General features: G+C 39.7%; 126 protein-coding genes and 1 riboswitch (2 of these 127 cut by a window edge). Of the genes, 104 read left to right on the top strand and 22 right to left on the bottom strand.

Annotated elements, in window-relative coordinates:
* From OC530_RS04695 to OC530_RS04670, 6 genes are all read left to right on the top strand, one after another.
* Positions 1-281: the 3' portion of an immunity protein gene (locus OC530_RS04695; protein ID WP_112444782.1), read on the top strand. It extends 94 nt beyond the left edge of the window; 281 of the gene's 375 nt are visible here — the last part of the coding sequence; the start codon falls outside the window, past its left edge; the stop codon is at positions 279-281.
* A 5-nt stretch (positions 282-286) separates the two neighbouring features.
* Positions 287-505 carry a hypothetical protein gene (locus OC530_RS04690; RefSeq protein WP_173213201.1) on the top strand — a complete coding sequence of 73 codons (219 nt, stop codon included), beginning with the start codon at positions 287-289 and terminating at the stop codon, positions 503-505.
* Between the two features lie 79 nt (positions 506-584).
* Positions 585-833, top strand: coding sequence for an immunity protein BlpZ (gene blpZ, locus OC530_RS04685; RefSeq protein ID WP_173220071.1), 249 nt, complete (start codon positions 585-587; stop codon positions 831-833).
* Positions 834-1,371: 538 nt separating this feature from the next.
* The gene (locus tag OC530_RS04680) at positions 1,372-2,565 is read left to right on the top strand and encodes an OFA family MFS transporter (RefSeq protein WP_173220068.1); all 1,194 of its coding nucleotides are present in this window, start codon (positions 1,372-1,374) and stop codon (positions 2,563-2,565) included.
* A 195-nt stretch (positions 2,566-2,760) separates the two neighbouring features.
* Positions 2,761-3,747, top strand: coding sequence for a rhodanese-related sulfurtransferase (locus OC530_RS04675; RefSeq protein ID WP_001030028.1), 987 nt, complete (start codon positions 2,761-2,763; stop codon positions 3,745-3,747).
* A 121-nt stretch (positions 3,748-3,868) separates the two neighbouring features.
* A complete protein-coding gene (locus OC530_RS04670) occupies positions 3,869-4,729 on the top strand; it encodes a DUF4299 domain-containing protein (RefSeq protein WP_262080002.1) in 861 nt (286 codons plus the stop codon).
* Positions 4,730-4,953: 224 nt separating this feature from the next.
* Here OC530_RS04670 and OC530_RS04665 read toward each other — a convergent pair whose 3' ends face one another.
* The 5 genes from OC530_RS04665 to OC530_RS04645 all read right to left on the bottom strand — a co-directional run bounded on the left by OC530_RS04665 (position 4,954) and on the right by OC530_RS04645 (position 9,197).
* A complete protein-coding gene (locus tag OC530_RS04665; protein WP_173262862.1) occupies positions 4,954-6,018 on the bottom strand; it encodes a DUF6574 domain-containing protein in 1,065 nt (354 codons plus the stop codon).
* Between the two features lie 62 nt (positions 6,019-6,080).
* Positions 6,081-6,992: a DUF4097 domain-containing protein gene (locus OC530_RS04660; protein WP_262079995.1), complete on the bottom strand. Its 912-nt coding sequence runs from the start codon at positions 6,990-6,992 to the stop codon at positions 6,081-6,083.
* Positions 6,985-7,578 (bottom strand): DUF1700 domain-containing protein, encoded by a 594-nt coding sequence (locus OC530_RS04655; protein WP_023941404.1) that lies wholly within the window; start codon positions 7,576-7,578, stop codon positions 6,985-6,987. The genes OC530_RS04660 and OC530_RS04655 overlap by 8 nt, the downstream gene beginning before the upstream one ends.
* Complete coding sequence (locus tag OC530_RS04650; protein ID WP_000273854.1) at positions 7,565-7,891, bottom strand: PadR family transcriptional regulator; 327 nt, start codon at positions 7,889-7,891, stop codon at positions 7,565-7,567. The genes OC530_RS04655 and OC530_RS04650 overlap by 14 nt, the downstream gene beginning before the upstream one ends.
* Before the next feature lie 139 nt (positions 7,892-8,030).
* Positions 8,031-9,197 (bottom strand): MFS transporter, encoded by a 1,167-nt coding sequence (locus OC530_RS04645; RefSeq protein ID WP_173253852.1) that lies wholly within the window; start codon positions 9,195-9,197, stop codon positions 8,031-8,033.
* 154 nt (positions 9,198-9,351) lie between these two features.
* Here OC530_RS04645 and OC530_RS04640 point away from each other — a divergent pair, with 154 nt between their 5' ends.
* Entirely contained in the window at positions 9,352-10,182 is an 831-nt protein-coding gene (locus OC530_RS04640) for a glycosyltransferase (RefSeq protein WP_262079987.1), read from the top strand.
* Positions 10,183-10,267: 85 nt separating this feature from the next.
* Positions 10,268-12,118, top strand: coding sequence for a nucleoside-diphosphate sugar epimerase/dehydratase (locus tag OC530_RS04635; protein ID WP_262079985.1), 1,851 nt, complete (start codon positions 10,268-10,270; stop codon positions 12,116-12,118).
* A gap of 125 nt (positions 12,119-12,243) precedes the next feature.
* Here OC530_RS04635 and OC530_RS04630 read toward each other — a convergent pair whose 3' ends face one another.
* The 3 genes from OC530_RS04630 to sdaAB are packed head-to-tail and all read right to left on the bottom strand — an operon-like array spanning position 12,244 to position 14,450.
* Complete coding sequence (locus OC530_RS04630) at positions 12,244-12,876, bottom strand: HAD family hydrolase (protein ID WP_262079983.1); 633 nt, start codon at positions 12,874-12,876, stop codon at positions 12,244-12,246.
* A gap of 21 nt (positions 12,877-12,897) precedes the next feature.
* Complete coding sequence (sdaAA, locus tag OC530_RS04625) at positions 12,898-13,770, bottom strand: L-serine ammonia-lyase, iron-sulfur-dependent, subunit alpha (protein WP_000500050.1); 873 nt, start codon at positions 13,768-13,770, stop codon at positions 12,898-12,900.
* Between the two features lie 8 nt (positions 13,771-13,778).
* Positions 13,779-14,450: an L-serine ammonia-lyase, iron-sulfur-dependent subunit beta gene (gene sdaAB / locus OC530_RS04620; protein ID WP_000838912.1), complete on the bottom strand. Its 672-nt coding sequence runs from the start codon at positions 14,448-14,450 to the stop codon at positions 13,779-13,781.
* A gap of 241 nt (positions 14,451-14,691) precedes the next feature.
* On the opposite strand from sdaAB, the gene OC530_RS04615 reads away from it, so the two are divergent.
* Positions 14,692-15,312 (top strand): LysM domain-containing protein, encoded by a 621-nt coding sequence (locus OC530_RS04615; RefSeq protein WP_000843460.1) that lies wholly within the window; start codon positions 14,692-14,694, stop codon positions 15,310-15,312.
* A gap of 272 nt (positions 15,313-15,584) precedes the next feature.
* Positions 15,585-16,172, top strand: a complete 588-nt coding sequence (locus tag OC530_RS04610) for a hypothetical protein (RefSeq protein ID WP_001108794.1) — start codon at positions 15,585-15,587, stop codon at positions 16,170-16,172.
* 442 nt (positions 16,173-16,614) lie between these two features.
* Here OC530_RS04610 and OC530_RS04605 read toward each other — a convergent pair whose 3' ends face one another.
* Complete coding sequence (locus OC530_RS04605; RefSeq protein WP_262079973.1) at positions 16,615-17,505, bottom strand: helix-turn-helix transcriptional regulator; 891 nt, start codon at positions 17,503-17,505, stop codon at positions 16,615-16,617.
* Between the two features lie 382 nt (positions 17,506-17,887).
* On the opposite strand from OC530_RS04605, the gene OC530_RS04600 reads away from it, so the two are divergent.
* From OC530_RS04600 to mnmG, 21 genes are all read left to right on the top strand, one after another.
* Entirely contained in the window at positions 17,888-18,172 is a 285-nt protein-coding gene (locus OC530_RS04600; protein WP_050242664.1) for a lactococcin 972 family bacteriocin, read from the top strand.
* Between the two features lie 54 nt (positions 18,173-18,226).
* Entirely contained in the window at positions 18,227-20,335 is a 2,109-nt protein-coding gene (locus OC530_RS04595; RefSeq protein WP_050242663.1) for an amino acid ABC transporter permease, read from the top strand.
* Positions 20,332-20,973, top strand: a complete 642-nt coding sequence (locus tag OC530_RS04590; RefSeq protein WP_173249815.1) for an ABC transporter ATP-binding protein — start codon at positions 20,332-20,334, stop codon at positions 20,971-20,973. The genes OC530_RS04595 and OC530_RS04590 overlap by 4 nt, the downstream gene beginning before the upstream one ends.
* Before the next feature lie 313 nt (positions 20,974-21,286).
* Positions 21,287-24,232 carry a type 2 lanthipeptide synthetase LanM gene (gene lanM, locus OC530_RS04585; RefSeq protein ID WP_262079965.1) on the top strand — a complete coding sequence of 982 codons (2,946 nt, stop codon included), beginning with the start codon at positions 21,287-21,289 and terminating at the stop codon, positions 24,230-24,232.
* Positions 24,233-24,243: 11 nt separating this feature from the next.
* Complete coding sequence (locus OC530_RS04580; RefSeq protein ID WP_078156163.1) at positions 24,244-26,361, top strand: peptidase domain-containing ABC transporter; 2,118 nt, start codon at positions 24,244-24,246, stop codon at positions 26,359-26,361.
* Positions 26,362-27,275: 914 nt separating this feature from the next.
* Positions 27,276-27,464, top strand: coding sequence for a salivaricin M family lantibiotic (gene slmA, locus OC530_RS04575; RefSeq protein WP_057487957.1), 189 nt, complete (start codon positions 27,276-27,278; stop codon positions 27,462-27,464).
* Positions 27,465-27,495: 31 nt separating this feature from the next.
* On the top strand, positions 27,496-27,666 hold the full coding sequence (slmA, locus tag OC530_RS04570) for a salivaricin M family lantibiotic (protein WP_240148715.1): 171 nt from the start codon (positions 27,496-27,498) through the stop codon (positions 27,664-27,666).
* Positions 27,667-27,681: 15 nt separating this feature from the next.
* The gene (gene slmA / locus OC530_RS04565) at positions 27,682-27,864 is read left to right on the top strand and encodes a salivaricin M family lantibiotic (protein ID WP_057487959.1); all 183 of its coding nucleotides are present in this window, start codon (positions 27,682-27,684) and stop codon (positions 27,862-27,864) included.
* 80 nt (positions 27,865-27,944) lie between these two features.
* Entirely contained in the window at positions 27,945-28,127 is a 183-nt protein-coding gene (slmA, locus tag OC530_RS04560) for a salivaricin M family lantibiotic (protein WP_078156164.1), read from the top strand.
* 93 nt (positions 28,128-28,220) lie between these two features.
* Complete coding sequence (gene slmA, locus OC530_RS04555; protein ID WP_057487960.1) at positions 28,221-28,397, top strand: salivaricin M family lantibiotic; 177 nt, start codon at positions 28,221-28,223, stop codon at positions 28,395-28,397.
* 263 nt (positions 28,398-28,660) lie between these two features.
* On the top strand, positions 28,661-29,395 hold the full coding sequence (locus OC530_RS04550) for an ABC transporter ATP-binding protein (protein WP_023945195.1): 735 nt from the start codon (positions 28,661-28,663) through the stop codon (positions 29,393-29,395).
* Between the two features lie 11 nt (positions 29,396-29,406).
* Complete coding sequence (locus tag OC530_RS04545) at positions 29,407-31,425, top strand: FtsX-like permease family protein (RefSeq protein ID WP_023945194.1); 2,019 nt, start codon at positions 29,407-29,409, stop codon at positions 31,423-31,425.
* An 89-nt stretch (positions 31,426-31,514) separates the two neighbouring features.
* Positions 31,515-33,089: an ATP-binding protein gene (locus OC530_RS04540; protein ID WP_023945192.1), complete on the top strand. Its 1,575-nt coding sequence runs from the start codon at positions 31,515-31,517 to the stop codon at positions 33,087-33,089.
* Positions 33,070-33,666 carry a response regulator transcription factor gene (locus OC530_RS04535; protein ID WP_023945190.1) on the top strand — a complete coding sequence of 199 codons (597 nt, stop codon included), beginning with the start codon at positions 33,070-33,072 and terminating at the stop codon, positions 33,664-33,666. The genes OC530_RS04540 and OC530_RS04535 overlap by 20 nt, the downstream gene beginning before the upstream one ends.
* Before the next feature lie 32 nt (positions 33,667-33,698).
* A protein-coding gene (locus OC530_RS04530) for an IS5 family transposase (RefSeq protein ID WP_100104433.1) occupies positions 33,699-34,504 on the top strand; the annotation gives its coding sequence in 2 pieces (ribosomal slippage) (positions 33,699-34,073 and positions 34,076-34,504; 804 coding nt in all).
* Between the two features lie 170 nt (positions 34,505-34,674).
* Positions 34,675-35,481 (top strand): ABC transporter substrate-binding protein, encoded by an 807-nt coding sequence (locus OC530_RS04525; RefSeq protein WP_262079949.1) that lies wholly within the window; start codon positions 34,675-34,677, stop codon positions 35,479-35,481.
* 16 nt (positions 35,482-35,497) lie between these two features.
* Positions 35,498-36,694 carry an argininosuccinate synthase gene (locus OC530_RS04520; RefSeq protein WP_262079947.1) on the top strand — a complete coding sequence of 399 codons (1,197 nt, stop codon included), beginning with the start codon at positions 35,498-35,500 and terminating at the stop codon, positions 36,692-36,694.
* A 28-nt stretch (positions 36,695-36,722) separates the two neighbouring features.
* Entirely contained in the window at positions 36,723-38,114 is a 1,392-nt protein-coding gene (argH, locus tag OC530_RS04515) for an argininosuccinate lyase (protein WP_262079945.1), read from the top strand.
* 374 nt (positions 38,115-38,488) lie between these two features.
* Positions 38,489-39,610 carry a tRNA 2-thiouridine(34) synthase MnmA gene (mnmA, locus tag OC530_RS04510; RefSeq protein ID WP_262079943.1) on the top strand — a complete coding sequence of 374 codons (1,122 nt, stop codon included), beginning with the start codon at positions 38,489-38,491 and terminating at the stop codon, positions 39,608-39,610.
* A 140-nt stretch (positions 39,611-39,750) separates the two neighbouring features.
* Entirely contained in the window at positions 39,751-40,206 is a 456-nt protein-coding gene (locus tag OC530_RS04505) for an NUDIX hydrolase (RefSeq protein ID WP_262079942.1), read from the top strand.
* Between the two features lie 9 nt (positions 40,207-40,215).
* A complete protein-coding gene (gene mnmG / locus OC530_RS04500) occupies positions 40,216-42,129 on the top strand; it encodes a tRNA uridine-5-carboxymethylaminomethyl(34) synthesis enzyme MnmG (protein WP_262079940.1) in 1,914 nt (637 codons plus the stop codon).
* Between the two features lie 36 nt (positions 42,130-42,165).
* On the opposite strand, the gene rnjA is transcribed toward mnmG, so the two are convergent.
* Together rnjA and OC530_RS04490 are read right to left on the bottom strand one after the other, a co-directional pair.
* Positions 42,166-43,845 carry a ribonuclease J1 gene (rnjA, locus tag OC530_RS04495; RefSeq protein WP_261012088.1) on the bottom strand — a complete coding sequence of 560 codons (1,680 nt, stop codon included), beginning with the start codon at positions 43,843-43,845 and terminating at the stop codon, positions 42,166-42,168.
* A 1-nt stretch (position 43,846) separates the two neighbouring features.
* Positions 43,847-44,080: a DNA-dependent RNA polymerase subunit epsilon gene (locus OC530_RS04490; protein WP_000639572.1), complete on the bottom strand. Its 234-nt coding sequence runs from the start codon at positions 44,078-44,080 to the stop codon at positions 43,847-43,849.
* A 280-nt stretch (positions 44,081-44,360) separates the two neighbouring features.
* Here OC530_RS04490 and OC530_RS04485 point away from each other — a divergent pair, with 280 nt between their 5' ends.
* The 15 genes from OC530_RS04485 (at position 44,361) to OC530_RS04415 (ending at position 57,539) form a co-directional block, all read left to right on the top strand.
* Positions 44,361-44,576 carry a hypothetical protein gene (locus OC530_RS04485; RefSeq protein ID WP_000282475.1) on the top strand — a complete coding sequence of 72 codons (216 nt, stop codon included), beginning with the start codon at positions 44,361-44,363 and terminating at the stop codon, positions 44,574-44,576.
* A gap of 105 nt (positions 44,577-44,681) precedes the next feature.
* Positions 44,682-45,365 carry a tRNA (adenosine(37)-N6)-threonylcarbamoyltransferase complex dimerization subunit type 1 TsaB gene (tsaB, locus tag OC530_RS04480; RefSeq protein WP_262079936.1) on the top strand — a complete coding sequence of 228 codons (684 nt, stop codon included), beginning with the start codon at positions 44,682-44,684 and terminating at the stop codon, positions 45,363-45,365.
* Positions 45,362-45,799, top strand: coding sequence for a ribosomal protein S18-alanine N-acetyltransferase (rimI, locus tag OC530_RS04475; RefSeq protein ID WP_262079934.1), 438 nt, complete (start codon positions 45,362-45,364; stop codon positions 45,797-45,799). The genes tsaB and rimI overlap by 4 nt, the downstream gene beginning before the upstream one ends.
* Entirely contained in the window at positions 45,789-46,799 is a 1,011-nt protein-coding gene (tsaD, locus tag OC530_RS04470) for a tRNA (adenosine(37)-N6)-threonylcarbamoyltransferase complex transferase subunit TsaD (RefSeq protein ID WP_262079933.1), read from the top strand. Before rimI ends, tsaD begins: the two co-directional genes overlap by 11 nt.
* A gap of 106 nt (positions 46,800-46,905) precedes the next feature.
* Positions 46,906-47,769: an XRE/MutR family transcriptional regulator gene (locus OC530_RS04465; protein WP_050271615.1), complete on the top strand. Its 864-nt coding sequence runs from the start codon at positions 46,906-46,908 to the stop codon at positions 47,767-47,769.
* 719 nt (positions 47,770-48,488) lie between these two features.
* Entirely contained in the window at positions 48,489-49,451 is a 963-nt protein-coding gene (locus OC530_RS04460; protein WP_050271616.1) for a ThiF family adenylyltransferase, read from the top strand.
* Positions 49,432-50,655, top strand: a complete 1,224-nt coding sequence (locus tag OC530_RS04455) for a hypothetical protein (RefSeq protein ID WP_000603362.1) — start codon at positions 49,432-49,434, stop codon at positions 50,653-50,655. Before OC530_RS04460 ends, OC530_RS04455 begins: the two co-directional genes overlap by 20 nt.
* A gap of 201 nt (positions 50,656-50,856) precedes the next feature.
* Positions 50,857-51,141: a hypothetical protein gene (locus OC530_RS04450; protein WP_000415011.1), complete on the top strand. Its 285-nt coding sequence runs from the start codon at positions 50,857-50,859 to the stop codon at positions 51,139-51,141.
* A gap of 226 nt (positions 51,142-51,367) precedes the next feature.
* Positions 51,368-52,063: an AzlC family ABC transporter permease gene (locus OC530_RS04445; protein ID WP_000659737.1), complete on the top strand. Its 696-nt coding sequence runs from the start codon at positions 51,368-51,370 to the stop codon at positions 52,061-52,063.
* Complete coding sequence (locus tag OC530_RS04440) at positions 52,053-52,376, top strand: AzlD domain-containing protein (protein WP_000253947.1); 324 nt, start codon at positions 52,053-52,055, stop codon at positions 52,374-52,376. The genes OC530_RS04445 and OC530_RS04440 overlap by 11 nt, the downstream gene beginning before the upstream one ends.
* A 103-nt stretch (positions 52,377-52,479) precedes the next feature.
* On the top strand, positions 52,480-53,310 hold the full coding sequence (locus OC530_RS04435) for an amino acid ABC transporter substrate-binding protein (protein WP_262079922.1): 831 nt from the start codon (positions 52,480-52,482) through the stop codon (positions 53,308-53,310).
* A gap of 153 nt (positions 53,311-53,463) precedes the next feature.
* On the top strand, positions 53,464-54,318 hold the full coding sequence (locus OC530_RS04430; RefSeq protein ID WP_042751775.1) for a MetQ/NlpA family ABC transporter substrate-binding protein: 855 nt from the start codon (positions 53,464-53,466) through the stop codon (positions 54,316-54,318).
* 99 nt (positions 54,319-54,417) lie between these two features.
* Complete coding sequence (locus tag OC530_RS04425; protein ID WP_262079920.1) at positions 54,418-55,791, top strand: M20/M25/M40 family metallo-hydrolase; 1,374 nt, start codon at positions 54,418-54,420, stop codon at positions 55,789-55,791.
* Positions 55,784-56,845, top strand: coding sequence for a methionine ABC transporter ATP-binding protein (locus tag OC530_RS04420; RefSeq protein ID WP_000085667.1), 1,062 nt, complete (start codon positions 55,784-55,786; stop codon positions 56,843-56,845). Before OC530_RS04425 ends, OC530_RS04420 begins: the two co-directional genes overlap by 8 nt.
* A gap of 1 nt (position 56,846) precedes the next feature.
* Positions 56,847-57,539 (top strand): methionine ABC transporter permease, encoded by a 693-nt coding sequence (locus OC530_RS04415; RefSeq protein ID WP_136936669.1) that lies wholly within the window; start codon positions 56,847-56,849, stop codon positions 57,537-57,539.
* Between the two features lie 91 nt (positions 57,540-57,630).
* Here the strand turns inward: OC530_RS04415 and OC530_RS04410 are convergent, their stop codons facing one another.
* Complete coding sequence (locus tag OC530_RS04410; RefSeq protein ID WP_262079916.1) at positions 57,631-58,200, bottom strand: MptD family putative ECF transporter S component; 570 nt, start codon at positions 58,198-58,200, stop codon at positions 57,631-57,633.
* A gap of 135 nt (positions 58,201-58,335) precedes the next feature.
* Between OC530_RS04410 and OC530_RS04405 the strand changes: the two genes are divergently transcribed.
* From OC530_RS04405 to nrdI, 5 genes are all read left to right on the top strand, one after another.
* Positions 58,336-58,950 (top strand): YesL family protein, encoded by a 615-nt coding sequence (locus OC530_RS04405; protein ID WP_000532348.1) that lies wholly within the window; start codon positions 58,336-58,338, stop codon positions 58,948-58,950.
* Positions 58,928-60,598 carry a sensor histidine kinase gene (locus OC530_RS04400; RefSeq protein ID WP_316043867.1) on the top strand — a complete coding sequence of 557 codons (1,671 nt, stop codon included), beginning with the start codon at positions 58,928-58,930 and terminating at the stop codon, positions 60,596-60,598. Before OC530_RS04405 ends, OC530_RS04400 begins: the two co-directional genes overlap by 23 nt.
* 11 nt (positions 60,599-60,609) lie before the next feature.
* Positions 60,610-61,896 (top strand): response regulator transcription factor, encoded by a 1,287-nt coding sequence (locus OC530_RS04395; RefSeq protein WP_173219471.1) that lies wholly within the window; start codon positions 60,610-60,612, stop codon positions 61,894-61,896.
* Between the two features lie 60 nt (positions 61,897-61,956).
* The gene (locus tag OC530_RS04390) at positions 61,957-62,490 is read left to right on the top strand and encodes a hypothetical protein (RefSeq protein WP_000729015.1); all 534 of its coding nucleotides are present in this window, start codon (positions 61,957-61,959) and stop codon (positions 62,488-62,490) included.
* Positions 62,491-62,567: 77 nt separating this feature from the next.
* On the top strand, positions 62,568-63,038 hold the full coding sequence (nrdI, locus tag OC530_RS04385; protein WP_000849623.1) for a class Ib ribonucleoside-diphosphate reductase assembly flavoprotein NrdI: 471 nt from the start codon (positions 62,568-62,570) through the stop codon (positions 63,036-63,038).
* A 285-nt stretch (positions 63,039-63,323) separates the two neighbouring features.
* Here nrdI and OC530_RS04380 read toward each other — a convergent pair whose 3' ends face one another.
* The 3 genes from OC530_RS04380 to OC530_RS04370 all read right to left on the bottom strand — a co-directional run bounded on the left by OC530_RS04380 (position 63,324) and on the right by OC530_RS04370 (position 65,697).
* Complete coding sequence (locus OC530_RS04380; protein ID WP_262079910.1) at positions 63,324-64,586, bottom strand: NRAMP family divalent metal transporter; 1,263 nt, start codon at positions 64,584-64,586, stop codon at positions 63,324-63,326.
* A 215-nt stretch (positions 64,587-64,801) separates the two neighbouring features.
* The gene (locus tag OC530_RS04375) at positions 64,802-65,260 is read right to left on the bottom strand and encodes a DUF3021 domain-containing protein (protein ID WP_262079908.1); all 459 of its coding nucleotides are present in this window, start codon (positions 65,258-65,260) and stop codon (positions 64,802-64,804) included.
* Complete coding sequence (locus OC530_RS04370; protein ID WP_262079907.1) at positions 65,257-65,697, bottom strand: LytTR family DNA-binding domain-containing protein; 441 nt, start codon at positions 65,695-65,697, stop codon at positions 65,257-65,259. Before OC530_RS04370 ends, OC530_RS04375 begins: the two co-directional genes overlap by 4 nt.
* Positions 65,698-65,903: 206 nt before the next feature.
* Between OC530_RS04370 and mutL the strand changes: the two genes are divergently transcribed.
* The 3 genes from mutL to OC530_RS04355 are packed head-to-tail and all read left to right on the top strand — an operon-like array spanning position 65,904 to position 69,035.
* Positions 65,904-67,853 carry a DNA mismatch repair endonuclease MutL gene (mutL, locus tag OC530_RS04365; protein WP_262079905.1) on the top strand — a complete coding sequence of 650 codons (1,950 nt, stop codon included), beginning with the start codon at positions 65,904-65,906 and terminating at the stop codon, positions 67,851-67,853.
* Between the two features lie 15 nt (positions 67,854-67,868).
* Positions 67,869-68,462, top strand: a complete 594-nt coding sequence (gene ruvA / locus OC530_RS04360) for a Holliday junction branch migration protein RuvA (RefSeq protein WP_000273423.1) — start codon at positions 67,869-67,871, stop codon at positions 68,460-68,462.
* A 9-nt stretch (positions 68,463-68,471) separates the two neighbouring features.
* Positions 68,472-69,035, top strand: coding sequence for a DNA-3-methyladenine glycosylase I (locus OC530_RS04355; protein ID WP_262079902.1), 564 nt, complete (start codon positions 68,472-68,474; stop codon positions 69,033-69,035).
* Between the two features lie 89 nt (positions 69,036-69,124).
* Here the strand turns inward: OC530_RS04355 and OC530_RS04350 are convergent, their stop codons facing one another.
* From OC530_RS04350 to OC530_RS04335, 4 genes are all read right to left on the bottom strand, one after another.
* A complete protein-coding gene (locus OC530_RS04350) occupies positions 69,125-69,388 on the bottom strand; it encodes a SemiSWEET family transporter (protein WP_000166114.1) in 264 nt (87 codons plus the stop codon).
* Between the two features lie 105 nt (positions 69,389-69,493).
* Positions 69,494-70,528, bottom strand: coding sequence for a S66 peptidase family protein (locus tag OC530_RS04345; RefSeq protein ID WP_262079899.1), 1,035 nt, complete (start codon positions 70,526-70,528; stop codon positions 69,494-69,496).
* Positions 70,529-70,665: 137 nt separating this feature from the next.
* Complete coding sequence (locus OC530_RS04340) at positions 70,666-71,343, bottom strand: DUF1129 domain-containing protein (protein WP_262079897.1); 678 nt, start codon at positions 71,341-71,343, stop codon at positions 70,666-70,668.
* Between the two features lie 11 nt (positions 71,344-71,354).
* Complete coding sequence (locus tag OC530_RS04335; protein WP_000815623.1) at positions 71,355-72,299, bottom strand: magnesium transporter CorA family protein; 945 nt, start codon at positions 72,297-72,299, stop codon at positions 71,355-71,357.
* Positions 72,300-72,430: 131 nt separating this feature from the next.
* Between OC530_RS04335 and uvrA the strand changes: the two genes are divergently transcribed.
* From uvrA to OC530_RS04085, 50 genes are all read left to right on the top strand, one after another.
* Positions 72,431-75,262, top strand: coding sequence for an excinuclease ABC subunit UvrA (gene uvrA, locus OC530_RS04330; RefSeq protein WP_262079894.1), 2,832 nt, complete (start codon positions 72,431-72,433; stop codon positions 75,260-75,262).
* Positions 75,255-76,316 (top strand): Xaa-Pro peptidase family protein, encoded by a 1,062-nt coding sequence (locus tag OC530_RS04325; RefSeq protein WP_061758925.1) that lies wholly within the window; start codon positions 75,255-75,257, stop codon positions 76,314-76,316. The genes uvrA and OC530_RS04325 overlap by 8 nt, the downstream gene beginning before the upstream one ends.
* Positions 76,317-76,373: 57 nt before the next feature.
* Positions 76,374-76,524: riboswitch (M-box (ykoK) riboswitch) on the top strand.
* Between the two features lie 194 nt (positions 76,525-76,718).
* On the top strand, positions 76,719-79,379 hold the full coding sequence (mgtA, locus tag OC530_RS04320; protein ID WP_262079890.1) for a magnesium-translocating P-type ATPase: 2,661 nt from the start codon (positions 76,719-76,721) through the stop codon (positions 79,377-79,379).
* 135 nt (positions 79,380-79,514) lie between these two features.
* Complete coding sequence (gene spx / locus OC530_RS04315) at positions 79,515-79,913, top strand: transcriptional regulator Spx (protein WP_000591165.1); 399 nt, start codon at positions 79,515-79,517, stop codon at positions 79,911-79,913.
* Positions 79,914-79,978: 65 nt separating this feature from the next.
* Positions 79,979-80,548, top strand: a complete 570-nt coding sequence (locus OC530_RS04310) for an SP0191 family lipoprotein (protein WP_004269739.1) — start codon at positions 79,979-79,981, stop codon at positions 80,546-80,548.
* A gap of 86 nt (positions 80,549-80,634) precedes the next feature.
* Entirely contained in the window at positions 80,635-80,901 is a 267-nt protein-coding gene (locus OC530_RS04305; RefSeq protein WP_000507059.1) for an IreB family regulatory phosphoprotein, read from the top strand.
* Positions 80,902-80,904: 3 nt separating this feature from the next.
* Positions 80,905-81,324 (top strand): Holliday junction resolvase RuvX, encoded by a 420-nt coding sequence (gene ruvX, locus OC530_RS04300; protein ID WP_004239076.1) that lies wholly within the window; start codon positions 80,905-80,907, stop codon positions 81,322-81,324.
* A gap of 15 nt (positions 81,325-81,339) precedes the next feature.
* Positions 81,340-81,645 (top strand): DUF1292 domain-containing protein, encoded by a 306-nt coding sequence (locus OC530_RS04295; protein ID WP_000017620.1) that lies wholly within the window; start codon positions 81,340-81,342, stop codon positions 81,643-81,645.
* A 458-nt stretch (positions 81,646-82,103) separates the two neighbouring features.
* Positions 82,104-83,354 (top strand): folylpolyglutamate synthase/dihydrofolate synthase family protein, encoded by a 1,251-nt coding sequence (locus OC530_RS04290; RefSeq protein WP_262079868.1) that lies wholly within the window; start codon positions 82,104-82,106, stop codon positions 83,352-83,354.
* An 88-nt stretch (positions 83,355-83,442) separates the two neighbouring features.
* The gene (locus OC530_RS04285; RefSeq protein WP_262079866.1) at positions 83,443-83,874 is read left to right on the top strand and encodes an SP_0198 family lipoprotein; all 432 of its coding nucleotides are present in this window, start codon (positions 83,443-83,445) and stop codon (positions 83,872-83,874) included.
* A gap of 261 nt (positions 83,875-84,135) precedes the next feature.
* On the top strand, positions 84,136-85,668 hold the full coding sequence (gene cls, locus OC530_RS04280; protein WP_164226538.1) for a cardiolipin synthase: 1,533 nt from the start codon (positions 84,136-84,138) through the stop codon (positions 85,666-85,668).
* Positions 85,669-85,922: 254 nt separating this feature from the next.
* A complete protein-coding gene (locus OC530_RS04275) occupies positions 85,923-87,461 on the top strand; it encodes a damage-inducible protein CinA (RefSeq protein ID WP_262079863.1) in 1,539 nt (512 codons plus the stop codon).
* Between the two features lie 114 nt (positions 87,462-87,575).
* Complete coding sequence (nrdD, locus tag OC530_RS04270; protein WP_262079861.1) at positions 87,576-89,783, top strand: anaerobic ribonucleoside-triphosphate reductase; 2,208 nt, start codon at positions 87,576-87,578, stop codon at positions 89,781-89,783.
* A gap of 11 nt (positions 89,784-89,794) precedes the next feature.
* Positions 89,795-89,935, top strand: a complete 141-nt coding sequence (locus tag OC530_RS04265) for a hypothetical protein (protein WP_000521618.1) — start codon at positions 89,795-89,797, stop codon at positions 89,933-89,935.
* Between the two features lie 43 nt (positions 89,936-89,978).
* Positions 89,979-90,485 (top strand): GNAT family N-acetyltransferase, encoded by a 507-nt coding sequence (locus OC530_RS04260; RefSeq protein WP_262079858.1) that lies wholly within the window; start codon positions 89,979-89,981, stop codon positions 90,483-90,485.
* Positions 90,478-91,065 carry an anaerobic ribonucleoside-triphosphate reductase activating protein gene (gene nrdG, locus OC530_RS04255; protein ID WP_262079855.1) on the top strand — a complete coding sequence of 196 codons (588 nt, stop codon included), beginning with the start codon at positions 90,478-90,480 and terminating at the stop codon, positions 91,063-91,065. The genes OC530_RS04260 and nrdG overlap by 8 nt, the downstream gene beginning before the upstream one ends.
* Positions 91,065-91,691 (top strand): phosphoribulokinase, encoded by a 627-nt coding sequence (locus tag OC530_RS04250; protein WP_262079854.1) that lies wholly within the window; start codon positions 91,065-91,067, stop codon positions 91,689-91,691. The genes nrdG and OC530_RS04250 overlap by 1 nt, the downstream gene beginning before the upstream one ends.
* 243 nt (positions 91,692-91,934) lie before the next feature.
* A complete protein-coding gene (gene rpsJ / locus OC530_RS04245; RefSeq protein ID WP_001284513.1) occupies positions 91,935-92,243 on the top strand; it encodes a 30S ribosomal protein S10 in 309 nt (102 codons plus the stop codon).
* 216 nt (positions 92,244-92,459) lie between these two features.
* Positions 92,460-93,086, top strand: a complete 627-nt coding sequence (gene rplC, locus OC530_RS04240; RefSeq protein ID WP_000160197.1) for a 50S ribosomal protein L3 — start codon at positions 92,460-92,462, stop codon at positions 93,084-93,086.
* 24 nt (positions 93,087-93,110) lie between these two features.
* Positions 93,111-93,734 carry a 50S ribosomal protein L4 gene (gene rplD / locus OC530_RS04235; RefSeq protein ID WP_112444572.1) on the top strand — a complete coding sequence of 208 codons (624 nt, stop codon included), beginning with the start codon at positions 93,111-93,113 and terminating at the stop codon, positions 93,732-93,734.
* Complete coding sequence (locus OC530_RS04230) at positions 93,734-94,030, top strand: 50S ribosomal protein L23 (RefSeq protein WP_001055347.1); 297 nt, start codon at positions 93,734-93,736, stop codon at positions 94,028-94,030. Before rplD ends, OC530_RS04230 begins: the two co-directional genes overlap by 1 nt.
* A 17-nt stretch (positions 94,031-94,047) precedes the next feature.
* On the top strand, positions 94,048-94,881 hold the full coding sequence (gene rplB, locus OC530_RS04225; RefSeq protein WP_000512911.1) for a 50S ribosomal protein L2: 834 nt from the start codon (positions 94,048-94,050) through the stop codon (positions 94,879-94,881).
* Positions 94,882-94,983: 102 nt separating this feature from the next.
* Positions 94,984-95,265 (top strand): 30S ribosomal protein S19, encoded by a 282-nt coding sequence (gene rpsS, locus OC530_RS04220; protein WP_000533766.1) that lies wholly within the window; start codon positions 94,984-94,986, stop codon positions 95,263-95,265.
* 11 nt (positions 95,266-95,276) lie between these two features.
* Positions 95,277-95,621, top strand: coding sequence for a 50S ribosomal protein L22 (gene rplV / locus OC530_RS04215; RefSeq protein ID WP_000818137.1), 345 nt, complete (start codon positions 95,277-95,279; stop codon positions 95,619-95,621).
* A 12-nt stretch (positions 95,622-95,633) separates the two neighbouring features.
* Entirely contained in the window at positions 95,634-96,287 is a 654-nt protein-coding gene (rpsC, locus tag OC530_RS04210) for a 30S ribosomal protein S3 (RefSeq protein ID WP_000529936.1), read from the top strand.
* 3 nt (positions 96,288-96,290) lie between these two features.
* Positions 96,291-96,704, top strand: coding sequence for a 50S ribosomal protein L16 (gene rplP, locus OC530_RS04205; RefSeq protein ID WP_000960946.1), 414 nt, complete (start codon positions 96,291-96,293; stop codon positions 96,702-96,704).
* Positions 96,705-96,713: 9 nt separating this feature from the next.
* Positions 96,714-96,920 carry a 50S ribosomal protein L29 gene (rpmC, locus tag OC530_RS04200; protein ID WP_000772918.1) on the top strand — a complete coding sequence of 69 codons (207 nt, stop codon included), beginning with the start codon at positions 96,714-96,716 and terminating at the stop codon, positions 96,918-96,920.
* A 24-nt stretch (positions 96,921-96,944) separates the two neighbouring features.
* On the top strand, positions 96,945-97,205 hold the full coding sequence (gene rpsQ / locus OC530_RS04195; protein ID WP_000440801.1) for a 30S ribosomal protein S17: 261 nt from the start codon (positions 96,945-96,947) through the stop codon (positions 97,203-97,205).
* Positions 97,206-97,230: 25 nt separating this feature from the next.
* Positions 97,231-97,599 carry a 50S ribosomal protein L14 gene (gene rplN, locus OC530_RS04190; RefSeq protein ID WP_000616545.1) on the top strand — a complete coding sequence of 123 codons (369 nt, stop codon included), beginning with the start codon at positions 97,231-97,233 and terminating at the stop codon, positions 97,597-97,599.
* 78 nt (positions 97,600-97,677) lie between these two features.
* Positions 97,678-97,983 carry a 50S ribosomal protein L24 gene (gene rplX / locus OC530_RS04185; RefSeq protein WP_000497690.1) on the top strand — a complete coding sequence of 102 codons (306 nt, stop codon included), beginning with the start codon at positions 97,678-97,680 and terminating at the stop codon, positions 97,981-97,983.
* A 23-nt stretch (positions 97,984-98,006) separates the two neighbouring features.
* Positions 98,007-98,549: a 50S ribosomal protein L5 gene (gene rplE / locus OC530_RS04180; RefSeq protein WP_000013542.1), complete on the top strand. Its 543-nt coding sequence runs from the start codon at positions 98,007-98,009 to the stop codon at positions 98,547-98,549.
* A gap of 17 nt (positions 98,550-98,566) precedes the next feature.
* Entirely contained in the window at positions 98,567-98,752 is a 186-nt protein-coding gene (locus OC530_RS04175; RefSeq protein WP_001085697.1) for a type Z 30S ribosomal protein S14, read from the top strand.
* 180 nt (positions 98,753-98,932) lie between these two features.
* Positions 98,933-99,331 (top strand): 30S ribosomal protein S8, encoded by a 399-nt coding sequence (gene rpsH / locus OC530_RS04170; protein ID WP_000245504.1) that lies wholly within the window; start codon positions 98,933-98,935, stop codon positions 99,329-99,331.
* Positions 99,332-99,556: 225 nt separating this feature from the next.
* Positions 99,557-100,093 carry a 50S ribosomal protein L6 gene (gene rplF / locus OC530_RS04165; protein WP_000086622.1) on the top strand — a complete coding sequence of 179 codons (537 nt, stop codon included), beginning with the start codon at positions 99,557-99,559 and terminating at the stop codon, positions 100,091-100,093.
* 83 nt (positions 100,094-100,176) lie between these two features.
* Entirely contained in the window at positions 100,177-100,533 is a 357-nt protein-coding gene (gene rplR, locus OC530_RS04160) for a 50S ribosomal protein L18 (RefSeq protein ID WP_000624044.1), read from the top strand.
* Between the two features lie 17 nt (positions 100,534-100,550).
* Positions 100,551-101,045, top strand: a complete 495-nt coding sequence (gene rpsE / locus OC530_RS04155) for a 30S ribosomal protein S5 (protein ID WP_000874202.1) — start codon at positions 100,551-100,553, stop codon at positions 101,043-101,045.
* Positions 101,046-101,058: 13 nt separating this feature from the next.
* Positions 101,059-101,241: a 50S ribosomal protein L30 gene (rpmD, locus tag OC530_RS04150; protein WP_000057241.1), complete on the top strand. Its 183-nt coding sequence runs from the start codon at positions 101,059-101,061 to the stop codon at positions 101,239-101,241.
* A gap of 144 nt (positions 101,242-101,385) precedes the next feature.
* Entirely contained in the window at positions 101,386-101,826 is a 441-nt protein-coding gene (gene rplO / locus OC530_RS04145; RefSeq protein WP_000766087.1) for a 50S ribosomal protein L15, read from the top strand.
* A gap of 12 nt (positions 101,827-101,838) precedes the next feature.
* The gene (gene secY / locus OC530_RS04140; RefSeq protein WP_049511466.1) at positions 101,839-103,149 is read left to right on the top strand and encodes a preprotein translocase subunit SecY; all 1,311 of its coding nucleotides are present in this window, start codon (positions 101,839-101,841) and stop codon (positions 103,147-103,149) included.
* Between the two features lie 263 nt (positions 103,150-103,412).
* Positions 103,413-104,051 carry an adenylate kinase gene (locus OC530_RS04135; RefSeq protein WP_001050436.1) on the top strand — a complete coding sequence of 213 codons (639 nt, stop codon included), beginning with the start codon at positions 103,413-103,415 and terminating at the stop codon, positions 104,049-104,051.
* A gap of 116 nt (positions 104,052-104,167) precedes the next feature.
* Positions 104,168-104,386: a translation initiation factor IF-1 gene (gene infA, locus OC530_RS04130; protein WP_001029883.1), complete on the top strand. Its 219-nt coding sequence runs from the start codon at positions 104,168-104,170 to the stop codon at positions 104,384-104,386.
* Between the two features lie 24 nt (positions 104,387-104,410).
* The gene (gene rpmJ, locus OC530_RS04125) at positions 104,411-104,527 is read left to right on the top strand and encodes a 50S ribosomal protein L36 (RefSeq protein WP_001808836.1); all 117 of its coding nucleotides are present in this window, start codon (positions 104,411-104,413) and stop codon (positions 104,525-104,527) included.
* 17 nt (positions 104,528-104,544) lie between these two features.
* On the top strand, positions 104,545-104,910 hold the full coding sequence (gene rpsM, locus OC530_RS04120) for a 30S ribosomal protein S13 (protein WP_000090781.1): 366 nt from the start codon (positions 104,545-104,547) through the stop codon (positions 104,908-104,910).
* A gap of 17 nt (positions 104,911-104,927) precedes the next feature.
* Positions 104,928-105,311 carry a 30S ribosomal protein S11 gene (gene rpsK / locus OC530_RS04115; RefSeq protein WP_001118385.1) on the top strand — a complete coding sequence of 128 codons (384 nt, stop codon included), beginning with the start codon at positions 104,928-104,930 and terminating at the stop codon, positions 105,309-105,311.
* Positions 105,312-105,353: 42 nt separating this feature from the next.
* Entirely contained in the window at positions 105,354-106,289 is a 936-nt protein-coding gene (locus OC530_RS04110) for a DNA-directed RNA polymerase subunit alpha (RefSeq protein ID WP_000568988.1), read from the top strand.
* Positions 106,290-106,300: 11 nt separating this feature from the next.
* A complete protein-coding gene (gene rplQ, locus OC530_RS04105; protein ID WP_105157222.1) occupies positions 106,301-106,687 on the top strand; it encodes a 50S ribosomal protein L17 in 387 nt (128 codons plus the stop codon).
* Between the two features lie 264 nt (positions 106,688-106,951).
* A complete protein-coding gene (locus OC530_RS04100; protein ID WP_050203663.1) occupies positions 106,952-107,218 on the top strand; it encodes an ACT domain-containing protein in 267 nt (88 codons plus the stop codon).
* Positions 107,219-107,227: 9 nt separating this feature from the next.
* Complete coding sequence (locus tag OC530_RS04095) at positions 107,228-108,565, top strand: PFL family protein (protein WP_262079731.1); 1,338 nt, start codon at positions 107,228-107,230, stop codon at positions 108,563-108,565.
* Positions 108,566-108,582: 17 nt separating this feature from the next.
* On the top strand, positions 108,583-110,061 hold the full coding sequence (locus OC530_RS04090; RefSeq protein WP_262079728.1) for an N-acetylmuramoyl-L-alanine amidase family protein: 1,479 nt from the start codon (positions 108,583-108,585) through the stop codon (positions 110,059-110,061).
* A gap of 232 nt (positions 110,062-110,293) precedes the next feature.
* Positions 110,294-110,986 carry a histidine phosphatase family protein gene (locus OC530_RS04085; RefSeq protein ID WP_000241548.1) on the top strand — a complete coding sequence of 231 codons (693 nt, stop codon included), beginning with the start codon at positions 110,294-110,296 and terminating at the stop codon, positions 110,984-110,986.
* A gap of 289 nt (positions 110,987-111,275) precedes the next feature.
* On the opposite strand, the gene OC530_RS04080 is transcribed toward OC530_RS04085, so the two are convergent.
* The 3 genes in view from OC530_RS04080 to OC530_RS04070 are tightly spaced (at most 12 nt apart) and all read right to left on the bottom strand, a layout consistent with a single transcriptional unit that may run on beyond the window.
* A complete protein-coding gene (locus tag OC530_RS04080) occupies positions 111,276-112,934 on the bottom strand; it encodes an iron ABC transporter permease (RefSeq protein WP_262079725.1) in 1,659 nt (552 codons plus the stop codon).
* Complete coding sequence (locus OC530_RS04075) at positions 112,924-114,015, bottom strand: ABC transporter ATP-binding protein (RefSeq protein WP_050975828.1); 1,092 nt, start codon at positions 114,013-114,015, stop codon at positions 112,924-112,926. The genes OC530_RS04080 and OC530_RS04075 overlap by 11 nt, the downstream gene beginning before the upstream one ends.
* 12 nt (positions 114,016-114,027) lie before the next feature.
* A protein-coding gene (locus tag OC530_RS04070; protein WP_000731166.1) for an ABC transporter substrate-binding protein crosses the window boundary here: on the bottom strand, positions 114,028-114,462 show its 3' end. The gene runs 612 nt beyond the window's last position; 435 of the gene's 1,047 nt are visible here — the last part of the coding sequence; the start codon falls outside the window, past its right edge; its stop codon occupies positions 114,028-114,030.

The following is a 114,462-nucleotide window of genomic DNA, read 5'->3' as shown; positions in this document are numbered from 1 at the left end:
GGATTGTTCTCTACAGTGGCTTATTTGAAGCAGGAGTTTTCCTTCTTGCTAATAAAGGTTTGGCGGTAAAAATCAAGGAAGCAGACATTCAAAAACGCTTTAAATTTATTTTTGGAAAAACGTTATGGTTTCAAATTCTTTTGCTCATCTTTTTGGCGGTAAAACTTTATCTTGGTTTGGATGAGAGACTGATTTTACTTTATGGAAATATTTTCATTGTCTTTAATGCCTTAGTTTATCTTTTGTCTACTAGCCAAATTAATTTAACAAAGAAAGCGTGAAAAGAATGGAACAATCAGTAAATAATTTTATCATTTTATCCGATGAAAAATTAACAATGATAACAGCTGGTGATAAACAACTTGCAGACAGATTTTTAAGTGGAGTAGGTGGTGCAGTTGAGGGGCTTTCGCTTTGTGCACAGACAATCCCTTTCCCAACTCCGCAGATTTATTTAATTTGTGCAGCTGGTGGGGCGGCAGCTTCAGTTTTATGGCCACATTAGAGGATTTAGTTAGGATATAGAATTATTAATCTGGGTATCTCTTTGCGCTTATACTCTCTATACTGTATAGGAACGTATCATGTATAAACACTTATTTTTTCCATATTCAAAAATCTTAGACTGGTTGACACCCTATATTCTAGTCTTGGTTTCTGACACCATTGCATTTAATGTTTTTGTGCTAACCTTTGTATCTGTAGTGGTTTTTTCTTTCCTGAATCCCATGCTAGCTTTTATAGCTATATTCTTAGGGGCTGGCTATGTTGTCGGATTTTGGTTATTAAAATGGTTTGTTTTAGAGAGATTGGAGGTAAAGGATGACTTGTAGGAAGGTGTACTTAGTGTTTAAGTGGTTATCTTTATGGTCGTTTTCAATAAAGATTATACCTTGTTTTTGATTTTTAGTATAGTAACGTCAAATGTAGCTCCTTACATTCATTCCTAACTCCTAAAATAAGAATCACTGTTTTCCTCAGGTTGGTCTGGGGAGGGCAGTGGTTTTTTACCTTATTTAGATAATTATCCGAATTAGATGATATAAACAATATTAAAATGATAACAGATGATTAAAATATTAAAATTTCTTATATCTTTATTAATTTTTCTTAAGTAGATTTTTAGAATAAAGTAGCTTATAATAAGAGTACAATGAAAACGCTTAACATTGTGAAAATTCATCTTGTTCTGATTTAAGAGATCTATAGATACAAATTTTTAAGCAGTCGTATATAGATGTATATCATTTACATAGTTCTATATACTTAAAAATTTATACAATGATCAATTTAAACGAGATAGGTGAAAAAATGATAAAAGTTATTCTCTATTCTTTTTAGGAACAAGAAATTTTACATGAGGTTATTCAAATGAAAAAAACACCCAATCGATGGTTAATTTTGGCAGCAGCCATTTTAACGAATCTATCTCTAGGTGCTGGTTACGCCTGGTCAGTTTTTCAAAAGGCGCTGCTAGAAACCAATTCTAGTCAAGGATGGGTTCAATCCCAAACTTCTTTGGCCTTTAGTATTTCTTTTGCAATGGTACCTGTTGGTATGATTATTTTCGGTCCTAAGGTTGATTCAGCAGGACCTAAGAAATTTGTATTCCTAGGTGGTATTCTCTTCGGTGCTGGTATGTTTGCTACTGGATTTGCTACTTCTCTTCCAGTCCTTTACCTCACTTACGGGGTTGTCCTAGGACTTGGTATTGGTTCAGCTTATGGAGCATCTACTTCAGTTGCCACTAAGTGGTTCCCAGATAAAAAAGGTTTAGCTGGTGGTTTGACAGCAGCAGGTTTCGGGTTAGGCCCGCTCATTATCGGTCCAGTTGCCAAAGCTTTGATTGCTTCTATGGGTGTTTACTCAACATTCAAAGTATTGGGTATCATTCTTCTAATTGTTATTTGCACTTCTTCATTGGTAATGGAGAAAGCTCCTGCAGCAGCGCCGGCATCTGGAACAGCTCAACCAGAAGGTAAAACTTACAAAGAAATGCTTCGTGATGGAAATTACTGGCTTCTATGGTTGATTTACGTTCTTGGTGCTACTGGTGGAATGATGATTATCGGTACTGCAGCATCAATTTCTGACCAGTATAAACTTGTAGGAGAAGCTACACTCTTTGTTATGCTGGTATCTATCGCTAATACATTTGGTCGTATCTTCTGGGGTACGGTATCTGATAAGATTGGTCGCTATCCTACTGTTATTGCCATGTTTGGAGCGGTTGCTACTGGTTTGTTGCTCACAGCCTTATTCAAAGGTCCTGGAAGCATCTTGGCCATCCTTGGAATTATGATGGTTGCCTTGTCATTTGGAGGCTTCCTAGGTTCATTCCCAGGAATTACTGCTGAAAACTGGGGAGTTACATACGTAGGGACAAACTATGGATGGATGTTTACTGCTTATGGCGTAGCTGCTATTGCTGGTCCTCAGTTAGGAGCACGTCTTGCACAGGCAAACCAAGGAGATTATACAATGGCCTTCTTTATCGTTATCGGCATGGCTATCCTTGGTATTTTACTCCAACTGTTCTATATGGCTAAAGCTAAAAAAGTTTAAAAATGAATCCTTGGAAAATCCAAGGATTTTTTAAAATATGATTGATACTAAGTGTAGTGTACAAGAAATTTTTTTCTAAATTGAAATATAGCAATTTCCAGTCAAATAAATTGCATTCGTTTTCTCAAGCAGGTATACTAGTATGGATAAATAAAAAATTTAGAAAATTTAAGAATAGAAAAGAGAACAAATCTTATGGCAAAAGATATTCGTGTCTTACTTTACTACCTTTATACTCCAATTGAAAATGCAGAGCAATTTGCTGCAGACCACTTGGCTTTCTGTAAATCAATCGGTCTTAAAGGCCGTATCCTAGTCGCTGACGAGGGAATTAACGGAACAGTTTCAGGGGATTACGAAACAACTCAAAAATACATGGACTACGTTCACAGCCTCCCAGGCATGGAAGACCTCTGGTTCAAGATTGACGAAGAAAGTGAACAAGCCTTCAAGAAGATGTTTGTTCGCTACAAGAAAGAGATTGTCCACCTTGGTTTGGAAGACAACGACTTTGACAATGACATTAACCCACTTGAAACAACAGGTGCTTACTTGTCTCCAAAAGAGTTCAAAGAAGCGCTTCTTGATAAAGATACCGTTGTCCTTGACACACGTAACGATTATGAGTACGACCTAGGACATTTCCGTGGGGCTATCCGCCCAGACATCCGCAACTTCCGTGAGTTACCACAATGGGTTCGTGATAACAAGGAAAAATTCATGGACAAGCGTGTCGTGGTTTACTGTACAGGTGGGGTTCGCTGTGAGAAATTCTCAGGCTGGATGGTTCGTGAAGGTTACAAAGATGTTGGCCAATTGCACGGAGGAATCGCAACTTACGGTAAAGACCCAGAAGTTCAAGGTGAGCTTTGGGATGGAAAAATGTACGTCTTTGACGAGCGTATCGCCGTTGATGTCAACCATGTCAACCCAACTATCGTAGGGAAAGACTGGTTTGATGGAACACCATGTGAACGTTATGTCAACTGTGGAAATCCATTCTGTAACCGTCGTATCTTGACATCAGAAGAAAATGAAGACAAGTACCTTCGTGGATGTTCACACGAGTGCCGTGTTCACCCACGTAACCGCTATGTTTCAGAACATGAATTGACACAAGCAGAAGTGATCGAACGCCTAGCCGCTATCGGTGAAAGCTTGGATCAAGCAGCTACTGTATAAGATTAAACAGTCCTTAGGGGCTGTTTTTCTATGCTTTTTACTCAAAAATCTAAAGTTTGTTTCTGTATCTTTCAGAAAAATAAGGTATACTATATGTAAACGATTTCAAAGGAGTCCAGTTATGACGAAAACATTTTTTATTCCAAATAAACAGAGCATTTTAGGAGAACAGGAAATTTTGACTGCCAAGTCCATCTTGGCCTTGGTAGATGGTTTGGAGTCACATAGCTATGATGCTGTCTATCTCCGTCAGCCTCTTAACCGTCTCGAGTATATCGAGTGTGCGATAGTGGGGCAATCACAATTTCTCTTTAAGGTCAGCTATGCTGATGGTCAAAAGGCTTACCGTATCGATCTTCCTGACCTATTAACGAAGACAGACTGGCGGATTATCAAGTCGTTTTTAGATGCCCTGCTTGCTTATACAGGAACTGAGATTGAAGGACTAGATGGTTTTGATTTTGAAGCGTATTTCCAGGCAAGTATTCAAGCCTATCTAGCAGACACTGTAGCCCATTTTACGATTTGCCAAGGAATTTTTAATCCTATTTTCTTTAGTAATGAGGATTTGAAAAGCTTTTTAGAGGCAGATGGCTTGGCTCAGTTTGAAGTACGTGTACATGCGGTTCAAGAGACCGATGCCTACTTTGCAAGAGTTTCCTTTTATCAGGATGGAGAAGGCCAAGTGCACGGTGTTTACCATCTGGCTCAAGGAGTCAAGACAGTTTTACCGAGAGAACCATTTGTTCCTGCAGCCTATATTGAGCAATTGGTGGATAAGGAAGTCCAGTGGGAGATTGACTTGGTTCAAATCACAGGAGACGGCTCTAAACCAGAAGACTATGAAGCCATTGCCCGCTTGGACTATGCAAAATTCCTAGAGTCATTACCATCAGCATCTTACCACCAACTAGATGCCAATCAATTAGAAATACAACCCATCTTAGACAAAGATTTTAAAACATTAGCACAAGAAAAGTAAAGCAGAAGCAGGTCAATCGACTTGCTTTTTTGACATAGAAAAAATCCTGCCAAGGATGACAGGATTGCTACTCAATGAAAATCAAAGAGCAAACTAGGAAGCTAGCCGCAGGCTGCTCAAAACACTGTTTTGAGGTTGTAGATAAGACTGACAAAGTCAGGAACATATATCTACGGTAAGGCGAAGCTGACGTGGTTTGAAGAGATTTTCGAAGAGTATGGAGTTTAAAGAAAGGCCAAGATACGAAGATAATCTCCAATCAGTGCGACTTCAGCTACAAAGAAGAGGAGGATGATCACTCCGTTCACAAGGACAGACAAGAATAACTGATAAAAGGAGTCGGTTTCACTTGCTTGACTTGGTCTTGTAATAATATGGAGACTAGCAAGCAGAATGATCCCAATGCTAATCACACACAAAAGGGCTGTAAATCGTAGGCTGTCAAAGAAGGCAAAGAAACTAGCAATGGCAGTGAGGAAGATTGGAATTGCCAAGAGTTGACTATATTGTTGGAGAACCTTTTCTAGCGTCCAGTCCTTTTCTTGGTAGATAAATCGTCTCACGACGAAACTACCCAAGAGGAATGAAAAGAAGAAGAGTGTTGTCGCTACTAGGATAGAGATGATCGAAAAGAGATTTAATGAAGCAAATTGTTCAGGGAAGTGATTATGCATAGTTGCTATATGTCCATAGTAAGCATGTTTGATATGGTAGATACTAAAGAAAAAGGAAGATGCAGAAAACAGAATGAGCAAGAGAAAGGCTGTGTAGCTGTGTGTGCTACTTGTTTCAAGCTTGCTTGTAGGAGATTTGAGAGCCTCCACTAGCCAAGACCAAAAATCAAGTACTTGCTCTTTCCATCTATCCGTAGATTTTGGAGCTTGGTCGGGGATATAGGGACTTTCTAAGGATTTACTGAGAAGAAGAGGCTCTTTCAAGATTGTTTTTTGCTGAGGAAGTGCTTCTTGGCTTTCTTCAGCTTTAGTGACTTTTTCTGTTTCCTCAGAAAGATCTTGCTCTTCTTCAGTAGAATTAGATGCCTTCTTTTCTTCTATTTCTGTTCTCGCTTCACCGCCTTCAGGAGTTTCAATTTTCTCTTCTTGCTGGCTTTCCAGTTCGACTTCAGCTTGAGAGACTTCCTCCTCTACTTGAGTATTTTTTTCAATTGGTGTATCGAGATCGGCTATCGTTTCTTCAGCCTTGTCTGCAACCTCTTGAGCTTGCTCTTCAGGCTTGTTCTTGCTTGTTGTTTTTACAAAATCATTACTTTCAAACCATTCTTGTTTCATGGTAGAACCTCCTTTTTAGTTAGATAAATATGCTTCTATAGTAGCAGATGTAAGCGTTTTTGTCAACGTCTGCTTGGTGTGGATATTAGTTCAATATCATCATCAGATCTCGCAATGAGTTGATCCTTGACATCGGTTTTTTCAGTTTTGTAAGGGTTGCTTAATTCCGTACCTCTTGATTCAGGCTCTTCTCTTGTGAATTGGAAGATAGAACCATAGTTGCTTGAGATGTCCCAGTTAATTCGTTGGCTTTCTTTCTGGTCTAGGATGATTCGGAGATAATCTTTGGCAGTCAGTTCAACCTTACCATGGACTTGGATATTTTCAGCGTGGAAGTGATGTTCTGTTGACTCTAGCTGACTATCTGTCAGATTTGTATCAAAGATATTAACGATATTGGGCGTTGTGAGTTTACTGTTTTTGATACGACTTCCTTCAATTCGGAGGATATAGCCGTTTGTATTGAGGGTCGTATTTTCAAGGCTAGCATTTATGATGGTGGTTTGTCCGCGATTGGCTGAGATGTTGATCCCTTTTAGAGTTCTCCCTTTCGGTAGTCCGATGATGACATCATTAAAACGATTAGATGAACTACTTACAATATGGAGAATCTCATCAATTCCAGAAGAGATAAATGGACTTTCAGATAGTTTCTTATCAGTGAGACTCAGAGTTCTATCGTTCTGATTTGTGATAAGATCATGGTGAGCAGAAAGTGATGGATGATAAGAAATGTGGATTTGATCATCGAAAGAGTCTGTGATGGTCAGCGCGTGTTGGTGGAGAGTAATTTCTAGGTTTTCGACTTCCTTGCCAAAGGTTAGCTCTTCCGTACGGCTATCATAGACAGGTTCTTTGGACATGGAAAGTAGGCTCTTGATTCCGTCAGATTGGATGCCTACAAAGAGCAGGATAAAGCCGATAACGGTAGTCACCACACCAAAAATGAGAAATCCTTTTGTCAATTTACGCATGCTGGTCACCTCTCTTTCCTTTTTTAAGAACAAATTGCACCAAGCGAACAATGAGTAGACCGAAGAAACGAGCTACATAGGAAATGCCTAGTAAAACTAGTGAAGAAGCACCGATAGCCAGTAAACCAGAACCGAAAATCAAGATAAAGGCTGGTTTGGCTTGGGCTAAGACAGTGAAACTTTCAACTAAAAATAGGAATCCGCCAATGATACCAAGTATGGAAATCGCAAAGAAAGCCAGAATGACAGTCAAAGCGGCCACAAGGATTGCGAACAGGGTCACGAGGATGGCGATTCCCAGAGGAATGCCGATAGGTGCTGCAAGGAGAGCTAACAAGGCGATATGTAAAATTTGTCGGTTATTTTTTTGAGCGGGTGCCTCATTGATTTTTTTATCGAGAAGATTGGATAGAACTTCGTGGGCTGCTTCTTTGGGAGTTCCCAAACTGGCAATGAGTTCTTCTTCTCCTTCGACTCCAGCATCGTCAAAGAGTTCCCTGAAATAGTCCATGGCTTCAATTTGGTCAGCCTGAGGCAGTTTTTTGAGATAGAGTTCTAGCTGAGTCAGGTATTCAGTTCTTGTCATGGCGGATACTCCCTTCTATGATGCCATTAATGGTGTCTGTATAGAGTGCCCATTCATCTTTTAGGGTCAAGAGCTGTTCTATACCACCATTTGTCAAGGAGTAGTATTTGCGCATGCGACCTTGGAACTCTCTAGAATAGGTTGTCAGAAAGCTATTGCCTTCCAATTTTTTGAGAATGGGATAGAGTGTGGATTCTTTGATATTAGCGATCAGCTTAATGGTTTGGCTAATCTCATAACCATAAGAATCCCCTTTTTCCAGTACGGCCAAGATGAGAAATTCAATCAAGGCAGAGGATGTTGGAAAGTACATGGGAAACCTCCTTTTCTAATGTGTAGGATTTTTATATATAATTTTTCTACACATACATTGTACATCTAAAAGAAAGCCCTGTCAAGAGAAATGTGTAAAATTTTTATATATAAAAAAACTTCTAGGCAAAACTAGAAGGTTAGAGAATTTTATCGGCTCTGTCCACTGTAAAGAGGGCCACAGTCATCAGGATATCGACGAGTAAGAGGGCAGCTACAGCTGGCACCCAAGAGTGGAAGAGGTCAAAACTGTAACCAAAGAGAGTCGGCCCAAAGGCTGCTAGGATATAGCCTCCTGTTTGAGATAAACCAGACAATTGGGCAGTCTTTTCAGGGGCGCTTGTCTTGAGTGAAAAGTTGACCATGAGATAAGGGAAGAGGGCGCTTGTTGCGGTTCCGATGAGGAGATGGATGGCAAGCCAGTAAAAGAAATTACCGACTGGGAAAAAGAGCATGGAAATGCCGACCACACCAGCTAGTGAGACCAGAGTGAGCATGAGCTGACGGTTACGAGTTGACAAGCTGGTTGTCAGGCTTGGGATGGTCATTGAAAAAGGAATGCTAATCAGAGAGAAGATAGAAGTCAGCAAGCCAGCTTCGTGACTGGATAGGCCTGCGTGGATAGCCATGGTAGGTAGCCAGGTCATAGCGGTGTAAAAGAGCAAGGATTGAAAACCTGCAAAGATAATAACTGCCCAGACCTGTTTATTATGCATGACCTTTGTCTGGCTTTTTTGTTTGGTTTGTGGAGCCAGTCTGTGATTATAGCGGTGATTAGGCAGCCAGACCAAAAAAGTTGCTAGGCAGAGCAGGGTGAGGAGGATGATAAGCCCTTTCCAAGAACTGGCTTGTGTAATGGGCACAGCTAGATAGGAAGCCAGAGCCGTCGCAACCCCCATAGACGTTACATATAAGGTGGTCAGAAAACCAATCTTCTTTGGTTGATTGGCTTGGATAAGACTAGGAAGCAGCACATTGATGACTGCGATGCTTGCCCCAACCATCAAGGTTCCTAGATAGAGCAGGGGCAGATTGATTAGTCGAATAAGTGAGCCAATGGTCAAGAAGAAGAGGCTGTAGGTAAAGAGATGCTCCAAGCCAATTTTCTGAGCTAGTCGGGTAGAAAATAGCGAGAAGAGGGTGAACATGAGGAGAGGCAGGCTGGTCAAGACACCAAGTGAACTAACTTCTACCCCCAGACCTTGCGAAATATCTCCCAAAATAATGGGTAAAACAGTAAAAGGAGTCCGCAAGGAAACACCAATCAGGATAATACCTGGAACAAAAAAAAGTGATTGCTTTTTCATATAATACCTCTTCTAGCTGATTTTAATAACAGCTTATTTTAAGGCTTTTTCACTATAATGTCAAGTAAGGTTTCTGGCTTTCAAGATAAAAATGGGAAAGTCTTGAAAATTATGATAAAATAGTGGAAGGAAATCTATACATTGGAGAAAAACTGTGTCTGAAAAGCAAAAAATCAGCGTATTGATGTCGGTCTATATCAAGGAAAATCCGACATTTTTAAAGGATGCTATTGAGAGTGTTCAAAATCAGACCCTGAAACCGAGCGAGTTGGTTCTGGTTGAGGATGGGCCTTTGACACCTGAGCTCTATCAGGTATTAGACCAGGTGGAAGCTGAATCTGATATTCCAGTGAAACGCTGTCCTCTTGAGAAGAATCAAGGTTTGGGTCTAGCTCTTCGATACGGTGTTTTGCAGTGTCAGTATGATATTATTGCCCGTATGGATACAGATGATATAGCTGTTCCAGACCGTTTTGAGAAACAGGTTCAGCTAATGGAGAAGGACAACCTCGACCTATTAGGTGGCCATATTGCAGAGTTTATTGACAATCCTGATGAGATTGTTTCTTACCGTCGTGTTCCGACTCAACATACAGATATTGTGGTTTATCAAAGGATGAGAAGTGCCTTTAACCACATGACTGTCATGTTCAAGAAGGACATGGTTCTCAAGGCAGGCAACTATGAGGATGGGCTTTATATGGAAGATGACCTCCTCTGGCTCAATATGATTGCTGCAGGAGCTAAGACTGGAAATCTGGATCAAATCTTGTGTCAGGTTCGTGTCGGAGCAGGGATGTTTGAGCGTCGTGGGGGACTACGTTATCTCAAACTCTATCGTCAGGCTCGTCAGCGCATGCTGAAGAGAGGGCAAATTTCTTACCTGGAGTATGCCAAGAGTGTTGCCATTCAGATGGTTGTTGCCCTTTGTCCAGGATTTGTCAGACAGTTTATTTTTATGAAACTGTTACGAAAAAGCAAGTAAAAGATTGTAGCAAATCGTAAACTGGAGAAAAAGTGTTATAATAACAATGTAACTATTCGGCTCTTTTAAGGAGGAGTAAATTTCTATGAATAAAAAACTCACAGATTATGTGATTGATCTGGTGGAAATTTTAAATAAACAACAAAAGCAGGTTTTCTGGGGAATATTTGATATTTTCAGTATGGTGGTTTCCATCATTGTATCTTATATTTTATTTTATGGGCTGATTAATCCAGCACCTGTTGACTACATTATCTATACGAGTTTGGCCTTCCTGTTCTATCAATTGATGATTGGATTTTGGGGGTTGAACGCTAGTATTAGTCGTTACAGCAAGATTACGGACTTTATGAAAATCTTTTTTGGTGTGACTGCCAGCAGCGTCTTGTCATATAGTATCTGCTATGCCTTCTTGCCACTCTTCTCCATCCGTTTCATCATTCTCTTTATCTTGTTGAGTACCTTCTTGATTTTATTGCCACGGATTACTTGGCAGTTAATCTACTCCAGACGCAAAAAAGGCAGTGGTGATGGGGAACACCGTCGGACCTTCTTGATTGGTGCCGGTGATGGTGGGGCTCTCTTTATGGATAGTTACCAACATCCAACTAGTGAATTAGAACTGGTCGGTATCTTGGATAAGGATTCTAAGAAAAAGGGTCAAAAACTTGGTGGTATTCCTGTTTTGGGCTCTTATGAAAATCTGCCTGAATTAGCTAAACGCCATCAAATCGAGCGTGTTATCGTTGCGATTCCGTCGCTGGATCCGTCAGAATATGAACGTATCTTGCAGATGTGTAATAAGCTGGGTGTCAAATGTTACAAGATGCCTAAGGTTGAAACTGTTGTTCAAGGTCTTCACCAAGCAGCTACTGGCTTCCAAAAAATTGATATTACGGACCTTTTAGGCCGTCAGGAAATTCGTCTTGACGAATCGCGTCTGGGCGCAGAACTGACAGGTAAGACCATCTTAGTCACAGGGGCTGGTGGTTCAATCGGTTCTGAGATCTGTCGCCAAGTTAGCCGTTTCAATCCTGAACGTATCGTCTTGCTCGGTCATGGGGAAAATTCCATCTACCTTGTTTATCATGAATTGATTCGCAAATTCCAAGGGATTGATTATGTACCAGTGATTGCCGATATTCAAGACTATGACCGTCTCTTGCAAGTCTTTGAGCAGTACAAGCCAGCTATTGTTTATCATGCGGCTGCCCACAAGCACGTTCCTATGATGGAGCGCAATCCAAAAGAAGCCTTCAAGAACAATATTCGTGGAACCTACAATGTTGCTAGAGCCGTTGATGAAGCTAAGGTGCCTAAGATGGTTATGATTTCGACGGATAAGGCCGTCAATCCACCCAATGTTATGGGAGCGACCAAGCGCGTAGCTGAGTTGATTGTCACTGGCTTTAACCAACGTAGCCAATCGACCTACTGTGCAGTCCGTTTTGGGAATGTTCTCGGTAGCCGTGGTAGTGTAATTCCAGTCTTTGAACGCCAGATTGCTGAAGGTGGGCCTGTAACGGTGACAGACTTCCGCATGACTCGTTACTTTATGACCATTCCAGAAGCTAGCCGTCTGGTTATCCATGCTGGTGCTTATGCCAAGGATGGGGAAGTCTTTATCCTTGATATGGGCAAACCAGTCAAGATTTATGACTTAGCCAAGAAAATGGTCCTTCTAAGTGGCCACACCGAAAGTGAAATTCCAATCGTTGAAGTTGGAATCCGTCCAGGTGAAAAACTCTACGAAGAACTCTTGGTTTCGACCGAATTGGTTGATAATCAGGTTATGGATAAGATTTTCGTTGGTAAGGTTAATGTCATGCCTCTAGAAGCCATTGATCAAAAAATTGAAGAGTTCCGCACTCTCAGTGGAGATGAGTTGAAGCAAGCCATTATCGCCTTTGCTAATCAAACAACCCACGTTGAATAAAAAATCTTTAAAATCAGAAAACGCATATTATCAGGACTTTAAAAGTCTTGGTAATATGCGTTTTGTTATGTAGAGATTTGCTTCGTTTTCATTGAGTATGAAATGGAGTTTTTGCCCAGTCTATGTTATTGAAAATACGCCAAAACCTCTAAGGGTTTATGGGCTATATAATCAGGTTGATAGTTGAGCAAGTCTGCCTGCTCTCCAAATCCCCAAGTGACGGCCAATTTCTGAATGCCTGTTTCTTGAGCTCCCAGCATATCAAACTTGGTATCACCGATGATGATGGCTTGTTGAGGGGCTAGTTGATGTGTCTGCAAGGCTTGGCGAATGACATCTGCCTTATGGGGTGCTTCAGGGCTGGAACCATAAATGCCATCAAAGAAATGATAGATTCCCAAGTTTTTAGTCATGTCTTGAGCGGTTGGAGTATTCTTTGTAGTGGTGATATAAAGAGGGTAATTGCTCGATAACTTCTCAAGCAAGTCTATAATCTGAGGAAAGAGTTGAGCTTCATGGATGCCCTTTGCCTTGTAGTAAGAACGGTATATCTGCACAGCCTCAGAAATTTGTTCTTTAGGCATGCAGGCCGCAAAACTACTTTCAAGAGGCGGCCCCATAAAACCACGAATAGTTTTGGCATCAGGGCTAGGCACCCCCAGCTCCTTAAAGGTATGGGTAAAGGCATTGTGAATCCCGATAGAACTGTCAACGAGGGTTCCATCCAGATCGAAAAAGATCGCTGTGATAGAGGTCATGGTTTCTCCTATTTGATAAGCTTATTCTCCGAAAATTTCTTTTTGGAGGCGACGACCAGTTGGGGTAGCAGCTAGTCCACCTTCAGCTGTTTCACGGAAGGCAGTTGGCATGCTTGCTCCTACTTGGTACATGGCATCGATCACTTCATCCACAGGAATTTTAGATTCGATACCTGCCAAGGCCATGTCTGCTGCGATAAATGCAAAGCTAGCTCCCATGGCATTACGTTTGACACAGGGAACTTCGACCAAACCTGCAACAGGGTCACAGATGAGGCCCAGCATATTTTTAATGACAAAGGCAATGGCCTGACTGGCCTGATAAGGTGTTCCACCGGCAGCCAGAGTCAAGGCGGCAGCGCTCATAGCAGAGGCCGAACCAACCTCGGCCTGACAGCCACCTTCAGCACCTGAGATAGAGGCATTGTTTGCGATGACTAGTCCAAAGGCACCGGCAGCAAAGAGGAAATCCAGCTGTTGCTCGTGGCTGAGGTCTAATTTTTCAATAGCAGCAGTGAGAACGGAAGGCAGACAGCCAGCACTTCCAGCGGTCGGAGTGGCACAGACCAATCCCATTTTTGCATTGTGTTCATTGACTGCGATAGCATTTCGGGCAGCAGAGAGAATCGTGTAATCTGACAGAGTTTTTCCGTTTTTAATGTAGTGATCCAATTTGGCAGCATCTCCACCTGTCAGGCCACTACGAGATTTATTTTCATTGAGGCCAAGTTGGACAGAGGCTTTCATGACTTCCAGATTGCGTTCCATGAGAAGGAAGACTTCTTCACGTTCGCGACCGGTCAATTCAAACTCTGTTGTAATCATGAGTTCTGCGACATTTCCTTGAAAGTCCAGTTCTGCCTGCTCGACCAATTCTTTGATAGAATAAAACATGCTTCCTCCTATTTAAAGAAATTGACATTGTGGAGATGAGGGATTTTTCGAATTTCTTCGATAGCCTCATCACAGTTGCGACTATCAACTTCGATAATCATAATGGCTTTTTCACCAGCTTTTTCACGAGTAACATTCATCTGGGCGATATTGATACCATAGCGGGAAAGGGCCTCTGTTACGAGGGCAATCATACCTGGAATATCTTGATGAACAATGATGATAGTCGGTGTATTCATATTGAGAGAGACGGCAAAGCCATTGAGTTCGGTTACCTGAATATTCCCGCCACCGATTGAAATACCAGTTACGCTGATGGTCTTGTGAGCATTTTTGACGGTAATTTTAGTGGTGTTTGGATGAGGAGCATTACTGTCTTTCTGAATAGTCCAGACAATCTTAATACCGCGCTTGTGGGCAATCTCCAGACTATTTGGGATTTCAGGATCATCTGTATCCATGCCCAAAATACCTGCAACAAGGGCTAGGTCTGTCCCGTGGCCACGATAGGTCTTGGCAAATGAGTTAAATAGTTGGAATTCGACTTCTGTCGGAGTATCATCAAAAATGGAAGAGACAATCTTCCCAATACGAACAGCGCCAGCGGTATGGCTACTAGATGGGCCAATCATAACTGGTCCGATGATATCAAAGACAGATTGAAAACGAAGTGATTTCATCAGTTTCCCCTTATAAAAATTCTTATCTCTATTATATCAAAGAATGAGGGTCTTGACTTTAATTGCGGATGAAAACCTTTCTAATACCTCAAATAGCATAAAAATAGTATCTTTTATGACAAAAAACACATTATTTAGGGAAATAAAAAATAATTTTGTAATATTTCTACATAAAAGTGTCAAGAAACGGTAATATTTAAAGGGTATGATAGAACTATAGAAAGAAGGAGAATTTTCAAATATGAAATCAACAACTAAAAAGATTAAAACAACTCTTGCAGGAGTAGCTGCCTTGTTTGCAGTATTTGCTCCATCATTTGTATCTGCTCAAGAATCATCAACTTACACAGTTAAAGAAGGTGATACACTTTCAGAAATCGCTGAAACTCACAACACAACAGTTGAAAAATTGGCAGAAAACAACCACATCGACAACATTCATTTGATTTATGTTGGTCAAGAGTTGGTTATCGACGGTCCAGCAGCTCCAGTAGCACCAGCTTCAACGACTTATGCAGCACCAGCTGCTCAAGATGAAACTGTTTCAGCTCCAGTAGCAGAAACTACAGAAGTAGTGGAAGAAACTCCAGTAGCAAGCGAAGCAGTAGCAGAAGAAACAGTTGCTTCAACTGTAAGCGGATCTGAAGCAGAAGCCAAAGAATGGATCGCTCAAAAAGAATCAGGCGGTAGCTACACAGCTACAAACGGACGTTATATCGGACGTTACCAATTGACAGATTCATACTTGAACGGTGACTACTCAGCTGAAAACCAAGAACGTGTAGCAGATGCCTACGTTGCAGGACGTTACGGTTCATGGACAGCCGCTAAAAACTTCTGGCTTAACAATGGCTGGTATTAAGAAATAGGGAAGGAGCTTTGAATGGCTCTTTTTTTTATTACTTGACAGGTTATATATGTTGATTTATAATATAGGTAAAGCAGGAGTTGTGTAAGCGTTAACAAATGCAGTGCCCTTAACTTTGTATTCAGCAAAGAATTATGATGTAGCTAGAAAAGAAAGAATTCTAGTTTGATACAATACTACCAGTCTTATTTAAAGTTGTTATGGAACTATTTTCAAAATAGATAGGCCTCTGTTTTAGGCGGAAAAGTTAATCAGGAGGTTAAGTGATGAACTACAATTTAAAATATCTTTTATCAGGAATATTTGTCCTAGTCTTTATAGGTTTCCTAGTCTGGATGCGTTATTTTAATCAGAGGAAGGAAGAAGAGCATTCGGATGTGTCTTTTGAAGCGAGGTTAGATAGTGAGGTCAAGGACTTATATAAACAACTAGGATTGGGTGAGGAGCCTCATTATTTCTTAGCCTATCGCTACCTACATCCTTGGTTTGATTTGGCGATTTTACCACCAACAGTTGAAATTTTCTTAACTAAAATAGCGTTGGTGATGGTAACTCCAGATGAACTACTGATAAGAAATATTGGGAATGGGATGACTTTCACAAGTGAGCATCATCGTGATTTGCGACAAGGCCTTATCCGCATTCCAAAATCAGAGATGAAAGAATTTGAGATTCGTAACTGGAAAAAATTTTTTGTATTTGGCGATTTTTTGACAATTAAAACAAGCCAACATAGCTATTATTTGCAGGTTAGAGATGATGGACTTCAAAAAGGAAGTCTTTCTACCAAACATTTCTCAGACTTGAAACGACAAGATTTTCTAGGATTATTGACAGATAAAAGGACATTCTGATAGACAATTGCCCTAGCGGCTTATTGTAAACTTTACAGATAAGCTGTAAATACTAGAATCCATTCAGAAAGGCAATTCCTATGAAAAATAAAATTTTAATCATTATTTATATTTTAGCCTCGCTAATCATCAATTTTCTAATCTTTTCACTTTTGCATATTGATTTTAAGTGGTGGACAACTCTGGCTATCAGTGCAGGATTTATTTACACCTACTTAAAATTTAGTAAAAAATAAAAAGAGGTTGCACTGATTAAAGAAAATTAGAATATATTAGAGGTAAACAGATAGTAGTAGGGGGATTAAGATTTCTATTGATGAGCCTGAATTTTCTTATAACGTTATCCAACAAACTGACCTATGAAACTTCAAAAATTTAAAAACCACAGGGTATTCCTTTCAACTTGATTGTATTCAAGATTGGAATTACAGTGTGGTTTTATTTAGAAGTTAGTTTTTTCTAAGCCCTTTTCTCTTTCCTTCCGTTGATAATAGGTCTCTACTTCTTTTTTGAGATGAGACAGCATAGAAGTTTCCTCGGTCAGCTCCAGAAGTGAGAAACCTTTTTGGATAAGTCTAGCGTCATCCCTACAAATCCCGATACGGGCATAGCAGATAGCAAGCCTATCGTAGTGCTTCTTTTTCTTGGCATCCTCTAGTAAAGTATAGCAGATTTGTTGACACATGTTTTTGTCTTGATGGTATAAGTAAATGGTGGACAGATTGAGTAGGATTGCCATTCGTAAGTCATATAAATGTTGGTAGTTTTTATAGACTTCTAGGCGTTGCAATATTTTTCCAGTGATGAGATGGAGGTGTTCGATGGGAAAGCTGAAAAGGATGGTATTGAGGATTTTTAGGTCGCTTTCATACCATGTATCTTGTTTTTCAATTTTTTCCCAAAGATTTTTGATAGTCTGTTTCACTTGATCTGACAGTTCCCCAGTCCCATGTTGACGGAGATAAATAACAACTTCCAGCATATCCCTGATTTCTTCTATAGGTAGGTCGTGGAGGGTCTTGAGATAGTTTTGGCATTTTTGAAATAGTTTTTCGAGTTCACTAGTCCCTAGAATTGAGCTCATATTGAGATAGGTTTGCATGATTTCTGTTCGTTGGCTTGGTTGATAGAGATGGCAGATATAGTCAAACTCTTCAAAACTCATATTGATTTGCCGGAGAAGAAACTCCATATTTTCATATTTGGGAGTTACCTTGCCGCTTTCAATCTTTGATAGGCTGGTTCTTGAGATGACATTTCCACAGACCTCTTCTTGGGTCAATCCTTTTGACTCGCGTATTTCTTTATAGACCTTTCCGAAATCATAACGCATAATTTTCTCCTTTTCGTGAAAAAAGTTAACAAATAATAAAATCCTATTAAAAATATTGTATCATAATAACAGGAATAGTAAAAAAGAAAACTAAAATAATGTGTGAAAAAAGTTAACTAATTTTAAAATAGAATAAAGAAGAGGTATACTATAGATACAAAATACAGATAGGAGGGAAAAAGTATGAATAAAAAAGTTTTTCGCTTTTTAGTTCTTCTTGCTTTCTTATTCAGCATTGCTACGGTTTTCCCATGGAACTGGCCGATATAATGCGCTAGTTGTAAAAATGAAAGGAAGGTGAGTCCAATGGACTACGATACTTGTTGATAAATTACTATAGCTGTTTTTACGGAACAGCTCTCAATAATAGGAGAAATAAATCATGAGAAAATTAGTTAAAATTGGTGTTGCATCTTTAATGGTATGTGGTATACTTGCTACTACAAATGCTTTAGCAGTATGGGTTGATGGTGGTCAATGGAACTATGGAGTAGGTTGGACAGGAACTTTTGGATATTCTGATTATTTACATTCTACTCGATCTCATACAGCAACTGTTAAGCATGGAGGTAGAATCTCTAAGGATCGTGAAGATCCCGAGGTTTGGGCTAAAGCTGCCCTTAATCAAATTCCACCAACAGGAATGGAATATTTCTATGGATTTTAAGTGAAATTCTCCCTCTTCTATTAGGAGAGGGAGAACTTTAGTGGAGGTACTTTTATGAAAAAAATCAGTCATCTTTGTATGTTTCTGCTGTTGCTGTGTACCACTTTTTTTGTTTTTAATGTAAACTACACACGTGAAGCGGTTCGGATTCGGGAAATGGGAAAGACTGTAGATTCTTTGGATTTGTATTTGAAAGATATTAACGAACCTGCAGCGTCTGTTCTTCGATTTTTTGAGGATGTATCAAAGGAGTACAAAGTCTCCATCATCAAAACAGACAGTGGTGATGAGGTAATCAAGTCTGGTGTTTTTGATAAAGATACCTTCCCCTACCAAGAGTTTGGGATTTCTTCTCTTGATTTTACCACAGATGGTGAAGGAGTCTACAGTAATAAAGAAATTTCTAATAAACTTGATACGATACCGACCTTTCTAAAAGCCAAGCCTATTCAGCTTATAACTTTTCAAACCTATATCAAGGATACATCTCGTAGTTTAAATGGTCGCTATACGATAACTTCTACACAAGAGATGGATAAGGATAGGATTGTACAGAAATGGAGCGATTTTTTCAAGATAGACCAGGCTACCTTGCTAGAGCCTACCTATAAAAGTGCAGTGGAAGTCATAAATCGAGATTTGCTTTTATCTGCCATTGTTTTTGTCTTGGCTATTTTACTTCTTGTGTTAGTAACAGTTTATCAGCCGATGATGGAGATGAAACGAGTGGGGGTTCAAAAGTTACTTGGTTTTCAAAGCGGGGCGATTTTAGCTGGTTTTGTAAAGACTAATTTTTATCTTCTCTTGGGTGGAAGTCTTGTCATTGACTTGGGACTATTTTTAGTGCTGGACTACAGGCCAAAACTTCTGTTCCCAAGTTTACTCTTATCCCAATTTCTGCTTTTACAGTTATATTTGTTCATCAGTTGGCTGACCTACCTGATGATTCAGAAAATGACAGTCAGTTCCATGTTGAAAGGTTTTTCATCTGTCAAACTTGGTCTCATCTTCAATTATGTGATGAAAATAGGGACAACTATTTTACTGACGGCCTTACTGATTGGGGTGGGCAGAAGTCTAGAACAAGAAAACAAAGAACTTGCTTATCAGCAACAGTGGGTAAGCCAAGGAAATTACCTGACCTTGGAAACCTTCAAACTCAATGATAATCTGTGGCAAGAAGAGCTAGCAGGGTCAGGGAAATCTACAGATTATTTCTACCAATTTTATCAAGACTTGCTAGCAAAAATACAAGTAAACTATGTGCGAAGTGCGAGTCTTTCTATCAAACCAGTCATCAAAGCTGAACAAGTGCAGAACTACCAACTGCCTGATAAGGTAGATGTTTACTATGCTAATAGCAATTTTCTAAAGAGCAAGGGATTCAAGTTACCAGATACCGGCACTAAAAAAGTTATTTTGATGCCAGCCAGTGACAAAGGACAAGAAGGCAAGAATCAATTCTTGGGAAAATCCATCGCCTATCTTTCTCTGAGGTATGAAGATCAGCAAAAGCAAACAATAGAAGATATGGATGTAGAAATTGCCTACTATGAAGGAGATTGGTCTTTCTTCCCTTATAATAATGAGCGAAAGGAAAATCTCCACAATCCAATCATTAGTCTAGTAAATGATCAAGACATGATGTGGGAAGAAAAGACTCGCTTGTCAACGACAGGTTTAAACAACCCGATGAAAGTTGAAAATACAGAACAAAATCAAAAAGTGATTACGGAGTTAGTTGAGAAATTATCAGATGGGAATTATTTAAAATTTTCATCGATTCAAGCCATTCAACAAGAGAAAGTGGATTCTTATCGAGATGCAGTTCGAAATCTTAATATACTCTTTGCTTTGTTTGGTCTCCTTAGCATGATGATTTCCTACTTTTTACTCGTTACTACTTTCTTGTTGAAGCGCAGGGATATCATTACCAAGAAGTTTATGGGGTGGAAACTGGTCGATCGCTATCGTCCTCTCCTCGTTCTGCTCTTGCTGGGCTATAGTCTGCCTCTTCTAGTCTTGATTTTCTTTGCCCATGCGCTCTTGCCACTCCTGCTGTTTGCAGGCTTTACATGTTTGGATATACTATTTGTGCTAGGCTTGGCTTCTAGGATGGAGAAAAGAAGTCTAGTAGAGTTATTGAAAGGGGGCATCTTATGATTGAGTTGAAAAATATTACCAAAACCATTGGGGGAAAAGTGATTTTGGATAACTTATCTCTCAGGATTGATCAGGGGGATTTGGTAGCCATTGTTGGCAAGAGTGGTAGTGGTAAGTCGACCTTGTTAAATTTATTAGGTTTGATAGATGGTGATTATAGCGGACGGTATGAGATTTTTGACCAGACAAATCTAGCGGTTAATTCTGCCAAGTCACAAACAATAATCCGTGAACATATCTCTTATCTATTTCAAAATTTTGCCCTGATTGATGATGAAACGGTCGAGTACAATCTTATGCTGGCACTGAAATATGTGAAATTGTCTAAGAAAGACAAGCTCAAAAAGGTGGAAGAAATTTTAGAGAGAGTAGGTTTGTCAGCTACGTTGTATCAAAAGGTTTCCGAGTTGTCTGGTGGGGAACAACAACGAATTGCAGTTGCTAGAGCCATCTTAAAACCCAGCCAGCTGATTTTAGCCGATGAACCAACAGGTTCTCTGGATCCTGAAAATAGAGATTTGGTCTTGAAGTTTCTCTTAGAGATGAATCGCGAGGGGAAAACAGTCATTATTGTGACCCACGATGCTTATGTAGCCCAACAATGTCATCGTATCATTGAATTGGGCGAGGGGAAATGAGTTAGTTCTGCTTATTTTGACTGAGTGAATACTAAATTGTCAAATTAAGTTAGATTTTTCATGTAACTCAGAAAAACTTGGTAGGGTGATTGATAATTCGATGATTTCCTAGGAATTCTATTTATTGAGTATAGGTCATTTATGTTAGTTTCTTTCAGACAAATGTGGTGTTTATCTGAGCCTAACATAGATGGCTTTTTCTGTCTAGTTTAATTTTACAAATTGGGTCTCTCAATCTCAAAAGTGCATAGAATACTCATTACCATTACTTGAAAATTTGATAATCTTAAAGTAATTATAAGGAGGAATTACTATGTCAGCAATTACAGATAAATGGATAAAACTATTTAATAATGTCAATAATTCTCAGGAGTTAGATACATTTTTAAAGAATGTTTCAGGGAAAGGGCTCAATGAATGGGAACAACTATATAATGACTATGATGAAAGTAAAGATTTATTTATTGAAGAAGCGCTAGAACAAGGTGAATGGATGTTATATACTCCACAGCAAAGGCTTAAGACTAGAATCAATTGGTTAGATTTATATAAACCATTGTGTTATAAATATGTCCAAAAAATTTATAGTATTGTTGAAACTAAGAATTATATTTCTGATAAACAGACTTTTATAGAAGGTATTGAAACATATTTTTTTGAGATTTGTATGAATATTAGTTATCGTACAGTTGTTTTAGAAATTAATGATTTACGCAGAAATTCAAAACTTCTGGGGGAGAGTAGTGAGGATAGATATAAATACTATATAGACACTTTATTACGAGATAAAGAATATATTGTTGATTTTTATAAAAGATATCCAATGTTATATGAGGTATTAGATCAAAAATTAAAAAATATAAGTTTTTATATTCAAGAAATTTTAAATAATTTAGAAGACGACATTCAAGATATTCAGAATTATTTTAAAGTATCGAATTTACAATTATCCAAAATTAATTTTAATGCAGGTGATACTCATTCTAAAGGCAAGACAGTTTGTATATTAAATTTCAAAGATAAGGATATTGTGTATAAACCTCGTAATATGATATTGGATGTTAATTTAAAATTATTTGCAGAAGAATTTGAAAAGACATTTGGAATCTCGAATACATTATTTATCCCTAAGACTTTAACTAAGAAAGGATATAGCTATGTAGAAATGATTGAAATTCAAGAATGTTCTACTTTAGAAGATGTAAAAATATATTTCGAAAATATGGGGAAAATTCTAGCATTTTTACATTTGTTTGGTGCCAAAGATTATCATGGAGAAAATGTATTAGCATCTGGGAGATTTCCTTATTTGATTGATAATGAAACAATTCTTCATTTTAGTGAAAATGAGACAATTAATACATCTATACATAAAATGTATGACTTTGTAGCTAACTCAGTATATAGTACAGGTATTTTGCCAATGACGCTATATTCAATTAATAATAACAAAGGAATGGAAATAGGTGCATTAAATTCTGGTGCAAGAAGAGAATCTCCCTATTTAACACATCAGCTGTCTAATGTTGGCACTGATGAAATCAGAATTGAAAAAGTTTTTAAAGAGGTTGGAAGCTTTCCCAGTACTGTTAGATACGAGGGTGAGAATGTCTCTTGTTCTAATTATTTACCTCAAGTTCAACAGGGATTTGAAGAGATTTATAGAATTTTTGTTGATAATAAGTCAGTTATCTCAAAAATGATTAAGAAATATTTTAATAATTGTGAAACGAGATACATTTATAGAAATACCAATATATATGTACAGTTACTAGAGACTAGTCATCACCCAGAACTCTTAAAAAATCGTTATGATTTTGAAATGTATTTTCTTAGATTATGTGAATATGGTGATATTTCCAATGAATTTGATAGTAAAATGATTCATGATGAGATTAATCAATTGAAAAATGATGATGTCCCAATTTTTTATTCCGATTCATCTAATAATAATATTTCAAATGGAGTTAAGGAATATATTTTATCACTTGAGAGCGAAAGTATTGTAGAGAAAATTTTAAATAGAATAAAAATAGCATCTACTTCAAACTTAGTTCGTCAGAAGAGAATTATTAATATGTCTTTTATGGGGACCGAATTATTTGTAAAAAATATTGAACCTTCTAAAAGAAAAGATCTTGGAAGAGAATTATTTGTAAAAAGACTATTATCTAGTAGGTTTGAACATAATGGCGAAATTAGCTGGTTAGCAATGCTAGCTATGGATAAAAATTATGATATATCACCTATGAAGTATGATTTATATTCAGGTACAGCAGGCATTTTACTTGGAATCAATAGTTTAAAAATCAAGGAGTTAGAAGAACTTTTTCCTGGAGTAATGAAATACACTGTTAACTACATAAAGGATTTTAGTTCTGATATTACATATCAAAATGTTGGAGCTTTTACCGGAATTTATGGCTATCTATATGCATTGTGTGTATTAAAGGAGAGTAATAAAGATATTCCTTTGGAGATTGAAACATGTATCTTTGAAACCATTTTTAGAACTAAAGATATAGTTTCAAATTTAGATAATTTAGATATTATCGGTGGGATTTCTGGTATTTTAGGTGTTTTATTGAAAGTCAATAGTACATTTAAAGGAAATTTAGATATATTAAATTTGACAGATAAGTTGATGAAACTAATTGTTCAACGTCTGCTTAAAATATATGCCGAAGAAGGGGTATGGATTTCAGAAGATCCAGGGTATGCTCACGGGAATTATGGTGTAATTGTTCAGCTATATAAATATAGTTTAAGTTTAAGTACAGATTCAAATATTAGAAAAATGATTATTCAGTGTGTACAAGACTATTTAAGGAAAGAGAGAGAGGAACTAAATCCCAATAAAGTTCTAAAAGTAAGAAAAAATGCTAAATACTACTCCTGGTGTAATGGTATTGTTGGTATTGTAAAAGCTAAGCATTATTTGTTAATTAATGGGTTATCAGATAAGTTGTTATCGGAAGAAGTGGAGTATTACAGCAGAGATATACTAATTAATGGATTAAATTTGGATAATTCAATTTGTCATGGGAATGTGGGTAATTTGGTGATTTTGGATTCAATTTTACCTGTTCAAACTAATCAATTTGAAAATGAGATACATCAGGAAAGCAATCAATATTTATTAGAAAAAATGACCTATGAAACTGATGATTGGGGTGTTTTGACAGGTGAAATGGGAATATTGATGGCTAATTATAAGGCGGGTAGAAAATGTCTTAATGAATTGCTATTATTAAATTAAGGAGGAATGTAATGAAGAGAAGAGTACCATTTATAGAACAGCATCAAAAAACAGAGTGCGGTTTATGTTGTGTAGCAATGGTATCAAGTTATTTTGATCATGAGATTTCTGTCAAAGATTTACGTAATATTCAGGAAACAGGAAGGGATGGAACAAATTTTGGAAACTTAATTGATATATTAGAAAATATTGGATTTTCTATTAAGTCGTTTCGTTATCCCAAAGAACAAATTGAAAATTTCTCTAAAATTTTGACTCCAGCAATTGCCTTATGGCAAAGTAAACATTTTGTAGTAATTGAGAAGGTAAACGAAAAATTTGTATGGGTTGTCGATCCAGAACTTGGTAGAATTAGATATAGTTTGGAAGAATTTTCAGAAGGTTTTTCAGAGTATCTAATCAGTATAGTAGATAGTTCACAAGTATCTAGGAGAAAGAGTAAAGAAAACTTTCAAGTAGTTTATAAACAGTTGTTAAAAACTTGGCCATATTTTATTCCATTGCTTTTTTTAACACTAGGTAGTTATGGAGTAAATTTTATTTTTCCTCTATGGATGCAACAAATTTTAAACGAAGTCTCAAAGGGAGTTTTTATTAAACAATTCGATTTATTACTTAGATTCTTAGTTTTTGTCTCCATATATTTTATTATCATGTTGTGCCAGAGATATTTTGCAATTATATTGACAAGTGCTATTGATGAGCGACTAAACAATAATGTGATAAGTAATCTCTTTAAGTTACCTTATAAATTTTTTTCTACTAGAAGTAGCGGAGATTTAATCTACTCAATAAATGGTTTGTCTAGAATCAGACAGTTATTTACAAATCAGTTTATACTTGGGATTTTAGATATAGGGTTTGCTATTTGCATTTTAATCTATTTTGCTAGATTTAATTATATTATATCCTTATTAGCTGTTCTATTGTTTTTTTTGAATCTTTTTATATTATTCTTGACCAGACAGAGTTTAGAACAAAGAAATAAGTCATTTATAATTTCTCAAAATGACTTACAGAATAAACAGATTGAAATGGTTTATTCTATGATGGGAATTAAAATGGAAGGTTTTGAAGACCAGACATATAAGCAGTGGAAGAGTTTATTTGATAAAAATATATATAGATATAAATGTAGTGAAATTTTTTCAGGATTTGTGAATTCGTTATTTACTATTATCACATTTATTTCACCTTTTATATTGCTGTTTGTTGCTTTACAATCAAATAGTAGTGTTGGTATAGGAAGTGTATTTGCACTTTATTCTTTAAGTACTCTTTTATTCAGTAAAACTAATAATATTTTTGAAACAGTAGTATCATTTTACAATAGTAAAACGTTTTTAGCTAGGATAGTTGAAATTTTAGAAGAAGACATGGAGGAAAATGGAGAATTAAAATTTGATTTAAAAGGCGATATTGAATTAAGAAATGTATCATTTTCATATACAAAAGATAGTAAAAAGGTTTTAGAAAATATTTCTTTAGAAATAAAACAAGGAGAGCAGGTTGCAATTGTCGGATCATCTGGTTCTGGGAAAAGCACTCTATCTAAGTTATTAATTGGTCTATATCCAGCAAGTTCAGGAGAAATATTGTTTGATAATATAGATTATGATAAATTTGAGAAAAAATACTTACGTCAACAAATTGGAATTGTACCTCAAGATATGACACTCTTTAATAAAACTATTCTTGAAAATATTATAGGTGATAATATTATTTCACAAGAAGAAGTAGAGGAAATTTGTAAATTAGTAAATATTCACGATGAAATCCAAAATATGCCTATGGGATATCATACGCTAGTTTCGGAGATGGGATTGAATTTGTCTGGTGGGCAACGTCAAAGAATTATTTTGGCTAGAGCATTAGTCAAGAAACCTCGAATTATGCTCTTAGATGAAGCGACAAGCTATTTAGATAATGTAAACGAAAAACAAATAATGAGAAAATTTAAAGAGCAGAATATTACTATAATCTTGATTGCACATCGTTTATCTACAATTATTGACTCTGATCAGATTTTTGTTATGGACAATGGAAAAATTTCTGAGAGAGGGACGCATAGAGAGCTATTAAATAATAGAGATGGTTTATACAGTCAACTTTATCAAATGAATTATTAATTTTAATAAAAAATTTCAAGTTTAAGTTATTTTGCATTAAATGAGTTGATTATGCTTATCATTTGTATCACACTTCCAAGAAAAGTAAGAATAAACTTATGTCTCAGAAGTATGGGGTTTAGTTTTATAGTATCACTCACTAAAAATATTGGAAAATGTAAAAATTGAAAAGAATTCTACTTCGTCAAGGTGTAATGACCTCAAAAGTTGAACTATTAATTTATGCTAAGGATTGAATCCTGTATTGCACAGGACTCAGTCCTTTTAATTGTGGTTTCAAGCCAGTTTTTCTCTGTGAGAAAAATTAGTCAAATAATATAGCATGACCTGAACGAAGTTCAGCGAGCGTTTTTAGACGCCGCTGGAGAGAAACGGCTTATAGCCAGTGTACAAGCCACCCGTTTTCACGGGTGGTTATGACTAGTCGAATTGCCACCGATCAACACTTTACTCAAAATGGTTTCTATTGTTTCTTGATTGAGAGCTTGAAACAAGGTAAGTTTTAATTTTCTAATACGAACTTTAAGAACAGATTATTTCTATTTTTCTGAAAAAAACGACAAGATTATGGAATTTCCAAAGAAATACTCCGTTGTGACATCAATATAGCCTCCAACTTTATTTTCTACTAGCAGTATGCTGAAGGTGTGAGAATTATGATAGATACATTGTCATAGAGCTAAATTGATTGTTCCAATTTAATTGTTCAAGCTAGCTTGACATAGATAGAAAAAGATATTTCACACGGAGTCTATTGCTATATTAGAATATCTAGCTAATCAATCTGTATTACCATTTTTAATTTTTAAATCGTTCAATATTATTGCACGATTTACTCATTACTAAAGCTATTTAGCGATGTATACTTAGTAGTGTAAAGATGATTATCTTAAAAAAAGAAAGGAGAGTTGTTTATGACTAAACATATTCATAAATGTGAAGAAATTGATAGTCTTGATTTTGAAGTAAACGAGCAAGAGCTTTCAGGCAAATCAGGTTCAGGTTGGTTTACGGCAGTTCAATTAAGTCTAGCAGGTCGTTGCGGTCGATGGTTTACAGGATCATTTGAATGCACTAGTAACAACGTAAGTTGTGGTAAATAAAAATGGGGGAAAAATGATGGAAGAAAAGAAAATGTCATCAGAGATTGATAATTTGGATTTTGAAGTAAACGAGCAAGAGCTTTCAGGTAAATCAGGTTCAGGTTGGTTTACGGCAGTTCAATTAAGTCTAGCAGGTCGTTGTGGTCGATGGTTTACTGGTTCATTTGAATGTACTAGTAACAACGTAAGTTGTGGTAAATAAAAATAGGAGAAAATGATGGAAGAAAAGAAAATGTCATCAGAGATTGATAATTTGGATTTTGAGGTAAACGAGCAGGAGCTTTCAGGCAAATCAGGTTCAGGCTGGTTCACGGCAGTTCAATTAAGTCTAGCAGGTCGTTGTGGTCGATGGTTTACTGGTTCATTTGAATGTACTAGTAATCATGTAAAATGCGGTTAACTAAGGATTAGAAAATTTTATTCTGATAAATAGTATTTGTTAAATTTATTATAAACAAGGAAAGTTTTGCGAGGGACAATATGGAAAACAAGCAATATAATTCAGAAATTGACACTTTAGACTTTGAAATTAGCGCTCAAGAATTGGAAGGAACTTCTGGTGCAGGAGGCTGGTATTCAGCATTTAAAATGACTCTAGCTGGTCGCTGCGGTCGATGTTTCACATGTTCTTATGAATGTACAAGTAATAATGTTAATTGTTAATTTAGGAAGTATATATGTTTCTTGAGATGTGAAAATTTTCCTTGTTATAGTTGACAGATATAGAGTTAAATGATAAATTATAGGAGAAACAAAATGGAAGAAAATTATGTAGAAGTTGATAGCTTGCGTCATGAAATTGACAATCAAGAATTAGCAGGTAATTCTGCAGCTGGACTCAGAACAGCAATTCGAATGACTAGTCAAGGTCGCTGTGGGTGGGCTTTCACGCTTTCTTATGAATGTACGTCACCAAATGTCCGCTGTAGATAGAATGAACAAGATTGGAGAGTAAGATGGAAGGAATTATTGGAACACTTGAGTTTTATGCTCCCGTATTGATTCTAGGAGCATCTATTATTGGTATCGTCTACGTTATGAAAAAACGAAAAGAACGAAAATGATGTATATTTAAAAAGCCATACTAGTTTATGGCTTTTTTACTTGTCTTTAGAGAGATTATGCACGAATTACTCATGATATTAAAGCTCAGATTGATTATAATAGTCTTGTAAAATAGAAATGGAGGAATATTTATGTCACAATTAGTTGTAAAAAATTTAAATAAAGAGTTTGGGGAGGGAGATAGCCTAGTTCATGCTTTATCGGATGTTAATCTCTCTGTAAAGACAGGAGAATTTCTTGCTATTATGGGAGCAAGCGGCAGTGGAAAAACAACTTTGTTAAACTGTATTTCAACAATCGATAAGCCGACGTCAGGTGATATTTCCTTTGAGGGATTTGATATCATCAATGCAACAGATAATCAATTGGCAAACTATCGCTCACAAAATATTTCCTATATCTTTCAATCTTATAATTTAGTTGAAACTTTAACAGTTTATGAGAATATTGTCTTACCATTACAAATTCAAGGGAAAAAAGTTGCTGATTGTCATTTAAAAATAGAAAATATCCTAGAAAAATTATCAATTGGTCAATTACGAAATAAATTTCCCAATCAATTATCAGGAGGACAAAGACAGCGTGTTGCCACCGCACGTGCTCTAATTGATGAATCTAAACTGCTTATTGCAGATGAACCAACAGGTGCTTTAGATTCGGCTAACTCAGAAAATTTAATGGCTCTTCTGCAAGAGATTAATCAAGTTTTTGGCATTACCATTTTAATGGTGACACATGATCCGGCAGCAGCTAAGTATTCATCACGAATTATTCTATTAAAGGATGGACAAGTTACAGCAGATATGTACCGCCATTCTTTATCAAATGAAGAATACTTACAAAAAATTTATAAACATACACGATAAGGAGAAGTAGGATGTATCCAAAATTAATTCTCAGAAATGTTCAAAGAAATTTACAGACCTACACAGTTTATTTTCTTAGTTTAACGTTAATTTATAGTCTACTCTATGCATTTAATGCTTTGCCAAGTCATCCTGTTATGCAAAGTTTATCAGGTGCTAAGGAGATGATGACAACCATTATGACACAATATATGGGACTATTATCTTATGTTGTATTGAGTACAATTGCTTTTTTAGTTGTTTACTCCACTGGTTTCGTATTAGGTCGAAGAAAACAAGAGCTAGGTCTATACGCAACATTGGGGATGAAAAAACGTCATATTGTAGGAACGCTTTTCTGTGAGACAATGGTTGTTAATCTGTTTGCTTTGCTTGCAGGATTTATCTTAGGGTTAGGAGTATTGATTGTTCTAGCACATATTGCATCTAATTTTTTTATGGGGAATTATTTTGGTAATATGTTTTTTCTAGACATGAAATCAGTTAATTTATTAGGAATATCATATTTAGCAACAAGTGTAATCATTGGTGTGATGGACATAGTTACCTTTAGAAAGCAAGCTATTATTTCTCTTATTCAAGAAAATGGTGTTAAAAGTTCTATTTTTTCGAAAGGAGAAACAAAATGGCAATTGCTACTATTTATCTTGTCGGCACTAGTTATTTGCTTTGGATGTGTCTATTTATCAGACTATACACATATTTCAATTCTTAGAAATTGGGGAATGTTACTTATAACACTGTTTGTACTAGTTATATTTATTTTTTACAGTACATTAAGTCATTCTTTGATCCGCTTAACTTATTCATTGCCAAATTGGTATTTCAAGAAATATAATTCATTTAAACTCAGACAACTATCTAAGCAAGCAGATCGTAATTCGGTGACCATATCGGTATTATCGCTTTCCTTGGCATTAGCAACTAGCTTATTGATTTTTAGTGGTAGTGCCTACAGTTCATTGAGTAATGATTTAAATAAATTTATTCCTTATGATATTGATGTGCAGATGTTTAAGGGAGAAAAATACCATCATAACAATATAGATGTAAAGAATAAGTTAAAAGAAGATGGTTTTGACTTTTCGATTATTGATAAAGAGTTTGAGTATCCAACTTATATAAGTGAATTGACTTATAAAGATATTATTGATACAAGCAATTTATGGGATTTAGATAAAGAATTAGGAGGCTCGTTCGTTAATATTGTTTCGCTTACTGATTATAATTCTTTATTAAGACTTCAAGGGAAAAAAGAAGTCAGTTTGTCAGACAATGAATTTTTAATAAATGCAAACTATAAAGGCACTAGGAAGCAGATTAGGGAATTTCTCTCTAAAACTAACGAATTGACTGTTTCCGATGTAAAGTTAAGGTCAAGTTCTAAAAGTCCTTTGGAAAATGTTTATTTTGTTACTACAGTAGAAAATAATGATCGAGGGACATTGATAGTCCCTGATAAAGTAGCGAAAAAATTGACTATTAACAGTTTACATTATGTAGCCTTATATAAAAAAGGGATTGATAAACGAAATGTTGAATCATTTTTAGAGAACTGGATTGAAAATTATTATTTTACGGATCAAGAAGGAAATCAAGCTGATTTTGTATATCAAACAAAAGTTCGATCAGCAGAACTATATCTAGGAGTTATGGGAGTCATTGTATTAGTTCTAATTTTTGTTGGAGTTATTTTTACAGTTATCACATTGAGTATTCTGTCGTTGCAGGCTTCCACAAATGCATTAGAAAGTGTTAATGATTACAATATACTTTATTTATTAGGAAATCAAAGAATGCAAAATAAAAAAATTATTTTTCAACAGATTCTCGCCTATTTTCTAATACCGTTGCTAATAGCTATTCCATTGAGTTGTTCACTTAGTAATAGCTTATTAGGCTACTTTGAAAATTTTGCAAATACAACAGTTGTAATTGATGTAAAATATTTATTGTTTATGATTGGTTTATTTACAATTTATATCTATTTTACCTATAAAATTTGTGTGAGGGCCAGTAATCAGATCTAATGAGTGAAAACCAGAATGGGATATTAGCTATCCTTATTCTGGTTTTGTGATATAATGATAACAAAAAATCATAGTAGGAAATTTTAAATATGAAGACGTGGTTAAAGAATATTTCTGATAACTCATTATTGTTATGGTGGAGCACTTTAATAAATCATTTTATATTAATGGTTTATATATACCTTAAAATTCCATTTGACTTTTCATCAACTTTTACTCAAAAATTTGCAGTTGTTTTTATTATTTTGTTGATTATTTCTACTTATATTTGTAATTTCTTAAAGTTTAAATATAGTGAATTAAAGTTGTGGCTATTACTATCTCTATTTTTAATTAGTTGGCAATTGGCTCTGAGTTTGAATGTTGAACACACATTATTCCATTTTTTAGATCTGCTTCATCCCATTAATTCTTTTCTATTAGTTTATAGTTCAGTATCTATTATTCTGTTAGGTAAAAAAATAGGTGAGGAACTATTTTTTGTAACTTTTATTGTTACGATTATTACAGAGATATCTTATTTTTTTAGTGAGCCTCTCTTTTTATTCTTATCTATATTTACATCATTTTTCATTTCTTGCTTACCTATTGTTCTGTTAATGATGTATAAAAAAGAGTTGAAATCTTTTTTAAATTACCAGAGGAAAAATTTAACCTTCCTTTCATTTTTTCTACCCGTTACTTATGTCATTTTATATATTAACACGGCTGATATTGGTATTTTAAATTTTTTATGGTATGTAGAAATTTTTTTGGTACTTGTTTCGTTCCACTTGAAAACAATTTATATGAGTTTTCAAAAAAAGATAGATGAGTTGAAACTATTATATATTGAGGCAAGTTTAAAAGTACTACTGGGGGTAAGTATCCTTTTAATTGCTACATTTATTATTGCAAGACTAGATTTAAAACAAAGTTTTATTTGTTTTAATTTACTTGTGCTGATTGTTGGATTTCTAACGGAAGAATTTATTAGATTATTTAGAGGTAAGCGGCTAACGGGTGCAAAAGATTATTTAGAAGTTTTATTTTTGAAAAGAAATAAGATGGTGAAGAATTTGTTAGCTAATGAAGATATAGAGCAACAATTCGCAGAATTTCTTCATAACGAAGTATTACAAAGTGTGATGGCTATTAAAAATTTTAATAAATATGGAGAAGATGAGAAGTTTAGAACTCAGATTGGATATGTCTCAGATGAACTAGTTCAACGTATCCGAGAGAGAATGGATTATTATCAACCAATGAGTAGTGGCAATGAGGAGTTAACTAAAAAATATACATCATTAATTGATAGAATATTGAGGAGATATGAGACTATGAAAGAAGTTGAAACAGATTTTCAGTCTGATTTTTTTCTAATGGAACCGTATGATAAGATTCTTTATCGCTTTATTGAAGAATTAGTGACTAATGCTGTTAAATATTCATCAGGACATACTATTTGGTTATCTCTCTCTGTATCTGACGATATTATTTATTTATCTTGTAAAAATAATTATGATATTTCTAGTAACCATCTTGGTTATGGGTTAAAGAATTTAGAAAATCGTGTTAGTGTTTTAGGTGGAACAATAGAAATTCAGACAATGGATGCTATGTTTCAAGTAGAAATTCAATTACCAATAGATAAGGAGCTATGCTATGAAAATTTTATTAATTGATGATCACAAGTTGTTTAGTCAGAGCATAAAAATGATTTTAGAGTTATCAGAAACAATTGAATATGTTGATTTAGTTGAAAATTTTCAATCAGTAGATGATATTGATTATAGTCCATACGATATCATTTTGATAGATATTAATTTGACTAGTATTTATGAAACAGATGGATTAGCCTTGGCAGAAGAAATGATAAAAAAAGAACGAGGTATTAAAATCGTTATTTTAACAGGGTATAGCAAAAAAATTTATGAGTATCGAGCTCAGAAGATGGGAGCCTATGCTTTTATTGATAAAAGTATCGATCCAGATAAGCTTCTTACTCAATTAAAAGGTATATATAGTGGAAAAAAGTATTTTTCGGTAGAAGAAATCGTGGATATCTTGTCTGAACGAGAGATAGAAGTGTTAGAATCGATTAGAAATGGTTTAACAATTGATGAGGTTTGTGAAACCTTATTTTTAAGTAAGCGGACTGTTTCGAATCATTTGGCAAATGTATTTTCAAAGCTAGGTGTTAATAATAGGCAGGAGGCAATCCATAAAGCAGAACTTTTAGGATATTTCTCTCCAGAGTAAGATTATCTTTTATGCCAAATTGGCATAAAACTATGAATTATGAATCAAGTAAACCATTAAGTTATGCACGATTTAAGCGCCTTGTTGGTGTTCAACGCACTACTTTTGAAGAGATGTTAGCTGTGTTAAAAACAGCTTATCAACTTAAACACGCAAAAGGTGGACGAACCCCTAAGTTAAGCCTAGAAGACCTCCTCATGGCTACTCTTCAATACATGCGAGAATACCGAACTTATGAACAAATTGCGGCTGATTTTGGCATTCACGAAAGCAACTTAATCCGTCGGAGTCAATGGGTTGAAGTGACTCTTCTTCAAAGTGGTTTTACGATTTTAAAAACTCATCTTAGTGCTGAGGATACGGTGATTGTGGATGCAACAGAGGTAAAAATCAATCGTCCTAAAAAAATCAACTAACCAATTATTCTGGTAAAAAGAAATGTCATGCTATGAAGGCTCAGGCGATTGTCACAAGCCAAGGGAGAATTGTTTCTTTGGATATTGCAGTGGACTATTGCCACGATATGAAGTTGTTCAAAATGAGCCGCAGAAATATCGGACAAGCTGGTAAAATCTTGGCTGACAGTGGTTGTCAAGAGCTCATGAAGATGTATTCACAAGCGCAAACTCCGAGGAAATCAAGCAAACTTAAGCCACTAACTCTTGAAGATAAATCCTATAATCATGTGCTATCTAAAGAGAGAATCAAGGTTGAGAATGTTTTTGCCAAAGTAGAAACGTTTAAAATGTTTTCAACAACCTATCGAAATCGACGTAAACGCTTTGGATTACGAATAAATTTAATTGCTGAAATTATCAACCGTGAACTAGGATTCTAGTTTCGCAGGAAGTCTAATAGCATAAATACGCCTAGAAATGACATTTTTATGTAGTATTTCTAGGTTTTTTGTTTCAAATTGAAAATTTTTCCAATTTAGGCTTGACAAAGGATGAAGATAAGTGTATTATTTATACAAATAAAAGGAATAAACATAAAGGAGGCTTTGTTATGAATAAGATGAAGAAGGTGTTGATGACGATGTTTGGTTTAGTGATGCTCCCCCTACTATTTGCTTGTAGTAACAATCAATCGGCTGGAATTGAAGCTATCAAGTCCAAAGGAAAATTGGTTGTAGCTCTCAATCCCGATTTTGCTCCATTTGAATACCAAAAAGTGGTTGATGGGAAAAATCAGATTGTGGGTTCAGATATCGAATTAGCCAAGGCTATCGCAACAGAACTAGGTGTCGAATTGGAACTATCTCCCATGAGTTTTGACAATGTACTGGCTAGTGTTCAATCAGGAAAAGCCGATCTTGCCATATCTGGTGTTTCTAAGACAGATGAACGGAGTAAGGTATTCGATTTTTCAACTCCCTACTATACTTCAAAAAATAAGCTCATTGTCAAAAAATATGACTTGGCCACTTATCAGTCTGTCAACGACTTAGCGCAGAAAAAGGTCGGAGCGCAGAAAGGTTCGATTCAAGAGACGATGGCGAAAGATTTGCTACAAAATTCATCCCTCGTATCTCTGCCTAAAAATGGGAATTTAATCACAGATTTAAAATCAGGGCAAGTGGATGCCGTCATCTTTGAAGAACCAGTTGCCAAGGGATTTGTGGAAAATAATCCTGATTTAGCAATCGCAGACCTCAATTTTGAAAAAGAGCAAGATGATTCCTATGCGGTCGCCATGAAAAAAGATAGCAAGGAATTGAAAGAAGCAGTCGATAAAACCATTCAAAAGTTGAAGGAGTCTGGAGAATTAGACAAACTCATTGAGGATGCCTTTAAAGCGTCCATTGAAAAATAGAAAGAAGGAAAAGAACATGAGTAAAGAAAAAGTAATTTTGGCCTATTCTGGCGGTTTAGACACATCAGTTGCTATTACCTGGTTAAAGAAAGACTATGATGTTGTTGCAGTTTGTATGGATGTGGGTGAAGGGAAAGACTTAGATTTTATCCATGATAAGGCTCTCAAGGTTGGGGCAGTCGAATCTTATGTCATTGATGTTAAGGATGAATTTGCTACAGATTATGTGCTAGTGGCTCTTCAGTCACATGCCTATTATGAACAAAAGTACCCCTTGGTATCTGCCTTGAGCCGCCCTCTTATTTCTAAAAAATTGGTTGAAATCGCGCATCAGACAGGAGCGACTACAATTGCCCATGGTTGTACAGGTAAGGGGAATGACCAAGTACGTTTTGAAGTATCGATTGCAGCCTTGGATCCCAATTTAAAAGTGATTGCGCCAGTTCGTGAATGGAAATGGTCTCGGGAGGAAGAAATTCATTATGCCAAGGAAAATGGAGTACCTGTTCCTGCTGACCTTGACAATCCTTACTCTGTTGACCAAAATCTTTGGGGACGTGCCAATGAGTGTGGTATTTTGGAAAATCCATGGAATCAGGCTCCAGAAGAAGCCTTTGGCATCACAACTTCTCCAGAGCAAGCTCCAGATATGCCAGAATACATTGATATTGAGTTTAGTGAAGGTGTTCCAGTTTCCCTCAATGGAGAAGTGTTAAAATTGGCAGATTTGATTCAAAAACTCAATGAAATAGCTGGAAAACATGGGGTTGGACGGATTGACCACGTGGAAAATCGTTTGGTTGGGATTAAATCAAGAGAAATCTATGAATGCCCAGGGGCAGTGACTCTGCTGACAGCTCATAAGGAAATTGAGGACTTGACGCTTGTGAGAGAAGTGGCTCATTTTAAACCAATCATAGAAAATGAATTATCAAATCTCATTTATAATGCTTTGTGGTTTAGTCCAGCTACACAATCCTTGATTGCTTATATTAAAGAGACTCAAAAAGTTGTCAATGGGACTGCAAAAGTCAAACTCTATAAGGGAAGTGCTCAGGTCGTAGCTCGGAAATCACCAAATTCTCTTTACGATGAAAATTTGGCGACTTATACCAGTGCGGATACCTTTGACCAAGATGCGGCTGTTGGATTTATTAAGTTGTGGGGACTTCCAACCAAGGTTCATTCTGAGGTTCAAAAAAGCGCCAAATAGGACGATTGGATAGAGAGGTGGATGTGATATGGCTAAGAATACAAAATTATGGGGTGGTCGCTTTGAAGGTACTGTCGAAGACTGGGTAGAGCGCTTTGGTGCGAGTATATCTTTTGACCAGAAATTAGCTAAATTTGACTTGATTGGTTCTTTAGCCCACGTTCAGATGTTGGGTCAGACGGGAATTTTGAGTTTGAAGGAGTCAGAAAAGATTCAAGAAGGTTTGAAAGAGCTTTTAGAAGAGCTAGAGGCAGGCCAACTTGTCTTTGATATTGCAAACGAAGATATTCATATGAATATGGAAGTGTTGCTGACAGAAAAAATTGGTCCCCTTGCAGGGAAGTTACATACAGCTCGTTCTCGAAATGACCAAGTTGCGACAGATATGCACTTGTATCTCAAGGAGCAACTAGGCCATGTCCTAGATAAACTGGCTCATCTCAAGGGTGTTTTATTAGATTTAGCGGAAAATCATGTGGAGACGATCATGCCGGGCTATACCCATCTGCAACATGCCCAGCCTATTAGTTTTGCCCACTATCTGATGGCTTACTACAATATGTTTCAAAGAGATAGTGAACGTTTTGAATTTAACCAGAAGCATACAGACCTATGCCCTCTAGGTGCGGCAGCTTTGGCAGGAACGACTTTCCCCATTGATCGCCAATTGTCTAGCGATTTGCTGGAGTTTAAGCAACCTTATACAAATTCTTTGGATGCTGTTAGTGACCGCGATTTTATCTTAGAATTTCTATCCAATGCCAGTATACTCATGATGCATATGAGCCGTTTTTGTGAAGAAATGATCAATTGGTGTAGTTTTGAGTACCAATTCATTACCTTGTCAGATACGTTTACAACAGGTTCCTCTATTATGCCCCAAAAGAAAAATCCAGATATGGCTGAGTTGATTCGAGGAAAGACTGGTCGAGTTTATGGGAATCTGTTTGGACTATTGACAGTCATGAAGTCCTTGCCCTTAGCTTATAATAAGGATTTGCAAGAGGATAAGGAAGGGATGTTTGACACGGTCGAAACGATTTTAAATTCTTTGGATGTATTGACAGGTATGTTATCCAGCTTGCAGGTAAACAAGGAAAAAATGCAAGAATCTACAGAGAAGGATTTTTCAAATGCAACTGAGTTGGCAGATTATTTGGCAGGGAAAGGCTTGCCATTTAGAGAAGCTCATGAGGTTGTGGGAAGATTAGTGTTAGACTCTATCAAGTCTGCTAAAAATATTCAAGATTGGACTTTGGAGGAATTGCAAACCTATCATTCCCTCATTGCTGAGGATATTTATGTCTACTTGCAACCTAAAACTGCTGTTCAAAGACGAAATTCCTTGGGGGGTACAGGATTTGACCAAGTGAAATACCAGATTGCAGTTGCTAAGAAAGCGAATAAAGCTAGAAAGTGATAGATTGATAGGTTCAGAACAAGAGGTTGGTCGATTGACAGCCTCTTTCTTGTCTTCTCCAACCAAGCGTGTTATAATGAATACTGCTCAAGCGACCTTCAATCGTTAAAGCACACACGACCTTCAATCGTGAACTAGTCATTTCGTTTATCTTTTATTACGTCGTTAACTCGAAATGAGATGCAAGCTGAGCTTGTCTGATTTATAACCTCAATCAGTCTCCCAGACTGATTGAGCGAACTCAAGTTATGCCTGCGACTCGTTGCCTAGTCCTAAAAGCAAACGAAAAGACTATACTCGAAGAAATTCTATTGAAAGTCATAGTAAATAGAATTTTGAGGGGTATAAATAAACGAATAGATGGGAGACTTCTCATGAGTGATAACTCTAAAATACGTGTTGTTGTGGGGATGAGTGGTGGTGTTGATTCGTCGGTGACGGCTCTTCTTCTCAAGGAGCAGGGCTACGATGTGATCGGTATCTTCATGAAGAACTGGGATGACACAGATGAAAACGGCGTCTGTACGGCGACCGAAGATTACAAGGATGTGGCTGCGGTGGCAGACCAACTTGGCATTCCTTACTACTCTGTCAATTTTGAAAAAGAGTACTGGGACCGCGTTTTCGAGTATTTCCTAGCGGAATACCGTGCAGGGCGCACGCCCAATCCAGATGTTATGTGTAATAAGGAAATCAAGTTTAAGGCCTTTTTGGACTATGCTATGACCTTGGGGGCAGACTATGTGGCGACTGGCCATTATGCCCGAGTGGCGCGTGATGAGGACGGGACAGTTCACATGCTTCGTGGCGTGGACAATGGCAAGGATCAGACTTATTTCCTCAGCCAACTTTCGCAAGAACAACTCCAAAAAACCATGTTCCCTTTGGGACATTTGGAAAAGCCTGAAGTTCGCAGACTAGCAGAAGAAGCAGGCCTTGCGACTGCTAAGAAGAAAGACTCGACAGGGATTTGCTTTATCGGAGAAAAGAACTTTAAAAACTTTCTCAGCAACTACCTGCCAGCTCAGCCTGGTCGCATGATGACTGTGGATGGTCGCGATATGGGCGAGCATGCAGGACTTATGTACTATACAATCGGTCAGCGTGGCGGTCTCGGTATTGGTGGCCAACACGGCGGTGACAATGCTCCTTGGTTCGTTGTCGGAAAAGACCTAAGCAAGAATATCCTCTATGTCGGCCAAGGTTTCTACCATGATTCGCTCATGTCAACCAGCCTAGAGGCTAGTCAAGTCCACTTTACTCGTGAGATGCCAGAGGAGTTTACGCTCGAATGTACGGCTAAATTCCGCTACCGTCAGCCTGATTCTAAGGTGACCGTCCATGTCAAAGGAGATAAGGCAGAGGTTATTTTTGCAGAACCGCAACGCGCGATTACACCAGGACAGGCAGTTGTCTTTTACGATGGCGAAGAGTGTCTAGGTGGTGGCCTGATTGACAATGCTTACCGCGATGGACAAGTTTGTCAGTACATTTAGATTGACAAATTTTCTCAATTTGCTACAATAATAAAAGCAATAGAAATGATGGTCAAAGCTCATGGATGTTGCAGGCTTTTTTGTCCTGCACTTCTTTGGAGTTTTGACTGTTTTTGTGTCGTTTAGAGGAAAGGACAAGAATGATTCAACAAGACTTTCGGACAAAAGTAGACAATACGGTTTTTGGTGTTCGGGCGACAGCCTTGATTGTCCAAAATCGCAAGCTTCTAGTCACCAAAGATAAGGGTAAGTATTACACTATCGGCGGTGCGATTCAAGTCAATGAAAGCACGGAAGACGCGGTAGTCCGTGAAGTGAGGGAAGAACTGGGTGTAAAAGCTCAAGCTGGACAGCTAGCTTTCGTAGTTGAAAATCGTTTTGAACAGGACGGTGTTTCCTATCACAATATCGAGTTTCATTATCTGGTGGATTTGCTTGAAGATGCTCCATTGACCATGCAGGAAGATGAGAAGACGCAACCTTGCGAATGGATTGATTTGGATAAGCTCCAGAATATCCAGCTAGTTCCAGCCTTTCTAAAAACAGCCCTACCAGATTGGGACGGCCAACTAAGACACATTCATCTTGAGGAATAGGAGAGAAATATGACTTATCATTTTACTGAAGAATACGATATTATTGTAATTGGTGCGGGACACGCTGGGGTCGAGGCTTCCTTGGCCGCTAGCCGTATGGGCTGTAAGGTCTTGCTTGCGACTATCAACATTGAAATGCTGGCTTTCATGCCTTGTAACCCCTCTATCGGTGGGTCTGCCAAGGGAATTGTCGTGCGTGAAGTTGATGCCCTCGGTGGCGAGATGGCCAAGACCATTGACAAGACTTACATCCAGATGAAGATGCTCAACACTGGGAAAGGTCCAGCTGTCCGTGCCCTTCGTGCGCAGGCTGACAAGGAGCTTTACTCTAAGGAGATGCGCAAGACGGTTGAAAATCAAGAAAATCTGACCCTTCGTCAGACCATGATTGATGAGATTTTGGTTGAAGATGGCAAAGTTGTCGGTGTTCGTACAGCGACCCATCAAGAGTATGCTGCTAAGGCTGTTATCGTGACGACAGGGACAGCCCTCCGTGGGGAAATTATCATTGGAGACCTTAAGTATTCATCAGGTCCTAACCACAGCCTAGCTTCTATTAACCTAGCTGACAATCTCAAGGAACTTGGTCTCGAAATTGGTCGTTTCAAGACAGGAACCCCTCCACGTGTCAAGGCTTCTTCAATCAACTACGATGTGACCGAGATTCAGCCAGGAGACGAAGCGCCTAATCACTTCTCATACACTTCACGTGATGAGGATTATGTTAAGGATCAGGTGCCATGTTGGTTGACCTATACCAATGGTACCAGTCATGAGATTATTCAAAACAACCTCCACCGTGCGCCTATGTTTACAGGTGTGGTCAAGGGAGTGGGGCCTCGTTACTGTCCATCGATTGAGGACAAGATTGTGCGCTTTGCAGACAAGGAACGTCACCAACTCTTCCTTGAGCCAGAAGGGCGCAATACTGAGGAAGTCTATGTTCAAGGACTTTCAACCAGTCTGCCTGAGGATGTCCAGCGTGACTTGGTTCATTCCATCAAAGGTTTGGAAAATGCAGAGATGATGCGAACAGGTTATGCCATCGAGTATGATATGGTCTTGCCTCATCAGTTGCGTGCGACTCTGGAAACCAAGAAAATCTCAGGTCTTTTCACTGCTGGTCAGACAAATGGAACGTCAGGTTACGAAGAGGCAGCAGGCCAAGGGATTATCGCTGGGATCAATGCGGCTCTGAAAATCCAAGATAAGCCTGAATTGATTTTGAAGCGCAGTGATGGCTATATCGGGGTGATGATTGATGACTTGGTGACCAAGGGAACGATTGAGCCTTATCGCCTTTTGACCAGTCGTGCTGAATACCGCCTCATCCTCCGTCATGACAATGCCGATATGCGTTTGACAGAGATGGGCCGTGAGATTGGTCTTGTGGATGATGAACGCTGGGCTCGCTTTGAAATCAAGAAAAATCAATTTGAAAATGAGATGAAACGCCTAGACAGCATCAAACTCAAGCCAGTCAAGGAAACCAATGCTAAGGTTGAGGAGATGGGCTTCAAGCCGTTGACAGATGCAGTGACAGCTAAGGAATTCCTTCGCCGTCCAGAAGTTTCTTACCAAGATGTGGTGGCCTTCATCGGACCAGCTGCAGAGGACTTGGATGACAAGATTATCGAATTGATTGAAACAGAAATCAAGTATGAAGGCTATATTTCCAAAGCCATGGACCAGGTTGCTAAGATGAAACGCATGGAAGAAAAACGCATTCCATCCAATATAGACTGGGATGACATTGATTCTATCGCAACGGAAGCCCGTCAGAAGTTCAAACTCATCAATCCAGAAACCATCGGCCAAGCCAGCCGTATTTCGGGAGTAAACCCAGCAGATATTTCTATTTTGATGGTGTATCTGGAAGGTAAAAATCGTAGTATTTCTAAAAATCAAGAAAAGAAAGCATAGAGAAAAACAGCTCCGAAGACGGGGCTGTTTTATAATTTATTCTTCATCTGGTGTGAGGATCATCGGGATAATGATTGGTTCACGTTCTGTATTTTCATAAAGGAAGGGGCGAATAGCGTTGACAATGGCACCGTTGACAGATTGCACGCTGGCGTCCTTGTTTTTCAGTGCGATACGAATTGCATTGAAGAGGATACGCTGGCTTTGGCGAATCAGGTCGCCAGACTCTCTCATGTAGACAAAGCCTCGGCTGAGGATGTCTGGACCAGATAGAATCATCTGCGATTTGAAGTCAACAGTTGCGACTGCTAGAACGACACCGTCTTCAGATAGATCGCGACGATCTTTGAGGACAGCAGCACCGATTTCACCGATACGATTTCCATCGACATAGATATCTTGGGCGTTGAAATGACCTGCTATACGAGCTGAGTCAGCAGTGAGGGCAAGCACATCACCATTGCTCATGATAAAGATATTGTCCTTTTCAACACCAGTATCCACCGCTAGTCCAGCGTGGACTTTTTGCATGCGGTATTCACCGTGAACAGGCATGAAGTATTTTGGCTTAATCAAGCGGAGCATAAGTTTTTGCTCTTGCTGGCCACCATGTCCAGAGGTATGGATATTGTTAACCTTACCGTGGATAACTTCGACACCAGCTTCAGAAATGATGTTGATCAGCTTGTTGACGCTAGTAGTGTTTCCAGGGATTGGGCTAGAAGAGAAGATAACGGTATCACCGGGCTGGAGTTGTACCTGACGGTGGGTTCCGTTGGCGATACGAGAGAGGGCAGCCATTGGCTCACCCTGACTACCTGTACAGAGGATAAGAATCTCGCCTGCAGGGTAATCTTTGATTTCATTTGGCTCGATAAAGGTTCCCTTAGGAGCTTTGATGTAGCCAAGATCGATTCCGTTGACAATGGCCTTTTCCATCGAACGACCAAAGACTGCAATCTTACGTCCAGTCTTAACAGCAGCTTCTGTTGCTTGCTGGAGACGGAAGATATTTGAGGCAAAGGATGCAAAGATGATACGTCCCTCTATGCCTTGGATAATCTTCATGATGGACTGGCCAACGACTTTTTCAGAGTTGGTAAAGGTTGGAATTTCTGCATTTGTTGAGTCAGACAGGAGACAGAGCACGCCTTCTTCACCAAGAGCTGCCATACGGTGCAAATCTGCTGGTTCACCAACTGGTGTTAAGTCAAACTTGAAGTCACCCGTACAGACAATTTTCCCTTGAGGAGTATGAATGACAATCCCCAAAGGTTCTGGAATAGAGTGAGTCGTTCTAAAGAAAGTTGCCTTGAGATTTTTAAAGGTCAACTCAGTGTTGTGGTTGATTTCGTAAAGTTTGGCGTTGCGCAAGAGGCCGTGTTCTTCGAGTTTCCCACGGATCAAAGCCAAGGCAAGCGGCCCAGCGTAGATAGGGACATTTGCTTGCTTGAGTAGGAATGGAATCCCACCGATGTGGTCCTCGTGTCCGTGTGTGATTAAGACAGCCTTGACGCGGTCGATATTGTCTACGATGTAAGAGTAGTCAGGAATGACGTAGTCGATACCCAGCAAGTCATCTTCTGGGAATTTAATCCCAGCATCGACGATGATAATCTCATCTTGGTATTCAATTCCGTAAGTGTTTTTCCCGATTTCTCCCAGACCACCTATGGCAAAAACGCCGACTTCTTCAGGTTTAAGAGTATAGGCCATATTAGAACTCCGTAATTTCGAAGGCGCCAGTTTCTTTTTCGTAATCTAGCAATTTGTCAGACAAGAGTTCGATATATTCGATATTGTACTCTGGGCGATTTTCTTCGACAAGTTGGCGAGCAGCGATACGGCCCTCAAGTTCTGAGCTGGCATCGATGTCTAGGTAAAGTGCGCGTGTTGTTTCACGACGTGGGCTACGTTCTTTTGTTTCTTGATAAAAAACTTTGTAAATCATATAGTTCCTTTCTATTTTACAGGTCAGCTTATTCCAAACTTTTAGCATAGATTTGCTTGATTTCATTCCATTTTGTGTCTAGATTGACCTTGATTCGTTACAATTATTTCAATTATACCACAAAATGAAAAATTAGTAAAAGACGGAAACGAGAAAGTCATGGGATAATTCCTTTAGTAAGCGCTTGCAAAAACGAAGAAAATGTGTTATATTGATAACGGAAGTGAAATTTATTGCTTGTCATAATTCCATATAGTTTTTAAGTCAAGGAGGTTGCCCTATGTATAACTTATTTGCTTTTGCTATCGGAGCTCGCTTGGTAGCTTTTATTGTTTTTGTTGCTTGCGTTTATGCGGGGAATCTTCTATTTGCCAAACTGGAACAACGACAAACCAAGTTCTTGTGGAAAATTACTTTTGTGACTCTCTACTCGCTTTTTCTCCTCCTCGTAACCTATGTCGTTTGGTTTGTGTTTTACTTTGGATTAAATGCCTAGATGCCCTGCTTATGCTGGGGCATTTTTGTTTTGGGGATAAAGAAAATTCCCATGTGCCAGCTTTTGTAGTATAATAGTAAGCAGACAAAAAGATAGGAATGTGTTATGAAAGTATTAGCTTTTGATACGTCTAGCAAGGCTCTTTCTCTCGCTATTTTAGAGGACAAGCAGGTTCTTGCCGAGACGACGATTAATATCAAGAAAAATTACAGTATTACCCTTATGCCTGCCATCGATTTTTTGATGGCAAGTTTGGATTGGACGCCCAAGGATTTGGGCCGAATTGTGGTGGCAGAGGGGCCAGGTAGCTACACAGGTTTGCGAATTGCGGTAGCAACTGCCAAGACTTTGGCTCATACTCTGAACATTGAGTTAGTTGGTATGTCTAGCCTCTTGGCTCTGGTGCCCTACCAACAAGAAGGCTTGTTCGTTCCTTTGATGGATGCGCGTCGCAACAATGTTTATGCAGGATTTTATGAAAATGCTAAACCTGTCATGCCAGAAGCACACCTGCCCTTTGAGAGAGTGATTGAGTTAATCAAGGGGGCTAGTCAGGTAACCTTTGTCGGAGAAGTTGGCCCCTTTGTGGAGCAGATTCAAGAACACTTGCCAAGGACTGATTATAAAGAAACATTGCCTAATGCAGCTAATCTAGCTCTTTTGGCTTGGGACAAGGAAGCAGACTCCTTGCATGATTTTGTGCCGAACTACCTCAAGCGTGTCGAGGCTGAGGAAAACTGGCTCAAGAATCACACCGAATCTGGCGAGTCTTACATTAAACGCCTATGATAGAAATCAAACGAATTCAACAGCAACCTGACTTGGCTCAAGCCATCTACGCTGTCATGGCAGCTGTTTACCCAGTCAGTCCTTGGACGCTGGAACAAATTCAAGCAGACCTGTCCCAAGATCAGACTTGGTATGCTCTGACTTATGATGGGGCAGAAGTGATTGGATTTCTAGCTGTGCAGGAAAATATCTTTGAGGCAGAAGTCCTGCAAATCGCTGTTAAAGGAGACTATCAGGGTCAGGGAATTGCGTCAGCCTTGTTTTCTCAATTGCCGACAGACAAGGAGATTTTTCTCGAAGTCAGAAAGTCAAATCAACGAGCGCAAGCATTTTACAAGAAAGAAAAGATGGCAGTCATCGCTGAGCGAAAGGCCTACTACCATGACCCGGTCGAGGACGCCATCATCATGAAGAGAGAAATAGATGAAGGATAGATATATTTTAGCATTTGAGACATCCTGTGATGAGACCAGTGTTGCCGTCTTGAAAAACGACGATGAACTCTTGTCCAATGTCATTGCCAGTCAAATTGAGAGCCACAAACGTTTTGGGGGCGTAGTGCCTGAAGTAGCCAGTCGTCACCATGTCGAGGTCATTACAGCCTGTATCGAGGAGGCTCTGGTAGAAGCAGGAATTACGGAAGAGGACGTGACAGCTGTGGCTGTTACCTATGGACCAGGCTTGGTCGGAGCCTTGCTAGTTGGCTTGTCAGCTGCTAAGGCCTTTGCTTGGGCACATGGACTTCCACTTATCCCTGTTAACCACATGGCTGGTCACCTCATGGCAGCTCAGAGCGTGGAGCCTTTGGAGTTTCCCTTGTTAGCACTTTTAGTAAGCGGTGGACACACAGAGTTGGTTTATGTTTCTGAGGCTGGTGACTACAAGATTGTTGGGGAAACGCGAGATGACGCGGTTGGTGAGGCCTATGATAAGGTTGGCCGTGTCATGGGATTGACCTATCCTGCCGGTCGTGAGATTGATGAGTTGGCTCATCAGGGGCAGGATATTTATGATTTTCCTCGTGCCATGATTAAGGAAGATAATCTGGAGTTTTCATTCTCTGGTTTGAAGTCTGCCTTTATCAATCTTCACCACAATGCCGATCAAAAGGGAGAAAGCTTGTCCACAGAGGATTTGTGTGCTTCCTTCCAAGCAGCTGTCTTGGATATTCTTATGGTAAAAACCAAGAAGGCTTTGGAGAAATACCCTGTTAAAACCCTTGTCGTGGCAGGTGGTGTGGCAGCCAATAAAGGTCTCAGAGAACGCCTAGCGGCCGAAATCACTGACGTCAATGTCATCATCCCACCTCTGCGCCTCTGCGGAGACAATGCAGGAATGATTGCCTATGCCAGCGTCAGTGAGTGGAACAAAGAAAACTTCTCAGGCTTGGACCTCAATGCCAAACCAAGTCTCGCTTTTGATACCATGGAATAAAATGGAGTCAGCTTAAGGCTGGCTTTTTCAATCACCAAAGTGTCAGAATATTTTGACAAAACTATAAAAATAATGATATAATATGCAAAAGCTAGGAGGTGGCAAGATGATCGAGAGAATGGAATTGGGAGAATTTTACAAGGAGTTGCGCTTGGCTAGAAAGCTCAAGCAGTCAGATGTGGCTTGTGCTGGACTAACAGCTTCTCAGCTGTCCAAGTTTGAACTAGGGCAGTCTATGCTATCTGCGGATAAGTTGATTCTAGCCATCCAAGGGATCAATATGAATTTTGATGAGTTTGGGCACAAACTCAACAACTATCAAGAATCTCCACATATGCAGATTGGTAGGAGGGTTGTGGATCGCTTTGCCCACCAAGATATAGCTGGCTTAGAGCAACTGTTGGAGGAAGTCGAGCAAGGACAGATGGCAGAGACCTATCGTTGTTTGAATGCCATTGTGATTAAAAATGCTATTCATTCCTTAAATAAGAGCTATCTGCTAACAGAGGAGGATAGGGAGTTTTTGACTACTTATCTCTATGCTATTGAGTCTTGGACCTGGTTTGAACTCTATCTTTTTTGCAATACCATGCCCTTCCTAAGCAATCAAGATCTGATTTTTTTATCAACCTCTTTGCTTGAAAAATCCAAAGAATTTAAAGAGTTAGTACACAATCGATTGTATATGAAGCAAGGACTATTAAATATCTTATCAGAGCTCATGGAGCGCAAGCTTTTCTCCTATATCCCAATCTTTGAAGCAGAGCTGGAGAGTATGCTCCGTCCATACGATGTTTTTGAGAAATTATCGTGGCAATTTTTAAAGAAAATGAGTATATTTCTTCAAACCAAAGGAAGTAATCAAAAAGAGATTGAACACTTTATCCAATCTCTGCAAGTATTAGAAAATTCACAATTAACAGCCCTCTTCGAATTGCGTTTTCAGCAATACAAAGAACTTATCGATTGATTAGAAACGGGAAGACGATAACCCACTCCGAAATAAGCAGGAGTATCAGTTGGATTTTTCTTTTCTTCATCATTATATCCCTCCTTGTTAGTAATAACTTTATTATACCAGTGAAATAATCAAATCCACTAAAATCGCAAATCAGAAATTTCTATAAGAAAAAATATCAAATATGCGATTTTCTCAAATACGCCAATTTTCGTGTTATAGTGTTCTTGTAAAGTACTTGAAGCAAATCCTAGGTCGCATAAGTGGTTTACAAAGAAAAATAATTGGAGGAGAAACAATGTCTGCTGTACCATATTCATTTCAAGGGCATCGTTTAGGTGGCCGTTAGTTAAATAATAGCAATCTATAGGATAGAAAAGATAAACTTTGGATTAGATATAGTGGATTGAAATCAAGATAAACATATACGACAAAAATTCTAATTAATATATATTTTGCTGCAAATGCAACGGATATTATACAAAAAATCTTAAATCTTAATAATTGTGAAGAATGATGATATTCATAATGTTTAAAAGTTAATATCTGCATGCTATTAAGATTTTAACTGAATTTTAGAAGTCGATAAGTTTTTTGTATTTTAATTTATTATATGGATAGAAATTATAAATGAGTTGTATTCGTATTTATAATTTTGGAGTTTAGGAAAATATTTTCCAAACTCCTATTTGTTGTTTATCTTTTAATAGTTTTTGATTAGGAGGATCTAAATGAGAATAAAGAGAACTCTTCAACCGTATATATTTAAAGATAAAATAAAATTTGGTTTTGGTAATGCTTCTCTTGTAAGGGAGATTGATTTTAATGAAGAGAACATCAATTTAATAAAAAAATTAGATAATGACATTGATATAAAATTGTTGTCTAATGGAGAAAAACAAGTTGTTGAGTCGATGATATCTATGGGATTAGTGACTAGTAATCAATATGATAATTCCAAATATTCCCGAAATATTAATTTCTTTGAGTGGGTTGATTTGTCAGAAAATTTAGACCCTAGTAAGTATCAGGATAGATTATTAAATTCAACAGTTTTAATTGTTGGTGTAGGGGGTATTGGATCAACAACAGTCGAAATTTTAGCTCGTCTAGGTATAGGTAATTTCATATTAGTAGATTTTGACATTGTGGAAGAGTCAAATCTTACTAGACAAACATCCTTTAAGAAATCTGATATTGGTAAGCTAAAAATAGACATAATAAAACAGCATATTCAAGAGATTTCTGATTCAAATGTGACAACTATTTATAGGAAGTTAGAGTGTCAGAATGACTTAGAAACTATTTTTAAAGATTATAATTTTGACATTGCTTTATGCTGTGCAGATACTCCTAGAATAGAGATAGACTACTGGTTTGATGATTTAGCTCATAAATATACGAGACCTATTATTGTTGGCTCATATGCATCTACGGTAATAAACTACCTACATATTATTCCGGGCAAAACTATTTCATTGAGGGAGTTTTATAGGGACTTTATGATAACAGATGATCATGTTTTGGATAGTAGAATACCGTATAGTGTTATTTCTCCAATATCATATATGGCTGCATCAATCATATCTTATAAAGTATTAGATACTTTAACAGGATTATTGAATTTAACGGATTATATTCAAATCGATTGCATGAATTTTGAGGTTTATAAGCATGATATTAAGAAAATTTAGCCAAAATTTTATAAATTTAATATTAGGTAGATCGTCTAGGAATATTGCAGATAGTTTTTACTTTATTGCTTTATCGATAGGGTTAGTAAGTGTATATCATATTGAGGCAGGACAGTTATCTCTATTTACTCTAATTGGTTTTATCCCAAATTTGCTTGCTGTTTTTTATGGAAGTTTTATAAATAAAATTCAGAGAGATAAAATTTGGCTAGTGATTTTCCAGATTCTCCAGTTTATTATAATTGTGATTACAATTCTGTGTTTAAGGTATCATTTTCGTGTTGTGTATATCTATGTATTGAATTTTTTGTTCGCATTATCAACTAATTTATTAAATACACTGCAGATGAAAATTGTTCCAGAAACTTTAAATAATGATGACATGCTAATAAAGAAATCGATAGATGTTCAATACTTGGCATCAAATGTGTTAGATATTATTAGTAATTTAACTGCATCTCTACTATTAGGGCTTCTATCTTATTTTGTTGTTTTTAATTTAAGTATTCCGTTTTTTGTGGCTGCTATTTATTTTATGATTAAAATCAGATTGCCCGGTTCCAAAAACAATACTAAAAGTGTTCGACCTGAAAAGGTAGATTTGGAAAGTAATTCTTCTTTCCAATTTTTGGAAACTGTTTCTGCTTTTCGAGAATCAAAATTTGCCTCTTTTATAGTAGTTACAGAGTCAATTTTAAGTGGGGGTACAGATCTACTTTTAACTTTAATGCCACTGTATCTTTTATCAGAAGGCATACCTATTCAATATTTGGGATTGGTACTAGGAGCTCAAAGATTTGCCGATTTGATAGGAGCAATTTTGGCTCCTAGAGTGGGAATTCCGTATAAAATGTTTTTCTTTATTGATTATACTGTATCTGGATTAGCACTCATGCTAGTATTTATTACTCCATTTCCGTTAATAAAGTTGTTGTTATTTTTTTTAGCATTTATTTTAATAGGTATATCAGGAAATATGTTTGAAAAAATGATTTACTCAGAGTATAGATACGACACTATGGGATTGATATATTCGACTAATTCAAGTTTATATGCTTTATTTGCCATTCTATTTTTGATTATTCCTCAATTTTATACAGATATAAAAATTTTGGGTATTTTAATAAATGGATTTACACTATCTATAGGAATTTATTTATTAGTTATTTGTAATTTTTTCAAAAAGAATGATACTAATTGTTAAAATTTATTTTATATGAATGTTGCATGATTATTTGAAAAGAACTTCTAAAAATTTTTAGAGGTGTCCATGAAAGAAACGAAATTTCACCTAGCAACTGGAAGTCTGTACAATATATTTCTAATTTGGAACACACTGTAAATGTTATGGTGGATGGTTGGGCTAAATATGGTCCTTGGCGTCCTAGATAAAATGAGGTAAACGATGGAAAAACAGAGTCAGTTACAAATTTTAATTCATTCCCTGTACAATAATAAAGAAATTAGCTTGACGGAAGAATTTAGGAAGCAATTGCTGGAAACAGCAAAACAGTTCTCTAGTACTAGTGAAGATTTGCTAGCTGTACGTCTCTCATTTGCCGTCTCTAAAGAATTATTGGGCTTTAAAGGTGAACCACCGACAGAGTTATTGGATTTGGCAAAATTTGTCCAAAAGAAAGAAGCTAAATATAAGCAGGGAGTAGTGTGGTCTGGTATTTTTAAAATATGATTCATTATAAAATACGGCATGAGCATCGCATAATGGATGAATCTGAATATGAGCAAGACTTGGATTTCAATGCCAAACCAAGTCTTGTTTTTGATACTATAGAATAAAATGGAGTCTGTCTGATTACAATCAGCAGACTTTTTTCTCTTTCCTGAATATGTTATAATAGTCCATGCTGTGGCTGGAGCCTTTTCAGCCCATTTATTAAGACAATATGAGGAGAAAGATGAAAGAAAAAGGATTTTGGGAGGGGGCGCAGGCAGCTATGCCAACGGCACTTGGTTATGTCAGTATCGGCCTGGCCTGTGGGATTATTGGTGCGCCCTATGTGACACCTGTGGAGATGGGCTTGATGAGCCTCTTTGTTTATGCTGGGAGTGCCCAGTTTGCCATGCTGGCACTGATTGCGGTTCAAGCACCTGTAGCAGCTATTGCGATGACGGTCTTTTTGATCAATTTGCGTCTCTTTTTGTTGAGTTTGCATGCGTCGACCTATTTTCGTCATACTAGTCTCTGGCACAATATCGGTATGTCTAGCATCTTGACAGATGAGACTTATGGCGTTTTGATGGGCGAGTTAGCCCATACAGACAAGGTCAATCCTATGTGGATGCACGGAAACAACCTCAATAGCTATGTGGCTTGGTTTGTGGGAACAGTGGTTGGAACGGCTCTGGGTGGTCTGCTGCCAAATCCAGAAATCTTTGGCTTGGATTTTGCCCTGGTTGGGATGTTCATTGGGATTTTTGCTTCGCAATTCCAGATTATGCAAAGACGGATTCCTGTCCGCAATCTGCTTATTATTCTAGCAGTTGTTGCGGTGTCCTTCTTTTTGCTCTTGACAGTGGTGTCTCAGTCACTAGCTGTTCTGTTTGCGACGCTACTTGGTTGTACAATGGGGGTGGTTTTAGATGGTCAGTAAGTATCTTTTATTAGCAGTTCTCTTCTCTGGCTTGGTGACCTGGATTCCCCGTATGATTCCCTTCATCTTGGTCAAGTATAAGGGTTTGCCTGCAATCGTTGAGCGTTTTTTGAAGTTCTTGCCCGTTTCTATTATCTTTGCCTTGATTCTTTCAAGCGTAGTGACAGGCAAGGTTGGGAACCTTCCTCAAATCAAATGGCTGGACTTCTTAGCAGTATTTCCGACGGCTTGGATAGCCTTTCGCTACCGTAATCTAGTCGGAACGGTTCTCTTCGGAGTAGTCTTGATTGCCATCTTGCGTTTGGTCTTTTAAATCAGCCATAAAGAAAACTTATCACAGAGATAGATATCATATAATGGCGTAAATAGTCTTTTTCTGTTAAGATTATAAGGTATTCTATTTTGGAGGAAATGACATGAAAAAAATCGTTAAATACTCATCTCTTGCTGCTCTAGGGCTTATTGCTGCAGGTGTGTTAGCAGCTTGCTCAGGTGGTGCTAAGAAAGAAGGAGAAGCAGCTAGCAAGAAAGAAATTATCGTTGCAACTAATGCTACACCAAAACCATTCAACTATGAAGAAAATGGCGAATTGACTGGTTACGAAATTGAAGTGGTTCGCGCTATCTTTAAAGATTCTGACAAATATGATGTCAAGTTTGAGAAGACAGAGTGGTCAGGTGTCTTTGCAGGACTTGATGCTGACCGTTACAATATGGCTGTTAGCAACATCAGCTACACTAAAGAACGTGCTGAAAAATACCTTTATGCAGCTCCAACTGCTAAAAACCCTAACGTTCTTGTAGTGAAAAAAGATGACCCTAGCATCAAATCGCTTGATGATATCGGTGGAAAATCAACAGAAGTTGTTCAAGGGACAACATCTGCTAAACAGCTAGAAGACTACAACAAACAACATTCAGATAATCCAACTGTCCTAAAGTATACTAAAGCGGACTTCCAACAAATCATGGGACGCTTGAGCGATGGCCAGTTTGACTACAAGATTTTTGATAAAATCGGTGTTGAAACAGTCATCAAGGACCAAGGTTTGGACAACTTGAAAGTTATTGAACTTCCAAGCGACCAACAACCTTACGTTTACCCACTTCTTGCTAAAGGTCAAGATGAGTTGAAAACATTTGTAGACAAACGTATCCAAGAACTCTACAAAGATGGAACGCTTGAAAAATTGTCCAAACAATTCTTCGGAGACACTTATCTACCAGCAGAAGCTGATATTAAATAATTTCTTGAAATCATCCATTCTGCATAAGGTGGATGATTTCTCAGTTTTTAGGGATATAGTTTTAAACTATATATCTGACTATCTAATAACAATTTGTGAAATCAAACAAATTGTGAGATACTAGTACGGTATTATTTTTAAGGAGAAAGAATCATGAAAATCAAAAAATGGCTTGGTGTAGCAGCCCTTGCTACAGTCGCAGGTTTGGCTCTTGCAGCTTGCGGAAACTCAGAAAAGAAAGCAGACAATGCAACAACTATCAAAATCGCAACTGTTAACCGTAGCGGTTCTGAAGAAAAACGTTGGGACAAAATCCAAGAATTGGTTAAAAAAGACGGTATTACCTTGGAATTTACAGAGTTCACAGACTACTCACAACCAAACAAGGCAACTGCTGATGGCGAAGTAGACTTGAACGCTTTCCAACACTATAACTTCTTGAACAACTGGAACAAAGAAAACGGAAAAGACCTTGTAGCGATTGCTGATACTTACATCTCTCCAATCCGCCTTTACTCAGGTTTGAATGGAAGTGACAACAAGTACACTAAAGTAGAAGACATCCCAGCAAACGGAGAAATCGCTGTACCGAACGATGCTACAAACGAAAGCCGTGCGCTTTACTTGCTTCAATCAGCTGGCTTGATTAAATTGGACGTTTCAGGAACTGCTCTTGCAACAGTTGCTAACATCAAAGAAAATCCAAAGAACTTGAAAATCACTGAATTGGATGCTAGCCAAACAGCTCGTTCATTGTCATCAGTTGACGCTGCTGTTGTAAACAATACCTTCGTTACAGAAGCAAAATTGGACTACAAGAAAGCACTTTTCAAAGAACAAGCTGATGAAAATTCAAAACAATGGTACAACATCATCGTTGCGAAAAAAGATTGGGAAACATCACCAAAAGCTGATGCTATCAAGAAAGTAATCGCAGCTTACCACACAGATGAAGTGAAAAAAGTTATCGAAGAAACATCAGACGGTTTGGATCAACCAGTTTGGTAATAAGAAACAGGGAGGTGGGAGAGAAAATTCCACCTCTTGCTTTTGTATAGAGCATGGATTGTAAAGAAGACTATAGGTTCATAGAAAGGTAGAGAGAATATGGTTTTTCCTAGCGAACAAGAACAGATTGAAAAATTTGAAAAGGATCATGTGGCCCAGCATTATTTTGAGGTTTTGCGTACCTTGATTTCTAAGAAGTCGGTCTTTGCCCAACAGGTTGGACTTAAGGAAGTTGCCAACTATCTGGGTGAGATTTTCAAGCGTGTGGGGGCTGAAGTGGAGATTGATGAGACTTATACGGCGCCCTTTGTCATGGCGCATTTCAAGAGTTCGCGTCCAGATGCCAAGACCCTAATTTTCTATAACCACTATGACACTGTGCCAGCGGATGGGGATCAGGTCTGGACAGAGGATCCCTTTACGCTTTCGGTGCGCAATGGCTTCATGTATGGGCGTGGGGTTGATGACGACAAGGGTCATATCACAGCTCGTTTGAGTGCTTTGAGAAAATACATGCAGCACCATGATGACCTGCCTGTCAACATCAGTTTTATCATGGAGGGAGCGGAGGAATCGGCTTCGACAGACCTGGATAAGTATCTGGAAAAACATGCGGATAAACTCCGTGGTGCAGATTTGTTGGTCTGGGAACAAGGAACCAAAAATGCTTTGGAACAGCTGGAAATTTCTGGTGGAAATAAGGGGATTGTGACCTTTGATGCCAAGGTTAAAAGTGCTGATGTGGATATCCACTCTAGTTATGGTGGGGTTGTGGAGTCAGCTCCCTGGTACCTCCTTCAAGCACTACAGTCTCTTCGTGCCGCAGATGGTCGTATCTTGGTTGAAGGTTTGTACGAAGAAGTACAAGAGCCAAATGAACGTGAATTGGCCTTGGTGGATACCTATGCCCAACGAAATCCAGGGGAAATCAGCCAGATTTATGGTTTGGAATTGCCTCTTTTACAAGAGGACCGTGCAGCCTTTCTAAAACGTTTCTTTTTCGAGCCAGCTCTTAATATCGAAGGGATTCAGTCAGGTTATCAAGGACAAGGAGTCAAAACGATTTTGGCTGCAGAAGCCAGCGCTAAGCTAGAAGTTCGTTTGGTTCCTGGCCTAGAACCGCATGATGTTCTGGAAAAAATTCGGAAACAGCTAGACAAAAATGGCTTTGATAAGGTAGAATTATACTATACCTTGGGAGAGATGAGCTATCGCAGCGATATGAGCGCGCCAGCCATTCTCAATGTAATCGAGTTGGCCAAGAAATTCTATCCACAGGGAGTTTCAGTCTTGCCGACGACAGCGGGGACAGGGCCAATGCATACGGTCTTTGATGCCCTAGAGGTGCCAATGGTGGCCTTCGGTCTAGGAAATGCCAATAGTCGAGACCACGGTGGAGATGAAAACGTGCGAATCGCCGATTACTACACCCATATTGAATTAGTAGAGGAGCTGATTAGAAGCTATGAGTAGAGATATTATCAAGTTAGATCAGATCGATGTGACTTTTCATCAAAAGAAGAGAACCATCACAGCGGTCAAGGATGTGACCATTCACATCCAAGAAGGGGATATCTACGGAATCGTTGGATATTCTGGAGCAGGGAAATCAACCCTTGTACGGGTGATTAACCTCTTGCAGAAACCATCTGCAGGCAAAATTACCATTGATGACGATGTGATTTTTGATGGCAAGGTGACCTTGACGGCAGAGCAGTTGCGTCGTAAACGTCAGGATATTGGAATGATTTTCCAGCATTTTAACCTCATGAGTCAAAAGACGGCAGAGGAGAATGTAGCCTTTGCCCTCAAACACTCTGGACTCAGCAAGGAAGAAAAGAAAGCTAAAGTTGCTAAGTTGTTGGACTTGGTTGGCTTGGCGGACCGTGCTGAAAACTACCCTTCACAACTATCTGGAGGGCAAAAGCAGCGTGTGGCCATTGCGCGTGCCTTGGCAAATGATCCAAAAATCTTGATTTCAGACGAGTCAACTTCTGCCCTTGATCCGAAGACAACCAAGCAGATTTTGGCCTTGTTGCAAGATTTGAACCAAAAATTAGGCTTGACTGTTGTCTTGATTACGCATGAAATGCAGATTGTCAAAGATATTGCCAATCGTGTGGCAGTTATGCAGGATGGGCATTTGATTGAAGAGGGTAGTGTTCTTGAAATCTTCTCAGATCCTAAACAACCCTTGACTCAAGACTTTATCTCAACAGCTACAGGCATTGACGAAGCCATGGTCAAAATCGAGAAGCAAGAAATCGTGGAACACTTGTCTGAAAACAGCCTTTTGGTGCAACTCAAGTATGCAGGTGCTTCAACAGACGAGCCACTTTTGAATGAATTGTACAAGCGTTACCAAGTAACGGCTAATATCCTCTATGGAAATATCGAAATTCTCGATGGCACTCCTGTCGGAGAATTGGTGGTGGTTTTGTCAGGTGAAAAAGCAGCGCTAGCAGGCGCCCAAGAAGCTATTCGTCAAGCAGGCGTACAACTAAAAGTATTGAAGGGAGGACAGTAAGATGGAATCATTGATTCAAACCTATTTGCCAAATGTCTATAAAATGGGCTGGGCTGGTCAGGCAGGCTGGGGAACAGCCATCTACCTAACCCTTTATATGACAGTTCTTTCCTTCGTCATCGGAGGTTTCTTGGGGCTTGTTGCAGGTCTCTTCCTTGTCTTGACAGCGCCAGGTGGTGTTTTGGAGAATAAGGTCGTTTTCTGGATTTTAGATAAGATTACCTCTATTTTCCGTGCGGTTCCTTTCATCATCCTCTTGGCAATCTTGTCTCCCCTTTCTCACTTGATTGTGAAGACAAGTATCGGGCCAAATGCAGCCCTTGTCCCACTTTCTTTTGCAGTCTTTGCCTTCTTTGCCCGTCAGGTGCAGGTGGTCTTGGCTGAACTGGATGGCGGTGTCATTGAGGCAGCTCAAGCTAGCGGAGCGACATTCTGGGATATCGTAGGTGTTTACCTATCAGAAGGTCTTCCAGATTTGATCCGTGTGACGACTGTGACCTTGATTTCCCTTGTTGGGGAAACAGCTATGGCTGGTGCGGTTGGAGCCGGCGGTATTGGTAACGTAGCCATCGCTTATGGATTTAACCGTTACAATCACGATGTGACTATCTTGGCAACCATCATTATCATTTTGATTATTTTTGTAATCCAATTCTTGGGAGACTTCTTGACTAAGAAATTGAGCCATAAATAAAATAGGCTCCATAAGATCTATAGGGGATTTACCCACTACAAATATTATAGAGTCATAAATAAAAAAGAGCCGCCTGGCTCTTTTTTAGTAATCAGATTTTCTGTGCAAATTTTTTACTCAAGGCTTGTCCAAGCAAGGCACCCACTAGGGCTCCGATGACAACACTTGCGATAAATAGAATGATAGTTCCAGGATTTGGCGCGACCATGATACGGTCGATATATTCTTGTGATTTTCCTCTTGCTAGAAGGGTTGCCATATAGGCTTTGGGCGCAATCCACATAAGCAAGATTGGACCTGTTGTGCTAAAGGCAAAGAGTATGAAAGAAAGGAAATTCTTAGTTTGGTCCTTGTATTTTCCGAGGTTGGCTACTGCATCTGCTAGCAGACCACAGATAATTCCAGGAAGGAAGGCACCGGCACCGTGTTTAGTTCCCAAGAAAAAGAGGGCGATGACAAGGCCGATAGTGGTAATGGCTCCAAAGCGCGGAATTTTTGTGACCAGAATCATATAGACGCTACCGCCGACAAGGGCAGTAAAGGCAGGCGCATAAAACATGTTTCCAGTTTGGTCAAAGAGATTGCCCAAAAGGACACCAATCCCCATGCAGAGGAAGTAAAGAACTGCAAAAAGCAGTGTAGTTAAGATAGATTTCTTCATGAATTGTCTCCTGATCATTTTTTCACAATTCTCATTGTATCACGGTTTGATGGGATTGTAAATGGGCACTAGAATTTTTTGAAAACGCTTGAAATATGATATAATAGTTTCATAGTTATTTTTAGGGGGGATATCATGGGTAGATTTTTAGACTTTGTCTTTAATCGTTTCTTTTTAGGGATGATTGCGACAGCCTTCTTTTGGCTATTAACTTTAGCAGGAGGGATTATCCTTGGTCTAGCGCCGGCTAGCGCCACCTTGATGAGCCTATATGCAGAACATGGTTATAGCTTTCGGGAATACAGTTTGAAGGAGGCTTGGTCTCTTTATAAGCAAAATTTCGTCTCAAGCAACCTGATTTTCTATAGCTTTCTAGGAGTGGATCTAGTTTTGGTCTATGGCCTGTATCTCTTGGTACAATTGCCTCATCAGACTATTATTCATTTGATTGCGACATTTTTGAATGTTCTAGTAGTTGCCCTGATCTTTTTGGCTTATACAGTATCTTTGAAATTACAAGTTTATTTTGATTTGTCCTATCGAAATAGTCTTAAACTATCCTTGATTGGCATCTTTATGAGCTTAGCGGCTGTGGCCAAGGTTCTCCTTGGGACAGTGCTACTTGTGGCAATTGGTTACTATATGCCTGCCCTACTTTTCTTTGTAGGAATTGGGATGTGGCATTTCTTTATCAGTGATATGTTGGAACCGGTCTATGAAAGTATCCATGAAAAATTGGCGACAAAGTAGAATGAAGCAGTTTTGGCTACATACGCTTCTGCGAACCTACAGTTCAGTTATGATGATTATTATTGCGAGTTTTGCAATCTTACTCTCTTACGCTGACTGGGATTCACGTGAAAAGGAAGCTCAAAGAGTAGCCCAGCGTGTAACTGCTAGAACAGTGAGTGAAATTGAATATTACCATAGAGAGTCAACCCAGATAGCTCAGGCTTTAGTTGAAAATCAAGCTCGTATTGAGGGAATCTATAAATACTTTAGCCTTAGCATGCCAGACTATTTTTACTGGCAATTAGAGCGGAAAGCTTCGCCTTATGTATCAGTCTCTCTGCATGAAAATGTTGATGACCTCTATGTTCGAAATGATTTTGTAACTGGAGTGGCCATTGCTTTTCAAGATTACAAGGAAGTCTATGTTTCTACTAAAGACAAACGTAGTGGAGAAAAAATCAGGGCTGAGGATTTCAAACCAGCAGGAAATAGTTTTGCCATTCCGGTGTCAGATCCAGTGTCAGATCAAGACTTAGGAGTGATTTACATCTCCTTGGATCCTGCTGTTTTATACCATGCCATTGATAATACTAGAGGTCATACTCCGATGGCAGTAACAGTGACCTCACCTTTTGATACGGAGATTTTTCATATTGGTGAAACAGTTGATAAGGAGAGTGAAAATTGGCTAGTTGGGTTAACTTCTCATGGTTATCAGGTTCAGGTGGCAGTTCCCAAAAACTTTGTTTTACAAGGAACAGTGACTAGCTCTGCTTTGATTGTGAGCTTGAGCCTTCTCTTTATTGTCATTCTTTATCTGACTTTGAGGCAGACCTTTGCTAACTACCAAAAGCAGGTAGTGGATTTGGTGGATTCTATTCAAGCTATTGCCCAAGGAGAGGAAGGTCTTCGTATTGACACACTTGAAAAGGATCAGGAATTGCTCCTAATCGCGGAGACGACCAATGATATGTTAGATCGTTTGGAAAAGAACATCCATGATATTTATCAGCTAGAGCTTAGTCAAAAAGATGCCAATATGCGGGCCCTGCAGGCGCAAATCAATCCTCATTTTATGTATAATACGCTGGAGTTCTTGCGCATGTATGCAGTTATGCAGAGTCAAGATGAGTTGGCAGATATCATTTATGAATTCAGTAGTCTCTTGCGGAACAATATTTCTGACGAAAGAGAAACTCTTCTCAAACAGGAATTGGAATTTTGCCGTAAATACAGCTATCTCTGCATGGTTCGCTATCCCAAGTCCATTGCCTATGGTTTCAAGATAGATCCAGAGTTAGAGAATATGAAGATTCCCAAGTTTACCTTGCAACCGCTGGTAGAAAACTATTTCGCGCATGGTGTTGACCACAGGCGGACAGATAATGTGATTAGCATCAAGGCGCTTAAACAGGATGGTTTTGTGGAAATTTTAGTGGTAGATAATGGCCGTGGAATGTCGGTTGAAAAATTGACAAGTATTCGAGAAAAATTAAGTCAGAGACATTTTGAACACCAAGCCAGTTACAGTGATCAAAAGCAGTCTATCGGGATTGTCAATGTCCATGAGCGGTTTGTGCTCTATTTTGGGGACCGCTATGCCATTACGATAGAGTCTGCGGAGCAAGCAGGTGTTCAGTATCGTATTACAATTCAAGATGAGTAGAAAGGGAGAAAATGTATAAAGTATTATTAGTAGATGATGAGTACATGGTGACAGAAGGTCTGAAACGTTTGATTCCCTTTGATAAGTGGGATATGGAGGTCGTCGCAACAGCCAGTCATGCCGATGAAGCCCTAGAATATGTTCAGGAAAATCCCCTCGATGTCATCATTTCAGATGTCAATATGCCCGACAAAACAGGGCTTGATATGATTCGGGAAATGAAAGAGATCTTACCAGATGCCGCCTATATCCTGCTTTCAGGTTATCAGGAGTTTGAGTATGTAAAAAGAGCCATGAATCTTAGTGTGGTGGACTATTTGGTCAAGCCTGTTGATAAGGTAGAGTTAGGAAATCTGCTGGAGAAGATTGCAGATCAGCTCGGCGAGAGAGGGAAGAAAAGCCAGACCCTCAGTCAAGATTTAGACGAGACTGGATTTGTTAGTTATTTAGGGGATAAGGAGAATTGGTGGATAGGTCTATCCAAGGAAAAACAAGGTTCCTTCACCATTCCCTACTATGTCTTGGGTCAAGATTGGCAGATTTTCATTTCTGACCAACCCCTAGATGGTTTGGTCGTTACACCTTTTGAAGCTCCTTATCAAGAACACTTTGAACGCTGGAAGCTGAATGCTGAGAAAGCCCTCTTTTACGGCTCTGTAAATCTACAGCAGTCTCAGAGTCTCTTTGCCTACTACGAACCGATTTATAGGGTTATCATTCAGGGGAATCTCAATCAAATCGTAGAAGAGTTGAACCTCTTGGAGAAGGTGGTTCTTGAAAATACACCTCGTGTTCCGATTACCAAACAGCTTTTTATCCAGTTTGTCATGGATGTCTTTCACTTGTTTGAACATCTCAAAGCTGATGATATGACGGACATTGTCAAAACCATTCATGCTATTCAATCCTTCGATGAATTGGTTTCTTATATCAAGGAAACTCTGACCAGCTTTTTCGGTCAATACCGCATGAATGAAAATGTGGTCAGTGTGCTGGAAGTCATTGGTCGTGATTACCAAAAAGAGCTTTCCCTCAAGGATATCAGTAAGGCCCTCTTTATCAATCCTGTCTATCTAGGTCAGTTGATTAAGCGAGAAACCGATTCGACCTTTGCAGAATTACTAAACAAACAACGTATTAAGGCTGCTCAGCAGCTCTTGCTTTCAACCAGTGACAGTATCGAAGATATTTGTTATGCTGTTGGTTACAGTAACCTTGGATATTTCTATAAAGTGTTCCGAAAATTGTGCGGAAAATCGCCAAAAGCCTACCGAAAACAGGTAGAAACGATACTGTAAGATTTGTATTCCTTTACAAAATGTGCTATAATATGAATAATATTATTAGGAGGTTCTATCATGAAAAAGAAACCGATTTATCTATGGGTCTTGCTAATCTTGTCTGCTCTTATTTCAGCAATGTCTCTGTTTGGAATGTTGAGTCCCTTACCTAGCAAAGAAGCTCTTCGTGCCGCTCAGAAACAAGTTGCAGGGGTCAGTGCTCAGCAATTAGAAGACCAGCTTAATTACAACTATGGAGTAGCAGAAGCGTATCATTCTATTTTTAATATGGCCTTGATTGTGCTATCTGCTATTTTAGTGGTCGTAGCGATTGTCTTCCTTATTCGTAAGAATTTGCAATATGCAAACTATACTTACGTTGGCTATGTTTTGTTAGCTATTATCGGTTCGATTTATGGCTATGTTGGTTTACAGGACGCTGTGCAGTTGGTTCAAGATGAGAGCATGCGTTTGACAATGAGTATTGGTTCAAAAGCTGTCAGCATTTTCTATATCGTCATCAATGTTCTCTTCCTAGCCCTTGTCTTCTATAAGATGTGGCGTCAGCAGAAAGCCTTGGCAGAAGAAGAGGAAGCAGAAAATCTTGCCTAAGTATTGACAAAAAAGAACTATCAAGATACAATCTTGGTAGTTCTTTTTCGATTAAAAATAAAATCATGGAGGTACATATGAAGACAATTTCTTTAGTTTATATTAGTTTGAGTGGCAACACTGAAAGTTTTGTGACGCGCTTGAAAGACTATCTCTTGTCCCAGTACAAAGGGATTGAGGTTCAAAAGATTCATATCAAGGATTTGGTCAAGGAAGGTCGCGATTTCTATGAAATGGACCATCCCTATGTCGCTTTTTTGCCGACCTATCTCGAAGGTGGGAATGGCGTTGATAACGGAGATGTCGAGATCTTGACGACACCCGTTGGGGATTTTATCGCCTATGGTGACAATGCTAGTAAGTGTTTTGGCGTGGTTGGTTCAGGAAATCGTAACTTTAATAACCAATACTGCCTGACAGCTAAGCAATACAGTCAACGTTTTGGTTTCCCTGTCTTGGCTGACTTTGAAATGCGAGGCATGCTGGAAGATATCAAACATGTCGCAGCTATTATCGCAGATTTGTATGAGTTGGAAAAGGAGAATTAAAGTCAATATAAGAGGCACTTGGGATTTTTCAACTGTTTTTTTGAGTATAAACAGTCTTTGAGAACGCAAAAAAGCATAAGTTCAGGTCTTTAAAACCTTGTTCTTATGCTTTTTATCATAGAAATATTTGCTGAATGGTCTCTTGAAATGAAACCTTATACTCAATGAAAATCAAAGAGCAAACTAGGAAACTAGCCGCAGGCTGTACTTGAGTACGGCAAGGCGACGTTGACGTGGTTTGAATTTGATTTGCGAAGAGTATTATCTTCATCTCGCGCTTGTCCCTTACCCTGCTTTTCCGATTGCGAGTGCGTAGATAAAGAAGATGGCGAAGCCAAAGAGGAAAATCAATCCTGCAATGGCAAGGTGTTTGAGCCAAGAAGGAAGATTTTTGTTTTCACGCGTTACCAAGGCGTAGTTTAAAAGAGCGAAGAATGGTGTTGTCAGGAAAGAACCAATCATAGCAAAGCGGAGCATGGTTGAAACCTGACCAGCGAAGAACTTGATAATGACGATACCGATGATAGCAGTGATGGTCATCCAGATGTTCAAAGATTTACGATTGTCTTCTTTTTGACTGATTAGCAGTCGGAGAGATTCCTGATTAACACGAGAATAGCCATCTATAACAGTAATAACTGTTCCAAAGATACACAGGAAGGCAATAAAGGTAATCAAGTAACGGGACCATTCGCCAAGAACAGAGGCATACATGCCCACGAATTGAGAGATGTATTTGGCTGAAGCAGCTTCAACCGCCTGCCCTGTAGGATACTGAATCAGTGCTCCTAGTGCCACAAAGAAGACGGCTAGAATAGCTGTTCCAATATAACCAGTGTTAAAGTCAAACAGAGCGTCTTCTGTGTTAAAGTTGACGGTCTTTCTCTTTTCAGCAGACCAAAGTGAATTGATAGCTGAAATTTCAATAGGAGCCGGCATCCATCCTAGGAGGGAGACGATGAAGGGCAGAGCTGCCATTTGCCAAGGTGTCTTCTCGATAAAATCAGAGCTGTATTCGGGATGCTTGACCGCTGCAATGATAACTGCAAGAACAGTTGCAATGGTCAAAGCTGACATGATCCATTTTGCCATGCCGTCTAAGAGTTTGTAGCCTCCAAAGAGTAACATAGCCCAAATGATTGCAACGAGAATGAGGGACCACTGAGTGATGCTCAGACCGATCATTGAGAAGGCACTGGCGATGATAGCTGAGCACAGAATGGCGACACCAGCTGTGTTGACCATAGCCGAAAAGACATTGAGGATAAAGAAAATCCAGAGATAGAGTTTTCCTTTTTCGGCATAACCTTCAACCAAAGTCTTTCCAGTATCAGCTGTGTATTCAGCACCAAAACGGAAAAATGGATATTTAAAGACATTGGCTAAGATGACCAAGAGGAGTAGCGACCACCCATAAGAACCACCAGCTTGAGTGGAAGATACAATGTGAGAACCACCAACAGCAGCAGAAGCCATTAGGATTCCAGGTCCCATTGCTTTTAGTTTACTTGTCCAGGTTGATTGATTTAACGAAATAGCTTGTGACATGATAGATGCTCCTTTTTGAATTTTCAGAATAATCTGGATATGTAATCTATATTCTACAAAAAACTTTGGGAAAATGCAAGATGATTTTGAAAAAAGATAGAAAATTACAGAAAATTTACAAAGAAAATCTGAAAATAACTACTATGATAGAACGGTGCAGCAGGATAAAGCAAAACCGAGAAGTTTCTTTCTCGGTTTTGCTTATTATGAGGTTCTTACTTTCTATGCTCCAAGAGTTGATTGATATGGTTTACTTTTTTTGATGCTCTTTTATAGGAAATAGTCCAAATGATGAGGTAGACAATCGCAAACTCGATAATGAGCTGGAGATAGAAGATCCAGTGGAAGGGGAACCAACCTGCCAGAGTTGCTAGTGGGACAAAGCCTACTAGCATGAGGAAAAAATGAGTCAGAGTCGCACGAAGCATGCTCCAGTCACGGCTGAATAATCGTTTACCAAAGTTGAAGAGAATACCGATGGCTGCCCAGATAAGTGTGCAGTAGAGCAAGACCAAGGCACCGTGAACCTGATGTTGAGCCATCACTTGTCCGATCAGAGATTCAGGACTCAGTGGTGCGTAGGTATTTGGTGCATAAATGAGTGAAAAGATGATAGAGAGGATGAGACCGATGAGGACACCAGTAGCTGCGTCGTGGAAGATTTGTTTTTTCATAGTTCTAATTTCTCCTTGATGGTTTTTAGATAACGGCGTGAAGAGTAGGTGAAGCTTTCGTTTTTCAAGAAAATTTCTACTAGGCCGTTGGGGGTGAGCTTGAGATGAGAGATGGAATCGATATTGATGATTTCTGATTGGGAAATTTGGATAAAATTGGTTGGCAGGAGTTCAAGGACTTGATAGAGCCGTAAATCAATGTTGTAGGTCTGACTCGCCGTTTCTGCTAGAACCTTCCGATTCTCGATATAGAAGCGTTGTATCTTACCAATCTCAACGAGATAGACCTGATTATCGATTTTCCCTTTGATTGTTTCTGTTCGATCCAGATTTTCTGCGAACTCGATGACTTTTTGGACTTTTTCGGTTTCTTGAGGTGCTTGGACAATCAGCTTTTCCTCCTTGTAAGTTTCACTAATCTGTAGTTCTACTTTCATAAATTTCTCTCCTTGTTTTTCATACAAAATTGTGATCACTTCTTGTACACCTTTATTAAACACTATTTTACGACACCTGGCAAGGTACTTTGTCTATGTGGAGGGATTTTACTCCTATGTGGCACTTGCTTTTCGGTCCTTTCTGAAATATGGTATAATAGCACTAATCAATTTCTAGGAAAATAGATACGGAAGGGGGCTGAAAGATGTCTCATATTATTGAATTGCCAGAGGTGCTGGCAAACCAGATTGCAGCTGGAGAGGTTATCGAGCGTCCAGCTAGCGTTGTTAAGGAGCTGGTAGAAAATGCCATTGATGCTGGCTCTAGTCAGATTATCATTGAGATTGAGGAAGCTGGTCTCAAGAAGATTCAAATCACGGATAATGGTCATGGAATTGCCCACGATGAGGTGGAATTGGCCCTGCGCCGCCATGCGACTAGTAAGATAAAAAATCAAGCAGACCTCTTTCGGATTCGGACGCTTGGTTTTCGTGGTGAAGCCTTGCCTTCTATAGCGTCTGTTAGTGTTTTGACTCTGTTGACTGCGGTGGATGGCGCAAGTCACGGGACCAAGCTAGTCGCGCGTGGGGGAGAAGTTGAGGAAGTCATCCCAGCGACTAGTCCTGTGGGGACCAAGGTTTGTGTAGAGGATCTCTTCTTCAACACGCCTGCCCGCCTCAAGTATATGAAGAGCCAGCAAGCAGAGTTGTCTCATATCATTGATATTGTCAACCGTCTGGGCTTGGCCCATCCTGAGATTTCTTTCAGTTTAATTAGTGATGGTAAGGAAATGACGCGAACAGCGGGAACAGGTCAATTGCGCCAAGCTATCGCAGGGATTTACGGTTTGGCGAGTGCCAAGAAGATGATTGAAATTGAGAATTCTGACCTAGATTTCGAAATTTCAGGTTTTGTGTCCTTGCCGGAGTTAACTCGGGCCAATCGCAACTATATCAGCCTTTTCATCAATGGTCGTTATATCAAGAACTTTTTACTAAATCGTGCTATTCTTGACGGTTATGGCAGTAAGCTCATGGTGGGCCGTTTTCCACTGGCTGTCATTCATATCCATATCGATCCTTATCTAGCGGATGTCAATGTGCATCCGACCAAGCAAGAGGTGCGGATTTCCAAGGAAAAAGAACTGATGACGCTGGTTTCAGAAGCTATTGCAAATAGCCTCAAGGAACAAACCTTGATACCAGATGCCTTGGAAAATCTTGCCAAATCGACCGTGCGCAATCGTGAGAAGGTGGAGCAGACCATTCTCCCACTCAAAGAAAATACGCTCTACTATGAGAAAACTGAGCCGACAAGACCTAGTCAAGCTGAGGTGGCTGATTATCAGGTAGAATTGACTGATGAAGGACAGGATCTAACCCTCTTTGCCAAGGAAACCTTGGACCAATTGACCAAGCCAGCAAAACTGCATTTTGCAGAGAGAAAACCTGCTAACTATGACCAACTAGACCATCCAGAGTTAGATTTAGCCAGTCTGGATAAAGCCTATGATAAGCTAGAGCGAGAAGAATCTTCAAGCTTCCCAGAGTTGGAATTTTTCGGGCAAATGCATGGGACCTATCTCTTTGCTCAAGGGCGAGATGGACTCTACATCATAGACCAACATGCGGCTCAGGAACGGGTCAAGTATGAGGAGTACCGTGAAAGCATTGGTGATGTTGACCAGAGCCAGCAACAACTCCTAGTGCCCTACATCTTTGAATTTCCAGCGGATGATGCTCTGCGTCTCAAGGAAAGAATGGCACTTTTAGAGGAAGTGGGCGTCTTTCTAGCAGAGTACGGAGAAAATCAATTCATCTTACGCGAACATCCTATTTGGATGGCAGAGGAGGAAATTGAGTCAGGTATCTATGAAATGTGCGACATGCTACTCTTGACCAAGGAAGTTTCTATCAAGAAATATCGAGCAGAGTTGGCTATCATGATGTCCTGCAAGCGGTCTATCAAGGCCAATCATCGTATTGATGATCATTCAGCTAGACAACTCCTCTATCAGCTTTCTCAATGTGACAATCCCTATAACTGTCCCCACGGACGTCCTGTTTTGGTGCATTTTACCAAGTCGGATATGGAAAAGATGTTCCGACGCATTCAGGAAAATCACACCAGTCTCCGTGAGTTGGGGAAATATTAAACTAAAAGGAAAACTATGTACGAATATTTAAAAGGAATCATTACCAAAATTACTGCTAAATACATTGTTCTTGAAGTCAACGGTATCGGTTATATTTTGCATGTGGCCAATCCCTATGCCTACTCAGGTCAGGTCAACCAAGAAGCTCAAATTTATGTGCATCAAGTTGTACGTGAGGACGCCCATCTGCTTTATGGCTTTCGCTCAGAAGACGAGAAGAAGCTCTTTCTCAGTCTGATTTCGGTTTCTGGGATTGGTCCTGTATCAGCTCTTGCTATTATCGCTGCTGATGACAATGCTGGCTTGGTTCAAGCCATCGAAACCAAGAACATCACCTACTTGACCAAGTTCCCTAAAATTGGTAAGAAAACAGCCCAGCAGATGGTGCTAGACTTGGAAGGCAAGGTAGTAGTTGCAGGAGATGACCTTCCTGCCAAGGTGGCAGTGCAAGCTAGCGCTGAAAACCAAGAATTGGAAGAAGCTATGGAGGCCATGTTGGCTCTGGGATACAAGGCAACAGAGCTCAAGAAAATCAAGAAATTCTTTGAAGGAACGACAGATACAGCTGAGAACTACATCAAGTCGGCCCTTAAAATGTTGGTCAAATAGGAGCAGAGCATGACAAAACGTTGTTCGTGGGTCAAGATGACCAATCCGCTCTACCTTGCCTATCATGATGAAGAGTGGGGTCATCCCCTCCATGATGACCAAGCATTGTTTGAGTTGTTGTGTATGGAAACCTATCAGGCAGGCCTGTCTTGGGAAACGGTACTAAACAAACGCCAAGCTTTCCGAGAAGCATTTCATAGCTATCAAATTCAAGCGGTCGCAGAGATGACTGACACTGAATTGGAAGCCTTGCTGGAGAATCCAGCCATCATTCGAAATAGAGCCAAGATTTTTGCTACACGCGCTAACGCCCAAGCCTTTCTACAACTACAGGCAGAGTACGGCTCTTTTGATGCCTATCTTTGGTCTTTTGTTGAGGGGAAAACGATCGTTAATGATGTTCCCGACTACCGCCAAGCCCCAGCTAAAACACCCTTGTCTGAAAAATTAGCCAAAGATCTCAAAAAACGAGGCTTCAAGTTCACAGGACCAGTCGCCGTCTTGTCTTTTCTACAAGCAGCAGGGTTAGTTGATGACCATGAGAATGATTGTGAGTGGAAAAGCGGTCATTAGTGTGTACAGGTAACTCGCATATCTGAGAATAGAATATAGAAAAAAGCTGAGAAACTTTTCCCAGCTTTTTATATATACTATTAGATTTGTTAGAGTGAAGTCAAAAAAGTGATTCCACCTAAAATAACACCAGCTGAATTTGGAATGATTAGTATCCAATCCTTCTTAGGTTCCTTTGTCCATCCATAAATAACCCAGATTAAGCAAGATATAGCAGCTGATAAAGGTTGAAATGGTTGAGCTTTATTTCCCTGTAAATTAGCGATAATTTGAGGTATGTAGGCAATAAATACTATAATTCCAATAAAGGCACCAATAGAACCTACGATTCGATTAATTTTTTGTTTTGTCATATACACCTCCTTCAAAAGGATAACATAGAAATTAGCGAAATGCAATAAATTCAGATACAAATTGTAACGAAAACGAATACAAAAGCACAAAAATAGAGAAACTATTTATTTTTTGTTATAGTCAAAGCGAATGACTTGCTCCTGTGCATCTACATGGGCATGGACGCCAAAGGGGACAATTGCTCTTGGAGTTGCGTGGCCAACATTTAGATTATAGAGAATCGGGATATTGCTGTCAATAATATCCAATAGTGCCTCTTTATAGTCGCCATAGAAAGTTTCATCCATAGGTTTTCCGACCAGGAGTCCACTGATGACCGCGAATATGCCAGTGTCCTTTAAAGTCCGCAACATCTTTTTGAAGTCTTCCGGCTCAGGCTTTTCTTCGCTTGTTTCTAGCAAGAGGATTTTTCCTTCCCAGTCTGACAAGTCAGGGAAAAGTCTGTATTTTTGGCAGAGCTCCGTGCTATCTGCGTATCGAGAGTTGTCAAAGATATCGTAGAGGGATTCGAGGCAACCGCCGAGGATTTCCCCCTCGAACTGGGCATTTCCTTGTAACAAGTCAAAACCAGTATTTGTATGACTGATACGAGGTGTTCCTAGAGCCTTGGGACTAAAATCAGTTCGTTCCTCATACCAAACGTCACTAGGGCGGATTTCTGAGATTCTTCCCGTCTCAATCAATTCTTTAAAGTAGTGAAGGCTATAGGGCAACATCTCCTTGTCTAATTCACAAATGTCTGCTAAGAAGGATTGACCATAAAAAGTCTTGATTCCTAGTTTATGCAACATGAGATGGTTCATAGTTGTATCCGAGAAGCCAAGAAAAATCTTTTGTTTGATAACCTTTTGTAGTTGCTCATTTTCAAAAAGATAAGGTAGTAAGCGATAGGTATCGTCTCCACCGATGGCGCATAGGATCATGTCGATGCTATCATCAGAAAAGGCATGAATCAAATCCTCTGCACGCGCTTCAGGATGGTCCTTGATAAAGTCTAATCCTTTTTGCGAATGGGGCAAAAAGATAGGATTGAGTTCCAGGTCCTTGAGACGTTGGACACCCAAGTCCATTTCGTGTTTGACAAAGTCCTCTCCGATAATGCCACTAGATAAACTAACAATACCAATAGTAGAAACCATATCTTATCCTCCTAGAAATAGATTGAGCCTATTTTATCACAAAAGAGAAGACTATAGGGATTAGAGTCAGAGGTTCTATTGTATATCAAGAAAGCAAGAAAAAGCAACCGCATCTGCAGTTGCTTTTATCATTCTTCTTAATAACGTGTTGGTCCTGCACTTGCGCTGCGGATATTCAAGCGTTTCTTGAGATAGAAGCGAAGGGCTAGGAGGGCTGCTCCGATAATAGCCAGTGGCACTGGAGCAAGTACGGGGTTAAGGCTAGCTGGTAGGAAGCTTGTTGCAAAGAAGACAAGCAACCAAAGGAACATAGAAGCTAGGATAACCAGTACAGATTTCCAGAAAGGTGGACGCTGACTGCGGTCCATATCTGGTCCATAGTATTGGTAAACGAAGTAGTACATCAAGTAGAAGGCAAATCCACCAACCAGTCCAACTAGCAGGAGGGTAATCAAACCGTAACCGATAGCCTGATCTGCTGAGAAGAAGGTTGTGAGGGCGCTGACGAGGGCGAAGAGGCTAGTGATGAAAAGGGCTGAGTCCATAATCATGAGTTTTGGATCATCATTTTCTTTTGGATGCTCTTTTTCATATTGCTCCTTGACAGTGAAGCTGTGAGCCCAGTGAGTTGGTGCGCCATAGAGGGAGCGAGCAGTCGTACCTTTGGCTTGCTCTTCAAGGATTTGAGGAATGACTTCCTCAAAAATAGTCTTGATTTCAGCGTCTGTTTTTCCATCTTTGATGAATTGTTGGGTAGCGATGTGGATAAATTCTTGATTTTTCTTTGTTAATTTTTGTAGATCAATCTGAGACATAGGAACTCCTCTTAGAACCATTTTTTATGGATGAGATAGAGAGTGAGCGAGACACTCATAGCAAAGGCGATAAAGACGATTAACCAGAAGGCATTTGGCTCTCCGTTTAGGGGGATTTCATTATCCTTAAAGTTCATCCCGTAGGCAGAAAAGACCATGGTTGGGATGGACATAACGATGGTCACAAGGGCCAAGGTTTTCATGATGTTGTTCTGGTTGTTGGAAATGATAGAGGCAAAGGTCTCTGTCATAGAATGCAAGACGTTTCCATAAATGTCTGCCATCTCGATGGCCTGTTGGGTTTCAATCAGGGTATCTTCAAGCAGGTCTTCGTCCTCAAGGTATTTCTTGATATTGCTGGTTGAGCTGGTCAATTTCTTAATCACGCGCTCATTTGTTTTGAGGGAGGCCTTGAAATAGACGATGGTTTTTTCCAATTCCATGAGCTCAATCAATTCTTCATTACGAGTTGATTGATGCAGTTGACTTTCGATTTGTTCACTCTTACGATCAATCGAACGAAGGGCTGTTAGGTAAAGCTCTGCATTGCGATAGAGAATCTGAAAGATGAAACGCGAACGCATGAAGGTGTAGAAATTACGCAATCGACGGTTGATAAAGACATCGAGGACCGGTAATGGTTCCAAACAAGTAGTGATAATGGTTTCCTCTGTGATGATAATACCAAGCGGGATGGTGACGTAGTAGGTGCGGTTATTTCTTTCCTCTGTGACTGGCACGTCAACGATAATCAGGGTGTACTCGTCTTCAATCGTAATACGAGACATTTCTTCCGCATCGAGCGGTGCTCGAAGGTCGGCAATATCGATATCGAAGGCGTTAGCGATTTCGAGTGATTCATTTTGAGTCGGATTGACGAGATTGATCCAAGTACCCGGTTCAAGCGTATCGATCTCTTTAAATTCAGTTGTTGTAGAGAGAAAAACTTGTTTCATATCCCTTATCCTTTCTCATTTTTCAGATTTTTTCACACCGTACTATTATACTACAAAATCAGCCTTTTGGGTAATAGAATCTCACTTTTTTTGGTATAATGGTAAGCAATAATGGACTAGAAAGAACAAAGATGCAAGATAAAATTGTCATTCATGGGGCGCGTGCCCATAATTTAAAAAATATTGATGTGGAGATTCCACGAGACAAGCTAGTTGTTGTGACAGGCTTGTCAGGTTCAGGGAAATCCAGTCTGGCCTTTGATACCCTCTATGCTGAGGGACAACGTCGCTATGTAGAGAGTTTGTCAGCCTACGCTCGCCAGTTCTTGGGCAATATGGAAAAACCAGATGTAGATGCTATTGATGGTCTCAGCCCAGCTATTTCTATCGACCAGAAAACGACTAGCAAAAACCCTCGTTCGACGGTGGGAACTACGACTGAAATCAATGACTATCTGCGTCTCCTCTACGCGCGTGTGGGGACGCCTTACTGTATCAACGGGCATGGGGCTATCAAGGCCTCTTCTGTGGAGCAAATCGTGGATAAGGTTTTGGAGTTGCCAGAACGCCAGCGCCTGCAAATCTTGGCCCCTGTCATCCGCAAGAAAAAAGGCCAACATAAGAGTGTCATTGAGAAGGTTCAGAAAGACGGGTATGTCCGTGTCCGTGTGGATGGGGAAGTCTATGATGTGATCGAAGTGCCAGACTTGTCTAAGAGCAAGCAACACAATATTGATGTCGTGGTTGACCGTATTGTTATCAAGGAGGGTATCCGTAGTCGCCTCTTTGATTCCATTGAGGCTGCCCTTCGTATTGCAGAAGGTTATGTCATTATCGATACTATGGACGACTCTGAGTTGCTCTTCTCTGAGCATTATGCCTGTCCAGTTTGTGGCTTTACTGTTCCAGAGTTAGAGCCACGTCTCTTCTCATTCAATGCTCCTTTTGGCTCTTGTAGTGAGTGTGACGGCTTGGGCATCAAGCTGGAGGTGGATACTGATTTGGTAGTGCCAGATGCCAGCAAAACCTTACGTGAGGGAGCCTTGGCTCCTTGGAATCCTATCTCATCCAACTACTATCCAAACATGCTAGAGCAGGCCATGACAGCCTTTGGAGTGGATATGGATAAGACTTTTGAGGACTTGTCAGAAGAGGATAAGAACTTGATTCTCTATGGGTCTGATGGCAAGGAATTCCATTTCCACTATGAGAATGAATTTGGTGGCGTGCGCGATATCGATATTCCTTTTGAGGGAGTTGTCAATAATATCAAGCGTCGCTATCACGAGACAAACAGCGATTACACTCGCACCCAGATGCGTCTTTACATGAATGAGCTGACCTGCGGAACTTGTCACGGCTATCGTCTCAATGACCAGGCCTTGTCTGTCCGTGTGGGTGGCGAGCAAGGGCCACATATCGGAGAAATTTCAGACCTGTCTATCGCAGACCACTTGGACTTGGTGAGCCAGCTAACCTTGTCTGAAAATGAAGCCATCATTGCTCGCCCTATTCTCAAGGAAATCAAGGATCGTTTGACCTTCCTCAATAACGTGGGTCTTAACTATCTGACCCTGTCTCGTTCGGCAGGAACCCTTTCAGGTGGGGAAAGTCAGCGTATTCGCTTGGCGACCCAGATTGGTTCCAACTTATCAGGTGTCCTTTATATCTTGGATGAGCCGTCAATCGGTCTCCACCAGAGGGATAATGACCGTCTCATTGCCAGTCTCAAAAAGATGCGTGATTTGGGTAATACTCTCATCGTGGTGGAACATGACGAAGATACCATGCGTGAGGCGGATTATCTGATTGATGTTGGTCCCGGTGCAGGTGTTTTTGGTGGGGAGATTGTCGCCGCAGGTACGCCCAAGCAGGTAGCTCGTAACAGTAAGTCTATCACAGGCCAGTACTTGTCAGGCAAACGTGCTATTCCAGTGCCAACAGAGCGCCGTGTGGGGAATGGTCGTTTTATCGAAGTGACAGGAGCGCGTGAGAACAACCTGCAAAATGTCACGGCTCGCTTCCCACTAGGAAAATTCATCGCAGTGACAGGTGTGTCGGGCTCAGGGAAATCAACCTTAATCAACAGCATTCTCAAAAAAGCCATTGCCCAGAAGCTCAACCGTAATTCAGACAAACCTGGTAAGTTTAAGACTATTACAGGGATTGAGCATGTCGACCGCTTGATTGATATTGACCAGAGCCCTATTGGACGGACGCCGAGGTCCAACCCAGCTACCTATACGGGAGTTTTTGACGATATACGTGACCTCTTTGCTCAGACTAATGAAGCCAAGATTCGAGGCTACAAGAAGGGGCGTTTCAGTTTCAATGTCAAGGGTGGGCGCTGTGAAGCCTGCTCAGGTGACGGGATTATCAAGATTGAGATGCACTTCTTGCCAGATGTTTATGTAGCTTGTGAGGTCTGCCACGGAACCCGCTACAATAGTGAAACCCTAGAAGTTCACTACAAGGAAAAGAATATCTCGCAGGTCTTAGATATGACTGTCAACGATGCGGTGGAGTTCTTCCAACATATTCCAAAGATTCAACGTAAACTTCAGACTATCAAGGATGTGGGACTTGGTTATGTGACATTGGGGCAACCTGCTACCACCCTTTCTGGGGGAGAAGCTCAGCGTATGAAACTGGCTAGTGAACTTCACAAACGATCGACAGGAAAATCTTTCTACATTCTGGATGAGCCGACGACAGGTCTTCATACCGAGGATATTGCTCGCTTGCTTAAGGTCTTGGCTCGCTTTGTAGACGATGGCAATACAGTTCTTGTCATTGAGCACAATCTGGATGTCATTAAGACAGCAGACCATATTATTGACTTGGGACCTGAAGGTGGTGTCGGTGGTGGAACCATCATCGCAACAGGAACTCCAGAAGAAGTAGCGGCCAATGAAGCCAGCTACACAGGACATTATTTGAAAGGAAAGTTACATCATGAATAAACGTGTACAAGCATTTCTAGCTAAAATGCAAGAAAAAGAACTAGATGGTATCATCATCAATAACCTTAAAAACGTCTATTACCTGACTGGTTTTTGGGGCTCAAACGGAACAGTCTTTATCAGCCGTGACCGTCAGGTCTTGGTGACAGACTCTCGCTATATCATTGCGGCCAAGCAAGAAACCAGTGGTTTTGAGATTGTGGCTGACCGTGATGAATTGGCTGTCATTGCAGGAATTGTCAAGGATATGGGTTTGTCTCGTATTGGTTTTGAGGATGAGATTTCAGTGTCTTATTATCACCGTATGCAGGCAGCCTTTGAAGGAATTGACTTACTTCCACAAACTCAGTTTGTCGAAGGTCTTCGAATGATTAAGGATGAGGCAGAGATTGCAGCGATTCGCAAGGCTTGTTCTATCTCAGACCAAGCTTTCCGCGATGCGCTTGACTTTATTAAGCCAGGAAAGACTGAAATTGAGATTGCCAACTTCCTTGACTTCCGCATGCGTGAGTTGGGAGCATCTGGCTTGTCTTTTGACACTATCTTAGCTAGCGGTATCAACTCTTCTAAACCCCATGCCCATCCTATGCATAAACCGGTGGAGCTGGGAGAAGCTATTACCATGGATTTCGGATGTCTTTATGACCACTATGTCAGCGATATGACACGGACTATCTATCTGGGGCATGTCAGCGACGAGCAGGCAGAGATTTACAATACGGTTCTCAAAGCCAACCAAGCCTTAATCGATCAAGCCAAGGCAGGCTTAGGCTTCCGTGACTTTGATAAAATCCCTCGTGATATTATCATCGAGGCAGGCTATGGCGACTACTTTACTCACGGTATTGGCCACGGTATTGGCCTGGATATCCATGAGGAACCATACTTTAGCCAGACTTCTACAGAAACTATTAAGGCAGGTATGGCCTTGACAGATGAGCCAGGTATCTATATCGAAGGCAAATATGGCGTTCGTATCGAGGATGATATCCTGATTACAGAGACAGGTTGTGAATTATTGACTCTTGCTCCAAAAGAGTTGATAGTTATCTAAGAGTTAAACAACTCAAATGATTGACTTTTAAATTTTAAAGGTTTATACTGAAAGACGAAAACGGTAGGTGAGGCTACCATAGGGATACGGATGACTACCGCAAAGCAGTGGAGACACTACTCGTTGGTCAACAGTCCTGGTCGCGAAGGCCAAGACTAAGCTCATTACATTGCCCTATGGAGTTAAAGCTTGAACGAAAAACAGATAATTAGTTTTTTAATCCTGCCATTTTATGGTGGGATTTTCTACTGTTTAAATCAAAGAAAGGAGATAGACGATGCAAATTGACGATCATCCGGAACCGCACATACACAGCCAATCGCTGATTTGTGTCGTTCTGCCCTTATAAAGTGATTGGTCTCTGTGTATGAAACACATCATTCATACAGATAGGAGAAACCAATGAAAACTACAAAAGAAAGATTAGCAACAGCTATTCATACATCTTTAAACGAAACTCTATCTTTTTATAAGACAAGTCTAACAGGCTTGACTGAGGAGCAGGTGGAGAAAAATCGTGACCTATATGGCGAAAATACCATCACAAAGGGTCAAGAAGACAGTATCCTCAAAAAGATTTACGAATCCATTATCAATCCTTTTACGATCATCTTACTGGTCATCGCCGTGATTTCCTTGGTGACCAATGTCTGGTTGGCAAAACCAGGTCAAGAGGATCCGACGACTTCTATTATCATCGTTGTCCTAGTCCTCATTTCTGGTGGCATACGCTTTGTCCAAGAACTCCGTAGTGATAAGGCTGCGACCAATCTATCAAAAATGATTGTCAACACAGCGACTGTCATTCGTCAAGGAGAAATTCAAGAAGTACCTATCGATGATTTGGTAGTGGGTGACGTGGTTAAATTAAGCGCTGGAGACATGATTCCAGCAGATCTTCTTTTATTTGAGTCGCGCGATTTCTTTGTACAACAGTCTGGCTTGACAGGTGAAAGTGAATCGGTTGAAAAATTGGCCTTGACCAAGGCAACAGTTCAACAATTTGATAGTCTGCTAGAAGCAGAAGCGCTCGCCTTTATGGGAACCAATGTCTTGTCTGGTAGTGCCAAGGCCGTGGTTTTAGCAGTTGGTGATGATACCATGATGGGGGCCATTGAGCAGACTTTGAACACCTATGACGAGCCTACTTCGTTTGAGCGGGAGATGAATAGTATTTCTTGGCTCTTGATTCGTTTGATGATGGTTATGGTGCCCATCGTTTTCTTGTCCAATGGTTTAACAGATGGTGACTGGCTGGAAGCTGGCGTATTTGCTTTGAGTGTTGGTGTTGGATTGACACCTGAGATGCTTCCTATGATTATCACGGCCAGTCTAGCAAAAGGCTCCATCATTATGGCCAAGGAAAAAGTGGTTATCAAGAAACTCAATGCCATACAGGACTTAGGGGCGATTGATATTTTGTGTACAGATAAGACAGGAACTCTAACCCAAGACGAAATTGTCCTTGAATATCCCTTGGACATCCACGGACGCTTGGATTTGACCGTCTTGAGACGAGCTTATCTCAATTCTTATTTTCAAACGGGCTTGAAAAATTTGATGGACAGAGCCATCATCAAACGGACTGAAAAGGAAGCCAAAGAACACACCCTCTTGCAAAATCTGGCTCAAACTTTTCAAAAAATAGATGAGCTTCCCTTTGATTTTGAACGTAGACGGATGAGTGTTATCGTTAAGGATGAACATGAAGTTGTTAGTTTGGTAACCAAGGGTGCCCTAGAGGAAATGTTGACGATTTCCAGTTATGCGGAATACCAAGGAGTGATTACTCCCTTGACAGGTGCTATTAGAGAAGAAATTTTAGCAGAAGTCCGACAACTAAATCAACAAGGTTTGCGTGTCTTGGGAGTGGCCTATAAGTCAGGTTTGAGGAAAGGTCATGCCTATACAGTTGATGATGAAGGGGATATGATTCTAACTGGTTATTTAGCCTTCCTAGATCCTCCTAAACCATCTGCAGCACCAGCAATTAAGGCTCTGTTAGAACATGGAGTTCAAACAAAGATTTTGACGGGAGACAACGAAAAAGTTACCCAAGCAGTCTGTGAAAAGGTTGGTTTGGATATCAATCAGATGCTGTTAGGATCTGAAATTGATCAGATGAGTGATCAAGAATTGGCCCAAGCCGTGGAGGAGGTAACAGTCTTTGCCAAACTTTCTCCTGACCAAAAAGCAAGGATTATTTTGCAATTTAAGACTAATGGTCATGCTGTAGGCTATATGGGGGATGGAATCAATGACGCTCCTTCTATGAAAGTTGCAGATGTGGGAATTTCTGTTGATACAGCAGTAGATATTGCTAAAGAAACAGCTGATGTTATCCTGCTTGATAAGGATCTCATGGTGCTTGAAAAAGGACTTGTTGAAGGGCGTAAGGTCTATGCCAATATGACCAAATATATCAAGATGACAGTGAGTTCTAATTTTGGGAATATCTTATCCCTATTGGTCTCTGGAATCTTTTTGCCATTTTTACCAATGGCACCAGTCCATTTGATTATCCTAAATCTAGTCTATGATTTGTCTTGTATTGCCTTGCCTTTTGACAAGGTGGATAAAGATTTTTTGAGAAATCCGCATACTTGGGAAGCCAAGTCTATCACACGTTTCATGGTTTGGATGGGGCCTATCTCTTCTGCCTTTGATATTTTGACCTTCATTTTGCTTTATTTTATCATTGTACCCATGACAACAGGTCAAACCTATGTCCATGGATCAGAGTCTGCCGTAGGATTTATTGTCTTGTTTCAGACAGGTTGGTTTATCGAGTCCATGTGGTCACAGACCATGGTTATTCATATGTTGCGTTCAGCCAAAATTCCCTTTTTACAAAGTCGTCCAGCTTGGCTAGTCCTTGTGACAACTTTATTGGCTGCAGCCTTTGTGACCTTCCTTCCCTACAGTCCACTAGCTAGCCTTCTCCATCTAACTCCTTTAAAACCGATTTATTTCATCTTTTTACTTTTCATCATTATTTTGTATATGATTAGTGTGACAATTGTGAAAAAAATCTATATCAAGAAATATCAAGAATGGCTGTGAATTTCATTTTGTCAAGAAAAAAGTACGAAAATGACGAAAAAAGTTAAAAAAATTTAAAAATAGGTCGCAAGTCGGATGTTTTTTATGGTATAATAGACTAAACTGATAGTAACATGTAGCGAAAGGGGTAGGTACATGATTAAAATTTATACAGTCTCAAGTTGTACTAGCTGTAAAAAAGCAAAAACCTGGCTCAATGCCCACCAGTTAAGTTATAAAGAACAAAACCTTGGTAAAGAAGGAATTACGAGAGAAGAATTACTGGATATTCTGACAAAAACAGATAACGGAATAGCCAGCATCGTTTCGTCTAAAAATCGCTATGCCAAAGCCCTTGGAGTGGATATTGAAGATTTGAGTGTCAATGAAGTCCTCAATCTTATTATGGAAACACCGAGAATTTTAAAGAGCCCAATCCTTGTAGATGAAAAACGCCTGCAAGTTGGCTACAAGGAAGACGATATTCGTGCCTTCCTACCACGCTCTGTCCGTAATGTAGAAAATGCAGAAGCACGTTTGCGTGCAGCTCTATAAACATCAAGGCTGGGAGCAATTCCCAGTCTTATTCTATTTTAATTTCAAAAAGAAAGAAGAAAGAAATGAAAAAAATAGTTCTTGTTAGTCTAGCTTTCCTTTTTGTTCTGGTTGGTTGCGGACAGAAAAAAGAAACTGGACCAGCTACAAAAACAGAAAAGGATACGCTTCAGTCGGCATTGCCAGTTATTGAAAATGCTGAGAAGAATACAGTTGTCACCAAGACTTTGGTTTTGCCGAAATCAGATGATGGTAGCCAGCAAACCCAAACCATTACTTATAAAGACAAGACTTTTTTGAGCCTAACCATTCAACAAAAGCGTCCAGTCTCAGATGAGTTGAAGACCTATATTGACCAACATGGTGTGGAAGAAACTCAAAAAGCTCTCCTTGAGGCGGAGGAGAAGGATGAGTCCATCATAGAAGCTCGTAAATTGGCAGGCTTTAAGCTTGAAACAAAACTATTGAGTGCAACGGAACTTCAAACAACGACTAGTTTTGATTTTCAAGTTTTGGACGTCAAGAAGGCTTCTCAGTTAGAATATTTGAAGAACATTGGTTTAGAAAATCTCTTGAAGAATGAACCAAGCAAGTATATTTCAGACAGATTGGCAAATGGTGCGACAGAACAATAGAAAATCCAAATAAATAGACTGCCTGAATTGTAGAAGGTAAGGAATTATGCTATAATGGTACTATTCTAAGGAAAGAGGGTGTTAGAATGGGATTTACTGAAGAAACAGTACGTTTTAAATTGGACGATTCCAATAAAAAAGAAATTAGCGAAACTTTGACTGATGTCTATGCTTCGTTGAACGATAAGGGCTACAACCCAATTAACCAAATCGTAGGTTACGTATTGAGTGGAGACCCTGCCTACGTTCCTCGTTATAATAATGCACGAAATCAAATCCGTAAATATGAGCGTGATGAAATCGTTGAGGAATTGGTCCGCTACTACCTTAAAGGACAAGGAGTCGATCTATAACCTATGAGAATTATGGGATTGGATGTTGGTTCAAAAACGGTAGGGGTGGCCATTAGCGATCCGCTCGGTTTTACAGCTCAAGGACTTGAGATCATCCAAATCAATGAGGAGCAAGGCCAATTTGGTTTTGACCGCGTTAAGGAGTTGGTTGATACTTACAAGGTGGAACGATTTGTAGTGGGCTTGCCTAAAAACATGAACAATACAAGCGGACCGCGCGTGGAAGCTAGTCAAGCATACGGAGCAAAGCTAGAAGAGCTTTTTGGTTTACCAGTAGACTATCAAGATGAACGCTTGACAACAGTGGCTGCTGAGCGCATGTTGATTGAACAAGCAGATATCAGTCGCAATAAGCGAAAGAAAGTCATTGATAAGTTAGCAGCTCAGCTGATTTTACAAAATTATTTAGATAGAAAATTTTAATATAAAGGAGAGGCTATGTCACACGATCATAACCACGACCACGAAGAACGTGAACTAATCACACTAGTAGATGAGCAAGGAAACGAAACCTTGTTTGAAATCCTTTTGACGATTGATGGAAAAGAAGAATTTGGTAAAAACTATGTTCTTCTAGTACCAGTTAACGCAGAAGAAGACGAAGACGGACAAGTTGAAATCCAAGCTTACTCATTCATCGAAAACGAAGATGGAACAGAAGGCGAATTGCAACCAATCCCAGAAGACTCAGAAGACGAATGGAACATGATTGAAGAAGTCTTCAATAGTTTTATGGAGGAGTAAACACGTCCAGTGGACGTGTTTAGCCCAGCTCTTTGAAATAAAAAAGAACTGGTAAGTCCGGGGGACGTTTTTAGCCTTGCGCTAGAAATTAGAAACGCAGGTAGTCTGGGAGACTGTATCACCCCAACTCCTAGAAATTGGGAAGAGTTGGAACGTCCGGGGGACGTTTTTAGCCTGACGCTAAAAATAAAGACCGTAAGTAAGTCTGGGAGACTGTATCAGCCCAACTCCTAGAAATTGGAAAGAGTTGGAACATCCAGTGGATGTTTTTAGCCCAGCTCCTTGAAATAAGAGAGAGTTGGAACGTCCAGTGGATGTTTTTAGCCCCAGTTAATATTCATAGTTGCTAGTGATTAGCTAACCAGGTGAGAGGTCGGGACGAAAATCCTGGCCTCGTTTTTGTTAGTTATGAGACTTTATTGAGGCAGTTGATTGAACCTGTAATTAAGGAGATGTATATGTTTGAAGTAGAAGAATGGCTCCATAGTCGGATTGGTTTGAATTTTCGATCAGGCTTGGACCGAATGCAAGAAGCGGTGGATTTGTTAGGGAATCCCGAGAAGTCTTACCCTATTATCCACGTAACAGGGACTAATGGGAAAGGATCTACCATTGCTTTTATGAGGGAGTTATTTATGGGGCATGGCAAAAAAGTCGCGACCTTTACCTCCCCTCATATCGTCTCCATCAATGACCGAATCTGCATTAATGGGCAATCTATAGCAGATACAGACTTTATCCGTTTGGCTGAGCAGGTCAAGGAGATGGAGAAAACGCTTCTGCAAACCCATGATCAGTTGTCCTTTTTTGAATTGCTGACCTTGATTGCTTTTCTTTATTTTAGAGAGCAAGAAGTGGATTTGGTTTTACTAGAAGTAGGAATTGGTGGCTTACTTGACACGACCAATGTGGTAATTGGAGAGCTTGCTGTCATCACCTCCATTGGGCTTGACCATCAGGAGACCTTGGGCGATAGTCTAAAAGCAATCGCAGAGCAGAAAGCTGGTATTTTCAAGGCTGGTAAGAAGGCAATGATTGCGAAATTGCCTCCAGAAGCTAGGCTTGTCTGTCAGAAAAAAGCCGAATCTTTAGCTGTTGACCTTTATCAGGCAGGTCAAGATTTTTTAATGCTGAATGGGGATTTTTCAAGTTCTTTGGGAACTTTTTCGCAGTTGAAAATAGGATTAGAAGGAGCTTATCAGCAGGAGAATGCGGCCTTGGCGTTGCAAACGTTTCTTCTTTTTATGGGAGAAAGAAAGGAAACTGTTGATGAACAGGCTGTAAGACAGTCCTTGGAGCAGACCCATTGGGCTGGTCGTTTGGAGCGCATTCGTCCTCGGATATACTTGGACGGTGCCCATAACCTCCCTGCCTTGACTCGCTTGGTTGAATTTATCAAAGAAAAAGAGCAGGAAGGCTATCGACCTCAAATCCTCTTTGGAGCCTTGAAACGGAAGGATTATCAAGGAATGTTGGGTTATCTGACTGAGAATTTGCCTCAGGTGGAACTCAAGGTGACTGGTTTTGACTATCAAGGTTCTCTGGACGAGACAGATGTAACAGGTTACCATGTAATTCCCTCTTACAGAGAATTTATTAGCGATTTTGAAGAAAGAGCAGATACGCAAGACTTGTTATTCATTACAGGGTCTCTCTATTTTATCTCAGAAGTACGGAGCAACATACTGGGGTATGAGCAGATAAATTGACCACCTTTTTTGAACTTGTTATACTAGGGGAATTGCTGACTAAGGAAAAATCTTTTTCTCTAGCATGGCAAGAGAAAGGACATTTATTATGACATTCAAAACAGCAGCACTTTCTATTGTTTCTTTAGCGAGTGTATCTTTGCTAGTTGCTTGTTCCCAAAGAACACAACCAGTTCAACAGCCTGCTCAACAGAATACCAATACTGCAAATGCAGGAGGTAACCAAAATCAAGCGGCTCCAGTACAAAACCAACCTGTTGCTCAACCGACTGATATTGATGGGACTTATACAGGCCAAGATGACGGAGACCGTATCACTTTAGTGGTCACTGGAACGACTGGTACATGGACTGAGCTTGAATCTGACGGGGATCAGAAAGTCAAACAGGTCACATTTGATGCAGCAAATCAACGCATGATTATTGGGGATGATGTCAAAATTTACACTGTAAACGGTAATCAAATCGTCGTAGACGATATGGATAGAGATCCATCGGACCAAATCGTTTTAACTAAATAAGACTATGCAAGTAGAAAGGGCTGGATTTTTCAGCCTTTTTGCTTTCACTTAGAAAAATGATAATAAGTACTTGCCTTTTAGTGAATACCTGCGTTATACTAGTATCAATTATCTGTTTTTAGCATTCATACTCTTCGAAAATCTCTTCGAACCACGTCAGCTTCCATCTGCAACCTCAAATCAGTGCTTTGAGTAACCTATGGCTAGCTTCCTAGTTTGCTCTTTGATTTTCATTGAGTATCAAAATATCAAGGAGAGGATATGAAATATAGAAAATTTCAATTATTGATGTCCAAGTATGGCTTTAGTCTTTCGATTATGCTACTTGAACTTTGTCTGGTTTTTGGTCTCTTTCTTTATTTAGGGCGCATGGCTCCCATTTTATGGATTACTGTCCTCATTCTACTGAGTATCATCACAATCATTTCGATAGTCAACCGTAATACGACTCCTGAGAATAAGGTAACCTGGTTGTTAGTAGCCTTTGTACCAGTATTTGGCCCCTTGCTCTATCTGATGTTTGGTGAAAGGCGCTTGTCCAAAAAAGAAATCAAACAACTGAAGAAGCTAGGCTCTATGCATTTCCAAGAAGCAAATAGCCAGCTACTAAAAGAGGAATTAAAAGAAAGTGATAAGGCAGCTTATGGCGTCATCAAGTCCTTATTGAGTATGGATACCAATGCCGATGTCTATGATCAAACTGCCTCTACATTTTTTCCTAACGGAGAGGCTATGTGGAAAAAGATGGTAGAAGATCTTAAAAAGGCTGAGAAATTTATCTTCTTGGAATATTACATTATAGAAGAAGGTTTGATGTGGAATCGTATTTTAGAAATCTTGGAGCAAAAAGTCGCTCAAGGAGTTGAAGTTAAACTGCTCTATGACGATATTGGCTGTATGGCTACTTTAACAGGAGATTATGCACATCGACTTCGTCAGCTGGGCATCGAGGCCCATAAATTCAATAAAGTTATTCCTCGTTTGACAGTGGCCTATAATAACAGAGATCATAGAAAAATATTGATTGTTGATGGTCAGATAGCCTATACTGGTGGGGTCAATCTGGCAGATGAGTACATTAACCACGTCGAGAGATTTGGTTATTGGAAGGATAGTGGAATTCGCTTAGACGGACTAGCGGTAAAAGCCCTGACACGCTTATTTTTGACCACTTGGTACATCAATCGAGGAGAGATTAGTGATTTTGATCAATATCATTTAGAAAATCATTCTATCCCAAGTGACGGTTTAACCATTCCATACGGAAGTGGTCCCAAGCCAATTTTTCGAACGCAGGTAGGGAAAAAGGTTTATCAGAGTTTGATCAATCAAGCAACGGAATCGGTCTATATTACGACACCTTATTTAATCATAGACTATGATTTAACGGAGACAATCAAAAATGCTGCTATGAGAGGGGTCGATGTTCGGATTGTCACCCCTTACATACCAGATAAGAAGTTTATTCAGTTAGTCACAAGAGGGGCTTATCCAGACCTTCTTTCTGCTGGTGTTCGAATTTATGAGTATAGCCCAGGTTTTATTCATAGTAAGCAGATGTTGGTAGACGAAGATTTTGCGGTGGTGGGGACAATCAATCTCGACTACCGAAGCTTGGTACACCATTATGAAAATGCAGTCTTACTCTATAAAACTCCTTCTATAATGGAAATTGCCCGAGATTTTCAAAACATATTTGCAGATTCTCAGGAAGTTTATCCCCATTCTATCAAAACGAGCTGGTATCAAAAGCTTGTAAAAGAAATCGCCCAGTTATTCGCCCCAATCTTATAAGAAATCTAGGACTTAGGAAATGACCGAGTCCTCTTTTTCTTGCTTTTTACGAATAGAAAGATATAGGGAGGGACGATGCTGACTCAGAAAGAATTGGATTATATCAAAACATTTAAACAGACGAATTTACATCGATTTCGGGAAATTGAAACCTTTGTGAAACTATGCAAAAATCACTCAAACAGCCATCGCAAGCTGACAATCCTAGGACTTTTTGATATACTAAGACAGATAAATTGAATAGGAGAAACGATATGAGTGTGTATGGTAGAGTAGAAGAAGTTCATCAGGAGAATCGTGAACCTCTAGAATACCAAATCGAACAAGAATCGCATCATCGTGAATCAAGTCGTCTTCCTTTGGTAAAAATTTTACTATGGAGTACGCTTGTAACAGGGATAACTCTAGGAGTACCGCTATTACTCGATTTAATGAGTGCACAGGAAGTGCAGGATTTTTATGCAGGTTGGGCGCTTCATCAGGCAGGGAAAATTTACAGCGACTATTATGGAAGTCAAGGTTTGCTTTATTATTTGCTGACTTACGTGACTCAGGGCGGATTTTTCTTTGCCATCTTTGAGTGGTTAGCCTTGGTAGCAGGAGGATTTTTCCTCTTTAGATCAGCGGATACCTTGACAGAGCAAGGAGAGCAAGCTGGACAAGTGGTGACTATTTTTTACATGCTAGTTACAGGTCTTGCTTTTGGTGGAGGCTATGCGACTCTTTTAGCGCTTCCTTTCTTATTCGCGGCCTTTAGTTTAGTTGCGGCTTATCTAAGCAATCCAAGCCATGATAAGGGATTTATACGGATTGGGCTGGCTTTGGCGGGAGGATTTTTCTTTGCCCCCTTGTCATCGCTCCTGTTTATTGCTGTAGTGAGTTTAGGCTTGTTGGTCTTTAACCTTGGGCATAGACGCTTTGCACATGGATTTTATCAGTTTCTTGCAGTGACTTTAGGTTTTTCACTGGTCTTTTATCCAACTGCCTACTATAGTGTTGCAACAGGAAGTTTTGGGGATGCTATTAGTGGAATTTTGTATCCAATTCATTCCATTCGTTTGGTTTCTGTTTCGGCATTGTTAGAAAATGTTTTGTTTTATGGCTTGTTGTCCCTTGGTTTGGGATTTGTGGTTTGTATCTTTTTAGGTCTCTTTCAATCCAAACCCTCTAAACTATACGTCATTTCGGTTCCTGCAAGTCTTGTGACAATTTTAGGTTTGATTTTGCTTTTCTTTTCACAAGAGCCTCTGCACGCTTCTTATTTGATGGTCGTCTTCCCTGTTTTCCTACTTTTATTGGTAACCAATATTAAGAGTCAACAGAGGGGGCGTAGTGTTAGACGAAGACGAAGAGAAACGCCAGTTAGTCTATGGAGTCGTTTTTTCAAAGGAAATCTATATCTGCCAGTTTTAGGGCTTGTCTATCTTTTGTCTGTTCCTTTTTTGATGAAGTTTGTCCTTTATCCGGTACCTTATCAAGAACGTGATCGTCTTGCTGATTTAGTAAAAGAGGAGACAAGTACGGAAGATGCTATCTATGCATGGGATGATACTGCGACTCTTTATCGTAAGAGTGAGCGCTTGTCGCCATCGGCTATTTTGTCCCCGATGCACTATACAGCAACTGAGGAAAACCGGAATAAGCTACTTAATGACTTGAAAGAAAAACAACCCAAGGTGATTGTGGTAAATGACAAGGTGCCAGTCTGGTCTGAAGTAGAAACAATCTTGAAAGAAAATTACCAACAAGTAAAGACGGATTACTCAGAGTTTAAAGTCTATAAAATCAAATAACCAAATCAATATCTTGTGTTAAAAATTTTAGGATTTTTAACACAAGATATTGATTTTTCTTTTTAGAGTGGTATAATACTTTTTAGAAAGAACATTTTAGAAAAGAGCATGCATATGATTGCACTAGAAGAAAAAATTACAATTTTGCCAACTCTCTTCGTCGAGAAACGAGATGGGAGACGTGTTGTATTTGATGTGGACAAGATTGACAAGGCTCTCCACAAGGCAGCAGACAAGGTTATGGATGTGACACCCTTGGTCGAAAAACGCCTCAATGCTCTGACCGAGCGAATTGTCACAGAAATTCATAGTCGCTTTCCACAGGGGGTTAAGATTTACGAAATTCAAAATATTGTAGAACATGAACTCCTCGAAGCCAAAGAATATGCGCTAGCTGAGGAGTATATTACTTATCGGACACAAAGGGATTTTGAGCGCTCAAAAGCGACAGATATTAACTTTAGTATCCATAAACTTCTTAACAAAGATCAGGCAGTTGTCAATGAAAATGCTAATAAAGACAGCGATGTCTTCAACACCCAGCGTGATTTGACAGCAGGAATTGTTGGGAAATCAATCGGACTGCAAATGCTTCCTAAGCACGTAGCCAATGCCCACCAAAAGGGAGATATCCACTATCACGATTTGGACTACAGCCCCTATACCCCTATGACCAACTGCTGTTTGATTGACTTTAAAGGTATGTTGGAAAATGGTTTTAAGATTGGAAATGCGGAGGTAGAGAGCCCCAAGTCTATTCAGACTGCGACAGCACAGATTTCGCAAATCATCGCCAACGTTGCTTCTAGCCAGTACGGTGGCTGTTCAGCTGACCGTATCGATGAAGTTTTGGCTCCTTACGCAGAGAAGAATTACCAAAAACACCTCAAAGATGCAGAAGAGTGGGTCTTGCCTGAAAAACGGGAAGATTATGCCTGGAAGAAAACGCAAAAAGACATCTATGATGCCATGCAATCCCTTGAGTATGAAATCAATACTCTCTTCACTTCAAATGGTCAAACACCTTTTACTTCGCTAGGTTTTGGTCTAGGAACCAATCGTTTTGAGCGTGAAATTCAAAAAGCTATCTTGAACATCCGAATCAAGGGCCTTGGTTCAGAACATCGAACGGCTATCTTCCCTAAACTGATTTTTACGCTGAAAAGAGGCCTTAACTTGGAAGAAGGGACTCCCAACTACGATATTAAGCAGTTGGCTCTTGAGTGTGCAACCAAGCGGATGTATCCGGATGTTTTGTCATATGATAAGATTGTTGACTTGACAGGTTCCTTCAAGGTACCTATGGGCTGTCGTTCTTTCCTCCAAGGATGGAAAGACGAAAATGGTGTAGAAGTCAATTCAGGTCGCATGAATCTGGGTGTTGTGACGGTTAACCTGCCTCGTATTGCCCTTGAGTCTGAGGGCGACATGAATAAGTTCTGGGAAATCTTCAACGAGCGAATGAATATTGCGGAAGATGCTCTTGTTTACCGTGTCGAACGTACTAAAGAAGCGACGCCAGCCAATGCTCCTATCCTTTATCAATACGGTGCTTTTGGCCATCGTCTAGGTAAAGAAGAAAGTGTTGACCAGCTCTTTAAGAATCGTCGGGCAACCGTTTCGCTGGGTTACATCGGTTTGTACGAAGTGGCGACCGTTTTCTTTGGTAACAGCTGGGAACACAATCCAGAAGCCAAGGAGTTCACGCTGGATATCATTCGTGATATGAAACGCCGTGTAGAAGAGTGGTCTGACCAATATGGCTACCATTTCTCTATCTACTCAACACCGTCCGAAAGCTTGACAGACCGTTTCTGTCGACTAGATACAGACAAGTTTGGCTCTATTCCTGATATTACAGACAAGGAATACTACACCAATTCTTTCCACTACGATGTTCGTAAAAATCCAACCCCGTTTGAAAAATTAGACTTTGAGAAAGTCTATCCAGAAGCAGGTGCGTCAGGTGGTTTCATCCATTATTGTGAGTATCCAGTTCTTCAGCAAAATCCTAAAGCATTGGAAGCTGTCTGGGATTATGCTTATGACCGTGTAGGCTATCTAGGCACCAATACTCCGATTGACCGTTGCTACAAGTGTGACTTTGAAGGGGATTTTGAACCAACTGAGAGAGGATTTGCTTGTCCAAACTGTGGAAATAGCGACCCTAAAACAGTAGACGTTGTTAAACGGACTTGTGGCTATTTAGGCAATCCTCAAGCGAGACCAATGGTTAATGGACGTCACAAGGAAATCGCTGCGCGTGTCAAACACATGAATGGCTCAACGATTAAAATGGCTGGTCATCAAGTAACAAATTAGAAAGAAATGAAATGGGAAAATATCAATTAGACGATAAGGGGCGTGCACAAGTGACCCGTTATCACGAGAAACACTCTAAAGGTGGAGCTGGTAAAAAAGAACGTTTGCTCAACCTCAGAGAACAATTTTTAAACAAGAATAAGAAAAAATAAAAGTGAGAGTCAACTCTCGCTTTTCTCTTAGTGGGAGGTAAGGATGGAATTACGCAGACCGACAATAGTAGATGGAGAAGCTGTTTTAGATATGATGGCAGAGTTTGAAAAGAGCCAATCAGCCCATGATGGAGGATTTTGGGATACAGAGAACTTTGTGTATGAAGAGTGGTTGGAAAGTAATCAGAATCAAGAAATGGGGATTGACCTGCCTGAAGGATGGGTCCCAGCAATTCAGTTAGTAGCTTTTTCCGAGAAAGGTCAAGCACTTGGATTTCTTAATCTCCGATTGCGCCTCAGTAACTTTCTATTAGAAGCAGGTGGTCATATCGGCTACTCCATCCGTCCTTCTGAAAGAGGCAAAGGTTATGCGAAAGAAACTCTCCGTCAGGGCTTGCAAGTTGCTAAGGAAAAGAACATCAAGAAAGCTCTTGTGACCTGTAGCGTGAATAATCCTGCTAGCAGAGCAGTCATTTTAGCAAATGGTGGGCTCCTTGAGGATGTTCGTAATGGAGTCGAGCGTTATTGGATAGAGGTAGCGAATGAATAATCCAAAACCACAAGAATGGAAAAGCGAGGAACTCAGTCAAGGGCGTATCATCGACTACAAGGCCTTTAACTTTGTAGATGGAGAAGGTGTGCGTAACTCTCTCTATGTATCAGGTTGCATGTTTCACTGCGAGGGGTGTTATAATGTAGCGACCTGGTCCTTCAATGCTGGCATTCCCTATACAGCAGAATTAGAAGAACAGATCATGGCAGATCTCGCTCAACCTTATGTTCAAGGCTTGACCTTGCTGGGAGGGGAGCCCTTTCTCAATACGGGTATTCTTTTGCCGCTCGTTAAGCGCATTCGAAAGGAATTGCCAGACAAGGACGTCTGGTCATGGACGGGCTATACATGGGAAGAAATGATGTTGGAAACTCCAGATAAACTGGAACTCTTATCATTGATTGACATTCTTGTCGATGGACGGTATGACCGAACTAAGAGAAATCTCATGCTCCAGTTTCGAGGGTCGTCCAACCAACGAATTATAGATGTGCAAAAATCGCTCCAAAGTGGGCAAGTAGTGATTTGGGACAAGCTTAATGACGGAAAAGAAAGCTATGAACAGGTGAAGAGATAATGAAGAAAAAAGACCTGATAGAACAACTGGTTTCAGAAATTGAAACGGGAAGAATTAGGACACTGGGAATATACGGTCATGGAGCTTCAGGTAAATCAACCTTTGCACAGGAATTGTACCAAGCTTTAGATTCTACTACAGTAAATTTGTTAGAAACAGATCCTTATGTCACCTCAGGACGCTATTTGGTAGTACCCAAGGACGCGCCGAATCAAAAGGTAACAGCATGTCTGCCAGCGGCGCATGAACTGGCGAGTTTACAGAGAGATATCCTGGCCTTACAGGCGGGTATGGATGTCTTAACAATTGAAGAACCTTGGAAAGCTAGTGAGGTCTTGTCTGGAGAAAAGCCAATTCTGATTGTCGAAGGGATGTCTGTTGGCTTTTTACCCAAAGAACTCTTTGACAAAACCATCTGTTTCTACACGGATGAGGAGACCGAATTAAAGCGACGCTTTGCTAGAGATACGACTGTGAGAAATCGCGATGCATCCTTTATATTGGCTAGCCATCAGATGAGACGGGAGCAGTATCTGCGATGCTATAAAGAAACTGAGTCTAAGGCGGATGTCTTAGTGGACCAATCAGAAGGTAAATTTGAGGTCAAGAGGAGTCAGTTTATATAGAAGAAAATCCCTAATTTTAAAAAGAAAAATAGGAAAACAGTTTCATCGTAAAAAAACGAAAAAAACCTAACAAATCCCTTGCAATCGCAGGGGCTTTGTGTTATTCTATTATGGTGCTGTAAATTACAGCCTTAGCTTTGATGCAAGAGGTTGCGACACGCTCGGTTGCATTGCCACGCAACACCGCGTCGGTTTTCTTGTGGAGCTAGCCTATTATCTTAAATAGACGAAAAGGAGAAAAAGATGGCAAACAAAAAAATCCGTATCCGTTTGAAAGCTTACGAACACCGTACGCTTGATACAGCGGCTGCAAAAATCGTAGAATCAGCTACTCGTACAGGTGCACAAGTTGCGGGTCCAATCCCACTTCCAACTGAACGTAGCCTCTACACAATTATTCGTGCGACTCACAAATACAAAGACTCTCGCGAACAATTTGAAATGCGTACACACAAACGTTTGATCGATATCGTTAACCCAACTCAAAAAACAGTTGATGCTTTGATGAAATTGGATCTTCCAAGTGGTGTAAACGTAGAAATCAAACTTTAATCTAAAATATAAAAGAGCAGAGGCTGGTGTTTCAATTTAATTGAACACGGGCTAAACTCGGTGTGAAAAAGATAAACTTCCTAGTGTCTGCTAGACACTGCGTCAGTTTCCTATTTTCACTTTGAGTTTGACGCCCTTTGTATCTTAGACCTGAGCATAAAAAACGCTCGTTAAAAACTTTTTGAATAAAAAATATAGAAAAGGAACTATTTTCTCATGACAAAAGGAATCTTAGGGAAAAAAGTGGGAATGACTCAAATCTTCACTGAAGCTGGCGAATTGATCCCTGTAACAGTTATTGAAGCAACTCCAAACGTTGTCCTTCAAGTTAAAACTGTTGAAACAGACGGATACAACGCTATCCAAGTTGGTTTCGATGACAAACGCGAAGTATTGAGCAACAAACCTGCTAAAGGACATGTAGCGAAAGCTAACACGGCTCCTAAGCGCTTCATTCGTGAATTCAAAAACGTTGAAGGCTTGGAAGTTGGTGCTGAAATCACAGTTGAAACATTCGCAGCTGGAGACGTTGTTGACGTAACTGGTACTTCTAAAGGTAAAGGTTTCCAAGGTGTTATCAAACGCCACGGACAATCACGTGGACCAATGGCTCACGGTTCTCGTTACCACCGTCGTCCAGGTTCTATGGGACCTGTTGCACCTAACCGCGTATTCAAAGGTAAAAACCTTGCAGGACGTATGGGTGGCGACCGCGTAACAATTCAAAACCTTGAAGTTGTACAAGTTGTTCCAGAAAAGAACGTTATCCTTATCAAAGGTAACGTACCAGGTGCTAAGAAATCTCTTATCACTATCAAATCAGCAGTTAAAGCTGGTAAATAATAAGGAAAGGGGAATACAGTCAAAATGGCAAATGTAACATTATTCGACCAAACTGGTAAACAAGCGGGCGAAGTTGTTCTTAACGATGCAATCTTTGGTATCGAACCAAATGAATCTGTTGTGTTTGATGTGATCATCAGCCAACGTGCTAGCCTTCGTCAAGGAACTCACGCAGTTAAAAACCGCTCAGCTGTTTCAGGTGGCGGACGCAAACCATGGCGTCAAAAAGGAACTGGACGTGCTCGTCAAGGTTCTATCCGCTCTCCACAATGGCGTGGTGGTGGAATCGTCTTCGGACCAACTCCACGTAGCTATGCGTACAAACTTCCTCAAAAAGTTCGTCGCCTTGCGCTTAAATCTGTTTACTCAGAAAAAGTTGCTGAAAATAAATTTGTAGCCGTTGATTCTCTTGAATTTACAGCTCCAAAAACTGCTGAATTTGCAAAAGTTCTTGCAGCTTTGAGCATCGATTCTAAAGTCCTTGTTATTCTTGAAGAAGGAAACGAATTCGCAGCTCTTTCAGCTCGTAACATTCCAAACGTGAAAGTTGCGACTGCTACAACTGCAAGTGTTCTTGACATCGCAAATAGTGACAAACTTCTTGTTACTCAAGCAGCTATCTCTAAAATCGAGGAGGTTCTTGCATAATGAATTTGTATGATGTTATCAAAAAACCTGTCATCACTGAAAGCTCAATGGCTCAACTTGAAGCAGGAAAATATGTATTTGAAGTTGACACTCGTGCACACAAACTTTTGATCAAGCAAGCTGTTGAAGCTGCTTTCGAAGGTGTTAAAGTTGCCAACGTTAACACAATCAACGTAAAACCAAAAGCTAAACGTGTTGGACGTTACACTGGTTTTACTAACAAAACTAAAAAAGCTATCATCACACTTACAGCTGATTCAAAAGCAATCGAGTTGTTTGCTGCTGAAGCTGAATAATCTAAGGAGGAAATATCGTGGGAATTCGTGTTTATAAACCAACAACAAACGGTCGCCGTAATATGACTTCTTTGGATTTCGCTGAAATCACAACAAGCACTCCTGAAAAATCATTGCTTGTTGCATTGAAGAGCAAGGCTGGTCGTAACAACAACGGTCGTATCACAGTTCGTCACCAAGGTGGTGGACACAAACGTTTCTACCGTTTGGTTGACTTCAAACGTAACAAAGACAACGTTGAAGCAGTTGTTAAAACAATCGAGTACGATCCAAACCGTTCTGCAAACATCGCTCTTGTACACTACACTGACGGTGTGAAAGCATACATCATTGCTCCAAAAGGTCTTGAAGTAGGTCAACGTATCGTTTCAGGTCCAGAAGCAGATATCAAAGTCGGAAACGCTCTTCCACTTGCTAACATCCCAGTTGGTACTTTGATCCACAACATCGAGTTGAAACCAGGTCGTGGTGGTGAATTAGTACGTGCTGCTGGAGCATCTGCTCAAGTATTGGGTTCTGAAGGTAAATACGTACTTGTTCGTCTTCAATCAGGTGAAGTTCGTATGATTCTTGGAACTTGCCGTGCTACAGTTGGTGTTGTCGGAAACGAACAACATGGACTTGTAAACCTTGGTAAAGCAGGACGTAGCCGTTGGAAAGGTATCCGCCCAACAGTTCGTGGTTCTGTAATGAACCCTAACGATCACCCACACGGTGGTGGTGAAGGTAAAGCACCAGTTGGTCGTAAAGCACCATCTACTCCATGGGGCAAACCTGCTCTTGGTCTTAAAACTCGTAACAAGAAAGCGAAATCTGACAAACTTATCGTTCGTCGTCGCAACGAGAAATAATATTAAACTAGTCGCTTAAGCAACTAGTAAATCCGCCAGCTCGGTAGCGCTCCATGTGAGCGCAAGCCGCTGTGGTAAACATTTAAAGGAGAAAATATAAAAATGGGACGCAGTCTTAAAAAAGGACCTTTCGTCGATGAGCATTTGATGAAAAAAGTTGAAGCTCAAGCTAACGACGAAAAGAAAAAAGTTATTAAAACTTGGTCACGTCGTTCAACGATCTTCCCAAGTTTCATTGGTTACACTATTGCAGTTTATGACGGACGTAAACACGTACCTGTTTACATCCAAGAAGACATGGTAGGCCACAAACTTGGTGAATTTGCACCAACTCGTACTTACAAAGGTCACGCTGCAGACGACAAGAAAACACGTAGAAAATAAGGAGAACATAAATGGCAGAAATTACTTCAGCTAAAGCAATGGCTCGTACAGTACGTGTTTCACCTCGTAAATCACGTCTTGTTCTTGATAACATCCGTGGTAAAAGCGTAGCCGATGCAATCGCAATCTTGACATTCACTCCAAACAAAGCTGCTGAAATCATCTTGAAAGTTTTGAACTCAGCTGTAGCTAACGCTGAAAACAACTTTGGTTTGGATAAAGCTAACTTGGTAGTATCTGAAGCATTCGCAAACGAAGGACCAACTATGAAACGTTTCCGTCCACGTGCGAAAGGTTCAGCTTCACCAATCAACAAACGTACAGCTCACATCACTGTAGCTGTTGCAGAAAAATAAGGAGGTAAAATCGTGGGTCAAAAAGTACATCCAATTGGTATGCGTGTCGGCATCATCCGTGATTGGGATGCCAAATGGTATGCTGAAAAAGAATACGCGGATTACCTTCATGAAGATCTTGCAATCCGTAAATTCGTTCAAAAAGAACTTGCTGACGCAGCAGTTTCAACTATTGAAATCGAACGCGCAGTAAACAAAGTTAACGTTTCACTTCACACTGCTAAACCAGGTATGGTTATCGGTAAAGGTGGTGCTAACGTTGATGCACTCCGTGCAAAACTTAACAAATTGACTGGAAAACAAGTACACATCAACATCATCGAAATCAAACAACCTGATTTGGATGCTCACCTTGTAGGTGAAGGAATTGCTCGTCAATTGGAGCAACGTGTTGCTTTCCGTCGTGCACAAAAACAAGCAATCCAACGTGCAATGCGTGCTGGAGCTAAAGGAATCAAAACTCAAGTATCAGGTCGTTTGAACGGTGCAGATATCGCCCGTGCTGAAGGATACTCTGAAGGAACTGTTCCGCTTCACACACTTCGTGCAGATATCGATTACGCTTGGGAAGAAGCAGATACTACATACGGTAAACTTGGTGTTAAAGTATGGATCTACCGTGGTGAAGTTCTTCCAGCTCGTAAAAACACTAAAGGAGGTAAATAACCAATGTTAGTACCTAAACGTGTTAAACACCGTCGTGAGTTCCGTGGAAAAATGCGCGGTGAAGCAAAAGGTGGAAAAGAAGTAGCATTCGGTGAATACGGTCTTCAAGCTACAACTAGCCACTGGATCACTAACCGCCAAATCGAAGCTGCTCGTATCGCCATGACTCGTTACATGAAACGTGGTGGTAAAGTTTGGATTAAAATCTTCCCACACAAATCATACACTGCTAAAGCTATCGGTGTGCGTATGGGATCTGGTAAAGGGGCACCTGAAGGTTGGGTAGCACCAGTTAAACGTGGTAAAGTGATGTTCGAAATCGCTGGTGTATCTGAAGAGATTGCACGTGAAGCGCTTCGACTTGCTAGCCACAAATTGCCAGTTAAATGTAAATTCGTAAAACGTGAAGCAGAATAAGGAGAAGGCATGAAACTTAATGAAGTAAAAGAATTTGTTAAAGAACTTCGTGGTCTTTCTCAAGAAGAACTCGCGAAGCGCGAAAACGAATTGAAAAAAGAATTGTTTGAACTTCGTTTCCAAGCTGCTACTGGTCAATTGGAACAAACAGCTCGCTTGAAAGAAGTTAAAAAACAAATCGCTCGTATCAAAACAGTTCAATCTGAAGCGAAATAATAGACTAGGGAAGGAGAAATTTCAATGGAACGCAATAATCGTAAAGTTCTTGTTGGACGTGTTGTATCTGACAAAATGGACAAGACAATCACAGTTGTAGTTGAAACAAAACGTAACCACCCAGTCTATGGTAAACGTATTAACTACTCTAAAAAATACAAAGCTCATGATGAAAACAATGTTGCCAAAGAAGGTGATATCGTTCGTATCATGGAAACTCGCCCGCTTTCAGCTACAAAACGTTTCCGTCTTGTAGAAGTTGTTGAAGAAGCGGTCATCATCTAATCAAACCTGAAAGGAGAAAACTGAAATGATTCAAACAGAAACTCGTTTGAAAGTCGCAGACAACAGCGGTGCTCGCGAAATCTTGACTATCAAAGTTCTTGGTGGTTCAGGACGTAAATTTGCAAACATCGGTGATGTTATCGTGGCATCTGTAAAACAAGCTACTCCTGGTGGTGCGGTTAAAAAAGGTGACGTTGTTAAAGCAGTTATCGTTCGTACTAAATCAGGTGCTCGTCGTGCTGATGGTTCATACATCAAATTTGACGAAAACGCAGCAGTTATCATCCGTGAAGATAAAACTCCTCGCGGAACACGTATCTTTGGCCCAGTTGCACGTGAATTGCGTGAAGGTGGCTTCATGAAGATCGTGTCACTTGCTCCAGAAGTACTTTAATTTTTAGAAACAAACTAGTCCCCTGGATTTACCTCCAGGGTGCCCTTATGGGCGTAAGAAAAATCAAGGAGAAACCTAATGTTTGTAAAAAAAGGCGACAAAGTTCGCGTAATCGCTGGTAAAGATAAGGGGACAGAAGCTGTTGTCCTTACTGCCCTTCCAAAAGTAAACAAAGTTATCGTTGAAGGTGTTAACATCGTTAAGAAACACCAACGTCCAACTAACGATCTTCCTCAAGGTGGTATCATCGAAAAAGAAGCAGCTATCCACGTATCAAACGTTCAAGTTTTGGACAAAAATGGTGTGGCTGGCCGTGTTGGTTACAAATTTGTAGACGGTAAAAAAGTTCGCTACAACAAAAAATCAGGCGAAGTGCTTGATTAATCACGAAGGAAAGGAGAAGTATAATGGCAAATCGTTTAAAAGAAAAATATCTTAATGAAGTAGTCCCTGCTTTGACAGAACAATTCAACTACTCATCAGTGATGGCTGTGCCTAAAGTAGATAAGATCGTTTTGAACATGGGTGTTGGTGAAGCTGTATCAAACGCTAAAAGCCTTGAAAAAGCTGCTGAAGAATTGGCACTTATCTCAGGTCAAAAACCACTTATCACTAAAGCTAAAAAATCAATCGCCGGCTTCCGTCTTCGTGAAGGTGTTGCGATCGGTGCAAAAGTTACCCTTCGTGGTGAACGTATGTACGAATTCTTAGATAAATTGGTTTCAGTTTCACTTCCACGTGTACGTGACTTCCACGGTGTTCCAACAAAATCATTTGACGGACGCGGAAACTACACACTTGGTGTGAAAGAACAATTGATCTTCCCAGAAATCAACTTCGATGACGTTGACAAAACTCGTGGTCTTGACATCGTTATCGTAACAACTGCTAACACTGACGAAGAGTCACGTGCATTGCTTACAGGCCTTGGAATGCCTTTTGCAAAATAATATAGGAGGTAAATCTAATGGCTAAAAAATCAATGATTGCTAAGAACAAACGTCCAGCGAAGTTCTCTACTCAAGCTTATACTCGTTGTGAAAAATGTGGTCGTCCACATTCAGTTTACCGCAAATTTAAACTTTGCCGTGTTTGCTTCCGTGAATTAGCTTACAAAGGACAAATTCCTGGTGTAACAAAAGCATCTTGGTAATTCTAACTTTCAATCCCGTCGTGATTCGTCGTTATCTGCTTTTGCCTAACTCAAGTTATGCCTGCAAGCAGATGCCTAGACTCACTTAGGAATTGAAACCTAGAAACATATTCTGAGCCTAGCTCAATCATTAACTAGCAAGTGCAACTTGCAAACTACTAGTAAGAGGAGAAAAACAAAATGGTTATGACTGACCCAATCGCAGACTTCCTAACTCGTATTCGTAATGCTAACCAAGCGAAACACGAAGTACTTGAAGTACCTGCATCAAACATCAAAAAAGGGATTGCTGAAATCCTTAAACGCGAAGGTTTTGTAAAAAACGTTGAAATCATCGAAGATGACAAACAAGGCATCATCCGTGTATTCCTTAAATACGGACCAAACGGTGAAAAAGTTATCACTAACTTGAAACGTGTTTCTAAACCAGGACTTCGTGTCTACAAAAAACGTGAAGATCTTCCAAAAGTTCTTAACGGACTTGGAATTGCTATCCTTTCAACTTCTGAAGGTTTGCTTACTGATAAAGAAGCACGCCAAAAGAATGTTGGTGGTGAGGTTATCGCTTACGTTTGGTAATTGATGATGTGAGAGCGTTAAAAGAATGCAGTGAAAATAGGAAGTTTGTAGCAGGAGCGATGCTCCAAGACAAACTTATCTTTTTCACCAAATTCTTAGCTCGAACTCAAATCAAGATACAAAGCTCGTTAGAGCGTGTTCAGTTCAACTCTTGAACTAAATAAGTATCTGAGCCCCGTGAAAACTGGCCGTTCTGGCCTGACAATTTAACAGGAGAAAATAAACATGTCACGTATTGGTAATAAAGTTATCGTGTTGCCTGCTGGTGTTGAAATCACTAACAATGACAACCTTGTAACTGTAAAAGGACCTAAAGGAGAACTTACTCGTGAGTTCTCAAAAGATATTGAAATCCGTGTGGAAGGTACTGAAGTAACTCTTCACCGTCCAAACGATTCAAAAGAAATGAAAACTATCCACGGAACTACTCGTGCCCTTTTGAACAACATGGTTGTTGGTGTATCAGAAGGATTCAAGAAAGAACTTGAAATGCGCGGGGTTGGTTACCGTGCACAACTTCAAGGATCTAAACTTGTTTTGGCTGTTGGTAAATCTCATCCAGACGAAGTTGAAGCTCCAGAAGGAATTACTTTTGAACTTCCAAACCCAACAACAATCGTTGTTAGTGGAATTTCAAAAGAAGTAGTTGGTCAAACAGCTGCTTACGTACGTAGCCTTCGTTCACCAGAACCATATAAAGGTAAAGGTATCCGTTACGTTGGTGAATTCGTTCGCCGTAAAGAAGGTAAAACAGGTAAATAATGTTGAGTGGTTGATTCTCAACCACCGACCTATTTTCCAACTTTGTGCATAGCACACGATTTAAAACTAAAGAGGTGAAAACTGTGATTTCAAAACCAGATAAAAACAAACTCCGCCAAAAACGCCACCGTCGCGTTCGCGGAAAACTCTCTGGAACTGCTGATCGCCCACGTTTGAACGTATTCCGTTCTAATACAGGCATCTACGCTCAAGTGATTGATGACGTAGCGGGTGTAACGCTCGCAAGTGCTTCAACTCTTGACAAAGAAGTTTCAAAAGGAACTAAAACTGAACAAGCCGTTGCTGTCGGTAAACTCGTTGCAGAACGTGCAAACGCTAAAGGTATTTCAGAAGTGGTGTTCGACCGCGGTGGATATCTATATCACGGACGTGTGAAAGCTTTGGCTGATGCAGCTCGTGAAAACGGATTGAAATTCTAATAGGAGGACACTAGAAAATGGCATTTAAAGACAATGCAGTTGAATTAGAAGAACGCGTAGTTGCTGTCAACCGTGTTACAAAAGTTGTTAAAGGTGGACGTCGTCTTCGTTTCGCAGCTCTTGTTGTTGTTGGTGACCACAACGGTCGCGTAGGATTTGGTACTGGTAAAGCTCAAGAAGTTCCAGAAGCAATCCGTAAAGCAGTAGATGATGCTAAGAAAAACTTGATCGAAGTTCCTATGGTTGGAACAACAATCCCACACGAAGTTCTTTCAGAATTCGGTGGAGCTAAAGTATTGTTGAAACCTGCTGTAGAAGGTTCTGGAGTTGCCGCTGGTGGTGCAGTTCGTGCCGTTGTGGAATTGGCAGGTGTGGCAGATATTACATCTAAATCACTTGGTTCTAACACTCCAATCAACATTGTTCGTGCAACTGTTGAAGGTTTGAAACAATTGAAACGCGCTGAAGAAGTTGCTGCCCTTCGTGGTATTTCAGTTTCTGATTTGGCATAAGAAAGGGGATAAAATGGCTCAAATTAAAATTACTTTGACTAAGTCTCCAATCGGACGCATTCCATCACAACGTAAAACTGTTGTAGCACTTGGACTTGGCAAATTGAACAGCTCTGTTATTAAAGAAGACAACGCTGCTATCCGTGGTATGATCACAGCAGTATCTCACTTGGTAACAGTTGAAGAAGTAAACTAATGAATTTTTAGGGGATGTGCACTATACCATCCCCTAAAACTAGATATAGTCATCTATGATGACGTCGTATAGGCGAGTTGATGGGGGAGACAACCTTTTCTCCCTTATCGGCGCTAGCATTTTACAAAAGAGGAGAAAATAAAAATGAAACTTCATGAATTGAAACCTGCAGAAGGTTCTCGTAAAGTACGTAACCGCGTTGGTCGTGGTACTTCATCAGGTAACGGTAAAACATCTGGTCGTGGTCAAAAAGGTCAAAAAGCTCGTAGCGGTGGCGGAGTTCGCCTTGGTTTTGAAGGTGGACAAACTCCATTGTTCCGTCGTCTTCCAAAACGTGGATTCACTAACATCAACGCTAAAGAATACGCAATTGTGAACCTTGACCAATTGAACGTCTTTGAAGATGGTGCTGAAGTAACTCCAGTTGTTCTTATCGAAGCAGGAATTGTTAAAGCTGAAAAATCAGGTATTAAAATTCTTGGTAACGGTGAGTTGACTAAGAAATTGACTGTGAAAGCAGCTAAATTCTCTAAATCAGCTGAAGAAGCTATCACTGCTAAAGGTGGTTCAGTAGAAGTCATCTAAGAGAGGTGACCTATGTTTTTTAAATTATTAAGAGAAGCTCTTAAAGTCAAGCAGGTTCGATCAAAAATTTTATTTACAATTTTTATCGTTTTGGTCTTTCGTATCGGAACTAGCATTACAGTTCCTGGTGTGAATGCCAATAGCTTGAATGCTTTAAGTGGATTATCCTTCTTAAACATGTTGAGCTTGGTGTCAGGGAATGCTCTAAAAAACTTTTCGATTTTTGCTCTAGGAGTTAGTCCCTATATCACTGCTTCTATCGTTGTCCAACTCTTGCAAATGGATATTTTACCCAAGTTTGTAGAGTGGGGAAAACAAGGGGAAGTAGGCCGAAGAAAATTGAATCAAGCTACTCGTTATATTGCTCTAGTTCTCGCTTTTGTGCAATCTATCGGGATTACAGCTGGTTTTAATACCTTGGCTGGAGCTCAATTGATTAAAACTGCTTTAACTCCACAAGTTTTTCTGACGATTGGTATCATCTTAACAGCTGGTAGTATGATTGTCACGTGGTTGGGAGAGCAAATTACAGATAAGGGATACGGAAATGGTGTTTCCATGATTATCTTTGCCGGGATTGTTGCCTCAATTCCAGAGATGATTCAGGGCATCTATGTGGACTACTTTGTGAACGTCCCAAGTAGCCGTATCACTTCATCTATCATTTTCGTAATCATTTTGATTATTACTGTATTGTTGATCATTTACTTTACAACTTATGTTCAACAAGCAGAATATAAAATTCCAATCCAATATACTAAGGTTGCACAAGGTGCTCCATCTAGCTCTTACCTTCCTTTGAAGGTAAACCCTGCTGGAGTTATCCCTGTTATCTTTGCAAGTTCGATTACTGCAGCGCCTGCGGCTATTCTTCAGTTTTTGAGCGCTACAGGTCATGATTGGGCTTGGGTAAGGGTAGCACAAGAGATGTTGGCAACCACTTCTCCAACTGGTATTGCCATGTATGCTTTATTGATTATTCTCTTTACATTTTTCTATACGTTTGTACAGATTAATCCTGAGAAAGCGGCAGAGAACCTACAAAAGAGTGGTGCCTATATCCATGGAGTTCGTCCTGGTAAAGGTACAGAAGAATATATGTCTAAACTTCTTCGTCGTCTTGCAACTGTCGGTTCCCTCTTCCTTGGTGTGATTTCCATTTTGCCGATTGCAGCTAAAGATGTATTTGGTCTTTCTGATGTTGTTGCCTTTGGTGGAACAAGTCTCTTGATCATTATCTCTACAGGTATCGAAGGAATCAAGCAATTGGAAGGTTACCTATTGAAACGTAAGTATGTTGGTTTCATGGATAGAACAGAATAAAAGTATTTACTGATACTCTTCGAAAATCTCTTCAAACCACGTCAGCTCTATCTGCAACCTCAAAACAGTGTTTTGAGCAACCTGCGGCTAGCTTCCTAGTTTGCTCTTTGATTTTCATTGAGTATGAATCAGTAAATGCTGAGGGAGTGGAGATTTAACTCTAACATTAGTGAGAGTTTGGTCTCCCCTCTTCTATTTTGTTTTTAAATAGGGGTGAAAAGACTTTTTACTTCTATTTAAAAATAAAATAAGGAGATCAGATCATGAATCTTTTGATTATGGGCTTACCTGGTGCAGGTAAGGGAACTCAAGCAGCAAAAATCGTAGAACAATTCCATGTTGCACATATCTCAACAGGTGATATGTTCCGTGCTGCAATGGCAAATCAAACTGAAATGGGTGTTCTTGCTAAGTCATACATTGACAAGGGTGAATTGGTTCCTGATGAAGTTACAAATGGAATCGTAAAAGAACGTCTTTCACAAGATGATATTAAAGAAACAGGATTCTTGTTGGATGGTTACCCACGTACAATTGAACAAGCTCATGCCTTGGACAAAACATTGGCTGAACTTGGCATTGAACTAGAAGGTGTCATCAACATTGAAGTGAACCCAGATAGCCTCTTGGAACGTTTGAGTGGCCGTATCATCCACCGCGTAACTGGAGAAACTTTCCACAAGGTCTTTAACCCACCAGTTGACTATAAAGAAGAAGATTACTACCAACGTGAAGATGATAAGCCTGAGACAGTAAAACGTCGTTTGGATGTGAATATTGCTCAAGGGGAACCAATCATTGCTCACTACCGTGCCAAAGGTTTGGTTCATGACATCGAAGGTAATCAAGATATCAATGATGTCTTCTCAGATATCGAAAAAGTATTGACAAATTTGAAATAAAGCGTTTTTCACACTTGCAAAAATCCGCTACAAATGTTATACTGAGATAGTCTGACTTATAATTGTTGTCTCTGTGTCTAGAGGCATCGAATCGAAATTTATGGAGGTGCTTTTGCGTGGCAAAAGACGATGTGATTGAAGTTGAAGGCAAAGTAGTTGATACAATGCCGAATGCAATGTTTACGGTTGAACTTGAAAATGGACATCAGATTTTAGCAACAGTTTCTGGTAAAATTCGTAAAAACTATATTCGTATTTTAGCGGGAGATCGTGTTACTGTCGAAATGAGTCCATATGACTTGACACGTGGACGTATCACTTACCGCTTTAAATAATCGAAAAACTTGGAGGGATAAGAAATGAAAGTAAGACCATCGGTCAAACCAATTTGCGAATACTGTAAAGTTATTCGTCGTAATGGTCGTGTTATGGTAATTTGCCCAGCAAATCCAAAACACAAACAACGTCAAGGATAAGATAGAAAGGAGAAAACATGGCTCGTATTGCTGGAGTTGACATTCCAAATGACAAACGCGTAGTAATCTCATTGACTTATGTTTATGGTATCGGACTTGCAACATCTAAGAAAATTTTGGCTGCTGCTGGAATCTCAGAAGATGTTCGTGTACGTGATCTTACATCAGATCAAGAAGATGCTATCCGTCGTGAAGTGGATGCAATCAAAGTTGAAGGTGACCTTCGTCGTGAAGTAAACTTGAACATCAAACGTTTGATGGAAATCGGTTCATACCGTGGTATCCGTCACCGTCGTGGACTTCCTGTCCGTGGACAAAACACTAAAAACAATGCTCGCACTCGTAAAGGTAAAGCTGTTGCGATTGCTGGTAAGAAAAAATAATATAGGAGGTAAAAGTCTTGGCTAAACCAACACGTAAACGTCGTGTGAAAAAGAATATCGAATCTGGTATTGCTCATATTCACGCTACATTTAATAACACTATTGTTATGATTACTGATGTGCATGGTAATGCAATTGCTTGGTCATCAGCTGGTGCTCTTGGTTTCAAAGGTTCTCGTAAATCTACACCATTCGCTGCTCAAATGGCTTCTGAAGCTGCTGCTAAATCTGCACAAGAACACGGTCTTAAATCAGTTGAAGTTACTGTAAAAGGTCCAGGTTCTGGTCGTGAGTCAGCTATTCGTGCGCTTGCTGCCGCTGGTCTTGAAGTAACAGCAATTCGTGATGTGACTCCAGTGCCACACAATGGTGCTCGTCCTCCAAAACGTCGCCGTGTATAATCATCGCATTACACTGCTTTTCGTTTAAGAGGGAGTAACTAAATGATCGAGTTTGAAAAACCAAATATAACAAAAATTGATGAAAATAAAGATTATGGCAAGTTTGTAATCGAACCACTTGAACGTGGCTACGGTACAACTCTTGGTAACTCTCTTCGTCGTGTACTTCTAGCTTCTCTACCAGGAGCAGCTGTGACATCTATCAACATTGATGGTGTGTTACATGAGTTTGACACAGTTCCAGGTGTTCGTGAAGACGTGATGCAAATCATTCTGAACATTAAAGGAATTGCAGTGAAATCGTACGTTGAAGACGAAAAAATCATCGAACTAGATGTTGAAGGTCCTGCTGAAGTAACAGCTGGTGACATTTTGACAGATAGCGATATTGAAATTGTAAATCCAGATCATTATCTCTTTACAATCGGTGAAGGTTCTTCTCTAAAAGCGACTATGACTGTTAACAGTGGTCGTGGATATGTACCTGCTGATGAAAATAAAAAAGATAATGCACCAGTTGGAACACTTGCTGTAGATTCTATTTATACACCAGTTACAAAAGTCAACTATCAAGTGGAACCTGCTCGTGTAGGTAGCAATGATGGATTTGACAAATTAACCCTTGAAATCTTGACAAATGGAACAATTATTCCAGAAGATGCTTTAGGGCTTTCAGCACGTATTTTGACAGAACATCTTGATTTGTTTACAAATCTTACTGAGATTGCTAAGTCAACTGAAGTGATGAAAGAAGCTGATACTGAATCTGACGACCGTATTTTGGATCGTACGATTGAGGAACTGGATTTGTCTGTGCGTTCATACAACTGTTTGAAACGTGCCGGTATCAATACTGTGCATGATTTGACAGAAAAATCTGAAGCAGAGATGATGAAAGTACGAAATCTTGGACGCAAGAGTTTGGAAGAAGTGAAACTCAAACTCATTGATTTGGGTCTTGGATTAAAAGATAAATAAAGGAGGAATACATGGCTTACCGTAAACTAGGACGCACTAGCTCACAACGTAAAGCAATGCTTCGCGATTTGACAACTGACCTTTTGATCAACGAATCAATCGTGACAACTGAAGCTCGTGCTAAAGAAATCCGTAAAACTGTTGAAAAAATGATTACTCTAGGTAAACGTGGTGATTTGCATGCACGTCGTCAAGCAGCTGCTTTCGTACGTAATGAAATCGCATCTGAAAACTATGATGAAGCAACTGATAAGTACACTTCTACTACAGCACTTCAAAAATTGTTCTCAGAAATCGCACCTCGTTATGCTGAACGTAACGGTGGATACACTCGTATCCTTAAAACTGAACTACGTCGTGGTGATGCAGCGCCAATGGCGATCATCGAATTAGTATAAAATCATCAATTTTGTTGAGTGTTATGATGATGGAGTCTTGTGCTCTTAGTCTAGCTCTGGTCTACCGCTAGGATTTCGGTCCTAGCGGGAACACTCATCATAAGTTGGGATAGTAGACGCTTGTTTACGAAATTGTTTTTTGCTTAAGAACAACTTCGTAAGCAGGCGTTTTTGAGTATTTTAGTTAGAATTATGCTATACTATTTGAAAAGAATCCTGTTTAATGTTCAGGTTTCCTATTAAAAGAAGAATTGGAGTTTGCTTATGAAAGCGATTATAACTGTTGTTGGTAAAGATAAATCTGGAATTGTTGCAGGTGTTTCTGGTAAAATTGCAGAATTGGGTTTGAATATTGATGATATCTCTCAAACTGTCTTGGATGAATATTTCACGATGATGGCTGTCGTTTCTAGCGATGAAAAGCAGGATTTTACCCATCTTCGTAATGAATTTGAAGCTTTTGGGCAAACTTTGAATGTGAAAATCAATATTCAGAGTGCAGCGATTTTCGAAGCTATGTATAATATCTAGGAGGTGCACATGGATATTAGACAAGTTACTGAAACCATCGCCATGATTGAGGAGCAGAACTTCGATATCAGAACCATTACCATGGGGATTTCCCTTTTGGACTGTATCGATCCAGATATCAATCGTGCTGCGGAGAAAATTTATCAAAAGATTACAACCAAGGCGGCTAATTTAGTGGCTGTTGGGGATGAGATTGCGGCTGAGTTGGGAATTCCAATCGTTAATAAGCGTGTATCGGTGACACCTATTTCTCTGATAGGGGCAGCGACAGATGCAACGGACTACGTGGTTCTGGCAAAAGCGCTTGATAAGGCTGCGAAAGAAATCGGTGTGGACTTTATTGGTGGTTTCTCTGCCTTGGTACAAAAGGGGTATCAAAAGGGAGATGAGATTCTCATCAATTCTATTCCTCGCGCTTTGGCTGAAACGGACAAGGTCTGCTCGTCAGTCAATATCGGCTCAACCAAGTCTGGTATCAATATGACGGCTGTCGCAGATATGGGACGTATTATCAAGGAAACGGCTAATCTATCAGATATGGGAGCGGCCAAGTTGGTTGTATTCGCTAATGCTGTTGAGGACAATCCATTTATGGCGGGTGCCTTTCATGGTGTTGGGGAAGCAGATGTTATCATCAATGTCGGAGTTTCTGGTCCTGGTGTGGTGAAACGTGCCTTGGAAAAAGTTCGTGGACAAAGCTTTGACGTAGTAGCCGAAACGGTCAAGAAGACTGCCTTCAAGATTACTCGTATCGGTCAATTGGTTGGTCAGATGGCCAGTGAGAGACTAGGTGTGGAGTTTGGTATTGTGGACTTGAGTTTGGCGCCAACTCCTGCGGTTGGAGATTCTGTAGCACGTGTCCTGGAGGAAATGGGACTTGAGACAGTTGGAACACACGGAACGACGGCTGCCTTGGCTCTCTTGAATGACCAAGTTAAGAAGGGCGGAGTGATGGCCTGCAACCAAGTTGGTGGTTTGTCTGGAGCCTTTATCCCTGTTTCAGAAGATGAAGGAATGATTGCTGCAGTGCAAAATGGCTCTCTTAATCTGGAAAAACTAGAAGCTATGACGGCTATCTGTTCCGTTGGTTTGGATATGATTGCCATTCCGGAGGATACACCTGCTGAAACCATTGCGGCTATGATTGCAGATGAGGCTGCAATTGGTGTCATTAATATGAAGACAACGGCTGTTCGTATCATTCCAAAAGGAAAAGAAGGCGATATGATTGAGTTTGGAGGCCTATTAGGAACTGCACCTGTTATGAAGGTCAATGGGGCTTCGTCTTTCGATTTCATCTCTCGCGGAGGACAAATCCCAGCACCAATTCATAGTTTTAAAAATTAAGAGATTAGGAGAAAATGATGAAAAAAGAAATAAAACATGCTTTAGTAGCTTTAGGACTGTCGACTTTACTAGTCCCAACTTTTACCAGTCAAGTAGTTTCTGCGCAGGAAAATGATACGAATTCCAGAAATGAAAGTTTTTATAAGACAAATTTGGATGTTGAAAAAGCTGCTAGAGACCATTCAGAAGAAATTAAGAGTAAGTTATTAAAAGAAATTGATAATATAGATTGGACTATACTTCGTTTTCAAGATAGTGATATTTTAAAACTAAAACATGCTATAGTTGAAAAAATGAATGAGATAACAGAGAAAAATGTGAGTAATATTTCAAAAAAAGATTATTATTTGAACTATCTATATTTGCAAGATTTAGAAAAAGTCATTATGATTATGGATAGTGAGAAGCCTAACTTTTTAGGATATGTTTTTGATATAGCTAGAATAAAAAAATATGACTTACTACTTCAGCAAGTAGAAAAAGATAGTAACTTATACTCATCTGAAGAAAAGGAAAAAATAATTAGCGATTTAAAAATGTTTTACGGACCATTAACAGGCTGGTCGATACCTCGGGACCGTAATTATTTTGGTGATTACGATCCAGAAAATAATACTAATTTAACATTAAAAGATTATGTTCAAAATTTATTAACTTTTTATAAAAATGTTGATAAATCGAGTCCTAGTTTAATTCCTACGCAAAAAAACATTGAAAAGTTGAATGATGTAGCTTTTATTCAAAGAGAAGATATCAGAAGTGATGCTGGTCTTTCAGGTGCAGACAAGCTTAAATTATTCAAAGAAATAGCTCAGATAGTTAAAGAAGCGGAATACAAAATTAAAAAAGAAGCAGGTCTAATATATAAGGAAGAACCTGAAATAAGACATATGCTATCCCCTGAAGAGTTATCTGTCTTTACTAAGCGTATCGAAGATGTTTACCAAGGAAAAGCTAAGCCTAAGGTGACAAAAGAAGAGGCTATTCAAGCAGTTTCTACTGGGACTTCATCCTCAGTTTCAACTTCATCTCAAGCTACTGTTACCTCTAATGGAGAGACTAAGAAAAATCATCAAGCAAGTAAGTGGTTTAAAGAGTCTGGCAAATGGTACTATAATGACCTTTCTGGTAATCTTGTAAGAAATCGTTGGGTAGGCCGTTATTATCTAAAAGCAGATGCTTCAATGGCTGCAAGTGAATGGATTTATGACGAAGACTATAAGAGCTGGTTTTATGTAGATTCAACTGGTAGTTATGTGGAGAAAGCTTGGCAGGGCGAATACTACCTAAAACGTGGCGGTTACATGGCTAAGAGTGAGTGGGTATTTGATTCTCAGTATGATAGTTGGTATTATCTGAACCAAGATGCTAAGTACGCTCGTAACCAATGGATTAAGGATGGAGATAAGTGGTATTACTTGTTAGCTGATGGAAAATTGGCAAAAAATATGACCATTAACGGCTATAAAGTAAATGAAAAAGGTGAGTGGGTATAATTTTTTAAGCTCTATTTAAGGTTGGATGTGTATACTATAATCATTAAATAAAGACCTCCTAATATTATTTGAAACAGATAACACTGATTTAGTTTGAATTTGATTTTCATCTAATATCTTTATTTAATAGAACTCCTAAACTTTTTCATAATAATCTCCTGCAAAAGTCGCCTGTCTGGGTGGCTTTTGTTTTATCATCCATGATATAATAGAAGCAAACGGAGGACGGAAAATGGTAAAAGTACGATTGTATTTGGTACGTCATGGCAAGACCATGTTTAACACGATTGGTCGCGCGCAAGGTTGGAGCGATACTCCCTTAACAGCTGAAGGTGAGCGAGGGATTCAAGAATTAGGAATCGGTTTGCGAGAATCTGGTCTACAGTTTGAGCGCGCTTATTCCAGTGATTCTGGTCGCACTATTCAGACAATGGGAATTATCCTTGATGAACTTGGCTTGCAGGGAAAAATCCCTTATCGCATGGACAAGCGTATCAGAGAATGGTGTTTCGGTAGTTTTGACGGGGCTTACGATGGCGATCTTTTCATGGGCATTATTCCTCGTATCTTTAATGTGGATCACGTTCACCAATTGTCTTATGCTGAACTGGCTGAGGGTTTGGTAGAGGTCGATACAGCTGGTTGGGCTGAAGGATGGGAAAAACTTAGTGGCCGAATCAAGGAAGGTTTTGAAGCGATTGCCAAAGAAATGGAAGAACAAGGTGGGGGCAATGCCCTTGTCGTGAGCCACGGAATGACCATTGGAACCATTGTTTATCTGATCAATGGTATGCATCCACATGGTCTTGATAATGGTAGCGTGACGATCCTTGAATATGAGGACGGCCAGTTTAGCGTAGAAGTTGTCGGCGACCGTAGTTACCGAGAACTAGGACGGGAGAAGATGGAGGAAGCCTCTATTTAATACTCTTCGAAAATCTCTTTAAACCGCGTCAACGTCGTCTTGCCGTAGATATGGTTACTGACTTCGTCAGTTCTATCCACAACCTCAAAACAGTGTTTTGAGCTGACTTCGTCAGTCTTATCTACAACCTCAAAGCAGTGCTTTGAGCAACCTGCGGCTAGTTTCCTAGTTTGTTCTTTGAAGTATAATCAGTCTAGACTTGCTTGCTTTGAACTAGGGATTTGATAAGAATATCAAGATAAGAAAAACAGCCGAGGGTAATCCTTTCGGCTGTTTTTGATGGGGAAAACTAAAGTGTAATGCTATTGCTTTTAGAGATTTTCATAAACAAGAGCAAGGAACCTACTGTTAGAACAGTCAGGATAGTTGACAAGGCTGCGGCTACACCGTAATTCCCTCTGAGAACCTCTGTATAAATGGCTACAGTCATTGTTCTTGTTTTGACATTGTAGAGGAGGATAGAAGTAGAGAGTTCTGAAATCATTGTGACCCAAGATAGGATGGCTCCAGAAATAATACCAGATAGCATCATTGGAGTTGTAATCTTGGCAAAGGTATTGAGACGGCTACTTCCTAAGCTTTCAGCAGCTTCTTCAATACTTGGGGCTATTTGTTGTAAGCTAGCAACAGATGAGCGAATAGTATACGGTAATCTTCTGACAGATAGGGACATAATCAAGATGAAAGCTGTCCCTGTAATCATAAGGAATCCACTTCCAAATAGACCGGTATTGAAGGAAGAAATGAAGGCAATCCCTAGAACGGTTCCTGGTACAATATAAGGTACCATACTGAGGCTGTCAATTAAGTTTGTAAACAAATTCCGTTTTCTAACGGCTAGGTAGGAGATAAATGTTGCGAATAGTACAACTAGAACTAAGGCAATCAAAGGGATACGAATGGTATTGAAAATAGCAGATCCCATACGATTGAAAGCTACCTTGTAACTGTTTAGAGAATAACCTTTGACAAATACCATACCTGATGTTTTTAGGAAAGAAGTATAAATCAAGTAGACTTGAGGTAGAACAGAGAACAAGATAATTCCGTAGACTGTTGCATAAATGGCAGCCATTTTTCCTTTTGTAGTTTTTTTAGGCTCAATTGGATGGAGCGAATTCATGCTGAAACTGTAGCGATTTGAAATGTATTTTTGGATAAGGAAAATTGCCAAGGCAATGATAATCGCCATAATTGCTAAAGCAGATGCAAAAGCAGAATTTCCTCCAACCTCGCTAATGAATTGGGTATAAATCAAGACGGGGAAAGTCCGATATCCTTCACCAATCAACATAGGCGTTCCAAAGTCTGAGAATGCTCTCATAAATACAAGCAAGGCAGCAGCTAGTAAGGTTGGAACTAGGAGAGGCAAAACAACCGTTACGATACGCTTAAATCCGAAGGAACCCATGCTTTCAGCGGCTTCAAGTAGAGAATTGTCAATACTTTTCATTGTCCCAGCAACGTATAGAAATACCAGTGGGAATAGTTGCAGTGTAAAGACAAGTACAATTCCTTTGAATCCATAAATATCAATAGCTGGAAGATGAAAGGCATTTGTCAGGAATTTAGTAATGACCCCATTTCGTCCCAGCAAGAGAATCCAGGAGTAGGCTCCCACGAAAGGAGCTGACATGGAAGCAATGATAATCAATATTTGTAGAAATTTCTTCCCCTTGAAGTCATACATAGAGAAGAGATAAGCTAATAGGGTTCCTACAACTAAGGAAGTGACAGTAGCGGTAATGGAAACCTTGAAACTGTTGACAAGTGTCTCAGAGTAGTAGGCTTTACCAAAGAAAGTGACAAAATTAGCTAGTGAGAATTGTCCTTCATGTATAAGTGCTTGCTTGAGCACGGTAACGATAGGATAAACGAGAAAGACAAGATAGGTAAGAAAGATGAAGAAAGAGGAGGCTGTCCAAATATTTAGTTTTTTACGTTCCATGGTTGACTCCTTTTATCAGGTTTTGTGAACCATCTGCAGAAAAGACGTTTAATTTTTGAGTATTGATTCGTAGACGAATACGATCGCCTTTTTGTAGATCTTCTTCAAAAGTTGATTCTTCGCTAACTTGAATTTTTGAGGCAAATCCTGTTTCGATGAAGTATTCAGTATTCAGTCCAAGATAGACGCTATCGCTAATAGTTCCTTCAATATCTCCAGATTCATCTTTGATAAACTCTTCAGGACGGATGCTTACATGAATAGCTTGCTTATCAGCCTGATCAAGAGCTGGCATTCGAAGGGCATAGCCATCTGAAAAGACGATATAAGCGCCGTCGCTTCGTTTTTCAAGATTGGCAGGGATAATATTTGTGCGTCCGATAAAGGTTGCTACAAACTCATTAGCTGGTTTATGATAGAGTTCTTTTGGTCGGCCGATTTGTTGGATGACTCCGTCTTTCATAACAGCAATTTGGTCTGAAATAGCCATAGCTTCTTCTTGGTCGTGGGTTACATAAACAGTTGTAATTCCCACTTCGTGTTGGATTTCTCGAATAGCTTGACGCATATCCAAGCGAAGTTTGGCATCTAGGTTACTAAGTGGCTCGTCCATGAGGAGAACACTTGGATTAACCGCTAAAGCACGTGCCAAGGCGACACGTTGTTGTTGTCCACCACTGAGTTTATCGGGCTTCCGATCCGCATATTGAGCAATTTGCATGAGTTCAAGATACTTGTTGGTCTGTTGAATCAATTCTTCTTTTGGGACCTTCTTTTGCTTGAGACCAAAAGCAACGTTGTCTCGGACAGTCAAATGTGGGAAAATAGCGTAGTTTTGGAAAACCATGCCGATATTGCGTTTGCTGGGTTCCATATTATTGATTTTTGTATCATCGAAGTAAAATTCTCCACCTTCGATACTGTTGAAACCTGCAATCATACGAAGAAGGGTCGTTTTCCCACATCCTGAAGGCCCAAGAAGGGTAAAGAGACTTCCTTTTGGAATTGTAATGTTCAAATTCTCAATAACAGGGACATCGTGGTAGATTTTTTTGGCGTTAATAATTTTGATCTCACTCATAGTGAACCTCTTTTACTGTTTAGATTGGATATCTGTAAAGACTTCGTTGTATTTCTTAACGATATCTGATTTATTCTTGATGACATAATCATAATCTTCAGTGAGTGTTTTGATTTTGTCAATTGGTTTCATGTTTTCGCTTGTTTTGGCATTTTTACGAACAGGACGGTTAGTAGTGGTTGTACCAAGTGTATCTTGTACTTCTTGAGAGATAATAAAATCGATAAATTTCTTGGCATTTTCCATATTTTTCGCTTTTTTAACGATAGCAGCACTAGCAGGTAGGAAGACGGTTCCTTCTTTTGGATAGACTACCTTGATATTAGCTCCGTCATTTAAGAGTTTAACTGCTGGATCTTCATAAGAGAGACCGACAGCCATTTCTCCGTCAGCGACTGCTTTATAGACACCAGATGAGCTTGAACCGATTTTACCGTCAATAAGTGT

The sequence above is a fragment of the Streptococcus sp. Marseille-Q5619 genome (assembly GCF_946901205.1).
Lineage (GTDB): Bacteria > Bacillota > Bacilli > Lactobacillales > Streptococcaceae > Streptococcus.
The sequence above is the reverse complement of the archived record's forward strand: the minus strand, read 5'-3'. Positions and strand labels throughout refer to the sequence as shown.

Coding starts and splice junctions, on each gene's coding strand:
- rplX (WP_000497690.1), top strand. CDS start 97,678: ATGTTTGTAAAAAAAGGCGACAAAGTTCGCGTAATCGCTGGTAAAGAT.
- rpsQ (WP_000440801.1), top strand. CDS start 96,945: ATGGAACGCAATAATCGTAAAGTTCTTGTTGGACGTGTTGTATCTGAC.
- rpmC (WP_000772918.1), top strand. CDS start 96,714: ATGAAACTTAATGAAGTAAAAGAATTTGTTAAAGAACTTCGTGGTCTT.
- secY (WP_049511466.1), top strand. CDS start 101,839: ATGTTTTTTAAATTATTAAGAGAAGCTCTTAAAGTCAAGCAGGTTCGA.
- cls (WP_164226538.1), top strand. CDS start 84,136: ATGAAATATAGAAAATTTCAATTATTGATGTCCAAGTATGGCTTTAGT.
- OC530_RS04395 (WP_173219471.1), top strand. CDS start 60,610: ATGTATAAAGTATTATTAGTAGATGATGAGTACATGGTGACAGAAGGT.
- rplN (WP_000616545.1), top strand. CDS start 97,231: ATGATTCAAACAGAAACTCGTTTGAAAGTCGCAGACAACAGCGGTGCT.
- mnmA (WP_262079943.1), top strand. CDS start 38,489: ATGAGTGATAACTCTAAAATACGTGTTGTTGTGGGGATGAGTGGTGGT.
- OC530_RS04310 (WP_004269739.1), top strand. CDS start 79,979: ATGAAAAAAATAGTTCTTGTTAGTCTAGCTTTCCTTTTTGTTCTGGTT.
- OC530_RS04290 (WP_262079868.1), top strand. CDS start 82,104: ATGTTTGAAGTAGAAGAATGGCTCCATAGTCGGATTGGTTTGAATTTT.
- nrdG (WP_262079855.1), top strand. CDS start 90,478: ATGAATAATCCAAAACCACAAGAATGGAAAAGCGAGGAACTCAGTCAA.
- OC530_RS04690 (WP_173213201.1), top strand. CDS start 287: ATGGAACAATCAGTAAATAATTTTATCATTTTATCCGATGAAAAATTA.
- rpmJ (WP_001808836.1), top strand. CDS start 104,411: ATGAAAGTAAGACCATCGGTCAAACCAATTTGCGAATACTGTAAAGTT.
- OC530_RS04430 (WP_042751775.1), top strand. CDS start 53,464: ATGAAAATCAAAAAATGGCTTGGTGTAGCAGCCCTTGCTACAGTCGCA.
- OC530_RS04260 (WP_262079858.1), top strand. CDS start 89,979: ATGGAATTACGCAGACCGACAATAGTAGATGGAGAAGCTGTTTTAGAT.
- uvrA (WP_262079894.1), top strand. CDS start 72,431: ATGCAAGATAAAATTGTCATTCATGGGGCGCGTGCCCATAATTTAAAA.
- OC530_RS04095 (WP_262079731.1), top strand. CDS start 107,228: ATGGATATTAGACAAGTTACTGAAACCATCGCCATGATTGAGGAGCAG.
- OC530_RS04425 (WP_262079920.1), top strand. CDS start 54,418: ATGGTTTTTCCTAGCGAACAAGAACAGATTGAAAAATTTGAAAAGGAT.
- tsaD (WP_262079933.1), top strand. CDS start 45,789: ATGAAGGATAGATATATTTTAGCATTTGAGACATCCTGTGATGAGACC.
- OC530_RS04110 (WP_000568988.1), top strand. CDS start 105,354: ATGATCGAGTTTGAAAAACCAAATATAACAAAAATTGATGAAAATAAA.
- OC530_RS04580 (WP_078156163.1), top strand. CDS start 24,244: ATGAAGAGAAGAGTACCATTTATAGAACAGCATCAAAAAACAGAGTGC.
- OC530_RS04100 (WP_050203663.1), top strand. CDS start 106,952: ATGAAAGCGATTATAACTGTTGTTGGTAAAGATAAATCTGGAATTGTT.
- OC530_RS04435 (WP_262079922.1), top strand. CDS start 52,480: ATGAAAAAAATCGTTAAATACTCATCTCTTGCTGCTCTAGGGCTTATT.
- rplO (WP_000766087.1), top strand. CDS start 101,386: ATGAAACTTCATGAATTGAAACCTGCAGAAGGTTCTCGTAAAGTACGT.
- slmA (WP_057487959.1), top strand. CDS start 27,682: ATGGAAGAAAAGAAAATGTCATCAGAGATTGATAATTTGGATTTTGAG.
- OC530_RS04595 (WP_050242663.1), top strand. CDS start 18,227: ATGAAAAAAATCAGTCATCTTTGTATGTTTCTGCTGTTGCTGTGTACC.
- OC530_RS04370 (WP_262079907.1), bottom strand. CDS start 65,697: ATGAAAGTAGAACTACAGATTAGTGAAACTTACAAGGAGGAAAAGCTG.
- OC530_RS04175 (WP_001085697.1), top strand. CDS start 98,567: ATGGCTAAAAAATCAATGATTGCTAAGAACAAACGTCCAGCGAAGTTC.
- OC530_RS04675 (WP_001030028.1), top strand. CDS start 2,761: ATGGCAAAAGATATTCGTGTCTTACTTTACTACCTTTATACTCCAATT.
- mutL (WP_262079905.1), top strand. CDS start 65,904: ATGTCTCATATTATTGAATTGCCAGAGGTGCTGGCAAACCAGATTGCA.
- OC530_RS04465 (WP_050271615.1), top strand. CDS start 46,906: ATGATCGAGAGAATGGAATTGGGAGAATTTTACAAGGAGTTGCGCTTG.
- OC530_RS04420 (WP_000085667.1), top strand. CDS start 55,784: ATGAGTAGAGATATTATCAAGTTAGATCAGATCGATGTGACTTTTCAT.
- blpZ (WP_173220071.1), top strand. CDS start 585: ATGTATAAACACTTATTTTTTCCATATTCAAAAATCTTAGACTGGTTG.
- OC530_RS04090 (WP_262079728.1), top strand. CDS start 108,583: ATGAAAAAAGAAATAAAACATGCTTTAGTAGCTTTAGGACTGTCGACT.
- slmA (WP_057487960.1), top strand. CDS start 28,221: ATGGAAGAAAATTATGTAGAAGTTGATAGCTTGCGTCATGAAATTGAC.
- OC530_RS04525 (WP_262079949.1), top strand. CDS start 34,675: ATGAATAAGATGAAGAAGGTGTTGATGACGATGTTTGGTTTAGTGATG.
- OC530_RS04680 (WP_173220068.1), top strand. CDS start 1,372: ATGAAAAAAACACCCAATCGATGGTTAATTTTGGCAGCAGCCATTTTA.
- OC530_RS04600 (WP_050242664.1), top strand. CDS start 17,888: ATGAGAAAATTAGTTAAAATTGGTGTTGCATCTTTAATGGTATGTGGT.
- OC530_RS04375 (WP_262079908.1), bottom strand. CDS start 65,260: ATGAAAAAACAAATCTTCCACGACGCAGCTACTGGTGTCCTCATCGGT.
- OC530_RS04250 (WP_262079854.1), top strand. CDS start 91,065: ATGAAGAAAAAAGACCTGATAGAACAACTGGTTTCAGAAATTGAAACG.
- OC530_RS04075 (WP_050975828.1), bottom strand. CDS start 114,015: ATGAGTGAGATCAAAATTATTAACGCCAAAAAAATCTACCACGATGTC.
- mgtA (WP_262079890.1), top strand. CDS start 76,719: ATGAAAACTACAAAAGAAAGATTAGCAACAGCTATTCATACATCTTTA.
- OC530_RS04415 (WP_136936669.1), top strand. CDS start 56,847: ATGGAATCATTGATTCAAACCTATTTGCCAAATGTCTATAAAATGGGC.
- OC530_RS04460 (WP_050271616.1), top strand. CDS start 48,489: ATGAGAATAAAGAGAACTCTTCAACCGTATATATTTAAAGATAAAATA.
- OC530_RS04670 (WP_262080002.1), top strand. CDS start 3,869: ATGACGAAAACATTTTTTATTCCAAATAAACAGAGCATTTTAGGAGAA.
- rplP (WP_000960946.1), top strand. CDS start 96,291: ATGTTAGTACCTAAACGTGTTAAACACCGTCGTGAGTTCCGTGGAAAA.
- rplQ (WP_105157222.1), top strand. CDS start 106,301: ATGGCTTACCGTAAACTAGGACGCACTAGCTCACAACGTAAAGCAATG.
- lanM (WP_262079965.1), top strand. CDS start 21,287: ATGTCAGCAATTACAGATAAATGGATAAAACTATTTAATAATGTCAAT.
- OC530_RS04405 (WP_000532348.1), top strand. CDS start 58,336: ATGGGTAGATTTTTAGACTTTGTCTTTAATCGTTTCTTTTTAGGGATG.
- OC530_RS04590 (WP_173249815.1), top strand. CDS start 20,332: ATGATTGAGTTGAAAAATATTACCAAAACCATTGGGGGAAAAGTGATT.
- OC530_RS04350 (WP_000166114.1), bottom strand. CDS start 69,388: ATGACAAAACAAAAAATTAATCGAATCGTAGGTTCTATTGGTGCCTTT.
- OC530_RS04490 (WP_000639572.1), bottom strand. CDS start 44,080: ATGATTTACAAAGTTTTTTATCAAGAAACAAAAGAACGTAGCCCACGT.
- rplC (WP_000160197.1), top strand. CDS start 92,460: ATGACAAAAGGAATCTTAGGGAAAAAAGTGGGAATGACTCAAATCTTC.
- rpmD (WP_000057241.1), top strand. CDS start 101,059: ATGGCTCAAATTAAAATTACTTTGACTAAGTCTCCAATCGGACGCATT.
- OC530_RS04265 (WP_000521618.1), top strand. CDS start 89,795: ATGGGAAAATATCAATTAGACGATAAGGGGCGTGCACAAGTGACCCGT.
- OC530_RS04380 (WP_262079910.1), bottom strand. CDS start 64,586: ATGTCACAAGCTATTTCGTTAAATCAATCAACCTGGACAAGTAAACTA.
- OC530_RS04135 (WP_001050436.1), top strand. CDS start 103,413: ATGAATCTTTTGATTATGGGCTTACCTGGTGCAGGTAAGGGAACTCAA.
- tsaB (WP_262079936.1), top strand. CDS start 44,682: ATGAAAGTATTAGCTTTTGATACGTCTAGCAAGGCTCTTTCTCTCGCT.
- rplE (WP_000013542.1), top strand. CDS start 98,007: ATGGCAAATCGTTTAAAAGAAAAATATCTTAATGAAGTAGTCCCTGCT.
- rpsH (WP_000245504.1), top strand. CDS start 98,933: ATGGTTATGACTGACCCAATCGCAGACTTCCTAACTCGTATTCGTAAT.
- OC530_RS04455 (WP_000603362.1), top strand. CDS start 49,432: ATGATATTAAGAAAATTTAGCCAAAATTTTATAAATTTAATATTAGGT.
- nrdI (WP_000849623.1), top strand. CDS start 62,568: ATGAAGACAATTTCTTTAGTTTATATTAGTTTGAGTGGCAACACTGAA.
- OC530_RS04645 (WP_173253852.1), bottom strand. CDS start 9,197: ATGAAAAAGCAATCACTTTTTTTTGTTCCAGGTATTATCCTGATTGGT.
- rnjA (WP_261012088.1), bottom strand. CDS start 43,845: ATGGCCTATACTCTTAAACCTGAAGAAGTCGGCGTTTTTGCCATAGGT.
- OC530_RS04630 (WP_262079983.1), bottom strand. CDS start 12,876: ATGACCTCTATCACAGCGATCTTTTTCGATCTGGATGGAACCCTCGTT.
- OC530_RS04660 (WP_262079995.1), bottom strand. CDS start 6,992: ATGCGTAAATTGACAAAAGGATTTCTCATTTTTGGTGTGGTGACTACC.
- OC530_RS04305 (WP_000507059.1), top strand. CDS start 80,635: ATGGGATTTACTGAAGAAACAGTACGTTTTAAATTGGACGATTCCAAT.
- OC530_RS04335 (WP_000815623.1), bottom strand. CDS start 72,299: ATGAAACAAGTTTTTCTCTCTACAACAACTGAATTTAAAGAGATCGAT.
- rpsM (WP_000090781.1), top strand. CDS start 104,545: ATGGCTCGTATTGCTGGAGTTGACATTCCAAATGACAAACGCGTAGTA.
- mnmG (WP_262079940.1), top strand. CDS start 40,216: ATGACTTATCATTTTACTGAAGAATACGATATTATTGTAATTGGTGCG.
- OC530_RS04610 (WP_001108794.1), top strand. CDS start 15,585: ATGAACTACAATTTAAAATATCTTTTATCAGGAATATTTGTCCTAGTC.
- OC530_RS04080 (WP_262079725.1), bottom strand. CDS start 112,934: ATGGAACGTAAAAAACTAAATATTTGGACAGCCTCCTCTTTCTTCATC.
- OC530_RS04355 (WP_262079902.1), top strand. CDS start 68,472: ATGACAAAACGTTGTTCGTGGGTCAAGATGACCAATCCGCTCTACCTT.
- ruvX (WP_004239076.1), top strand. CDS start 80,905: ATGAGAATTATGGGATTGGATGTTGGTTCAAAAACGGTAGGGGTGGCC.
- OC530_RS04285 (WP_262079866.1), top strand. CDS start 83,443: ATGACATTCAAAACAGCAGCACTTTCTATTGTTTCTTTAGCGAGTGTA.
- OC530_RS04655 (WP_023941404.1), bottom strand. CDS start 7,578: ATGACAAGAACTGAATACCTGACTCAGCTAGAACTCTATCTCAAAAAA.
- rpsJ (WP_001284513.1), top strand. CDS start 91,935: ATGGCAAACAAAAAAATCCGTATCCGTTTGAAAGCTTACGAACACCGT.
- OC530_RS04545 (WP_023945194.1), top strand. CDS start 29,407: ATGTATCCAAAATTAATTCTCAGAAATGTTCAAAGAAATTTACAGACC.
- OC530_RS04325 (WP_061758925.1), top strand. CDS start 75,255: ATGAATAAACGTGTACAAGCATTTCTAGCTAAAATGCAAGAAAAAGAA.
- OC530_RS04340 (WP_262079897.1), bottom strand. CDS start 71,343: ATGTCTCAGATTGATCTACAAAAATTAACAAAGAAAAATCAAGAATTT.
- OC530_RS04295 (WP_000017620.1), top strand. CDS start 81,340: ATGTCACACGATCATAACCACGACCACGAAGAACGTGAACTAATCACA.
- OC530_RS04410 (WP_262079916.1), bottom strand. CDS start 58,200: ATGAAGAAATCTATCTTAACTACACTGCTTTTTGCAGTTCTTTACTTC.
- rpsE (WP_000874202.1), top strand. CDS start 100,551: ATGGCATTTAAAGACAATGCAGTTGAATTAGAAGAACGCGTAGTTGCT.
- OC530_RS04520 (WP_262079947.1), top strand. CDS start 35,498: ATGAGTAAAGAAAAAGTAATTTTGGCCTATTCTGGCGGTTTAGACACA.
- slmA (WP_240148715.1), top strand. CDS start 27,496: ATGTCATCAGAGATTGATAATTTGGATTTTGAAGTAAACGAGCAAGAG.
- rplF (WP_000086622.1), top strand. CDS start 99,557: ATGTCACGTATTGGTAATAAAGTTATCGTGTTGCCTGCTGGTGTTGAA.
- slmA (WP_057487957.1), top strand. CDS start 27,276: ATGACTAAACATATTCATAAATGTGAAGAAATTGATAGTCTTGATTTT.
- rplV (WP_000818137.1), top strand. CDS start 95,277: ATGGCAGAAATTACTTCAGCTAAAGCAATGGCTCGTACAGTACGTGTT.
- OC530_RS04085 (WP_000241548.1), top strand. CDS start 110,294: ATGGTAAAAGTACGATTGTATTTGGTACGTCATGGCAAGACCATGTTT.
- OC530_RS04345 (WP_262079899.1), bottom strand. CDS start 70,528: ATGGTTTCTACTATTGGTATTGTTAGTTTATCTAGTGGCATTATCGGA.
- nrdD (WP_262079861.1), top strand. CDS start 87,576: ATGATTGCACTAGAAGAAAAAATTACAATTTTGCCAACTCTCTTCGTC.
- rplD (WP_112444572.1), top strand. CDS start 93,111: ATGGCAAATGTAACATTATTCGACCAAACTGGTAAACAAGCGGGCGAA.
- OC530_RS04615 (WP_000843460.1), top strand. CDS start 14,692: ATGAAATCAACAACTAAAAAGATTAAAACAACTCTTGCAGGAGTAGCT.
- spx (WP_000591165.1), top strand. CDS start 79,515: ATGATTAAAATTTATACAGTCTCAAGTTGTACTAGCTGTAAAAAAGCA.
- sdaAB (WP_000838912.1), bottom strand. CDS start 14,450: ATGAAATCACTTCGTTTTCAATCTGTCTTTGATATCATCGGACCAGTT.
- OC530_RS04505 (WP_262079942.1), top strand. CDS start 39,751: ATGATTCAACAAGACTTTCGGACAAAAGTAGACAATACGGTTTTTGGT.
- argH (WP_262079945.1), top strand. CDS start 36,723: ATGGCTAAGAATACAAAATTATGGGGTGGTCGCTTTGAAGGTACTGTC.
- OC530_RS04445 (WP_000659737.1), top strand. CDS start 51,368: ATGAAAGAAAAAGGATTTTGGGAGGGGGCGCAGGCAGCTATGCCAACG.
- OC530_RS04390 (WP_000729015.1), top strand. CDS start 61,957: ATGAAAAAGAAACCGATTTATCTATGGGTCTTGCTAATCTTGTCTGCT.
- OC530_RS04635 (WP_262079985.1), top strand. CDS start 10,268: ATGAATAAAAAACTCACAGATTATGTGATTGATCTGGTGGAAATTTTA.
- OC530_RS04665 (WP_173262862.1), bottom strand. CDS start 6,018: ATGAAACAAGAATGGTTTGAAAGTAATGATTTTGTAAAAACAACAAGC.
- rpsS (WP_000533766.1), top strand. CDS start 94,984: ATGGGACGCAGTCTTAAAAAAGGACCTTTCGTCGATGAGCATTTGATG.
- OC530_RS04440 (WP_000253947.1), top strand. CDS start 52,053: ATGGTCAGTAAGTATCTTTTATTAGCAGTTCTCTTCTCTGGCTTGGTG.
- rimI (WP_262079934.1), top strand. CDS start 45,362: ATGATAGAAATCAAACGAATTCAACAGCAACCTGACTTGGCTCAAGCC.
- sdaAA (WP_000500050.1), bottom strand. CDS start 13,770: ATGTTTTATTCTATCAAAGAATTGGTCGAGCAGGCAGAACTGGACTTT.
- OC530_RS04400 (WP_316043867.1), top strand. CDS start 58,928: ATGAAAAATTGGCGACAAAGTAGAATGAAGCAGTTTTGGCTACATACG.
- OC530_RS04275 (WP_262079863.1), top strand. CDS start 85,923: ATGAGTGTGTATGGTAGAGTAGAAGAAGTTCATCAGGAGAATCGTGAA.
- OC530_RS04540 (WP_023945192.1), top strand. CDS start 31,515: ATGAAGACGTGGTTAAAGAATATTTCTGATAACTCATTATTGTTATGG.
- slmA (WP_078156164.1), top strand. CDS start 27,945: ATGGAAAACAAGCAATATAATTCAGAAATTGACACTTTAGACTTTGAA.
- OC530_RS04650 (WP_000273854.1), bottom strand. CDS start 7,891: ATGTACTTTCCAACATCCTCTGCCTTGATTGAATTTCTCATCTTGGCC.
- OC530_RS04230 (WP_001055347.1), top strand. CDS start 93,734: ATGAATTTGTATGATGTTATCAAAAAACCTGTCATCACTGAAAGCTCA.
- OC530_RS04450 (WP_000415011.1), top strand. CDS start 50,857: ATGGAAAAACAGAGTCAGTTACAAATTTTAATTCATTCCCTGTACAAT.
- ruvA (WP_000273423.1), top strand. CDS start 67,869: ATGTACGAATATTTAAAAGGAATCATTACCAAAATTACTGCTAAATAC.
- OC530_RS04535 (WP_023945190.1), top strand. CDS start 33,070: ATGAAAATTTTATTAATTGATGATCACAAGTTGTTTAGTCAGAGCATA.
- OC530_RS04605 (WP_262079973.1), bottom strand. CDS start 17,505: ATGCGTTATGATTTCGGAAAGGTCTATAAAGAAATACGCGAGTCAAAA.
- OC530_RS04550 (WP_023945195.1), top strand. CDS start 28,661: ATGTCACAATTAGTTGTAAAAAATTTAAATAAAGAGTTTGGGGAGGGA.
- OC530_RS04485 (WP_000282475.1), top strand. CDS start 44,361: ATGTATAACTTATTTGCTTTTGCTATCGGAGCTCGCTTGGTAGCTTTT.